The organism is Paracoccus sp. MBLB3053, from assembly GCF_031822435.1.
GTDB classification, from domain to species: domain Bacteria; phylum Pseudomonadota; class Alphaproteobacteria; order Rhodobacterales; family Rhodobacteraceae; genus Paracoccus; species Paracoccus aurantius.
Map to the genome: position 1 here is coordinate 342,623 of NZ_JAVQLW010000003.1, position 95,580 is coordinate 438,202.

Sequence of the window (95,580 nt, forward strand, 5' to 3'; positions counted from 1 at the left end):
TCAGTCGTAAAGGACCGCCGCGATTTCCGGATCGTCTATGTTAGATTTGTCATACCAGAAGAATCCGGTATCGATGTTTTTCTCGACGGTCTCGCCCTTGGCGACGGCTACTGCGGCCTTGACCGTCTCATAGCCGATGCCCACCGGGTTCTGGGTAATCGCGCCGGCCATCTGACCGCCGCGGATCGCATCCTTCTGCACCGTGCCCGAGTCAAAGCCGATCACGACGACCTCTGCACCCATTTCGCGCACGCCGTTCAGAACGCCGATCGCCGAGCCTTCGTTCGTGCCGAATATGCCCTTGATGTCAGGATTCGCGGTCAGGATTGCCTTGGTGATCTCGGTCGATTTCAACTGGTCGCCATCGCCATATTCCAGCGCCACGATCTCGATGTTCGGATATTTTTCCTTGATTCCATTCACGAAACCGTCACGCCGATGCACACCCGTCAGCGAGGTCTGGCTATGGGCAACGACGGCGATCTTGCCTTCGCCGCCGATCAGCTCGGCCATCTTGTCGGCGGCGAGAGCGGCGGCGGAAATGTTATCCGTGGACGCGGTCGAGGTCGGAATGTCGCTGTCCACACCCGAGTCAAAGGCGATGACCGGTATATTCGCGGCTTGGGCCTTTTTCAGCAGCGGAATGACCGCCTGGCTGTCCAGCGCCGCAATGCCGACGGCGGCGGGCTGCTTGGCAAGGGCGGCGGCGAGCATGTCGATCTGCTTGTCGACCTGGGTCTCGTTATCCGGGCCCTCGAAGGTCACGTCGACCCCGAATTCCTCGCCGGCCTTGTCGGCTCCCTGCTTCACGGCCTGCCAGAATTGATGCTGAAACCCTTTCGAGATCAGCGGGATGTAAAGCTTGTCCTGAGCCTGCGCAGCGCCTGCCCCGGACATCAGCGCCAACGCGGTTGCCGCGCCGATCAGTCCTCGTCTTGTGAACATGTTTTCCTCCCTGATGTTCACGGTTGAATCAATTGGCTGACCGCCGCCGCAACTGGTCGGCATAGACGGCGATGATGATGATGAAGCCGGTGACGACGGTCTGCCATTCAGGCGCGACCGAAAGGACGCGCAGGCCGTTTGTCAGCACCGACATGATCAGCGCTCCGATCAGCGTGCCAAGGATCGTGCCACGTCCACCGGATAGCGAGGTCCCGCCGATCACGACGGCAGCGATGGCTTCGAGTTCGTAACCAAGCCCCAACGCGGGCTGCGCCGAGTTCAAGCGGCTCGAGATCAGGATACCTGCAATCCCGCAGATCGACCCCGCCAGCGCATAGATCGCCATCTTCCAGCGATCAGTATTGACGCCCGAAAGCCTGACTGCCTCTTCGTTCGAGCCCAGGGCAAAGGTATAACGGCCAAGCACGGTCCGACCCAGCACCCAGGCGATCACTGCAGCCACGATGAACAGGATCAGCACACCGTTCGGCAGGGGAAATTGCGGGATGATCTTGCCCACGATCGACCCCTGAGAAATTTCGGTATAGCCCTCGGTATCGTTGAAATAGATGGGCTTCGTTCCCGTCACGATCAGGGAAAGCCCCTTGAGGATGAGCATCATCCCCAGCGTGGCGATGAATGGCGGGATCTTGGCCTTGGCGACCAGCGTCCCCGAAATCAGCCCGCAAGCCGCCCCGGTCGCCATGCCGGTCGCGACGCCAAGGATCAGCGGCATGCCCATCCAGGTCAGCACCACGCCGGTCATCACCGCGCAGAATGTCATGAGCGTGCCGATCGACAGGTCGATGCCGCCGGTGATGATGATCATCGTGACACCCACGGCCAGAACCCCGTTGACCGAAGTTGCCTGAAGGATCGACATGATATTGTCGACCTGGAAGAAGCGCGGGCTGGCGAGCGAGAAACCGACCACCAGCACGATCAGACTGGCAAACGCCAGCAGCTTTTGTTGCGCGGCACCTCGGCGGGCCTGCTTCTCGCTCATGTTCGCTTTCTCCTCGAGCATCATTCTGCCGCCAGCCCCTCTCGTTTTGTCGCAAGGGACATGATGTCCTCTTGCGAGGCGCCACCGGGCAGGATGCCGGTCAGCCTACCTTCGCACATTACCGCGATGCGATGCGACAGGCGCAGCACCTCGGGCAATTCGCTGGAAATGACGATGATTGCCTTGCCCGCCGCGGCGAGTTCGTTCAGCAGGCGATAGATTTCCGCCTTGGCACCGACATCGATGCCGCGCGTCGGTTCATCGAAGATCAGGATATCGCAATCACGCAGAAGCCATTTCGCGATGACGACCTTTTGCTGGTTGCCGCCGGAAAGCAGACGCACCTCCTGCCGGTCGCCCGGCGTCCGGATGCTCAGCGTCTCGATATAGTCGCGCGCGATACGGCCCAGCTCGGGCTCGTCGATCCGCCCCAGCCGGTCGGCGTATCTGGGCAGGCTTGCCATCGCGATATTGGCCCGAACGTCCATGCCAAGCGCGAGCCCGTAATGCTTTCTGTCCTCGGACAGGTAGCCGACACCCGCCCTGACGGCGTCGGCAGGCGTCTTGATCTGCACGGCTCTGCCATGAACCCGGATTTCGCCCCGATCGGCCGGCTCTGCGCCAAAGATCGCACGAGCAAGCTCGGTCCGGCCTGCGCCCATCAGGCCGGCAAAGCCAAGGATCTCGCCCTTCTTCAGGGAAAAACTGATGTCCTTGAGCTCGTGTCCGCGTGACAGGTGGCTGACCTCAAGCGCGACCTCGGCACCCGAAAGATCGGGAATGATCGCTGCCTCATCCGTGAGCTCGCGCCCGACCATCATCGAGATGATCTTCGCGATCGGTGTATCCTCGGCGTCGACGGTCCCGACATAGGCCCCGTCGCGCATGACCGTGACCCGGTCCGAGATGCGCTTGATCTCGTCCATCTTGTGGCTGATGTAGATGATCCCCACACCTTCCGACTTCAGCTTGCGGATGATCGCAAAGAGCTCGTTGATTTCTGCGTCGTTCAGCGCGGCCGTCGGCTCGTCCATGATCAGGACCCGCGAACGATAGCTGAGCGCCTTGGCGATCTCGACCATCTGTTGGCGCGCGATCGTCATGCCGCCGACAGTGGCACGCGGATCGATCGGAATGTGCATCGCCTGGAATATCTCGGCAGCTTCGCGGTTCAGCCGCGTTTCGTCGATCCGACCGAAAGACATTCTCGGCTCGCGTCCGATCCAGATATTCTGGGCAACGGTCAGGTCCCGCATCAAGGCCAGTTCCTGGTGAATGATGCCGATGCCCAGATCCTGGGCGGCCCTTGGTGTCGGCAGTTCGACTTCGGCCCCGTCGATCAGCACCCGCCCATGATCAGGATGGTAGACGCCCGAGAGGACCTTCATCAGTGTCGATTTGCCTGCCCCGTTCTCACCCATCAAGGCGTGCACCTCGCCCGCGCGCAGGTCGAAGCTGACGGATTTAAGGGCGTGAACGCCGGGAAAGCTCTTGTCGATCCCCTCCATCCGCACCAGTTCTGTCATGGTTTCACCCCGTAGAAGCGCATGGCGTTCCCACCCATCACGGCGGCACGTTCCTCGTTCGTCAATCCTTCGAGCAAGGTTTCCGTCAGCTCGAGCCAGGCCTCGTAGTCTCCGGCAAGGTTCAGGACCGGCCAGTCGCTGCCCCAGATCAGCCTCGATGGCCCGAACCAGTCCAGCAGATGTTCGACGATCGGCATCAGCGCGGCCGACGGATCGCGAAGTTCATCGGCCGAGAGCTCGGTCAGAAGGCCCGACAGCTTGCAGTGCAAACCCTGCGCGGCAAGGTCCTTCATCCCACGCTCCCAGCCTGACTTGTCTCCGGGCTGGGGCTTCGCTGCGTGATCGATCACCATCGGGAGCGCCGGGTTCTGCCGGACAAAGCGTGACAGCACCGGCAGATGCCTTTCCGTCACCAGCGCGTCGAATGTCAGCCCCAGTCGAGCCAGCGCATCCAGCGCGTCCGCGCGGGGCGAGGTAATCAGCCAGTCGGTTTGTGCGATATCCTGGAGCATCGGACGGATGCCGCGAAAGCGCGTGTCCTGCGCCCTGAGTTCAAGATCAGCGACAGCCGAGCCTGAGGACAGATCCACCCATCCCACCACGCCGACAATTCCGGGATGGGTCTTGGCAAGTGAAAGCAGGTGATCCGTCTCGGCCAGCGTGGGCGCGGCCTGAACCGCGATGACAGGTCCGCCCTTGGGATGATCGTTCGGGTCGAAATCCCTTCGGATCGGGTGAAGTGGCCCACCCTCTCCCTCAAGCCAGCCATAGTCTGCGCGGTCGAGCCGCCAGAAGTGGCAATGTGCGTCCAGTCTTTGCATCGCCGCCCCTCCCCTGGCCGCGAAAAGCTCGGATCAGATCGTCACGCCCCCATCGACCAACATGGCCTGACCAGAGACGAAACGGCTTTCATCGGAAAGAAGGTAGACCACCATCGGCACGATGTCGTCCACCGTCGCGAGGCGGCCCATGGGCTGACGCGCGATGAAATCCCTTTCCGCCTGCACCGGGTCTGCAGCGGAAGCGATGCGGGATCGCAGGCTGGGGGTATCCACCGTGCCCGGGCACAGTGCATTGCAGCGGATTCCTTGCTTGACGTAGTCGGCTGCAATGGCCTTGCTGAGGCCGATGACCGCCGCCTTGGAAGCCCCGTAGGCGGTGCGGTTCGGGAAACCTTTGATCGAGCTCGCCATCGAGGCCATGTTCACGATGGAAGCCGTGCCGGTTTCCTGCGCGCGCTCCAGCATGCCGGGCATGACCTCACGGCAGATACGCATCATCGCCGTCACATTCAGGCTGAAGGCGAAATCCCAATCCTTGTCTTCGATATCGAGAAGCGAGCCGTTGTGGACGACGCCCGCACAGTTGAAAAGCCCATCCAGGGGGCCGACCTGAGCCGCGATCGCCTTGACCGCGTTCGGGTCGGTCACATCCAGCACGGCGGTCTCAATACCGTCGAGGCCCGAGAGCAGATCACCGTTGATATCGGTTGCGGTAACTTTGGCGCCTTCGGCGGCAAGTGCAAGAGCACTGGCCCGCCCAATCCCCTGACCAGCTGCGGTCACCAGGATCGCCTTGTCTTTTAACCGCATCAGACCCTCCCCGTCCTTTGCAAAATTCTTATATGAACTTTCTATCCACATATGAATTCTTGTGGCAAGCTTTTTCTTGGTGGGAGGAAAGCCAATGACAGAAGAACCACAGGAAGGTGCGGCAGATCGATATCGCGCGCCAGCGCTGGATAAAGGTCTGGATATTCTCGAGATCCTGGCGGACCAGGCGCGCGGTCTGACGCGAGCCGAAATCGTCAAGGAAATGGGGCTTAGCGCGTCGCAGATCTATCGGATGCTGGAACGTCTGGTCGCGCGCGGCTATGTGATGCGGCTTGAAGGGGGCGATCGCTATGCCCTGACGATGAAGCTTTACCTGCTTGCCACGCGGCATCCACCGTTGCGCCGTCTCGTAGCGCAAGCCCAGCCCCTTATGGATGAATTTGCCCGCGATCAACGCCAGTCTTGCCACCTTGTCGTCCCGGAGCAGGGAACGGGGATCGTCGTCGCACAGGCGACCCCGATGGGACATTGGGAGTTCCGCGCCAGACTGGGTGGCCAGCTTGATCTGTTCACCACGGGATCGGGCAGGACATTGCTTGCCTTTCAGCACCCCGACCGCATCGTCGATACGCTTGGCATTTGGGGGGTGGCGCAGGCATCCGAGCGTCTTGCCGGAATAGGCCTGCATCTTGAGGACGTCCGCAAGCAAGGGGCCCGCGTTGAGCCTTCGGCGCAGTTGGTCGGCGTCACCGATCTTAGCGTTCCGGTGCTTGGCCCAGGCGCCGAGGCCATCGCTGTTCTGACCTGCGCCTATATCGATCACCCCGAGGATGATGGAAAAGCGGGGCGCGACAGCGCACTTGCGGCGCTCAAGACACTCGCCCATTGCCTTTCCGAGGAATGAACGCCCTCACCTGCGCCCAGAAAGCGCAGGCTATTGTCTCATTTGCGCAATATCGAACGGGCAATTCCAACCGATTACGGGGTCGATTTGAAATTAATGGATTTACCTTAAGCTCACGGTCTTGTTAGCCTGACCGCAGAGATCACTGGATCAAGGCCGTAGAAATGCCCTTCATCGATCGACGCTCTCTCTGCCCCTTCGTTCTTGCCGCTTCGATTTTCTCGGTCGGATTACCCGCTTCCTTGCTTCTGGCCCAAGAGGCGCAGCCCGCACCGACGGTCCTTGTCCAGACGGCGACGCAGCGCGAGATTCATCCCGAATTCGCCCATCCCGGGGTCATCGAGGCGGAAAACAAGGCCACAATTCGCCCGCTGGTGACCGCACAGATCATCGGCAATCACGTTGTCCCGGGCGCGATTGTCGAAAAGGGTGAGCTGCTTTTCGAACTGGATGATCGCGATTTCCGCTCGAACCTGCTCGAGGCCGAGGCAGCCCTTGCCGTGGCCAGGGCCCAGGTCGGCGAAAGGCAGCTTGAGTTCGAACGCAAGCAGACGCTGGTCAGCCGCGAAACGGCTGCGCAATCCGAGCTTGACCTCGCGACCGCACAGCTCGACGCGGCCAAGGCCCAGGTCCAGGCGGCGCAGGCCGCAGTCGAACGTGCCGGAAAGGCCCTTGAAGACACCAAGATCTATGCCCCGTTCGAGGGCAGGATCAGTGCCGCGAATTATGGCGTTGGCGATGTCGTTTCGCCAAACAATCCGATCCAGCCCGAGCCGCTTGCCGAGATCGTCGCGCTCGATCCGATCTATGTGCTGGGTTACCTCAGCCAGCAGGTCTATGACCTCTTCATCCAGCGTCGTGACCGCATGCAGGCCGCAGGGACCGCGATACCCAAGCTCGAGCTGACACTGGAATTGCCAAGCGGCCAGATCTATCCCGGCAAGGGAAGATTCGTCAGCTGGGATTTTCAGGCTGCAGCGACGCGCGGCTCGATCGCGGCCCGGGCCGAGTTCCCGAACCCCGACGGCGTGCTCCTGCCGGGCATGAACGTCACCCTGCGCGGCAACGCGGTCGAGGCCATCAATGCCGTGACAGTGCCTCAACGCGCCGTCGGCCAGGACCAGCAGGGTCACTATGTCCTGACCGTGGGCGATGAGGGGAAGGTCATTCGGAACAATATCGAGGTCGGCATCCGTGATGGTGCGGATTGGACCGTGATCTCGGGGCTTGAGGACGGGGCGAATGTCATCGTCGAGGGTTTGCAGAAAGTCCGCGAGGGTCAGGAAGTCGAAACCCAACCCTTTAAGCAATGACCAGCCGTCACGGGATTTGAGTCACGGGGATTGATCGGACATGGGACCGCAGTTTTTTATCCGCCGGCCTAGATTTGCGTTTGTGATCTCGATCGTGATCACGCTCATGGGCTTGCTCACGATGGTCGTGATGCCCATCGACCAATATCCCGACATCGCGGCACCAAAGGTCGTCGTCCGCGCAAACTATCCCGGCGCAAGCGCGGATACCGTTCGTGACGCGCTGGCCTCACCGATTGAATCGCAGGTCAACGGCGCCGAGGGCATGGTCTACATGTCTTCGAAATCCGCGAGTGATGGCAGCTATACGCTGACGATCACCTTCGAAGTCGGCACGGATGCCGACCTTGCTCAGGTGGATGTACAAAACCGTGTCACCCTGGCCCTGCCGAGCCTGCCTGAAGAGGTTCGCCGCCGGGGCGTCAGTGTCCGCAAGCGAAATCCCGACATTCTCATGGTCGTGAACCTTCTGTCCCCCGATGACAGGTTCGACCGCGTTTTCCTGTCGAACTATGCCAGCCTGAACATCGAGGGCGAACTGGGCCGGCTGCCGGGCGTCAGCGAAGCCAGCATCATCGGTGCGCTCGATTACGGCATGCGCGCATGGCTCGACCCGATCAAGCTCGCCAATCAGGGTATCGGGGTGAACGAGGTGGTCGCGGCCATCCGTGAGCAGAACGTCCAGGCCGCGGTCGGTCAACTCGGGGCGGCCCCCAGCCCGGACACGACCGAGTTCCAGTATGTCCTGACCACCAAGGGACGGCTCACCTCGCCAGAGGAGTTCGGCAATATCGTTATCCGGGCCGACGCGGCAGGATCGATCCTGCGGCTGCAGGACGTCGCCCGGATCGAGTTGGGCGCCGAGGTCTACAAGGGGTATGGGGAATTCAACAACGGCCCAGGCGTTCTGATGGCCATCTACAAGCTGTCGGACGCGAATTCGCTCGATGTCGCCAAGGCGGTTCGCGCGAAGATGGACGAGCTGTCGGGCGGCTTCCCCGAGGGCATGGAATACGCGGTCGGTCACGACACGACGCTTTTCATTTCGGCCTCGCTTGAGGAAACCGCGATGACGCTGATCTTCACGGTCATCCTCGTCATCGCAGTGACCTATCTTTTCCTCGGCAGCATCCGGGCAACGCTCATTCCCGCGATCGCCGTTCCTGTTTCGATCATCGGCACTCTTGCCGTGCTTTATGCGATGGGGATGACGATCAATACGGTGACGCTTTTCGCGCTGATTCTCGCGATCGGGGTCGTGGTCGACGATGCGATCATCGTCGTCGAAAACGTGGAACGTCTGATGCACCACGACGGCCTTCCGGCGCGCGAGGCGACGCAGAAGGCCATGCAAGAGGTTGCTGGTCCCATCGTCGCGACCTCACTGGTTCTGGCGGCCGTGTTCGGCCCGGCCACGCTTCTTCCCGGCATCACCGGGCGCATGTTCGCAAACTTCGGCACGACGCTTGTGGTGGCCGTGCTGATTTCCATGATCAACGCCATGACGCTCAGCCCTGCCCTGGCGGCCACCGTGATGAAAGTCGGCGGCAAGCCGAACTTCGTCATCCGCGGCTTCAACTACGTCTTCGACAAGATCACGGCGGGATATGTGGCGCTTGTCGGCTGGCTGTCGCGACACATGCTTATCAGCGTCGTCCTGACCATCGGGCTTTTCGTCGCTCTGGGCGCGCTTTTCACCCGAACTCCGACCAGCTTCATTCCCGATGAGGACAAGGGCTTCTTCATCATCGACGTCCAGTTGCCGCAAGCTGCCTCGCTGGTCCGAACCGAAAAGATCATGGACCAGATCACGGAGGAGCTGAAGAAGGACGAAGCAATCGAGAATGTCATCTCGGTCAATGGCTACAGTATCCTCAACACGGCGCTTCAGTCCAATACGGGCATGATCATCGCCAAGCTGAAACCGTGGGAGGAACGCAAGGCACCGGACCAGCAGCAGGCAGCCCTGCAGGCCAAGTACCAGGCCCAGTTCCGCGAAATTCCGCAGGCCGTGACGACCGTGTTTGGTGCCCCCGCAATTCCGGGCCTCGGGACTGTCGCCGGGTTTTCCTATGTGCTGGAGGATACGCAGGGTCGAACGCCCGACGAACTTGCCCAGGCGCTGCAAAGCGTGCTCGCGGCCGCGAATGCGGAGCCCGCAATCGCCCGGGCCTTCTCGACGTTCAACGCCGGTGCGCCGCAGCTCGAGATCGAAGTCGACCGGGTGCGGGCAAAGACTCTGGGGGTTCTGGTCGGTGACATCTTCACCACGCTGCAGACCCAACTGGGCGGTGCCTATATCAATGACTTCAACATGTTCGGCGAAACCTATCGGGTCATGGTGCAAGCCGATTCCGAGTTCAGGCAGAACGAACGCGACCTGCTCGACCTTTACGTGAAGAACAATGCGGGCGAGCTTGTCCCGCTCAGCACTTTGGTTACGGTCAAGCCCACGCGCGGCGCAGATGTGCTCTATCGCTACAACACCTATAATTCGGCAACCATCACCGGCATCGCCAACGGACCCGGGGGCTTCAGTACGGGCGACGCGATGGACGCAATGGAGATTACAGGTGCCGAAGCAATGCCGCCCGGCTTCCGTTACGAATGGACGGATTCCAGCTTCGAAGAGCGCAAATCCGGCAATGCGGTGCCGATCGCACTTGGCCTGTCACTGATCTTCACCTTCCTTTTCCTCGCCGCACTTTACGAATCCTTCCTGACCCCCTTCGCGATCATCCTGTCCGTCCCGATCGCCTTGATCGGTGCGCTTCTGGGGACCTTGATCGCCGGGATGCCGCTCAGTCTCTACGGTCAGATCGGTCTGCTTTTGCTGATAGGTCTTGCGGCCAAGACCGCGATCCTGATTGTCGAGTTTGGCAAATCGCTGCGCGAGGTCGAAGGAATGGATCTGCACGAAGCGACGGTCACGGCTGCCAAGCTGCGCTTCCGACCTGTCATGATGACGAGCATCGCTTTCATCGCGGGGGTGTTCCCGCTGGTCATAGCCAGCGGCGCGGGCGCCGCCAGCCGCGTATCGCTTGGCGTTGCCGTCTTCGGCGGAACGCTGATGTCGGCCGTTGTCGGAGCGGTCTTCGTGCCGGTCTTCTTCAAGTTGATCCAGTGGTTGCGTGAACGAATCCACGGCGGCTCGACCAAGGCGCCCGAATAGGGCATAGGCGGAGCAAGCCTTCAGCGCAATGCGCTGACGAGTTCCAGGACCATCGGATGCTCGGGATTTGCCAAGGCATCAATGATGTTGAAATGATGCCTGTCAGGTTCCTCGATACAGGCGGTGGCCGCGCCAAGACCGCGCCAGATATTGGCAAGCAAGGCGTTCTGACGCTTGAACTCCGACGTTTCCGAGGCACCGACCCAACAACTTATCCGGGTTCCGGGGATCGGCGTCAGAAGCGCAGGGCTCTCGGCTGCGGCCTCGGCACTGTCCAGACGGAGCGTCTTGCTTCGCGAAGTCCTGAGCATAGGGCGCAGGTCGTGCAATCCCGAAATCGATAGGACATGCGCGATACGGTCCCTGTCTCGCGCCGGAAGGGGGCTGTTCTCGCAGACCATGCGACTAACGAGATGGCCACCTGCCGAGTGACCGGCAAGCACGACGGGGCCGGAAATCATTTCCGCTGCGGCTGAAATGGCCGCCCCGATCTCACCGGTGATCTGCGATATGCGGTTTTCGGGGCATAGCGTGTATTCAGGAATCGCGACTGCATAGCCATGGGCGAGCGCGCCGGATGCGAGATGCGACCAATAGCTGCGATCAAGCGCCATCCAATATCCGCCATGAACGAAGATCATCAGGCCACGGACCTCTGCCTCGGGCAAGAAGACATCCATGCGATTGCGTGGCCCGGACCCGTAACTGACCCCCAGCCGTGCCCGCCCCGAGGCCGAGATGGATTCACGAAACGCCCTTGCAGGCTCGATCCAGCGACCCGGCCAGGAATCGCCATTGGGGATATTTGCAGAGTTGGCGTAGACCGCATCCCAGTCGGAGATCGCTTGCAGCATCGTCATCAATCCTTTCGTCCGCCATGCGCGTTTTTTCGGAATGAAGATTATGTCTGGTCACCGTTTGTAAGTGCAATCCGGGAAAGGGGCTCTGTTGTCTCGCCGTTACGGCCCCGCGTTTTGCGTCGGGCGAAGCCATTCGGTCAGTGAGGATTGCTGGGCAGATGGTCGCAGTCTCTCAAGCCTCGGGCCGGCTCCGGCCGGTGAACAGCAGACCAGATCGACTGACCGCAGGTCACTGGAAAATCACCGGAAATCGCGATGGGCGCAGGGGTTGCGCTTTCCGCTTCAGCTGAAAGCTGATACGCGACCGACACCTGGCCACGGGGTCTCGCCGATTAACATGTCGTTACGGTCTCGTGACAATGGGTATTTGCAGTTAAGGCCGTTATCGCTGATCCTTCCGCGAGACGGTCCGTAAGGACATGTCACAGCATAAAAAGGGAGGAAACCTTATGCTGAAATCGATTCTTGGCGCTGCCGCCGCGCTGGGTCTTGCCGCTTTGCCGGCTTTCGCTGAATTCCCCGAAAAGGATATCCAAGGCATCATCCAATGGGGCGCCGGTGGTTCGACCGACACGGTCGCGCGCGCCGTCACGCCTCATGCCGAAAAAGTGCTGGGCAAGAAAGTCGTCTTGCAGAACGTGACGGGCGGCGTGGGCGCCATCGGCCTGAACCAGGCCGAGCGGGCCAAGGCCGACGGCTACACCCTGCTTTTCGGCGCCGAGAATCCGCTGCTCTACAAGGTCATGCAGCTTGGCCAGAAGGATTATGCGGACTTCGTCCCGGTCAACATCCTGGCACGCGGGATCCCGATGCTGGTCGCCCGCCCGGATGCACCATTCGACACCTTCCCGGAAATGATCGACTACATCAACGCGAACCCGAAATCGGTCAAGTTCGGTTCGACCGGACCCGGAGGACTTCCCTCGGTCGTCTCGTCGATGATCCAGTCCAAGACCCCGATCGACGTCACCTTCGTTCCCTATGACGGTGACGGTCCGGCGCTGACCGCGCTGCAGGGCGGCGCGATCGATGTCATGCCGGCGGTTCTGGGCGCGGCCATTGAATCGATCAAGGGCGGAAAGATGAAGCCGATCGCGATCTTCGATACCGAACGCGTAGCCCAGCTGCCCGACGTGCCCAGCGTCACCGAAACCAATGCCGAATTCGCCGACCTGCTGCCTTGGGGCCCGTTCTTCGGCGTCTTCGTCAAGAAGGGCACGCCCGACGATGTTGTCGCGAAGCTGACCGAAGCCTATGAGACCGGCGCAGCCAATGCAGATTTCACCGCGCTGATGGACGGCCGCGGCTACAAGATGCTTTCGCTGACCGGTGATGAGGCGCAGAAGTTCCTGGCAGACTGGCAGTCCAAGACCTCTTGGCTGATCTGGGAAAGCGGCATCGCCAAGAAATCGCCCGAAGAATTCGGAATTCCGAAGCCCTGATTTCTTGCGGTTGCCCCTGTGGCGGAGCCTTCGGGGCAACCTTCATCGCAACGGCAGGCATTGCCGCCCGCGCCGACCACCATTCAAGGTCACAACGCCATGCAACCTGATCGTCCGATCCCCGACGAAGACGGGATGCTGCCCCTGCATACGCCTGGCCCTGCCGCACGGCGTCCGGGCGAAACCGTCTTCAATCTGTTCATCTTCGTCGCCAGTCTGGTTCTGCTCTGGTCGGCCTACGGCATTTCGGGCTTCGAGGCGCTTTCCTCGCCCGGCGCCGTCCCGATGGCGACCACTCTCGTCATGCTGATTTCGGCTGGACGCATCCTTCTCGACACGATGAGAAAACCGACCGACAGCGAAGAGACGCTGGCCAGGGATATCCTGCCGCGGCCTGTCATCTTCACGATCGTGATGGTCGTGCTCTATGCCGTTGCTCTGGCCCCGCTCGGTTTTCTGCCGACTTCGGTGCTCTTCCTGCTGGGCATGATCCGCTATCTCTCACAGCGCGGCTGGGGCTTCTGCCTTGCGGTGTCGATGGGAAGCGTGGCGCTGATCTATCTGGTTTTCCGCATGATCTTCAACGTGCTGATGCCGGAAGGGATCGTTCCCGAGGGCGAAATCATCGCCTTCATCTCCTCGCTGTTCGGAGGCTGAGATGGAAATTCTTCCCAACCTGCTGATGCCGCTTCTGAACCTGAAGCTGCTTGCCCTGGTCGGGCTCGGGACGCTTTCGGGCATCTATGTCGGAGCGATCCCCGGCCTTTCGGTGACGATGGCCGTCTCGATCCTGATTTCGTTCACGTTTTCCTGGGATGTCTATCCGGCGCTCGCGCTGATGATCGGCATCTTCATGGGGGGCGTCTATGGCGGATCCCGCACGGCGATCCTGCTGAACATCCCGGGTGCGCCTTCTGCGATTGCGACGGCGATGGATGGCTATCCGCTGGCGCAGCAAGGCCGCGCCGGCGAGGCGATCGGGGTCGTGACCGTGGTTTCCTTCTTCGGCGGCTTCATCGGCATCCTTGCGCTTGCGCTTTTCGCGCCCTCACTTTCCGAATTCGCGATCCGCTTCCAGCCGCGTGACTTCATGCTGCTCGCGATCATGGGCATTCTTCTTGTCGGTTCCCTTTCGGGCGAAAGCCTGATCAAGGGCGTCTTCTCGGGCGCGCTCGGGATCGCGATCGGCGCAGTCGGCATGGACCCGCTGACCGTTGAGGACCGCTTCGTCTTCGGGATCGACCAGTTGCGTGGCGGCGTGTCCTTCGTCGCCATCATGATCGGCATGTTCGGCGTGGCCGAGGCGCTTGCGCAGCTTCATACAGTGAACACCCCGGCGGTTCGCCAGAAGATCTCGGGCATTGTCCCGTCCTGGAAAGTGGTTCGCAAGCACATGTTCCTTGGCCTGCAAACCTCCAGCATCGGGACGGTTGTCGGCGCCCTGCCGGGAACCGGAGGAGATATCGCAGCGCTGATGGCTTATGACCATGCGCGGCGTGTCACCCGCAAGCCGGACGTCCCCTTCGGCAAGGGCGCGATCGAGGGGCTGGTTGCGCCCGAAACAGCGAACAACGCGGCCGTCGGCGGCGCCTTCATCCCGATGATGACGCTGGGCATTCCGGGCGATGCGGTGACCGCGATCATGATCGGCGCGCTGTTCATCCACGGGCTGAACCCTGGCCCGATGCTGATGATCGAACAACCGAACATGTTCTGGTTCATCGTCGGATCGCTCGTTCTCGCGAACTGCTTCATGCTGATCTTTGGCCTGACCGGTATCCGGATCTTCGTCAAGATCGTCGAGCTGCCGCGCACGGTGCTTTTGCCGGTCATCCTGATCCTGTCGATTGTTGGCGCCTATGCGGTCAACAACAGCCTGACCGATGTCTACTGGATGCTGGGTTTTGGCGTCTTCGGCTATTTCATGAAGCAATACGGCTATCCCCTGGGTCCCGTCATCCTTGGCGTCATCCTGAGCAGGCTTTTGGACGACAACTGGCGGAGGGCGATCATTTCCGAACAGGAAAGCCTTGCCGGACTGATGAAGGGCATCGTCACGAGCCCGTTGTCGCTGACGCTCTTCGTCGCCGTGCTGCTCATCCTGCTGTCGAACACGCCGCTTTGGGGCATGGTCTTCCGCAAGAAGGCACGGTTGTAGCGCGCTCCTCATTACCTTGGGCCGGAGCGGATACGTTCCGGCCCTTTCCAATTGTTGATGCACACCTCCGCTTGCCTTGCCCGCTTGCGCAGTGGGGCGGCTGTCTGCAATGGTCACGCTGCATTCCATGTTGATCGAGGACCAGATGCCCATTGAGCTAAACCACCTTCCCCAAGCCCCGCGCGATCTCGGCTGGTTGAAGGAACAAGCCCAAGCGCTCTGGGATTTTCACGCGGCCGCGCTGGATGGAAAAGGCGGCTTTACAATGCTCGACATGTCGGGCTCTCCCCTGCCCCACGAGCCGCGCGGCTCTGGCTCGGAAAGGGCGCTTCACGACGTTTGTCGGATGGTCCACAGCTATGCGCTGGCGACCCGCGTCGACCATCCGCAAGCCTCGGAAATCGTCGAAAAAGGGATGCGCTGGCTGCTTGACCGCCAGCGGGACACCGTCAATGGCGGCTTTTTCTGGTCGGTCGATGATGCAGGCCCGATCGACAGCAGGAAGCAGGCCTACGGCCATGCCTTTGTCCTGCTTGCCGCTGCGTCGGCGCATCGGGCAGGCAACGGGGACGCCGAGCAGCTGCGCGATCTCGCTCTCGATGCGATCTGGTCGCGATTCTGGGAAGAAGATCACGGAGTGGTCAGCGACACGTTCGAAGTTGACTGGACGGGCGGACTCGACTACCGCGGGCAGAATCCGAACATGCACCTGACCGAGGCATTCCTGGCCGCGCATGCGGCATGGGGCGACGCGCGCTATCTTGATGCGGCGACCCGTATCACGACGCGCCTGATCGGAGAGAATGCCCGCGACGCCGGCTGGGTCGTCCCCGAACATTTCGACAGTCAGTGGCAAGTCGATGCGAATTTCGATGGCGATGCGATGTTCCGACCCTCTGGCACCACGCCCGGCCACGCGCTGGAGTGGAGCAGGCTGGTCGTCGAACTTTGGCTGCGGACCGGAAAATGCCATGCTTGGATGCCCGAGGCTGCGGACGCCCTCTTCCGCAAGGCGATCGATTTGGGATGGCTGCCCGAGGGCGGCTTTGCCTATACGCTTGGCAATGACGGCAGCGTGTCACGCGACTGGCGACTTTGGTGGCCGGTGGCAGAGGCCATCGCCGCAGCCTGGACGCTCAATGCGATCAGGCCCGATCCGTTCTATCGCGAATGGTATGAGCGGTGCTGGAGCTTTGCTGATCTTTACCTGATTGACCACATGCACGGAGGCTGGTTCCACCAGATCGACGCAGACGGCAAGCCCGAGACAGGCGTCTTCTCGGGCAAGCCCGACATCTACCATGCACTTCAGGCGTGCCTGATCCCGGCAGGAATGATGTGGCCGGTCAAGACTTGAGGGTCGGTTGAAAGCGAGGTCGGGGCAGCCGCATCGGCCTTGCAAGGATATTTCCTGAACGATGGCGCGGCGATCAATGCCCTCCTCCGCCTCCGCCACCCGGTTTTGGCTTTTCAACGAAGATAAGCAGCGTGCCCATGGCCGCGAAGAACAGCGCCAGCGTCACGAACAGATCCGTCAGCGACAGGATCAGCGCCTGCAAACGGACCATTCCAGTCAGTGTGGACAGGGCGGCGGTCTGCGCCGCTTCGCCCAGCGACGAATAGGCCTGCGCGAGAGCGGAAAGCGCCTGATCGGCAACGCCCCTGCCGCCATGGACGGCCTCGGCAAGCCGGGCATAATGAAAATCCTCGCGGTTCGAAAGCATGGTGTTGATCAGGGCAAGTCCCACCGCACCACCAAGGTTTCGGGTCAGGTTGAATAGACCCGAGGCATTTTTCACCTTCTCGGGCGGCAACATTCCAAGCGCTATGTTCGAAACCGGTACCATGCAAAGCATCAGAGACACGCCGCGCATGATCTGCGGAATGAAGATTTCCCAGTAGTCCCAGTCTTGTGTCAGATGGCTCATCATCCAGCAGCTCAGCGAAAACAGCGCGAAGCCTATCGCCATCATGATCCGCAGATCGACTTTTTGGGACAGCCGCCCGGCAATTGGGGCTGTCAAAAACATCGACGCCCCCGAGACCATCATCGCTTCACCGATTTGCAGGGAGTTATAGCCGCGCACCCCCGACAGGTAGACGGGAAAGACATAGATCAACCCGTAAAGGCCGATGCCCAACCCGAAGGAAAACAGCGAGCCCATCGCGAAATTGCGGTCGGCAAAGGCATCCAGCCTGACAATCGGCTCGTCCGCAGTGAAGGCCCGCCAGAAGAACAGGACTCCCCCCAGGATCATGACACCCGTCATCAACAAAATGATTTCATCGGCGAACCAGTCGTCGCCCGCGCCTTCCTCGAGCACGTATTCCATCGCACCGAGAAACAGCGCGAGACCCAGGAAACCCCACCAGTCGAAGCGGTTCAGCAGGCTCAGGTCGGGCTTGTCGAAATCGATCAGCGAAAAGGCCGCGATGGTCACGACGATGCCGGGCACGACATTGATGAAGAACAGCCAATGCCAGCTCATGAATTCCGTCAGATATCCGCCGAGCGTTGGCCCGATTGTCGGCGCAAGTGTCGCGACAAGGCCGATCATGGGAGAGACGATATGCATTTTCGAGCGCGGAAAGATCGTATAGGCGCAGGCAAAAACGGTGGGGATCATGGCTCCGCCCAGGAAGCCTTGCAGCGTCCGCCAAAGGATCATTTCGCCGATCGTGTTCGAGAATCCGCACAGCAGGCTCATCAGCGTGAACCCCCCTGCCGAAATCGTGAATACCCAGCGCGTCGAAAGCATTCGCGACAGATAGCCCGAAAGCGGGATCATGATGACCTCGGCGATCAGGTACGAAGTCTGGATCCACGGGATTTCATCCCCGGATGCCGCAAGCCCGGCCTGGATTTCGGGCAGCGAGGCAGAGACGATCTGGATATCCAGGATCGCCATGAACATGCCCAGAACCATCAGCAGGAAAGTGATCAGGCGTTTGGGATCAATTCGATCGGGATCGGCCGCCCGGATCGTCCCGGCAGCCTGCGCAACGGCTTCGGCGGACATGGCCTCAGCCCCCTGTCAGCGCGGCCTGTAGCCCCCCGGTGGGCTTGTCGGTCTCGCGGCTGCTGGTGGCAGGCTCGTGAACGCCGCCTGCCGGGCGAAGCGGCTCGGCCCCGGAGGGGGGCGCAAGCGGTCCCGCATCACCCGTGCGAGTATCGACATTTACGACAACCGACATTCCGGGGCGCAGCGGCAGCCGGGCACGATCTTCGGCGGCAATCTCGATGCGCACAGGGACTCGCTGGACGACCTTCGTGAAATTGCCGGTTGCGTTTGAGGCCGGCAAGAGACTGAATACCTGGCCGGTGCCGGCGGTCAGACTGGCGACCTTGCCCCGCAGTTCCTCGTCGGGCCAGGCATCGACGTGAATGCCAACCTCGGCTCCGGGATGGATGCCGGCGATCTGGGTTTCCTTGAAGTTCGCCTCGACATAGACGTCGCTGACCGGAACAAGCGTTCCGATCCGGGTTCCTGTCGTCACATATGAACCCACTTCGATGGCCCGCGCCGTCAGAATGCCGGAAAACGGCGCCCGGATCTCGGTGAATCCAAGATCGCGCTGCGCCTGCTTGATCGCCGTCCGGGCGGCCCGGACGTCGAGCGCGGCACTTTCCTCGCGCACATGCAGCACGCCAAGCTCGGCCTTTGCCTGGGCCAGCGCGGCCTCTGCGCTTTTGACCTGCGCCGCCGCAGATTTGGCAGTCGCCTCGGCTGCATCGACTGCGGCCTGCGTTCCGGCCGACGAGGATTTCAGATCGCGGGCGCGTCGATAGGTCTTCTGTGCGCCATCATTCGTTGCAAGGGCAGCAGCCAAAGAGGCCTCTGCCTGCTCGATGGTGGCATTCCCGGACTCGATCTGAGCCCCAAGCTGGGTTTGCGCGCTCTTGGCCGAAGCAAGCGCGTTCTCGGCCGCTTCAAGCGCCAGTTGATAATCTTCGGCATCGATCCGCGCGACCACCTGATCGCGTTCGACCGAAGCATTCGGCGCGACGAGAATTTCGGACACGTAGCCTGATGCACGGGCCTGAAGCGTGATCAGATCGGCTTCAAGATAGGCGTCGTCGGTTTCCTCATGGAAACGACCGTAGCTGAACCAATTCCAGCCCGTATACCCCGCCACGCTCAGGACCAGCAAAAACAGGCCGGTCAGGATACGCTTGGCCTTGCCCTTTGGCGCGGCTTCCGACGCCAATGCCTGCTCGGTATCTGCCATGATTTGGCCTTTCTACACGGGCCCCGTCCGGGCACGCCCCTATGTTCGGAGAACCCCGCGATTCCGGACCGCGAGGCGAGTCCTTAAATATATTGACCGAACCGTTCGGTCAATATACTCGATAAAGGCGAAATGCCCCGTCAGGTCGGAAAGAAAATGTCTGGAACTCCGCCCCTGCCCGAAACCGGCTCCGCCCGAGAGGACAGCCCGAAACGCCAGCAGATCCTTGATGGCGCGCGCCGCATGTTCCTGCAAAAGGGTTTCGAAGGCGCCTCGATGCAGGATGTCGCGCGAGCGGCAGAGGTGTCGAAGGGAACGCTGTACGTTTATTTCGACAGCAAGGAAGCGATGTTCCAGGCGCTGGTTCTGGAAGAATGCGATCGGATGCAAGAGGCAATGCGACGCATCGCAACTGGCACAGGCTCGGTCGAACAGGAACTGCACGCGATCGGTCGCCAGATGCTTCTGACCCTGCTTCAGCCCGAGGTTCTGGCAGCCATGCGCATGATGATCGGCGCTGCCGAGAAATTCCCCGATCTCGCCAGGCAGATCTACGCTTCAGGTCCGGCCCGATCAATTCGGACACTTTCGGAATATCTTGAACTCCGCTGCCTGCGGGGTGACCTTCGGATCGACGACTGCCACGCCGCCAGTGCAGAATTCCTCGATCTCGTCGTGGCTGGATTGCAGCGTCGCGCCCTGCTGATGATGCCCTTGCTGAGCGACGAAGACATCGAATTGCACGTCGCCTCGCGCGTGTCGCGCTTTCTGTCAGGCCGACTTCCGACGCCATGAGTGAATGAAGGGGCTTGCTTGCCGATCCCATATGGCATGATGATCGCCTGCCCGATCGACACGTTCAGAGCCGGAGAATGTCATGCGGATTGCCTATGTCAGCCTGTCCGGCCGCGGTGCGAATGATGCATTCCTGACCTCGGTCGCCATGCAACTGGACGCTGAAGGGTTGCGCCTGGCCGGTACCGTGCAAAGCAATTTCGAGCGCAGCGATCGTGATCATTGCGATATGCACATCCATGTGCTTCCCAAGGGTCCGGTATTCGCCATCAGCCAAGACAGGGGCGCGCATGCCCAGGGCTGCAGGCTTGACGCGGGCGCGCTTGAGGAAGCGGCAATGGCCGTCTCGGGGACCCTGCATGAGGCGCAATTGCTTATCGTCAACAAATTCGGCAAGCAGGAGGCCGAAGGTCGCGGCCTGACCCCGGTGATCGCGGAGGCAGCCGAAATGGGACTTGCGATCCTGATCGGCGTGAACGGAATGAACCTGCCGGCCTTCCGAGCCTTTGCAGGCGCCATGGCGGTCGAACTGCCCCCCGATGCCATGAGCGTCCTGAATTGGTGCAAATCCAACGTCGACGAGATCGCGGCCTGATCTGATCAACGGCGTAGCGCGCGGATTTGTGCGCGCTATCGCCAGCAGGGATTCCCGTCTCGGCCGACCAACATATCCAGCTGATGTTACTGTTCCAGAAGGCGCGTTAATTCGAAACCGGACCAGAAAGTCCTGCAAAGCTGCTCGCGCCGACCCTGCCAGTCTGCAGACCGATATGATTATCTTGTCGCCGCCCTGCGCGACCGCCAGAGCCAGAGCTTTCGCTAGGCTTCAGAGCCATGATCGCAGCGCGCATCCTCCGGCAGGCCAAGGGCGTCGTCGCGCTTCTTGAGGAACTGAGGCATCACCGCTGCTTCCGGCGTTTTCTGAACCGCAACTGCGGTAGGCACGACCAAGGGATATAACCGGCTGGGTCGATCGACCGCGTATCGCCGATAGAGGAGCATTCTGATGAACAGCTCCCCCAGACCGGTACCGATGGCTTCGCCGCAAATCCCACTGCGCGTGCACTCAGATCCAGGATCGTGGCCATCTCGGGCGTCCATTGCCGCAAGACTGCCAATCGGTGTCCAGGCCCAGCTTCGCGACCCGGTTGATCAACCGGTCGGTCTTGAGCTGGAATTGAGCTTCACCCGGAGGCCCGATCGACAGGCAGGATTTCGACACGGTCGCGCGACCGGACGCCTCGCGCGGACGTCGGACGTCAACGGGTCAATGGCATCGCTTCGCGCGCGATTGCGGACATTGCCGCTTTCGGAACTCTCGTCGCAGAGTGCATGTCCCAAGTCGGCAACGAAGCTGAGATCTTCTGGATGTGGAAAGCATGGACTGACGACATCGATGCGGGTCTTTCGCATTCGACGAGCAGGCTGGATAGGATTTCCGCCATTGCTTCGCAGCGCGATGGTGCGAGCAGCATGGACGATGACCAGATCCTGAAACAGATCAATTCTGGACGGCCCGTCCCTTGTAGGCTTACGCTTCCACCAAGGTGCTTTCGGGAAAAAGTCCAGTTCGCACTCTCACGGAACGGGAAGGGAACGGGAAATGCCCCACGATCACGACGACGTCCCGCGCTGGAAACATGATGGTGTCCGGGTCATCAGGGGTGATCAGTTGGACCCCAACACGGCTCAGACTCCCGGAATGTTCCGGCAGGCTGCAATCAATCACGCAAGGGTTGGCGCGCAGAAGATCTGGGCTGGGACGGTGGCGATCGAACCCGATGCCAAGACCGGTGTCCATCATCACGGGCCCTTGGAAAGCGTGATCTATGTTGTTCGCGGCAAGGCCCGTTTGCGTTGGGGGGAAAGGCTTGAATTTGTCGCCGAGGCCGGTCCGGGCGACTTCATCTATGTTCCGCCCTATGTTCCTCATCAGGAGATCAATGCCGACCCCGAACACGTGCTTGAATGCGTGCTTGTCCGCTCGGACAATGAGGCCGTGGTGGTGAATATCACCGATGTCGACCCGATCGAGCCGCCCGAATCCGTGTATTGGGTTGACCCGATCCATCCTGCCCCCCAATCGTGACAGAATGAACACAACGCTCGTGCGCCAGACGGGCCTTGTGCTCAAGGCGCAGGTGCGGTGACCTCATGATCCGACGGCGGCCGCCCACGCGGTGGTACCTCGCTTCGGCTCTGGGACAGATCGCACGGTTCGCCAGTTCCCGTTTTTTTGCGGGGAGATCGACCGGAACGGCGGTTCAGATTTCCGGGAGATCAAGAGGCAGGTCCCAAGCATCTCGACCGCGTCGCGCGAGAGGAGATAGAAATGTAACGATATCCCTTTTCACACTTGGTAAAACATCACCCCCGGACGTGGCAGCAGAAATATGCGCGGGCGGCGTTGGGCAAATTCCATTCCGGCCCTGAGCGAACCGCTTACCGGTTCATACGCCGCATTCCTCAAGTGACGAATTGTGGCAAGGAGGCGCCGGTTTGCATGCAATCCAGGCAGTCAACCTTGGAAAACGAAGGCTTTCGCTGTATATGTCTAAGGGACAACGACCGTGGCACATGGTTGTCAAGGCAAGAGGCGCAAGCAGGTTATGTTCAGACTCCCAGTTGTGGCCGGTGTGCTGGCCGTGGCGGCAATCTATGGTTTTGGCCTCGTCAAGACCCCGGCGACCGAGCCCCTATCCACAGATATTCCCGCGGTTGAGACTGCCCGCGATCCTGTTGCATCTCTGACCCATGTGCAGGATCAACCCTCCGCCGCGCATTCTGGCAAGTCCTCGAATGCCGTCGAGACCCGTCTGCGCGAGCTTGTCCAGCAAAGCACGGGCACAATCTGCGAGACCTCCGGCGGGGTCTGCGAAGTGTCGCCTCGCCCCATCAATTCTCCCTGCCAGTGCGGCAACTATGTCGGACGCGTCGTGCGCTGAAGCGTCAGGTCACTATTCTTGTGCGGGTGTCTCGGTTGGGGGTTCTTCGAGAGCTGCCACGGGCTCGGTGCCTGGCGAAACCTGAGCCAAGTCTTCTCCCTTCTCGCAGAAGCTGACTTCGACCGAGTCATTCCCTTCGCTGGTCCAGACCCACAGCCGATCCGTCTTCTCGGCCGGATATTCGGGAAAGGTCATGGTCGCGAGGATACCGCGCATGTCCGGCATGACCTCGATCCGCTCGGCCTTGCTTCCAGCAAGGGTCACCACGGTCGAACGCCAGAGCCGCTCGCCCGGGATGACCAGCGCAAGTTGGTAGGCCGAACTCCCCTCTCCGCCATCCTTGGGACTGATCCGCCTTGGCCTGAGACACGGGGCTGCACCCTCATCGCTTTCAGACGCGCGGGGCTGGAACACCTTCTTGTTGATCATCGGGCCAAGAATTTCGTTCCGGCCGATCACGATGCTGTCGAGCGCGGCAAAATCGGTGGGCACTTTCAACGTGATGGTGCGCCGCTGATAGCCCTCCATCAACTCGCCAATCATCTCTTCGAGGTTCAGATCGTTGAATGAGCGCGTGTCGCCTGCGACCAGAGCGTCAGATCCCCCCGCCACAGGCGAAGTTGCATCAGAGCGTGGCGCATAGATGCGCGCATTCCGATCGTCCGGCACCTTGTCGGGGTCAAGAAATCCCTTCCACACCGTCAGCCGGATCTCGTCGAGGTAAGCCGGGACCGAAACGAGCACAAGCTGGGACACCATCATGGGTTCCTTGATTCCGGCCTTGACTACGGTCCATCCGAAATCGAAAAGTTCGCGCTCATCGTCAGGCAGCCTGCCGCTGCGGCTTTGGCCCGATGCGAAATTGATCACCTCGGGCGCCGCCTCGAATTTCCGGCTGGCCTCAGAACTGGAATAACCGGCCCATCCGGTAACGCCAGAAGCCCCGGCGCCGCCCTGTATGGACTGGCTATTTCCGGCTTCGGTCACAACCCCTGTCACGTTCCCGCGCGGAAAGGCTGCATAGGTATAGCTTTCGACCTGGGCCATGCGGCGAAAGAATTCTAGCGCTCCAAGGCGCAACTGCACCTGCCGACCGATCGCGCAATCGTCTATCGTGAATTCGTAGCCCTCGAACTGTTCGTAACGACCGACCAGTTCGTCCTTGCTGGCACCCTCGGCCAGGAAGGGATCACCGAACTGCGGCCGCACGAGGCAAAGTGCCCGTGCATCATGGATATCGGCGGCGGCCTCGATCCCGGCGAGCACGGTCGGCGTCAACGCGGCCTTCAGGCGCGCGATGGCCTCGGGGCTCATGTTGCGCCGAGGCTGCACCCAGGCCTCGAAATCCGGGCATTGCGCCTTTTCGCACGGCAGCGGAAGCAGGCCTCCCATCCGCCCCAACCCAGCCGTGTCGGGCGCGTCGGGTCTTGCAACGTAAAGATCGACGTCCCGCTGGTTGAACGAGATGTCCACGTCCAGCCTGCACTGGCTGGGCTGGCGGATCAGCTGGAACTTGGTTTGGGCTTCGAAGAACTGGCCCCAGGCACCGGGAATTGCTGCAAACGGAGAGGAGATCCGCTGCTGCTGCTCGAGAAAACCGCCCAGGTTGACGGGGGGCAAGGCGGGATCGGTTGCGGCTCTGGTGCATTCGTCAACCGCGCTCCGCAAGACCTGATCCCGCAACCGCGAGGCAATTCGCGTCTCGGAATCGGGCAACCGGGTGACATAGGCCAGCGCCTCGTCGACCTCTTCGACCTGAGAGAATAGCTGTGTGAGCGATGCCCTTGCGAACGGCTCGACTTCAACTCCCCGGCACAAGGGTTGATCGAGCAGTTCCGGCCGGCACAACGCCTTTCTTTCGCCGCGATATTCGTTCAGCCGCCGGCTGACATTGTCGAGCCAATCGCCGAAATAGCGGTCGATCTGAACGAGGATGCGCAGATCATCCTCGCTCAGGCCCACGGACTGTCCCGAGGGGCCGGAATAGCGCATGAAATGCCGCACGAACGCCTCGGGATCGCGCCGCAGCAAGGGGGGTTCTTCGTCGACGTCAGCAGAACCATCAGGCGCTGCTGGCGGCTCTGTATCTGCGGCAGGCGTGGCTGCGTCGGAACCGGGACGCCCAAGCAATATGTCCAGCGGGTTCTGATCCATTCGTACAACGACCGTCGGGTTCAGGACCGTTTCTGCCCCTGGCAGGATCGAAGTGTCGAATTTCAGGCCGAGCACCGTGTTTCCGCTAAGATCATGGCGGTCATCAAGCGCATTCTCGAGGATCATCTGCCGGATCTCGTCTCGCGCCTCGGACTGCAGGCGGAAGCGCGTCTTGAAGGGGATCTGCGCCAATTGTTCGACCAGCTCGGACGACAGGCCGGTCAGATCACTTTCTTCGTCAGATGGCGCAGTGCTTCCCTGTCCCGCGATCACGCCCAGCACGGCGCGGCGCATCTCGGCCTGGGCATCCTCGATCCAGCCGGCATCGGGGCTGTCCACCTCGGCCAGGCGATTGCGCAGCCAGGCATCCTGAAGATAGCGATCATTGACCAGCCGTTGACGCGTATAGACCTCGGGGCTCTCGACATAGATCAGGCCGGTATGTCCGGGACGAAGGTCCTGACCTCGGGATGCCGCGAGGACCGCCAGGCGCGTATCACGATAAAGGCCGACAAGACGAGGCAAGGCCCATGCCGCGACATCAAGCGCGACAAAGACGAGGAGCGCGATCGCCACGGCGCGAAACAGGAAGCGGACGATCGGAGGAACACGAACGACGCTGGCCATGATTGCATGGTGCCAACTCTGTCGCATCCTGTCCATGTAATGCGGCGGGCCAAAAGGAAAAACTGCGCGAAACGGCATCTGATGCGATCATCCCGCAAGATGGCATCACTGATCTGAGCGTTGGCGGGCTTGCTGGCGGCCGGACCGCGTCGCCTTGCAAGACTGACCGACATTCGCTCCGCCGCGGAAGTCGGACACCGAGCACTGATCAATCCTTCCAGCTTTCCCTGACATGGCTCTCGAAGAAGTCCGAGAAGGTCGCGACGCGCAGGGGCAGGCGTTCATAGGGCGGGTAATAGAGGGTCAACCAGAGTTCGGAAGGGTGCCAGTCGGGCAGAACCGGCACCAAGGAGCGGTTTCCCAGCGCCTCGCGCAGCATGAAATGGGGCAGCATGACAATGCCTTCACCATTCGCCGCAAGCTGGGCCAACAGTTCCCCGTTATTTGCCTGAAACCTGCCTGAGGCGCGGATATGGCGCTGCTCGTCACCCCTGCTCAGGTTCCAGGTTTCGCCCGCCATGCCGCTGGCATAGCCAAGGCAGTCGTGTGCGGCCAGATCCTCGGGGGTCTCGGGAGTACCCTGCCTGTTCAGATAACTGGGCGAGGCGACCAGCAAACGTGGCACGCGGCAGATCTTGCGCCAGATCGTCGATTTGTCCGATGGCGCGCCCGAGATGCGAATGGCCAGATCGAGATCTTCTGAGACGATGTCGACAAGTCTGTCAGTCAGGCTGACAAGAACGTTGGTACGGGGATGGATTGTCGCGAATTGCGACAGCACCGAGGGCAGAACCAGTGATCCCAGCGACAGGGGCGCGCTGATCCGCAAAAGGCCGCTCAACTCGCCCTGCCGCTCTCGCATTTCCTCGGCTGCCGCGCCCAGACCATCGGCCAAAGGGGCAACCCGTGCTGCGTACAGCGCACCCGCCGCGGTCAGCGACACGGCCCGCGTGGTACGGACAAGAAGCTGCGTGCCCAGTTTTGTCTCAAGCGCCGCGACCGCGCGCGTGACTGCGGCAGGGGCCAGCCCGAGGGCACGTGCGGCGCCGGAAAAGCTGCGCTGAGAGGCGACTTCCAGGAAGATCCGGATCGATTCAAGCTCGCCCATTATTTCCCATATCGAAATAAATAATGCGATTTTACGAATATTCTCAGCAATGGCAAACGTTGCCATCTTTGGTCTCAGCAAGGGCGCGGACTGACCGGCCCGATTAGGAGAGACCAAGATGCTGCATCAGATCAAGGGCCTGCACCACGTCACGTCGATGGCTGCTGATGCCCAGGAAAACAACGATTTCTTCACGGCCAAGCTGGGCCTGCGCCGGGTCAAGAAAACGGTGAACTTCGACGCGCCGGATGTTTATCACCTTTATTATGGGGACGAACTGGGTACGCCCGGGTCGGTCATGACCTATTTTCCGTTCCCACATATCGCCCGTGGCCGTCGCGGCTCGGGCGAGGTAGGCGACACGCTGTTTACCGTACCCCAGGGCAGTCTGAGCTTCTGGAAAGCGCACCTGACTGCACAGGACATCCGCGGCCTGAAAGAAGAAGAGCTGTTCGGAGAGAAACGTCTTCGCTTCTCGGGGCCCGATGGTGACGGCTTCGCGCTGGTCGAAAAGGACGGCGACCCCCGTGCGGCCTTCAACGGCGCGGTCCCGACGGATGAGGGCATTCAGGGTTTCCACGGCGTCTCGATGCGGTTGCGCGATCAAGGTGCGACGGCCGAGCTGCTGAAGTTCATGAACTACGAACCCATCGACCGGCAGGGCAATGTCACCCGCTTCGCAGTGCGCGACGGCAACGGCGCGGACTTCGTCGATCTTGAAACCCTTCCAGATGCCGCTCCGGCCCGGCCGGGCGCAGGCTCGGTCCATCACGTCGCTTTCGCGGTCGAAGATCGTGCCGCACAGCTTGAGGTGCGCAAGGCCCTGATGGATACCGGCTATCACGTCACGCCGGTGATCGACCGGGACTATTTCTGGGCGATCTATTTCCGCACCCCTGGCGGCGTGCTCTTCGAGATCGCGACGAATGAGCCCGGTTTCGATCGGGACGAGGATACCGCCCATCTGGGCGAGGCCCTGCGTATCCCGCGCCAACACGAACATCTGCGCAGCCAGATCGAGCGCATCCTGCCGCCGATCCACAACTGACCCCAAACCAAGCGGCGGCCATCGTGCCGCCGCCCGACCGGAGAACAAGATGAGCATTCACAGCTATCACCACTTCGCCAAGGCTCCGGCTACGGGTCAGCCACTGGTGCTGACCTTTCACGGCACAGGCGGAGATGAGCAGCAGTTTTCAGGGCTTATCTCGGAGCTTCTGCCTCGGGCGGGGATCGTCTCACCGCGCGGGGATGTCTCCGAGCATGGCGCGAACCGCTTTTTCCGCCGCACCGGCGAGGGCATTTACGACATGGCGGACCTTGCGCGCAGGACCGAGAAGATGTCGGGCTTCATTGCGGCGCATCGCGCAGCCAATCCAGGCGCGCCGATCTGGGCTCTGGGGTATTCGAACGGCGCCAACATTCTGGCTTCGGTGCTTTTCAGCCAGCCCGCATTGATTGATCGGGCCGTGCTGATGCATCCGCTGATCCCCTTTCGGCCCGCACCTCAGCCGGGGCTTTCGGGTCGTCCTGTCCTGATCACTGCCGGGAGACGAGATCCAATTTCACCGATGGCGCTGACGCAGAATCTGGTCGACTACCTCGGTGCTCAAGGAGCGACGGTGGAACTGGCACTGCATGACGGCGGACACGAGATCCGAGCCGCAGAGATTGATGCCATAGCCGGGTTCTTGGCCTGAAACGGAGCCCTGCCGCCTGTGCGGCAGGCCAACTCAGCGAGCGCCCGACAGGGGGTGCGCCCTTTCCCCCCGATCGGGACTCTGAAACGGAGTGCGCAGGAACAATCCCCTCGGGCCCGTCCAACTTGTGATATGGGGGCTCTCTGCAACCGCGATCAATCGCACGATCACGAGAACCACCCACGGATAATTCCCACGGTCGCTGGACAGCCTGCCAAGGTGATGCGGGCATCAAACGTCATGCCGGACTGCGGCGGCCTTGCAGCTGCAATGTCGGACCGGAAGGGTACGTGGTTTGGTTTTCAACAATGTAACTGAGTCCGCAGCCCGGCCCGCTCTATTTGCGCGGTCCGGGCAGTTTTTCCGGGTCAGCCAACGTTGGCGGCGCGGGTGAGGGCGGCGTCGAGGCCTGCAGTGAGGGCGCTTTCGAACCCGGAATTTCTTGCGGCCAGCAGGCCGGCTGCGGTGGTACCCGCATAATCCAGGAAGGTCTGCACCATCGCACCTGCTGCGCCGGACTCCGCGCCGATGAGCGCGGGACAGTCGCGGACGACGTTCAGTGCCGCGCGTTCCGCCACCTCTGGCGCGACGCCGCGGGCGGTCAGGAATTGCGCTAGCACCATGGCGAGAAGCGCCGGATAGGCCGGCCCCGCGCCGGACACGGCGGTCATCAGGTCCAGCTGCGCCTCGTCGGGAAGTTCCTCGGTCGCCCCGAAGGCACCCAGCAGCGCCATCGCCGTGGCACGATCCGAGGCGGAAACACCCTCCGCCGCAACGAAGGGGGTATAGGAACGGCCGATCGCGGCCGCCGCATTCGGCATCGCGCGCAAGATGCGCCCCCCGCAGGCTGCCAGGCGGTTCATTCCGATCCCTGCCATGAAGGAGATCACCAGCCGATCTCCTGCCAGCAGCCCTAGCCCCTCCCAGTCCTGCGGCCTGATGCTGAGCACGATCACGTCGCTTTCGGAGATGAGCCCGGCTAGATCGGCGGGCCAATGAACCCTATGGCCAAAATAGCTGTCCTGCGGCCCAGTTCGGTTCAGGATCGACAGGTTCTGCGGTTGCAGGACGCCTTTTTCCAGAACTGCCCTGCCAAGCGCACTGCCCAGCCAACCGGTGCCCCCGACGATGCCGAGCCTCATTTGCGAGCACCGCGCAGGCCGATCCGGGCCGTAAAACGCTCCATTTCATGGGGCGGCGGGCGCTGGCCGGTATAGATCTCGACATAGTGCGGGAAGCGGCCCAGGCGCTCCTCGATCGGCTCGACCACGTTCATCGAGATATAGCCAACTTGCACCAGGTAGATCGTCCGGGCGCGCACATCCGCATCCTCGGGATCATGCCCCCAACTCTCCAGGAGGTGCCTGAGCGCATCCAGCCTTTCGGCATCGGCCTGCTGCAGGCGCTTGAGCACGTCCGGATCCTGCTGCGCCCAGGCCCGCACCGCAAGTTCCAGCCGGGTGTCGAAATGGTCATCTGTAAGGAAGGTGCTGATCACGTTCAGCATCGCCTCGGTCTCGGTCGCGGCATAGTCGCGGGTCGCGGCGACCAGCGGCGCGGTCGTGCTGTCCTCCCAGCGGTTCAGCAGCATGGCCAGCAATTGCCGGCGGTCCTTGAAGAACCAGTAGAAGCTGGTGCGCGAGAGTTGCAGCGTATTGGCGAGCGGCATCACCTTGACGGCGTCGATGCCCTTTTCGACGAGGGCTGCATAGGCGGCATCAAGCCAAAGCTCGGGTGACCCACGCGTGGCGCGGTCTTGGGAGATGTCCTGGGTCATGCCGAATCCATATCTTTCACGGGCCAGAAACGCGAAAATGCATTTCATTTATGCACATCGAATGTACAGTTTTTTGTCCTTGATCCAAGTAAAATTCGCCCTGCCCGTAAGGCAGCCCCCCGCCTGATGGATCTTCGAAATCACAGATCTTTTTTCATAAAGATCTGAAGAAAAACCATAAACCATTATCTCCTCAGCCACATGAAACGGCCGCCCAATCGGTCAGCAATGTTCATTTATGAACTTTTTATTGACACATATGAACATTGTTGCGAAATATCGCTGCCATCACGACGGCACCTTCCGGAAAGGCACTGGACATGTCGAACGACCCCCTCCTCCAGCCCTATCAGCTCAAGCACCTGACGCTGAAGAACCGCATCATGATCACCAGCCATGAGCCCGCCTATCCCGAGGACGGCATGCCGAAGGAGCGCTACCGCGCCTATCACGTCGAGCGTGCGAAGGCCGGCGTCGCCATGACCATGACCGCGGGCTCGGCCTCGGTCGCGCGCGACAGCCCGCCGGTTTTCAACAATATCCTCGCCTGGAAGGACGAGGTCGTCGGCCACATGAAGCAGCTTGCCGACGAATGCCACGACCATGGCTGCGCGGTCATGATCCAGCTGACCCATCTGGGCCGACGCACCCGCTGGGACAAGGCCGACTGGCTGCCCGTCGTCTCTCCGAGCCACGAGCGCGAGGCCTCGCACAAGGCCTTCCCGAAGAAGATGGAAGACTGGGACATCGCCCGGATCATCGAGGATTACGCCGATGCCGCCGAGCGCATGCAGGCCGCCGGCCTCGACGGGATCGAGATCCAGGCCTATGGCCACCTGATGGACCAGTTCTGGTCACCGCTGACCAACGATCTCGACGGGCCCTATGGCGGCAGCCTCGACAACCGGCTGCGCTTCACCTTCGACGTGCTCGGCGAGATCCGCAAGCGCTGCGGCAACGAGTTCATCGTCGGCGTGCGCTATACCGGCGACGAGGAACTTCCGGGCGGGCTGACCAAGACCGACGGGATGGAGATCTCGCGCCGCCTCAAGGACAGCGGCATGGTGGACTTCCTGAACGTGGTGAAGGGCCATATCGACACCGATGCCGGCCTGACCGACCTGATCCCGATCCAGGGCATGCGCAATGCGCCGCATCTGGACTTCGCCGGCGAGATCCGCGCCGCGACGAATTTCCCGACCTTCCACGCGGCCAAGATCCCGGACATCGCGACCGCCCGCCACGCCATCGCCAGCGGCAAGCTCGACATGGTGGGCATGACCCGCGCCCACATGGCCGACCCGCACCTGGTGCGCAAGGTCATCGAGGGCCGCGAAGACGATATCCGCCCCTGCGTCGGCGCGAACTACTGCCTCGACCGGATCTACCAGGGCGGCATGGCGCTGTGCCTGCACAACCCCTCGACCGGGCGCGAGATCGAGCAGCCGCATCAGATCCCCAAGGCCGAGCGCAAGAAGCGCGTGACCATCGTCGGCGCGGGGCCAGCGGGCCTCGAGGCCGCCCGCGTCTCGGCCGAGCGCGGCCATGAGGTCACCGTCTTCGAGGCCGCCGACCAGCCCGGCGGCCAGATCCGCCTGACCGCCCTGCAGGAACGCCGCCGCGAGATGTCCTCGATCGTGGCCTGGCGCTTCGACCAATGCATGAAGCTGGGGGTGAACTTCCGCTTCAACAGCTTCGCCGATGCCGATGACGTCACCGCGACCGCGCCCGACGAGGTCATCATCGCGACCGGGGGCCTGCCCCATACCGAGGTGCTGGCCCAGGGCAACGACCTGGTCGTTTCGACCTGGGACATCCTTTCGGGCGATGTGAAGCCGGGCCGCAACGTGCTGGTCTTCGACGATGCCGGGGATCACGCGGGCCTGCAGGCCGCCGACCTGATCTCGCAAAGCGGCGCCGCGGTCGAGATCGTCACCCCGGACCGCAGCTTCGCGCCCGAGGTCATGGCGATGAACCTCGTGCCCTACATGCGCGCCCTGCAGCAGCGCGACACGACCTTCACCGTCACCTGGCGGCTGCTGGCGGTCACGCGCGAGGGCAACCAGCTGCGTGCGGTGCTGGGCTCGGATTACGGCGCCTTCACCCGCGATCGGCTGGTCGACCAGGTCGTGGTGAACCACGGCACCCGGCCGATGGACGAGATCTATTTCGACCTCAAGGCGCGCTCGACGAACCTCGGCGAGGTCGATTACGACGCGCTGGCCACCGGCGGCGCACAGGCGGTGGCGACCAATTCCGAGGGCAGCTTCCGCCTGTTCCGCATCGGCGACGCCGTCGCGGCCCGAAACACCCATGCCGCGATCTACGACGCGCTGCGGATCGCGCGCGGGTTGTGAAAACGACCCCGCAGGAAGGCCAAGGCGGCCGGTGCCTGACGGGCAACATCGAAGCAATGGGGGGCCAGAGATCGCCCCCCGGTCGAACCTGCCTGGGGCATCCCTGTACCGACGCAGTTGGCGCGCACTTATCCGCGCGCCAAGATGCGACGGTCATGCAAGGCAGCAACGCTTGCGAAAGGCGCAGCGAACCGTTTCGTCGCGCGTCAATTCGTCACCCAAATGTCACACGAGAGCCGCGAGAATGTTGCATTATCTGGCTAGGTGCGAGCCATCGGGACTGATGGCCCACCTATCCAACGAGGGATTCATGCGTACACTCCTTGGTGCCCTTGCGGCGAGCAGCATGCTGACGGGCGCCGTCAGCGCCGCGGAAATCTACCCCATTGATCGTGCAACGATCCTTGCCGGCTCGCCTTTCGACTTCAAGGTCGAGCTTGACGGGGTGCATGGCGAAGCTGACATCGCGATCAGTGTCAACGGCAAGCCCTATGCCGAAACCTTTGGCAAATCGGCAGACTACGTCGCCGAGGAAAAGGACAAAGAGGGCGCGACGCTTGGCTCGGCCCTGATCCTGCGCGATCTGGCCCTGGCCGAGCCGGGCACCTACGAAATCGAGGTCAAGGCGGGTGAAGACAGCAAGACCGTCACCTGGGAAGTCTACGGCACGGAAGCTGCACCCAAGGCCAAGAACGTGATCTTCATCGTCGGCGACGGGCTATCGGTCGCCCACCGCACCGCCGCCCGGATCATGTCCAAGGGCATGAGCGGCGGCAAGGCAAATGGCCGCCTCGCGATGGACGATCTGGACCACATGGCCTTCATCGGCACCTCGTCCACCCATTCTATCGCGACGGACTCGGCCAACACGATGTCCGCCTACATGACAGGTCACAAGAGCCGGGTGAACGCGCTTGGCGTCTACGCAGATCGGACCCCTGACAGCCAGGACGATCCCAAAGTCGAAACCCTGGCCGAGGCCCTGCGCCGCACGACGACCAAGTCGGTCGGCATCGTGACCAATTCGGAAGTGGAAGACGCGACTCCCGCCGCGATCGTCGCGCATACCCGTCTGCGTGGCGACAAGGCCGATATCGTAGGCATGATGCTTGAAGTTCAGCCAGAGGTCATCCTGGGCGGTGGCTCGGCCTATTTCCTGAAATCCGATGTGCCAGGCTCGAAGCGCAAGGACGATCAGGACTATGTCGCGGCCTTCCGCGAAGCGGGCTATGCCCTGGCAACGAACCGCGAAGAACTGAACACCGCTGCCGGGACCAATAGCGGCAAGATCCTTGGCCTGTTCCACACGGGCAACATGGATACCTGGCTTGATCGCAATCAGCTCAAGAAGGGCTCGGTCGAGAAATTCCCCGATCAACCGGGTCTGGTCGAAATGACCGAAGTGGCATTGGGTGAATTGTCCAAGAACCCCGAGGGCTTCTTCCTGATGATCGAGGGCGCCAATATCGACAAGATGGCCCATCCGCTGGACTGGGATCGTTCGGTGACCGAGACCATCGAGTTGGATCAGGTCGCGGCCCTGGCCCGCGAATTCGCAGCGAAAAACCCTGACACCATGGTCGTGGTCACCGGCGATCACACGCATGGAGTCTCGGTCATTGGCACGATCGATGACGAAAAGCCGGGCAACGACATGCGCGAGAAGGTCGGCGTCTATGACGATGCGGGCTTCCCGAACTATGCGGACGAGAACGGCGACGGCTTCCCCGACACGATCGATGTCAGCAAGCGCCTGGCAATCTTCTCGAGCAACTTCCCCGATTACTACGAAACTTGGCGTCCGAAAATGGACGGACCGTTCGAACCGGCACTGAAGACCGAAGACGGCAGCTATGTCGCGAACGAGGCCTACAAGGATGTGCCCGGTGCCGTCCTTCGCGTCGGCAACCTGCCGAAAGATGCCGATACCGGCGTGCATTCGGTCGACGATATCGTCCTGCAGGCCAGTGGCCCGGGTGCGGAAGGGTTCAAGGGCTACATGGAACAGTCCGACGTCTACAAGGTCCTGGCTGACGCCTTCGCGCTTGGCGCGGCACAAAACCGTGACACGGCGCAGAAGTAAGTTGTAATATGGAGCTGCCCGCAGTCATTTCGGGCAGCTCCGATTTTCTGGCAAGGGAAGTCGATGATGAGACCGCTTTCGCGCAGGACCTGTTTGACCGGCCTGACCGGCGGGCTCGCCTTGTCCATATTTCGCCCTGTCGCTGCGACGGCTTCCTCCTCGCTGAGCTTTGATGAATTCTATTCCTCGTTCAGCCCACTGGGCCTGGAGTTTTCGGACAAAATCAAGACTCTCACCGGCGAGCCTGTCGCCATCAAGGGCTTCATGGCTCCGCCTCTCAAGGCCGAGGCGCAATTCTTCGTGCTGACACAGATCCCCATGGCGCTTTGCCCGTTCTGCTCAACTGATGCGGATTGGCCCGAAAACATCCTTGTCGTCTATCTGGGTCGCAAACAAACCTTCACCCGCCCGAACCAGCTGATCGAGGCCCGAGGCATGCTTGAACGCGGCTCGTGGACCGATCCCGATACCGGCTTCGTCAGCCAGTTACGGCTGCGAGAAGCGCGTTACGATCTGGCCTAGAGCCCCGACGGAATCCACATGCCTGACCTTTGCATTTCAGGCGTCGAGATGCGCTTTAGCGGCCTCGACGGCCCCGCCCTTGATATACCTGCCTTGTCGATCCCGGCCGGATCGATGCTTGCGGTTACGGGCCCGTCAGGTTCGGGAAAGACGACTTTCGTCAATCTCATCACCGGGCTCGAAAAACCCAGCACCGGTCAAATCCGCTGGGGCGAGACAGACATTGCGGCACTGCGTGAAGGTGCCCGCGATCGCTGGCGCGGCCGGAATGTCGGGATGGTGATGCAAGAATTCCATCTGTTTCCTGGGCTTTCCGCGCTGGACAACATCCTGCTTCCAGCGCGGCTGGCCCGCGTCGTGGATGGCGGTCTGACCGCACGCGCACATGGGTTGCTTGCACGGGTAGGCTTGCCCCGTCCCGACCAGAAGGTGGACACCATGTCGCGCGGCGAGATGCAGCGTGTCGCCGTCGCCCGCGCAGTGCTGCGCGAACCCGGCATCATCGTCGCCGACGAGCCGACCGCCAGCCTTGACGCCGAGAACGGTGTGGCGATTGCCGATCTTCTGATCGAATTGGCGTCTGCCCAAGGAGCGACGCTGATTGCCGTCTCACATGACCCGACCCTGATCGGCCGCCTGCCACGGCGACTTTCCCTGGCCAGAGGAACGATCGTCGCTCAGACCGAGATGGGGGCAAGCAACTGATGCTGCGTTTCATGATCGTCGATCTCAGGCGCAACTGGGGCGGAGCGATGGTGATGCTGCTTCTGGTGGCGCTTGCTGTCGCGCTTGGCATCGGTATCAATCTCCAAGAACGCGCCCTGCGGTTGGGCAGCGCTCGTGCGGCTGAGAAATTCGATCTGGTTATTGGAGCCCCAGGCAGCGAGACGCAACTGGTGCTGTCGACCGTCTTTTTGCAAATTTCAGCGCTACCGCTGGTCAGCGGCGATGTTCTGGCTGAACTGCAGAACGATCCACGTGTCGCCTGGGCTGCGCCGGTCGGCTTTGGTGACTTCCATGAAGGGCATCCCGTCGTCGGCACGACCACGCGACTGATCAAGGAAACCTCGCAGGGGCTTGCCGAGGGCAGGCTTTTCGCGCGCGAGGGTGAGGCCGTCATCGGTGCGCAGGTGGCTCTGGATCTGGGCGCAAGCATTACCCCTTCGCATGGACAGATCGATCAGGGTGGCCATGACCATGATGGCGTCCGATACACTGTGTCTGGACGCTTGAAACCTACGGGCACCGCATGGGATCGCGCCATTCTGGTGCCGATACGGTCGGTCTGGAATGTCCATGGCATGAGCATCGTCCAGCATGCGGACCACGCGCACGAAAATGACCACGACCACCACCACGAGCATGAGCATGAGCATGAGCATGAGCATGAGCATGAGCATGAGCATGAGCATGAGCATGAGCATGAGCATGCTGCCTTTGACGGAGACACCCCGCTGGACGAGAATTTTCGCGCCGCCGGCACTCCCGAACTGCCCGCGATTCTTGTCAAGCCCGCCACCATCTCCGATGCCTACAAGCTGCGACAGGCCTATCGTGGCGGCCCCGGCACATTGGCCGTGTTTCCCGCCGAGGTGTTGACGGGCATCTATGCCCTACTCGGGGATGCCCGGCAGGTGCTGTCAGCTGTTGCAATAGGAGTCCAGCTGCTGGTCGCGGTCGCGCTCGTTCTGGTGACCGTGATCCATATCGGCCAACGTCGCGCACAGATCGCAGCCCTGCGTGCCTTCGGTGCGCCTCGTGGCGCGGTGTTTGCACTGGTCTGGGGCGAGTTGGTGATTGTTCTCTTCGCGGGCATCCTCCTGGGGTTTGCCGTCGGGTGGCTCGGCGCACAGCAGATGTCGACGTTGGTTTCCGCTCGTCAGGGCTTTGCCCTGCCCCTTGAATGGACCCGGACCGAGGCTCTGAGCCTTGCGACGCTGCTTGCTGTTTCGGCGGCCCTTGCCGCATTGCCTGCGTTGATGGCCTATCGCCAACCTGCGGTCTCGCGCCTGGAGGGCTGAAGAAAGCCGGGGGCAAGATCCGTTCCGCTCGATCTCGGGTTACCCGGCTTGCAGGCAGGGCTGGAACAAACCCAGCCCGCCGTCTGTCACGAGCCCTTGCCATGATACTGAGCGCGATGACCGTTGACAGACTCGGGAAGGTCGGCCCGGGCGCCTTTGACAGCCGGATTTCTATTGCCAGAACCCGCGATGCCCATCGGCGACCTCGTCCTCGATCTCAGCATAGGGACCGCGAGTTTCTACGGTGCGCTGGCCTGCGGCGAAAACGGTCTCGCAGGGAAGATCCAGCGTGAGGTTTTCGGGATTGTCGCCGGTCAGCACGGCAAGGCGCTTCTCGGTCATGCCATAGACCACCGTGCCGATCCCCGCCCAATAGCAGGCCCCCGCGCACATGCAGCAGGGCTCGACCGAGGTATATAGCGTGCATGCTGCAAGAAACTCGGGGCTGTATTCCCGACTCGCCCGACGGGCGACGTTCAGCTCTGCATGGCCGACACCCTTGTCATCCTGGTAGCTGTTTCCGCTACGGATCAGGATCTCGCCATTCGGGCTGACCAATGTGGCGCCAAAGGGATGATTGCCCACATCGCGGCTTTCCTTCGCAAGCCTGATCGTCTCGCGCAGATGCTTCAGATCAATGTCCTTCATGTCGGGCTCCTCTGGTGACTGAACATCTGGTTCACCACATGGACGGTGATTGAAATACTGGAATTAATCGCGCATCGTGCGCCAATCATTAGCGCGCCAGCATGAATCCCGAGCCAATTGCCTGAATTCTCTAAAGAAATATACTCGTTTGTCGAGATAGCGCGAGAACGTTCGATCCGGCGTGCTGCAGACAAGCTCAATATTTCATCATCGGCCCTGAGCCGGCAAATGCGCATCCTGGAGGCAGAGCTTGGGGTGACGCTTTTTACCCGCCAGGTGACAGGTGTGCAGCTGACCGAGAACGGACGCGTTCTGCTGCGTCAGGTCGAGCTCTGGCTTGAGGATCACAACCGCTTGCGCGCCACTCTTGCGAATGCCGAAGGCAACCATGAGCGCGTCATCAGGATCGGCGTCATGGAATGCTTTTCGGGCAACATTCTGGCCGAACTGACCAGCTTTGCCCATCGCAAGGGCCTTGCGGATCGGGTCGAGACGAGAGTTGCGGGAACGGCTGCGCTGCTGCGCGATCTCGAAGAAGCGCGGCTCGACCTTGTGGTGGCTTTCAATGTGCATCACAGCCTGACGACGCGCGTGCTTTTCGACCGCTCATGCCGGGTCGGTCTGGTCTACAGTCCACAGCTGTTTTCGCTGGCGGAGGACGACGTGCCGATCGCGCGCGCCCTGGATTTTCCGATTTGCCTTCCCGACGAAGATCTGTCTCTGCACACGCGGCTTTACGCGGAATTGTTGAAACAGCGTCGTCGGGCGGGCATCTTCGCAACCAGCAATTCGACGTCCTTCATTCGCGAAATGACGGCGCGGGGGGAATGCGTGAGTTTCCTGACCTGGTTCGATGTGCATCGCGAGGTCACCTCCGGACGTCTTTGCCATGTGCCTCTGGCCGAGCGACGCCTCTCAGAAACGCTTTGCGTCTGTGTCTCGGGGGTCCGGACGGTCGGCCCGAACGTCACATCGCTGGCATATGAGTCCGCGCGGCTCATCGACGCTCTCGGCCCGGCGGATCGCCCAGCCTGACGGCACCCGGAAGGACTGCGCGCGCCGATGGATGCCCGGAAATGGCGCGACGGGCACGGCTCAGGGTGTGCGCGGCACTGTGCCTTCGAATTCCAGACCTGCCGACGCATGCGAAGCCGCTCGTGGCTGGAAAAGGCTTTCGTTCTCGACCGCATTGAGAAGGAACAGGTAGGCGAGCGCCGTCGACATTGCCCTGCCCGGAAAGCTCGTTTGAAATCGCGCGGTCATGGCCGCCCGGTCCGAGAAAAGTTCGAACACGCGCCTTTGAACGAATTGAATCAGCTCGGGTTCATCTACGCGAATAAGGAAGGCATAGGGTTCGTATGTCAGGTACTCTGCACCCTTCGATCTTTCGACCTTGCAGCTGCCATTCGAACCGACCCAGCTTTCAAGCTTGCCCAAGATCAATTCGCGGTCGCCAAGATAGACCCGGCGCAGCGAGCTGTCGGAAATGCAGAGCCATTCGATGAGCTCGCCGTGATCGTTCATGGGACAGAAATGATAGTCCGGCCAAGGCGATTGCTCGATCGGGACGCGCAGCGCATTCGGGTCACGCGGAGGAGGAGAATAGGACGTCCGGCAAACTCCGTCCCCGAGCTTTTCCAGCGCGGCTTCACAGGCGGCAGTCGGTTGGGCCGTCAAGTGGCGCAGGTTGCTGTCGCAGGTTGCAACCATGTCACCATCCTTCAAGTCGATCAGCGCCAAGGTTTCGGGCGCGATCCTTGTTATTTCGAGGTCGCTCCTGATCTTGTCGAGTCGCCTCGCCGCCTCAAGAAACCGGGAGAGATCGCTTCGGACCCGCTCAGCCTCGATGGGCCAGTCCGGATCGCCGTGCCCGGAGAGGGCGAGCGCCCGTTCCAGCCGCGCATGCAGAATTGCCGCACGCCATCTCAGGTTGCACCGCTCGATCAATGCACTTTTCTGATCGGGCATCATCGCCTTGAAGAAATCGATCTGGCAGGCCTTCAAGGCCACATCGCGCGCTGTCGAGTTCAGGACAAAACCCAGGGACACACCGCCCACCGCCCGGGATGCCAGGTCGAGAAAGGACACGCCAGAAGCGAATACGATCGGAGAGTAGACACCATCAGTTGATCGCAACTGGTCCGAAAACCTCATCGTCACCGCATCGCAGAGCATGTCGATTTCATGGCTGTTGAACGCGCTGAAGCGGGTTTCGGCCGATACAGGTACAACCTCGACGCGATAGCCGGGGCTTCCCGCGAACAGATCGAAGCACATATCGGCGAGATAGCCGCGAAACGGTCGGTCGCCGAACGGATCGCGGTTCTGGTAGGAAAAGGGCTCGATATCGGTCCGGAACCCGATCCTGACCGTAACCACCTCGGTCGCCGGCTCTTGTGCCCTGGCTTGCGGGATCGGCCAGATCATGGCGAAGATGAGAGCAGAGGCCGCAAGGCTGCGCGGACGGGAAAGACGCGTCCGTTCGGGCAGTTCGCCAAAGACGCCCGCCGCAAGGAACGCCAGCACCATGATGACGAGATGCCCGATCAGATCCATACGGCGGCGACAGGAATCGGCGAAGAACTGGGTCGCAGAAAGACAATCGTTGATCAGATAGGTGCTCCAGTAAAGCGTGTGACAAAGCGACAAAGCGCCGGTCAGGACAGCGCAGAGAAGGCCGAGGAGCAGCCTGTATCGCGAGGAACTGCGCAGATCTGCCGATACCAGAGCAAGCGGAACCAACGCCACCAGAAGGATGGCTTGGGTGGGGTAATAGAGAAGGAAGGGAACCGCGCCCCCCATCAGCAGGCTTGCGAAATATTCGGGGTTCTGAGCGATGAAGAATGCTTTCAGCGCGGCGACACCTGTCAATCCGATCAGCGAAACGGCGATGGCGAGGCAGAGACAGGTCAACAGTTGCGGCACATAGCTTAGCGGTCGTTTGGTGCGTCGCGCCCGAGCCCAATCTCCGTTGTCCCAAAGCACTTGCCGGAGCGAGAAGGCGGCAAGCAGCGGTAGCCAGGTCAGCGAGGCAATCCTGAGGGTCTCGACCAACGCGCTGATCAGCAGACCGAAAAGGTTGGTCTGCTCGACGAATTGTCCAATCGGCTCTTGCAACCCTCGCCACGCGGCAGCGGTGCAAAGAACGAAAACGGCAATCATTGCAAAGAACATTCCCGCTTCGGGGCCGGAACCGGCGGAGTCCGGACGCTCGGTCGAGAGCAACAATTCCCTGAGTGCAGGGTCGGTGTAGCTCGGTTCGGGGGCATGTCTGGTTCTGCCGACGGGCTCGGTATCGGGGCTGTCCAGATCGCGCTCGAGAAAGATCGCAAGGATGCCGACCAGATCGTAGCGCAGCGATTCCGCGCGCTGCATGACGCTGGCGAGATATTCATTGAAGCGCGCCATCCGCGCGGCGATGTTTTCGCCGGTAGCCTCCTCGGGGGTTTCGGCCATGCGCTGCTGGAATTCGTTGAGCAGTTTCTCTGTGTCAGCGACAAATTCGCGCTCACGCTCGCGGACGGCCTGCGAAACCTCGTGACCGGGCCAGCTTCCCCTGGCCCTCTTGGCCCAGGCCACCATGAGTTCGAGTTGCGCCAACAGGGACAAAAGCTCGTCATTGCGCGTTTCCCGCTGGCTCGCCAGACGTTGCGCCCAGGCGTGCCCATCAATCGTCCTGGCCCATTGGTCGCGATACTGCTTCAACCTGCCCGTGAGATGCCCCTTGCCAATGGTCTCGTCTCCCGCACTTGCCCGTTCGAGCGTCACGATAAGGTTGCGCATCGTCTGTTCGAGCCGCACCGGGATTCCGACCGCCTGATAGGCCCGCACTCGCAGCCAACCTTCGGTCAGCTGGACGGGCGGAAGCATTTGCGCAATTCCGGCAAAACCGAATGCGAGCATGAGCGGCCATTGGGGACTGTCGAATTTGAACTTGTCGAGATCAACCTTTATCCCCGTGACTGGGATCATCTGAGCAGACTGCAAAATCAGCCGACCAAAGAATGTCAAAGAGATATAAACGATAAGAATGGCGCCTGCATAAATGAAATAGGCGCGGATCAATGCGCTTCTTCCCCCGATGCTGTTGGGGCTAAGTTCGACAAGTGCGCGCGAGGGAGAATTCACCACTGACCTCACGCGAAATCTTTGCCAGGCAAAAATGGCAACGAAGAAGCAGCCAAATGCAAATGCATAAACGAAGCTGGGAGAAAACTTGACGCCCATCATCGGAACCTGTGCCAGCTCTTCCGAGCGAAGCTGGTGATAGGCCCATAATGACCAAGGAACTCCCGCAGGCCATGGGTCGTCCATGTGGCCTCCGATAATCTTTGAAATACCATTACATGTTGGACGCCGACGCTAGGGTCGGCGTCCGCGCCGACTAGCAGCGTTGAACATTGGGATCGCAAGGCCCCGCGATTGCCGGTTGGGTGGTTGCTGTCGCCGCGCCCAGCAAGGAAGCGGAAACGGCCAGAGATAAAAGTATAATTCGCATGATAATCTCCTAACAAATAAAAACGGATATTATCACGAATTCAGGTGAATTGATATAGATTGACCGGGTTGGAAACTATTGAAAAATAATGAGCCTTTTGGCTGCCTTTAAAGTTACCCGCGAATCGGTGGGGCGAAAGGACGCCAATCGGTTGGGGTGAATAATATTCCTGGCCGGATCTTTGCCGGCTCGGCATTCCTGCATGCGCATGGCGCGCTTGCGCGCCCGAAATTCCAGTCGTCACAAGGGGTGCCCCTCGTGAAAGACCTGTGCGCCATGCACCCACCCTTGCCGAGTTGGCAGGGGCGTCATCCGCAATGCCTCGAACAGAAGGCCAACTGCACAAATTTCGTCCAGTCCCGCCTCTGGCCCAGATTTTCCCCTTGCATCTCAAATTTTCTCTTGAGGAAATCATTTTTCCTCTCAATGATCCCATCAAGGCCAGATCCAAACAGATGGAGATGAAGATGTGCGGCATAGTAGGCCTCTTCCTGAAGAAGGAAGAACTGCGTCCAAAACTGGGGGACCTGCTCACGGACATGCTGATCACCATGACCGACCGCGGGCCCGACAGCGCGGGTATCGCGATCTACGGTGATGACGGCGTTCTCAAGCTGACGGTCCAGTCCGACACACCGAACGAGACCTTCGCCGGGCTGGACGCCGCGCTTTCCGCCGCGCTTGACGGCCCTGTCACCATGCGCGTCATCGACACCCACGCCGTCCTGACCCTGCCCGAAGGGACCGAACCACTTGCCCGCGCCTTCATGGCCGAGAAAGGCATTCGCATCATGGGCGCCGGCCATTCCATGGAAATCTTCAAGGAGGTCGGCCTGCCCAAGGATGTCGCTGCCCGCTTCAAGCTGCAAGCCATGGCAGGCAGTCACGGCATCGGGCACACGCGGATGGCAACGGAAAGCGCGGTGACGACGCTTGGCGCACATCCCTTCTCGACCGGAACGGACCAGTGCCTCGTCCACAATGGCTCGCTTTCGAACCACAACCAGATGCGCCGCATCCTGTCCGAGAAAGGCTTCGCGCCGCAGACCCAGAACGACACCGAGGTCGCCGCCTGCTATATCTCGTCCCGCCTGGCCGAGGGCGCGAACCTGGGCGAGGCACTGGAAGGAACGCTGCAGGATCTGGACGGATTCTTCACCTTCGTCGTCGGCACCAAGAACGGTTTCGGCGTGGTGCGTGACCCGATTGCGTGCAAACCCGCCGTCATGGCCGAGACCGAGGATTATGTGGCCTTCGGCTCGGAATACCGCGCGCTTGCCAACCTGCCGGGCATCGACACTGCCCGCGTCTGGGAGCCCGAGCCCGCCACCGTCTATTTCTGGGAGCGCTGAGATGCAGACCGTCGATCTTGCCACCACGACCCTGCGCGATCTGAATGTCGCACTGCAGGGCCAGTCCGTCAGCAGCAATCAGACGCGATGGGAAGTTCTGAACCCCAAGGGTGCCCATGCCATTGCCGTCGGTCTTGACGCGCCAATTGAAGTCACCGTCAAGGGCTCGACCGGATATTACTGCGCTGGCATGAACAAGCAGGCAACGATCCATGTGACCGGCTCGGCCGGGCCCGGCGTGGCCGAGAACATGATGTCGGGCACCGTGGTAATCGAGGGCGATGCCAGCCAATATGCTGGCGCGACCGGCCATGGCGGATTGCTTGTGGTCAAGGGAAATGCCTCGTCCCGCTGCGGCATCTCGATGAAGGGCATCGATATCGTCGTCTTCGGAAATATCGGCCACATGTCGGCCTTCATGGCCCAATCGGGCAACCTTGTCGTGCTGGGCGATGCTGGCGATGCGCTTGGCGACTCGCTTTACGAAGCGCGGCTGTTCGTGCGCGGTTCGGTCAAGTCGCTGGGCTCTGACTGCGTCGAGAAAGAGATGCGCCCCGAGCATCTGGAAATCCTGCGCGCCCTGCTTGAGCGCTCGGGTGCCGACGCCGATCCTTCGGAGTTCAAGCGCTACGGCTCGGCCCGCCAGCTCTACAACTTCCACGTCGATCACGCCGGAGCCTATTGATGAGGGACATCATGGAATCTACCCCCCAGACCCTGCCGCGCGACAGCTGGACCTTCAGCCCGGAAATCAATGCCGAAATCCGCCGCGCCGCCGATACGGGCATCTATGACATTCGCGGCGGTGGGGCGAAACGCAAGGTGCCCCATTTCGACGACCTGCTGTTTCTTGGCGCTTCGATCAGCCGCTACCCGCTGGAAGGCTATCGCGAGAAATGTGACACTTCGGTGCTGCTCGGCACGCGCTTTGCCAAGAAGCCGATCAAACTGAAGATCCCGATTACCATTGCCGGAATGAGCTTCGGCGCGCTTTCGGGGCCCGCGAAAGAAGCACTGGGTCGTGGCGCGACCTTGGCCGGCACTTCAACAACCACCGGCGATGGTGGCATGACCGATGAAGAGCGCGGCCATTCCGAAAAGCTGGTCTATCAGTATCTGCCCTCGCGCTACGGGATGAACCCCGACGACCTGCGCCGCGCCGATGCGATCGAAATCGTCGTGGGACAGGGTGCCAAACCCGGCGGCGGCGGCATGCTTCTGGGCCAGAAGATCACCGAGCGCGTCGCCAATATGCGCAACCTGCCCGTCGGAATCGATCAGCGTTCGGCTTGCCGCCATCCTGACTGGACCGGGCCGGACGATCTGGAAATCAAGATCCTGGAACTGCGCGAGATCACGAATTGGGAAAAACCTATCTACATCAAGATCGGGGGCGCCCGGCCCTATTACGACACTGCGCTTGCGGTGAAGGCAGGCGCAGATGTGGTCGTGCTGGACGGCATGCAGGGCGGCACGGCTGCGACGCAGGACGTCTTCATCGAAAACGTCGGTCAACCCACGCTTGCCTGTATCCGCCCCGCAGTTAAGGCGCTGCAGGATCTGGGCATGCACCGCAAGGTCCAGCTTGTTGTCTCAGGCGGCATTCGTGGCGGTGCGGATGTGGCCAAGGCGCTGGCACTAGGCGCCGATGCCGTCGCCATTGGAACTGCCGCCCTGATCGCCATCGGCGAGAATGACCCGAAATGGGCGGCGGAATACACCAAGCTAGGGACCACCGCGGATGCCTATGACGACTGGCATGAGGGCAAGGACCCAGCGGGCATCACCACGCAGGACCCTGAACTGATGAAGCGGCTGGATCCGCTTGAGGCGGCCCGGCGGCTGCGCAACTACCTCGCGGTGATGACGCTGGAATGCCAGACCATCGCACGCGCCTGCGGCAAGAGCCATGTGCACAATCTCGAACCCGAGGATCTGTGCGCCCTGACCATCGAGGCGGCCGCAATGGCCGGCGTTCCGCTGACTGGCACCAACTGGATCCCCGGCCAGAACGGATTCTGATCCGAGAATCCGAGGGCGGGGCGATGCATCCCGCCCCGGTTCCTTCTCACGCAACAGGGTACAACCAGATGACTGATCTTGCCGAATTCGCCCGCGCCAAGGGCATCAAGTATTTCATGATCTCATATACCGACCTGTTCGGCGGACAACGCGCCAAGCTCGTGCCCGCCCCGGCAATCGCGGATATGGCCAAGGACGGCGCGGGCTTTGCCGGATTCGCGACCTGGCTCGACCTGACCCCCGCACATCCTGACATGCTGGCCGTGCCCGACCCGTCGTCGGTGATTCAGCTGCCGTGGAAAAGGGATGTCGCATGGGTGGCATCAAACTGCGTCATGTCGGGCAATGGCCCGCTGGAGCAGGCACCACGCAATGTGCTGACCCGCCTGATCGGCGAAGCCGCCGAGATGGGGCTGGAAATCAAGACGGGGGTGGAGCCCGAGTTCTTTCTTTTGACTCCCGAAGGCACCGAGATTTCGGACCCTTCCGACACTGCGGTGAAACCATGTTACGACCAGCAGGCCGTGATGCGCCGCTATGATGTCATCGCTGAGATCTGCGACTACATGCTGGAACTAGGCTGGGAGCCCTACCAGAACGACCACGAGGATGCGAACGGCCAGTTCGAGATGAACTGGAAATATGACGGAGCGCTGGCCACCGCGGACAAGCACAGCTTCTTCAAGTTCATGACCCGTTCGATTGCCGAAAAGCACGGGCTTCGCGCGACGTTCATGCCCAAGCCCATCATGGGGCTGACCGGGAACGGTTGCCACGCCCATATCTCGGTCTGGACCAAGGATGGCAAGAATGCCTTCGCCGACGACAGCAAGGAGTTGAGCCTGTCGGAGGACGGTCGCCATTTCCTGGGCGGAATCATGGCCCATGCCTCGGCGTTGGCCGCGATCACGAACCCGACGGTGAACAGCTACAAGCGCATCAACGCGCCCCGCACCGTTTCGGGGGCAACCTGGGCTCCGAATACGGTGACCTGGACGGGCAACAACCGCACCCACATGGTCCGCGTCCCCGGCCCGGGACGGTTCGAACTGCGCCTGCCTGACGGCGCGGTGAACCCCTACCTGCTTCAGGCGGTCATCATCGCGGCCGGTCTGCGGGGGCTCAGAAGCAAGGCCGACCCCGGTCGTCGCTGGGATATAGACATGTATGCCGAAGGCCATACCGTCACCGATGCACCCAAGCTGCCCCTGAACCTGCTGGATGCAATCCGCGCCTATGATGAGGACGAGGGGTTGAAGTCGGCCATGGGCGAGGCGTTCTCGGCAGCTTATGTGAAGCTCAAGACCCAGGAGTGGAACGCCTATTCCGCCCATCTGTCGCAGTGGGAACGGGACAACACCCTGGACATCTGATCCAAACCCCACCGGAAAACTGGTTCAACCGGTTCACTCTTTTGGTTCATCTCTCTTGCAAGACAGGCCCCCGTCGTTCAGGATCGACCTGCCCGGCAGCCAGGAACGCGACGTGAGCCTATTGCAGCCCCAGAACCGCGGCCCGTTTCTTGAGGCCGCGGATTATGAAATTCCCGATGCCGGTCCGGCCGTGCAGTTGGTGACCGAAGCGCTAGGCGCGCGCATTGCATCGGGTGACTATCCGCCGGGCAGCCGCCTGCCCTCGGAACGCCAGTTGGCAAGCAGCCTTCGCGTTGCCCGTAACACCCTGCGCGAAGCGCTGGACATCCTGGTCCGCAAGGGCCTGATCAGCCGCCGGGCGGGAGCGGGGTCCTACGTCTCCGAACCGGGCGAGTGGGACGAGGCCGCGCCGGTCATTGCAGCCACCGGGCCGCTGCACCTGCAGGTGGTCCGCGGTATTCTAGAGCCCGAGATGATCCGGCTTGCCATCATCAACATCCCTCCGCTTGGGATCGACCGTCTGAACGGTGTTCTTGCCCGGATGCAGGCCACCAACGAACCCGCCCGCTTTGCCCGGATGGAAGACGAATTCCGCCTGATCCTTGCTGAGGGGACGGGCAATCCGCTTCTGCTGGCCTGCTTGAACCTGGTGATCAAGGCGGGCCGGCAGCGCCATCGGGACGGGCTGCAACGCCGACGTCTCACGCCCGATAACATTCAGCGCCTGCGCACAGGTTACGCAGCACTGGCCGACGCAGTGTCGGAACGGGACATCCCGCGCGCGCTGGAGCTCGTACAGCAATCCTTGCTCGAGGAGCAGGACCTGCTCATGCAGGAGGGATGATTGTCCGCTGCGTCCAGAGGAGGCCCAGACTGGCCAACTCTGCCAGCAGCAGCTCTTCGTGCCGCTCCAACCAGTCGAGAACCGAAAGGAAGGCCTGAATGCGCGCCTTGCCCTTTTCGATCCGAACCACCGGCCAGCGCCCGATCAAGGCATGATCGATGCCGAACAAGGCTTCTCCGTACCACCGCGCCGGCCCGAACGCCTGCATCATCTGTCCGCCGCGTTTCATCGCGCCCAGGACCGACATGGAATCGGTTCGACCGCAAATTTCCACCGCGGCCTGCCACAGATCCAGAACCGAGGCATATTCCCAGCTGACCGCTGACCAATGCCCGGGAAAGCGATCGGCATAGGCGGCATGAAAGGCCGATGGGCGGCGAAAGAAGAACGCCGTTCCCTCAAGCTTCGGATCGTCGAAATCCGGAAACTGAAAGATGAAATTTTCCATGAAGTCCGGCGAGGTGCGGCCGACCATCCGCTGGTAATTGTCACCCGTGCAGGAAAGGATAGGGCCTCTGAACCCGGCATCGAAGGCGGCCTCGGTCAGGGCATGCACCATATGCGGTTCGGACGAGCACCAGCAGATCACTTGCGGGTCGGCTTTCAGCATCGCGCCGACAATGGCCCTGGCATCGCGTTCGGCAGGATCGTAGCTGATTTCACTTACCACTTTCCTGCCCTTCGCGGCGAAGGCCGCGCGATAGGTCGCCAGCGAAGGTCGCCCCATCATGTCATCCTGGCTGCACAGGGCGACCCGGCGCAGGTCCGGTCGCTGCTCGGCGAGCCATTCCACCCCCGTCACGACGAAAAGTGGGTGAATCTCGGCAGGGGCAATCAGGCTGGGTGTTTGCGGTGACAAGTCGAACGGCAAGAGTGTCGTCGTCAACACCCGTCGCGCCATCAGCCAGGGCAAGGCCGGGGCAAGGCTGTCTCCGCCGAGTCCCAAGAGCAGGCAGACCCCGTGATCCTCGACCAGTTCCCGGGCAGCCACGCGTGTCTCCTCGGCCGATATGGCGGCATCTCGGGCAATGATCGCGACCGGCCTTCGTCTGCCCAGGACAGGCAACCCGCCTTGCCCGTTCACCCAATCCGTCCAGATCTGACAGCCTTCAAGGCCCGGCCGCCCCCAGGGCGCGGACGGCCCGGTGAGCGGTGCCAGAAAACCGATTCGTACCGTCTCCTGCCCGCGCAGCATGCTGCGTGGCATATTTCCGGTCATTGCCAGGCGCTGTGCCAGAGAAGTGGTCATAATCCGAGCCTACCGCGCGTCCTGTCGCCTGTCGAAGGGTGAACGGCAGAGATTATTCATTCACAGGAAGAAAAATTATTGACTGACAGGCGATCTGGTCTCCCAATTGGATCATACCAAATGGATCAAACATAGATTTCGGTCCAAACCAAAACAGACAGGGATTCCAGATGACTCAGCGTGTCGCCGTGATCGGCGCCGGGCCTTCCGGTCTTGCGCAACTCCGAGCCTTCCAATCCGCCGCACGGAAAGGCGCTTCCATCCCCGAAGTGGTCTGCTTCGAAAAACAGTCAAACTGGGGTGGGCTTTGGAATTACACATGGCGCACGGGGACCGACGAGCACGGCGAGCCGGTTCATGGCTCGATGTATCGCTATCTCTGGGCCAATGGTCCGAAGGAGGGGCTGGAGTTCGCCGATTATTCCTTCGAGGAACATTTCGGCCGCCAGATCGCCTCATATCCACCCCGCGCCGTGATGTTCGATTATATCGAGGGCCGTGTGAAAAGGGCTGGGGTGCGCGACTGGATCCGCTTCTCGACCGTGGTGCGTTGGGTCGAGTTCAACCCCGAGTCCGAGGACTTCACCATCACCGTCCACGACATGGAGCAGGACCATGTCTACAAGGAGCGCTTCGATCACGTGATCGTCGCCTCAGGGCATTTCTCAAGCCCGAACGTGCCCGAATATCCCGGCTTCGACCAGTTCTACGGCCGGATAGTCCACGCCCATGACTTCCGCGACGCCCGCGAGTTCGAAGGCCAGGATGTGCTGGTCGTCGGCTCCTCCTATTCGGCCGAGGATGTCGGCTCACAATGCTGGAAATACGGCGCGAAGACCGTCACGTCGTGCTATCGATCTGCGCCCATGGGGTTCAACTGGCCGGACAACTGGGAAGAAAAGCCCGCGCTGGTCAAGGTCGAGGGCAAGACCGCCTTCTTCAAGGACGGGACCTCGAAACATGTCGACGCGATCATCCTGTGCACGGGCTACCGGCACTATTTCCCCTTCCTGCCCGACGACCTGCGGCTGAAGACGGCGAACCGGCTGGCGACGGCCGACCTGTACAAGGGCGTGGCCTATGTCCACAACCCGCAGCTCTTCTACCTTGGCATGCAGGACCAGTGGTTCACCTTCAACATGTTCGACGCCCAGGCCTGGTACGTCCGCGACATCATCCTGGGCAGGATCACCATGCCGGGTGACAAGCAGACCCTGATGGCCGATGTCGCCGCCCGCGAGACACGCGAGGAAGCCGAGGACGGGACGAAATACGCGATCCTCTACCAGGGCGATTACGTCAAGGAATTGATCGCCGAAACCGACTATCCCGATTTCGACGTCGATGGCGCCTGCGAGGCATTCTTCGAATGGAAGCACCACAAGGCCGAGGACATCATGGCCTTCCGCAACCATTCCTATCGCTCGGTGATGACCGGGACCATCGCCCCGCCGCATCACACGCCATGGAAAGATGCGCTGGACGATTCCATGGAAGCCTATCTGCGCAACTGAGCCATCGACGGCGCGGAAAGGCTCCGCGCCGCCCCTCAAAGAAGGGACAGATGCCGTGAACAGCATCACCTACCCCCGCCTGTTTCGACCAGGACCGGCAAGCCCCGGCGGGCTGCGCCGCCTTGACGGACCCGCGCGCGGCACGGCCCGCGAACGGCATGTCGTGGCGGGTGGCGGCGCCCTGATGCTCGCCCTGGCCGAGGGCGACCGTTTCAGCATCATCAATGCCGAGGGCGGGCAGCGCGCCGAGCTGGTCCTATCCGACCTGCAGGGCCGCATCCTGTCGCTTGGCGCGGCGCTTTCCGAACCGCATGGCCTGCGCCGCAGCCTTTCCTCGGATGAACCCACCCTTGCGCGGCTGGCACGCAGCATCGCGGCGCGCGGCATAGATCTTTCCGCCCCCTGCGCCGTCACGCTGTTCGGCGCGGACAGCCCCGCAGGGGACAGCGCCGAATTCACCGCCCCCGGCGCGGGTTGGCTGGTCGTCGCCGCCCCCGCCCTGCCGATGCATCCGGAAAGCGGCGAGACCGCAAGCCCCCTCACGCTGCTGATCGAGCGTGCGGACCCTGAGGGCAAGGTGGGCCACGATCTGCCCGATCCGCTGGCCGATCCGATCCTTGACCTGCGGGTGAAATCCGCGACCGCCGAGGGCTATCTCGTGCGCGCGGGCGAATATGTGCAGATCCTCGACGTGGACGGGCGTCAATGCACCGATTTCCAGTGCTTCGACGCCCGCAAGCTGGATCACGGTATCCAGAATCCGCTGGATGTGACCACGACGCGAACGGTCCTTGGGCACAGCTACCCGATGCCGGGGCTGCATTCGAAATATTTCGACCAGGACATGACGCCGCTGATCGAGGTCGTTCAGGATACCTGCGGCCGGCATGACGCCTTCGCCATGGCCTGCTCGGCCAAGTATTACGACGATATCGGCTATCCTGGCCATGCCAATTGCTCGGACAATTTCAACGCGGCGCTGGAGGGTTTCGGGGTCGCGCCGCGCAAGGGATGGATGGCCGCGAATTTCTTCTTCAACACCTGGATCGATGCCCATGGCTTGCTGATGACGGACGAGCCTTGGTCCCGGCCCGGCGATTACGTGCTGCTGCGGGCGCTGACCGATATCGTCTGCGTCTCGTCGGCCTGCCCAGATGACACCACCGCCGCGAATGGCTGGCACCTTTCGGACATCCATGTCCGCAGCTATGCCGCCACCGAGCGTTTCCAGCGCGCCGTCGCCTGGCGCCCCATGCCGGATAGCGAACCCATCATGACCCGCCAGACCACGTTCCACGACCAGTTCGCCGCGATCACGCGGGAATTCATCGACTACAAGGGGTTCTGGCTGCCCAACACCTTCCCCAATTCCTCTCCCGAAGAAGAATATCGCGCCTGCCGCGAGGGCGTGGCGATGATGGACCTTTCGGCGCTGCGCAAGTTCGAGGTCACCGGCCCCGACAGCGAGGCTCTGCTGCAATGGGTGCTGACACGAGACGTCACGAAGCTGGGCGCGGGTCAGGTCGTCTACTCCGCGATGTGCTACCCGCATGGCGGGATGATCGACGACGGCACGCTGTTCCGCATGGGGCCGGACCGCTTCCGCTGGATCGGCGGCAGCGATTTCGGCGGGGATTGGATGCGCGAACAGGCCGCCGAGCTGGGTCTGAACGTGATGATCCGCGCCTCGACCGACCAGCTTCACAATCTGGCGGTCCAGGGACCGCTAAGCCGCAAGGTGATGGACAAGGCGGTCTGGACCGCGCCGCATCAGACCGCGATCACGGAACTGGGCTGGTTCCGCTGGACGCCGGGCCGCATCGGCGGCCCCGAAGGTGCGCCCGTGGTGGTCTCGCGCACAGGCTATACGGGCGAGCTGGGCTACGAGATCTTCTGCCATCCCAAGGACGGCGCGGCGGTCTTTTCGGCAATCCATGAGGCCGGGGCATCCCGCGGCATCCGGCCGATGGGACTTGCCGCGCTGGATCTTCTGCGGATCGAAGCGGGGCTGATCTTTGCCGATTACGAGTTCAGCGACCAGACCGACCCGTTCGAGGCCGGGATCGGCTTTACCGTGCCGCTGAAATCCAAGACCGACGATTTCATCGGGCGCGATGCCTTGCTGCGGCGCAAGGAACATCCACGCTGGAAGCTCGTGGGGCTTGAAATCGACAGCCGTATTCCTGCGCATCACGGAGATAGCCTGCATGTCGGTCGCGCGCAGGTGGGCGAGATCACCTCGGCCATGTGGTCGCCGCTGCTTGGCCGACAGATCGCACTGGCGAGGGTCGACGTGACCCATGCCGCCGAGGGCAGCGAGATCGAGATCGGCAAACTTGACGGGCAGCAGAAACGCCTGCCCGCCCGCATCACCGCCTTTCCCCATTACGACCCGAAAAAGGAAAGGCCGCGACTGGGCTGAAAACAAATCTCTGGGCGGGCCGATGCGACCCTGGGGTCCTGTCCTCGGTTGGCGCGAACGGCCCGAATTGCCCCAGTGACGACAACGACAGATTGGGAGAACTTAGACATGACGAATTCCTGGCGCTTCTCGACGCTATCCGACCGGCATCGCGCGCTTGGCTCGGACCTTGAGGACTGGAGCGGTATGGGCACCGCATGGTCCTATGCCAAAAGCGACCCCGATGCCGAATACATGGCGATCCGCACCAAGGCGGGGCTGATGGATGTCTCGGGCCTCAAGAAGGTGCATCTGAGCGGTCCCGCCGCAAGCCATGTGATCGAACGCGCGACCACGCGCAACATCGAAAAGCTGATGCCCGGCCGCTCGGTCTATGCCACCATGCTCAACGATGGCGGCAAGTTCATCGACGATTGCGTGATCTACCGCACCGGCCCCAACGCCTTCATGGTCGTCCACGGCTCGGGGCAAGGGCACGAGCAGCTGAGCATGGCGGCCTCGGGGCGCGACGTGTCGCTGCGTTTCGATGACAACCTGCACGACCTGTCGCTGCAAGGACCGCTGGCCGTCGACTACCTCCAAAAGCATGTCCCCGGCATTCGTGACCTGCCTTATTTCGCGCATCTGCAGACCTCGATCTTCGGCAAGCCGGCGATGATCTCGCGCACCGGCTATACCGGTGAGCGCGGCTACGAGCTTTTCGTTCGCGGTCAGGACGCGCCGATGATCTGGGACCGCATTCTTGAGGAAGGCGCCGAGACGGGCATCATCCCCTGCCGGTTCACCACCCTCGATATGCTGCGCACGGAAAGCTACCTGCTGTTCTTCCCTTATGACAATTCCGAGATGTACCCGTTCGAAAATGACCCCTGCGGCGACACGCTGTGGGAATTGGGTCTCGACTTCACGGTGTCGCCGGGCAAGACCGGCTTTCGGGGCGCGGATGAACATTACCGCCTGAAAGGCAAGGAACGTTTCAAGATCTGGGGCCTGAAGCTTGAGGGCGACAAGGTTCCGGGGAACGGGGCACCTGTCTATCGCGACGGCCAGAAAGTGGGCGTCGTGACCCAGGCGATGCATTCGCCGCTCAACAATTGGACTGTCGCGATCGCGCGCCTGCCGGTCGATTGCGCGATTGTCGGAACCAGGCTTAGCGTGAACTGCGCCACCCATGGCGAGATCGCGGCCACCACGTCTGCCATGCCCTTCTTCGACCCCGAGAAGAAGCGCCGCACCGCCAAGGGCTGAGGCCCCCGGGCCGGGGTTTGCACCGCCCCGGCCCAAGTCACCACCCAGCCCGAGAAGACATGATGACGATTTCTGTTCCTGACACCGTCTTTGCAAGCCGCCCGCGCCATGCACCACTTCAGGCGCGGCCCTGTGCAAGCGCGCTCATGATCGCGGATGAAGCTGGCAGCGCGGCTTTGTTGTCGCTGGCCAAGCTCGCGCCCGAACTGATGCCTCGATCAACCATCCTCATTTGCTCGGGCAGCGATGCCACGGCTGCGATCCGCGACTTGCAGCCCGCAAGGCTGGTCGAGATCGGGGCAAGAACCGAGTTGCCCGCCGCCCTTCGCGGCCTCCTTGCCGAGGCCCGGATGGGCCTGCAGGCCTATATCGCGGGCGCCGAGGATCTGATCGACCAGGCGGTCGCAGTGCTCCAGACTGCGGGCCTGCCGCCGGGCGCGATACAGACCGAGCGTCGCGGCAGCCCGGCTCGGCGCATGCAGTGCGTGCACTGCAAGGCCATTACCGAGGGGGTCACCAGCGATCCCTATTGCTGCCCCGGCTGCAGCCGATCGCTTTACGTTCGCGATCACTTCTCACGGCGACTGGGGGCTTATCAGGGCGTCTGCGTGGATGCCGAGACACCCGGGATCGTGCCCGAAGCCCAGGAGATCAGCCAATGACGCAGGTTCTGAGACTGACCCAAAAGCAACCCGTTTCGCCCAGGATCACCCGCTTTCGCTTTGAGCATCCCGAAGGACGGTCGCTGCCCGTCTTTTCCGGGGGCGCACATGTCATGGTCACCATGCGGGATGGCGAGGTGCTGCGCCGCAACGCCTATTCGCTGATCTCGGACCCGCAGGACAGTTCGGGCTACGAGATCGCCGTCCAGCGCGAAGATCAGGGCCGCGGCGGGTCGAACTTTCTGCATGAAAAGGCGCAGCCCGGCATGATGCTGCAGATCGGCGCGCCTGTGAACCTGTTCGGCCTGAACCTGACGGCGCGCAAGCACCTCATGATCGCGGGCGGGGTGGGCATCACGCCATTCCTTTCCCAGCTGCACGAGGTGGTCCGCCTGCATGCCCCGTTCGAGCTGCACCTGGCCATTCGAAGCCGCAACGAACTGCCTGCGCTGGCAATTCCGGATGCGGCGCAGGTCCATGTCAGCGACGAAGGCTCGCGAATGAATTTGACCGAGATCCTTTCCACCCAGCCGCTTGGCACCCATCTTTACGTCTGCGGTTCGGCTCGGATGATCGAAGGCGTTCTGACCGAAGCCAGCGCTCTCGGCTGGCCCAAGGATGCGCTGCATAGCGAGGAGTTCCTCGCCCCCGCGCCGGGTGTCCCCTTCGAGGTGAATTGCGCGCGCAGCGACAAGACCCTGACGGTCGGCGCGCATCAAAGCCTGCTCGAAGCGCTTGAGGCCGCGGGAATCGACACCCCCTGGCTTTGCCGCGGCGGCGCATGCGGACAGTGCGAAACCGATATTCTGGCTTGCGACGGAGAGATCGAGCATCACGACCACTGGCTCGATCCGGCCGAGCATTGCTCGAAGATCATGCCCTGCGTCTCGCGTTTTCGCGGCGCGCTTCTGACCATCGACCGATAAGAGGGCGCGTATGACCATCAGCTTCAACAAGGAAACGTTCCGCGGCGATTACAGTTTTCACAATTCGCCCGCCGCGATCCGTCGCTTCCCGTTTCCGTTCGACCGCGACGAATACATGTACTCGGTGAACATGGAGCCGCATCGCGCGACAGGGCCCGATGACAGCGTGTTCAAGCGCCGCTTCGACGTCGACGAACACTACCTGTCCGAGATGGAGGATCGCGCGATCACGCTGGCGCGCGATCCGGCACGCTGCCAGTCCCTGCCCCATATGCGCCTTGCCGGGTGGGATCTTCTCGAACTGATCATGACCTGCAAGGCCCAAGATTATCCCGACCTTTTCCAGCTGACGCGTGACGGCGAACGCTGGCGTTGGGTGAACCGCCCGATGGGGCTCGACGACAGCTTCACCTTCCTTGACGACTCGACCCTGCCCTTCGGCCCGATGGAATACATCACCCGCCAGACCCAGGGAGATTTTGCCGTCCTCGACCAGAGGGAGGGAAATCTCTGGATGGATGCCGGCATGGTCACCAGCCAGGCCGACTGGAGCCTTGACTTCGATATCGGGATGAACTTCTTCGAATGGCACGCCCCGGTGCCCCGCGCGGCTGAAATGGGCATCTTTCAACGTGCGCTGAAATTCCTCCTGAACGTCCAGCAAGACAGCCCCGCCCGCAGACTCAACTGGACGATGACGGTCAATCCGCGTCTCGACACCTCGCCCGAGACCTATCCCGAATGGGGGCCGGAAAAACGCAGCGTGACTGCCGAGAATGTGGGTGGACGGCAATATCTCAGGGTCGAGCTGCAAAGCTTCTGGCGGTTACCGCGCTCAAATGCGCTTGCATTTCCGATCCGCTGTTACCTGTGTTCACTGGAAGATATCGTGACCATTCCGAAGTGGGGTCGAAGGCTGCATCGGGTGATCCGGGATCTACCCGAGGATCTGGCCAGCTATAAGGGATTCGTCGTCAACCGCCCGCTGATCGTCGACTATCTTTCGCAATTCGATGACGGTCAGCCGACCTCGCCCGGAATCTATCCCGACTGATCCCGGCCCCGACGATGGCGCAAGGCCTGCCGTTCACGCATGGGCGGCAAGCCAAAGCGTGCGGAATACACCCGCGAGAAATGCGCGGCACTGGTGAAGCCCGTAACAAGCGCGATGTCCAGCATCGCAAGGCTGGACTGACCGACAAGCTCTCGCGCCTTCCCAAGCCTCAAATCGCGGTAGTAATCCATCATCGAGGCGCCCAGCTCGGCCTGGAAAAGGCGCTGCAATTGCCGCGCGCTGCAGCCGATCTGTCCGGCGATCTGGTCGGGTGAAAGCGGATCTGCCAGATGTCCGAACATCAGCTCGACGGCCTGGATCAGCGCGGGATGCCGAATTTCGAGCCGTTCTGCAGTCGGGGAAAGCTGCGGCTCATCCGCCATGCGGGGGCTTTTGTGAATGAACCACTCGGCAACCTGTCGTGCGAAGCTCGCATCGTGATCGCGTGCGATCAATGCGCACATCATGTCAAGCGCCGCGATCCCGCCAGCGCATGTCAGCCGGTCGCGGTCCATCACGTAAAGCGCGCGTTCGATCAGCAGGTCGGGCATCAGCTCTGCAAGGGCATCGATATGAGCCCAGTGCAGGGTGAAGCGCCTGCCCTCCATCATGCCCAGCCGCGCGAGAATGGCCGCCCCGCCCGAAATGCCGCCAAGTGGCACCTTGCGCACCGACAACGCGCGCAATCCGCGTGCCACTCCTGTATCGCGCGAGAGCATCGGATTGCCGCCCGCAACCACCAGCGCAAGATCAAGGGCACCGACCTCATCCATCGGCGCGGTCTGAAACCCGCCGCCTGATGTCGACGCCGCAAATCCGCCCGCGATCGAGTAGTAGCTGGGCCTGTACAGTTCGCGCCCTGCGAGGTGGTTGGCGGCCCGCAATGGTTCGACCGCCGCTGTCAGCGACATAAGCGAATAGTCGGGCGTCAGAACGAAGCCGATGCGGAAGGGGTTGGGCGCCGGAGCCATTTCTAAACAATTTTTACTCTCACGAACATTATTGACGTCGATGTCCTGGAAAAGCAAGAAACTGTCAGTGACAGGCAAATGCGGCCGAAGGCGCGGGGCTATCATATACCCAAGGACAAGAATCAGGGACGGAAGATCCGTGCGATATTCAGGTTTCAGGGTAATCAAGGAGGCGCTGACCGGCCACAAGGGCTGGAAGCCGATCTGGCGCAATCCCGATCCGCAGCCCGCCTATGATTACATCATCGTCGGCGGCGGCGGACATGGGCTCGCGACGGCCTATTACCTGGCGAATTCGTTCAGGCAATCCCGCATCGCCGTTCTCGAGAAAGGCTGGCTCGGCTCGGGCAATATCGGTCGGAACACGACGATCATCCGTTCGAACTACATGCTGCCGGGCAATGAGCCCTTTTATGAGTTCTCGATGAAGCTCTGGGAAGGTCTGGAACAGGAATTCAACTTCAATGCGATGGTCAGCCAGCGAGGCATCCTGAACCTGATCCATAGCGACGGTCAGCGCGACGCCTATCGTCGTCGTGGCAATGCGATGCTGCTGGCAGGGGCCGATGCCGAACTGCTGGATCAGGATGGGGTGCGCGCGATGTATCCTTGGCTGAACTTCGACAATGCGCGCTTCCCGATCAAGGGCGGGCTTCTGCAGCGCCGCGCCGGAACCGCACGCCATGACGGCGTAGCATGGGGCTATGCACGCGGCGCGGATCTGGCCGGAGTCGACTTGATCCAGAATTGCGAGGTTACAGGTTTTCAGATCGAGAACGGCCGCGTCCGCGGGGTCGAGACATCGCGCGGCACGATCATGGCGGGCAAAGTGGGCGTCGCGGTTGCCGGTTCGTCAGGACGGGTGATGGGGTTGGCCGGGATGCGCCTGCCGATCGAAAGCCACGTCCTGCAGGCCTTCGTGTCCGAAGGGCTGAAACCGGTGATCGACGGCGTCATCACCTTTGGCGCGGGGCATTTCTACGTCAGCCAATCCGACAAGGGCGGTCTCGTCTTCGGCGGCGATATAGACGGCTACAATTCCTACGCGCAGCGCGGCAACATGGCGGTGATCGAGGACGTGGCCCAGGGTGGCATGGCCCTGATGCCGATGATCGGCCGGGCACGTCTGCTGCGAGCTTGGGGCGGGATCATGGACATGTCGATGGACGGCACCCCGATCATCGACCGAACCCCGGTCGAGGGACTCTATCTGAACGCGGGATGGTGCTACGGCGGCTTCAAGGCGACGCCCGCCTCGGGCTATGCCTTCGCCCATCTCATGGCTACCGATACGCCCCACGAAACCGCGCGGTTCATGCGCCTCGACCGTTTCGAGCGCGGCTATCCCATCGACGAAAAAGGCATGGGCGCCACGCCCAATCTGCATTGAGGCCCGGAGCAAAACCGTCATGCTGATCCCCCACCCCCTTCTCGGCCTTCGCGATTCCTCGGAATTCACCTATCTCGGCGATGCCAAGCTTCTGGATCGTCCCGATGGCATGGCCCCGGACGCTGCCGCGCGATTTCATGAATATGTCCACCTGCGCGACAATCCAGCCGGCATCCACCGCGAACTGTGGTTTCACGAACAGGGCGACCGTTCTTGGCTGGTCGTCACCCGCAATACCCTGACGCATGAGATCCTGGGCGCTGAACTGGCCCGAGACGCACGGAAGGGGGGTGCCGCATGACGCGTTTGTCCGGTGGCCTGATCGATCGCGGCCGCAAACTCAACTTCACCTTTGACGGCAGGACCTATACCGGCCATGCCGGCGACACTCTGGCCTCGGCGCTGCTGGCCAATGACGTGCGATTGATGGCGCGCAGCTTCAAGTATCATCGCCCGCGCGGCGTGTTCTCGGCAGGTTCGGAAGAACCCAGCGCGCTCGTGACGCTCAATTCCGCCGCCCGGCGGGAGCCGAACTCCCGCGCCACTGTGGTTGAGCTTTTCGACGGGCTTGAGGCGCACAGCCAGAACCGCGTGGGTTCGCTGGGCTTCGACCTGATGGCCGTCAACGACCTGATGTCGCCGTTTTTCGCGGCAGGCTTCTATTACAAGACCTTCATGTGGCCCCGCGCCTTCTGGGAAAAGCTGTACGAACCCGCGATCCGGCGTGCCGCCGGCCTGGGCGCGCTGTCGTGCGAGCCCGATCCCGACAGCTATGACGCTGGTTTCCTGCATTGCGACTTGCTCGTGATCGGTGGTGGCGCGGCGGGACTGGCGGCGGCCTTGACGGCCGCGCGGAGCGGTGCGCAGGTCATCCTGGCCGACGAGGATTTCCGCCTTGGTGGTCGCCTGCTGGCCGAAAGCGCCCCGCTTGATCGCCCGGCATCGGAGTGGATCGCAGGGCTTGAGGCCGAGTTCGAGAGCCTTCCGAACCTCCGCATCCTGCGCCGCACCACCGTCTGGGGCGCCTTCGACCATGGCATCTACGGTGCGGTCGAGCGCGTTTCGGAAAATCTCGCGGATCCCGCCAAGCGGGTCCGCCAGACACTGTGGCGGATCACGGCCAAGCGCGCGATCCTTGCTACGGGCGCAACCGAACGGCATATCCCCTTCGCCAATAACGACCGGCCCGGTATCATGCTTTCGGGCGCGATGCGGGCCTATGCCAATCGCTGGGCCGCCTGCCCCGCGAAACGAGTCGCGATTTTCACGAATAGCGAGGATGGCCACCGGACCGCCCGCGACCTGATCGCCAAGGGAATCGAGATTGCCGCCGTGATCGACACGCGGCCGGATTCCGCTTCACGCGACTACCGGGTCATCACCGCGGGCAAGGTCACCGACAGCAAGGGGCGCCTTGGCCTTACCCGTATCGCGGTCGAGGCAGATGGCCGGACGGAGTGGCTGGAATGCGGCGCGCTCGGTATCGCAGGCGGCTGGAACCCGAACATCCAGATTGCCTCGCACCATCGCGGCCGGCCGGTCTGGAACGAGACGGTGCAGGCCTTCGTCGCCGGTGAAGGCGGCCCTGCGGGCCTGATCCCGGCGGGCGCTGCGGCGGGCATGGGCTCGGCTGCGCAGGCGCTGAATTCTGGGGCGGCAGCAGCCGTCACCGCGCTGGACGAGATCGGGATAAAGGCCCATCTGCCCGACCTGCCCGAGACAGAGGACTCTGCCGCGAACCTGCGTCCCTTCTGGCACGTGCCGGGGAACTCCCGCGCATGGGTCGATTTCCAGAACGACGTGACGGTCAAGGACATCAAGCTGGCGCATCAGGAAAACATGCGGCCTGTCGAACATCTCAAGCGGTGGACCACGCTTGGCATGGCGACGGATCAGGGCAAGACCGCGAATGTCACGGCCATGGCCATAATGTCGGAACTGACCGGCCAGTCGATCCAGGCGACCGGCACGACGGTCTTCCGCCCGCCCTATACGCCGGTTTCGCTTTCGGTTCTGGGCGGCGGCGATACCGGGCCGCATTTCCGCCCGCGCCGGCTGACCCCCAGCCATGAATGGGCCAAGGCGCAGGGCGCGGCCTTCATCGAGGTAGGGCAATGGATGCGCGCGCAATATTTCCCCCTTTCGGGCGAGACGAGCTGGCGCGAAACCGTTGACCGCGAAGTGCTCGCCACCCGCAAGGGCGTCGGCATCTGCGACGTGACCACCTTGGGCAAGATCGACGTACAGGGCGCGGATGCGGCGGAATTTCTCGACCGGGTCTATGCCAATGCGATGAAAAGCCTGAAAACGGGGATGGTCCGCTATGGCCTGATGCTGCGCGAGGACGGTTTCGCCTGGGATGACGGCACATGCGCCCGACTGGGTGAAACGCATTACGTCGTCACGACCACGACCGCAAACGCGGGCACGGTCTATCGCCATATGGAGTTCTGTCGCCAATGCCTCTGGCCCGAACTCGACGTGCAACTGATCTCGACAACGGATGCCTGGGCGCAGTTATCGGTCGCGGGACCGAATGCCCGCAAGCTGCTCGCGCGCGTGGTGGACGGGTTTGACCTCTCGAATGAGGCCTTTCCCTTCATGGCCTGCGCCAGTCTCACAGTCTGCGGCGGACTTCGGGCGCGGCTCTTCCGGATCTCCTTCTCGGGCGAGCTGGCCTATGAAGTCGCCGTCCCGGCCCGCTATGGCAATGCGCTGATCGCGCGGCTGGTGCAGGTCGGCGCGGATCTTGGCGCCACCCCCTATGGGACCGAGGCACTTGGCGTCTTGCGCATCGAAAAGGGTCATGCGGCGGGGAATGAACTGAACGGCCAGAGCACCGCGCAGATGCTGGGCATGGGCCGGATGATCTCGGGCAAGAAGGATTCCATCGGCGCGGTGATGTCGCGCCGCGAGGGGCTTCGGGCCGAGGCCCGCGTCCTGGTCGGCCTAGAGCCAGTCGATCCCGCCGAGCCCGTCGTCGCGGGCTCGCATCTCTTTTCCGAAGGCAGCGCCCAGAACACCTGGACGGATCAAGGCTGGATCACCTCGGCCTGTCATTCGCCTCATGTGGGAAGCGCGATTGGCCTTGCCTTCCTTGAAAATGGCGAGTCACGACAGGGTGAAGTGATCGTCGCGGCCAATCCGCTGCAGGGGCAAAGCGTGCGCATGCGCGTCGTCTCGCCTCATTTCGTAGATCCCGAAGGAGAACGTGTGCGTGACTGATCTCGCCCCCATCTGCGCTCTTGGATCGGCAAAGGCGGCGATGCACCGCATCGGCTCGCTTTCGATCCGCGAGGACGCGACGCTCGGCCTTGCCTCGTTGGCGCTGCGGCAGGACGCATCGCCCCCGCAGCTGGGTCTCGAATTGCCCGGCCCGGGTGGCTGGACCGAAAGCGAGGGCGTCGCGGCCTTCTGGACTGGCCCCGAGCAATGGATGATCGAATATCCCGGCCGTGCTGCCGAGGATGTCGCGTCCCTGCTGGCCGCCCGCGCGCCGGGATGTTCGGTGACCGAACAGACAGACGGCTTCGTGGCCTTCGAGATCGAGGGGCCGGCCCGCAGTCTGGTTGCGCTGACGGAAAAGCTGGTCAATATCGATCCCCGGCGCTTCGCCCCGGGCGCTGCAACCCGCACCGGCTTTCATCACATGAGCGTCTACGTCATCCGCCGCGCCGAGACCCGCATGGCGATCCTCGGCATGCGCTCCGCCGCGGGCTCTCTCTGGCACGGGCTGACCGAGGCGGCCGAACGGCTGGAGGAAGTGGCGTGACCCTGGACCAGATCGGGACGGCAGAACTGATTGATGGCAAGGCCTTTGCGGCTCGGATTCGGGGCGATGTCGCGTCGGGCGTGGCGCGTCTGAAGGGGCAGGGGATCGTGCCGGGCCTTGCCGTGGTGCTTGTGGGCGAGGACCCGGCCTCGGAGGTCTATGTCCGGAACAAGGGCATCCAGACCCGCGAGGCGGGGATGAATTCCTGGGAACACAAGCTCCCGGCCGAGACCACGCAGGATGCCTTGATGGCGAAGGTGGCCGATCTCAATGCCGATCCGGCGGTGCACGGGATCCTGGTGCAGCTGCCGCTGCCGGGCCATCTTGATGCCGATGCGGTGATCAACGCGATCGCGCCGGGCAAGGATGTGGACGGGTTCCATGTCCTGAACGTGGGGCTTCTCGGCACCGGGCAGAAATCGATGGTGCCCTGCACGCCGCTGGGCTGCCTGATGATGCTGCGCGACCGGCTGGGCGATCTTTCCGGGCTGAACGCGGTCGTGGTCGGGCGCTCGAACATCGTCGGCAAGCCGATGGCGCAGCTGCTTTTGGGTGACAGCTGCACGGTGACGATCGCCCATAGCCGCACCAAGGATCTGGCCGAACTCTGCCGCCGCGCGGATATCCTGGTCGCGGCGGTGGGGCGCCCGCGGATGATCCCCGGCGACTGGATCAAGCCCGGCGCGACCGTGATCGACGTCGGCATCAACCGCATCGAGGAAGACGGCCGCACCCGGCTGGTCGGCGATGTGGACTTCGACAGTGCGGCCAGGGTCGCGGGCGCGATCACCCCGGTGCCGGGCGGTGTCGGGCCGATGACCATCGCCTGCCTTCTGGCCAATACGCTGACCGCCTGCTGCCGGGCGAATGGCCTGCCCGAACCCGAGGGCCTGACGGCCTGAGAATGACCGCCCGGGGATGATCGCCCCAGGCATGATCGCCCCAGGGATGACCGCCCCCCGAGCGCCGATCCTTGTGCCCGGGGGCGTCGCCCCCCGCCCGGCGCGGCCCTCGATGGGGCGCGCAGGGCGCCCTCCTCCCCGGCGGGGGAATGAACCAGGCAAAGGCGAAGACCCGCCTGCGCGCGAAAGACAGTGGAGACCCGGATGACGAAATACTGCCTGACTGTCACCTGCCCCTCGACGCGGGGCATCGTGGCGGCGATCTCGACCTATCTTGCCGGCCAGGGCTGCAACATCACCGACAGCTCGCAATTCGACGATGCCGAGACCGGGCGCTTCTTCATGCGGGTCAGCTTCGTCTCGGAAGCGGGCACCGGGCTCGAGCAGCTGACCCAGGGCCTCGACGAGGCCGCCCGCGCCTTCGGCATGAGCTATGCCTTCCATGACGAGACCGAGAAGATGAAGGTCATCATCATGGTCTCGCGCTTCGGCCATTGCCTGAACGACCTGCTCTATCGCTGGCGCATCGGCGCCCTGCCGATCGACATCGTGGCGGTGATCTCGAACCACATGGATTACCAGAAGGTGGTGGTGAACCACGACATTCCCTTCCACTGCATCAAGGTGACCCGCGAGAACAAGCCCGAGGCCGAGGCCCGGATCATGGCCCTGGTCGAGGAAACCGGGGCCGAGCTGATCGTGCTGGCGCGCTACATGCAGGTGCTCTCGGACGAGATGTGCCGCAAGATGTCGGGCCGGATCATCAACATCCACCATTCGTTCCTGCCCAGCTTCAAGGGCGCCAATCCCTACAAGCAGGCCTTCGAGCGCGGCGTGAAGCTGATCGGCGCGACCAGCCATTACGTCACCGGCGATCTCGACGAGGGCCCGATCATCGAGCAGGACATCATCCGCGTCACCCATGCCCAGTCGCCCGAGGACTATGTCTCGCTCGGCCGCGACGTCGAAAGCCAGGTCCTCGCCCGCGCCATCCACGCCCATATCCACCGCCGCGCATTCCTCAACGGAAACAAGACCGTCGTCTTCCCCGCATCCCCAGGTTCATACGCCAGCGAAAGAATGGGCTGAGCGGAGGTTGAATGGGGGTGGGCTGGCCCTGCCCCCGATCCGAATCCGCGATTGTTCGGCCGCCACCGAGCCTGTATGTTTCTTCACAGGAAATACAGGAATGCAGAATGGCCGAGAACGCCGAGAAACTGACCCAGAATCCCCATGCCTTGCGCGACATTCCCGAGAGAAATCTCGAGGTCGCGATCGGTCGTGTCGTGCGCGACCTGCGCAAGCGCCAGCGCATGACTGTCGCCGAACTCTCCGTCCAGACGGGCATTTCGACAGGGATGCTGTCGAAGATCGAGAATGGGTTGATCTCGCCCTCGCTCACCACGCTTCAGGCCCTTGCCAACGCGCTTCGCGTCCCGCTTGTGCAGCTTTTCGCGGGCTATGCCGAACCAAGGGGAGCGATGCATGTCAAGGCGGGCGCGGGCGTCGAGATCGAGCGGGCCGGGACCCGTGCCGGCCACCAGTATCACTTGCTGGGCCATATCGGCTCGAACAGTTCCGGGGTCGTGGTGGAGCCCTACATGATCACTCTCACGACCGAAAGCGACCGCTTTCCCATGTTCCAGCACGAGGGAATCGAATTGCTCTACATGCTGGAAGGTGTGGTCGGCTACCGGCATGGCGAACAGGTCTATCAGTTGGAACCCGGCGACACGCTGCTGTTCGATGCCGATGCGCCGCATGGCCCGGTGGACCTGACGACCCTGCCCGCACGCTACCTGTCGATCATCACCTATCCGCAAAGCAAATGAAAACTCCGGGCGCCCTGGCGCCCGGAGCACATCCATCACGGGCGACTTACTGCGCCTGCTTGGACATAGAAACGGCTGGTTTCAGGGCTGGCTGTTCCTCGTGCAGGGGAAGCGGTGCCCCACCATAGACGCCCTCCCCCAACCGATAGCCGACCTCGCCATGCTCGCTCGTGTCGAGGCCCTCGAACTCGCTTTCCTGCTCGACACGCAGCCCGACCAGAATATCGGCGATTTTGAGGGCGATGAAGGTGGTCACCGCCGAAACGAGGATGCTGAACCCCATGATCGCGATCTGCGGCACCATCTGGGACAGCATGGTCCGATCCTCGGCATAGCCCAGGCCGCCAAGACCAGGCGCCGCGAAAACCACCGTCAGGATGCCGCCCACAAAGGCCGCCACACCATGCACGCCGAAGACGTCGAAGGAATCGTCGTAGCCGAAGGTGCGCTTGACCGATTCAACGAAGAAGACGCAAAGCGGGGTCACCAGGAACCCGATCGCAAGCGCCCCGGCAGGACCGACGAACCCGCAGGCCGGGGTCACGGCGACAAGCCCGGCAATCGTGCCCGAAAGCATTCCGAAGGTGCTCGGCCGCTTGCGATGGACCCATTCGATGGCCATCCAGCCGAGTGCACCGCCTGCCCCGCCCAGCATGGTGTTGAGCATGATGAGAGTCGCGAAACCATTCGCCGCCAGCGCGCAGCCACCGCAGAAGGCCAGCCATCCGACCCAGAGCATCGCCCCGCCGGTATAGGTCATGGTCATATTGTGCGGCGCCATCATCTGCGTGCCGTAACCCCGGCGCGGTCCGAGGACGAGGGCGCATACCAAAGCGGCCACACCCGCATTCAGGTGCACGACGTTTCCGCCCGCGAAATCCATCACGCCGACATTGAAGACCCAGCCTCCGCCCCAGGCCATGTGGGCCATCGGAATGTAGTTGATGGTCAACCAGATACCCATGAAGATCAGCACGGCCGCGAATTTCATCCGCTCGGCAAAGGCCCCCACGATGATCGGCGGCGTGATCGCGGCAAAGAGCATCATGAAGAGCATGTAGAGATATTCGGGGATCGTGCCGACCATGCTGTCCTGGGTCACCCCGGCCATGAACAGTTTCGCCGTTCCTCCGATCACAGCGTTCAGCGAGGTCTCGCCGTCGAAGGTCAGGGAGTAGCCGTAGGCCGTCCACAGCACGCATATTAGCGAGATCGATGCCAGGATCTGTGTCAGAACGGACAGGACGTTCTTGCTGCGGGCCATGCCTGCATAGAACAGGCCCAGCCCTGGCAACATCATCAGCATCACGATCAGCGAACAGGTCGCCACGAAGGCGGTATCTCCGGCACTCAGCGCCGGCGCCGCTTCCTGCGCGATGCCGAGCCCGGGAAATGCGGCCACAAGCAGGGCCAAAGAGGCTTTCTTCAGGTTCATGCCTTACCCTCGGTGTGAAATTCACGGAAACGATGGGGGCCACGCTCGCATCCCGTCGCAAATTTCCCTTGGGTGAATTAATTCCTTTTAAAAGAAACTTTCCTTCGTGCCGGATTCAACGTCAGATTTCGCCCCTCCCGCCCTCATTGTGGAACGAATGCGCAGGAACTGTGCAGCTAGGGCAAGACGTGCCTGGCCAGAATCGCGGCCATTTCCGCGCACCGATCGAGATGGACCGATGAATATGCAGGCGACCGACGGAAACGTGCTTGATGCGGATTGGTCGCGGCATTGGGTTCGGACCAGCCGAGAAGGTTCAGGGAATGCTCGGAGGCAGCCAGCCCGACCGTCGGTGGATGACCAATGCCATGCGCGCCGATCAGACGCATGATCGAGGCATCATCAGGGATTATCCCGACGACATCGACGCGCCGCGGCCACGGCGACTATGGCCGCATCCAACCGCCTGGCCGCTGGGTGAGAGAGGTGGCATCGGTCGCCGCAGCTTCGGCAGGTTCCACGCCTTAGTGTCTGTCGCACCAGCGGCGATCCATTCCTCACTCTTGGTCATCGGGGGTTCCTGTACGGTCCGAGGTCGAAGCGACAAGCTCCACCTCGATGGCCAACATCCCGCCCGTTCACCTTCACGTCATGATCGCGAAGGACTATCGTCGCAGGAAGCCAAGGCGGTAACCTATCTTCGACCGTCCGCATCCTTGGGCCCTTGACGTGAGAACGTTCAGACGAAAGAAACGCGCGAAGGTCCCAAATCAGACGACCCAGCAGCAAGAGGGATCGACCATGACAACGCGTGTCTTCCAGATCGGCTGCACCTCCCGGAGAATGCCATGAAATTTCGTTTCCCCATCGTCATCATCGACGAAGATTTCCGCTCGGAGAATTCATCCGGCTCCGGTATCAGGGCCATGGCCGAAGCCATCGAGAAAGAGGGTTTCGAGGTTCTTGGGGTGACAAGCTATGGCGATCTGTCACAATTCGCCCAGCAGCAGTCTCGCGCCAGCGCCTTTGTCCTGTCGATCGACGATGAAGAGTTCAGCCCCGGCCCGGACGATGATCCGGTCATCACCGACCTGCGGAATTTCATCCACGAGGTGCGGCGCAAGAACGAGGACGTGCCGATCTATGTCTATGGCGAAACCAAGACCAGTCGACATATTCCGAACGACATCCTGCGCGAATTGCACGGCTTCATCCACATGTTCGAGGATACGCCGGAATTCGTTGCCCGCCATATCATCCGCGAGGCGAAAAGCTATCTCGAAGGCATCCAGCCGCCCTTCTTCAAGGCACTTTTGGACTACGCCGAGGACGGGTCATATTCGTGGCACTGCCCAGGACATTCGGGCGGCGTTGCATTTCTGAAAAGCCCGATCGGGCAGATGTATCACCAGTTCTACGGTGAGAACATGCTGCGCGCCGATGTCTGCAATGCGGTCGAGGAACTCGGTCAGCTTCTGGATCATAACGGAGCGATCGGCGCGTCGGAACGTAACGCGGCGCGCATCTTCAATGCCGATCACTGCTTCTTCGTGACGAATGGCACCTCGACCTCGAACAAGATGGTCTGGCACCATACCGTCGCGCCGGGCGATGTCGTGGTCGTCGACCGCAACTGCCACAAGTCGATCCTGCATTCGATCATCATGACCGGGGCGGTGCCGGTCTTCCTGCGCCCCACCCGCAACCATTTCGGCATTATCGGCCCGATTCCGCATAGCGAGTTCGAACCAGAGACGATCAAGGCCAAGATCCGCGCCAATCCGCTTCTGGAAGGCGTCGATGCCGAAACGGTCAAGCCGCGCATCATGACGCTGACGCAGTCGACCTATGATGGTGTTCTCTACAATACCGAGACGATCAAGGGGCTGCTCGACGGATATGTCGAAAACCTGCATTTCGACGAGGCATGGCTTCCGCACGCGGCCTTCCATCCGTTCTACGGCCATTTTCATGCCATGGGCCGCAAACGCGCGCGCACCAAGCATTCGGTGACCTATGCGACGCAGTCGATCCACAAGCTGCTCGCCGGGATCAGCCAGGCGAGCCATGTCCTCGTGCAGGATTCGCAGGATACCAAGCTAGACAGGCATCTCTTCAACGAAGCCTATCTGATGCACACCTCGACCAGCCCGCAATATTCGATCATCGCGAGCTGCGATGTCGCCGCCGCCATGATGGAGCCACCCTCGGGCACGGCGCTCGTCGAGGAAAGCATCGCCGAGGCGATGGATTTCCGCCGCGCCATGAGCAAGGTGGATGCCGAGTTCGGCGAGGATGACTGGTGGTTCCAGGTCTGGGGCCCCGACGCCCCCGAAGAAGAGGGCATCGGCCGCGCCAAGGACTGGATCCTGCGCCGCACCGATGCCGAAGGCGTCCAGCGCGACGGCGAGGATGCCTGGCACGGGTTCGGCGACATGGCGCCGGGCTTCAACATGCTCGACCCGATCAAGACGACAATCGTCACCCCCGGGCTCAATCTCGACGGCCGCTTCGAGGAAACCGGGATTCCCGCGTCCATCGTCACCAAGTATCTGGCAGAGCATGGCGTCGTGGTCGAAAAGACGGGGCTTTACAGCTTCTTCATCATGTTCACGATCGGCATCACCAAGGGCCGCTGGAATACACTTCTGACCGCACTTCAGCAGTTCAAGGACGATTACGCCAAGAACCAGCCGATGTGGCGGACGATGCCGGAATTCTGCGCCAAGTATCCGCGATACGAAAGGATGGGTCTGCGCGATCTGTGCCAACACGTTCACGAGCTATACTCCAAGTATGATGTCGCCGTGCTTTCGACCGAGATGTATCTGAGCGAGCTGACCCCCGCGATGAAGCCCAGTGACGCTTTTTCGCATATCGCGCAGCGCACCACCCAGCGCGTCCCGATCGACGAGTTGGAGGGCCGCATCACGACAAGCCTGGTCACGCCCTATCCGCCCGGCATTCCGCTGCTCATTCCCGGTGAGGTCTTCAACCGGAAGATCGTCGAATATCTGCGTTTCAACCGCGAATTCGCTCGGGAATGTCCCGGTTTCGAGACGGACATTCATGGGCTTGTGCAGGAACTCGGCGAAGACGGACTGGTCAGATATTTCGCTGATTGCGTGGCGATTTGATCGAACGGCATTCTGGGGCGGTGAAAAGCTGTTCACCGACCCAGACTTTCAATGATCATCATTCGGTGACCTGATCGAGCGCCGGGACAAGGCCGGAATGCCCCTTTCCTTCGATCCTGGGGACGGCCACAGGTCTCGCGCTTGCCTATGCTTCTGAGCTGCAGGACAAATATCGGAAAGCGAAGAGATCCAGCAAAGGAACACATAAGCTCATGCCAGACACGCAGCCCCAGGGCCTGCCCACGATCCGAACCATTGCCATGCCGGCCGACACCAATCCGGCAGGGGATATTTTTGGTGGTTGGCTTATGAGCCAGATGGACCTTGCGGCGGGCTCTGTCGCCGCGCTCACAGCTCGCGGACGAAGCGCGACAATCGCTGTCGAGGGCATGAAGTTTCATCGTCCGGTGAAGGTCGGCGATGAAGTCTCGCTTTATGCCGAGATCGTCAGCATTGGGCGAACATCCATGCGCATCAACGTGGAGGCATGGCGGCGGCAGCGTGACAGCGAAACGACCCAGAAGGTCACGGAGGCGACCTTCACCTTCGTCGCCCTCGACGATGAGGGCGGGGCCCGCCCTGTCATCGACCAAGGCTGAAGCGCATCGGGAAGCCGGCATCCTTCCAATCGAGCCATCGTTTGCCGGATCGGCTCGTCGAGCTTTCAAACAGACTTGCGTCCGGGATTTTCCGGGAATGCGCATGCCCGCTTCCACCGGGCCGCGGGGTCTATCGACAGCCATGTGGCATGACCGCGTTCCGGCGGCCTTGATCCTTAGCCCGGATCAAGGCTGACGCACGGCCGCTACGGAATGCAGACGCGCCCGGCCTTCTTGTCGCGAGCACGTCAATCAGTCTCGATTTCAAATTTCGAGCGTGACATTGCCGCGCGGATTCGAGCAGCAGGCAAGGATATAACCTTCCTCGATCTCATCCTCGGTAATCCCGCCATTATGGACCATGTGAACCTCGCCCGCGGTCTTGCGGATCTTGCAGGAGCCGCAAATCCCGAAGGTGCAGCCCGAAGGGATTGCAACACCAGCAGATCGCGCAGCGGCAAGGACGGTTTCGGTTTCATGGCAGGACGTCGTGATGCCGGAGCCCGCGAAATTGATCTCGGCCATCACGTTCATTTCGGGCAGGTCGTCGTGATGCTGCGGCGCGACGATCAGCTTGGCCTCGGAGGCTTGGGGAGCGTGGAAGCTTTCCTGATGGTATCGTTCCATATCGAACCCAAGACCTGCCAAGGCTTCGCGCACGGACTGCATGAAGTTTTCGGGCCCACAGCAGAACACTTCACGTTCAAGATAGTCTGGCGCCATCAATCCCAGCATCAGCTGGTTGAATCGGCCCTGATAGCCGGTCCAGGGCTGATAGGGGTCAGGTTCCTGGACGACCCATTTAAGGTCCAGCCCGTCGATCCGCGTCGCCATGTGTTCAAGCCGACGCTTGAATATGATCTCCGAAGGGCGCCGTGCACAGTTCACGAAGACGATGTCGCAATTGCGGCCATGATCGTAGATATCCGTCGTCATCGACATCATCGGGGTAATGCCCGATCCAGCCGAAATGAAGAGATACTTCTCGGCCGGATGCTGCGTCGAGGTGAAATGCCCGGCAGGACCCGATCCCTTGAGGGTTGCCCCGGGTTGCAGGTTCTCGATGATCCACCGGGTTCCGATCGAATCCGCCTGCGCCTTGATCGTTACCGACAACGATTTCGGCCGCGATGGGGACGAGGAGATCGTGTAGGTGCGATAAAGGGGGCCGCCCGGAACGGGCAGTTCAAGGGTGATGAACTGCCCGGGGTGAAAATTGAACGGCCGCCCCGAAGGGGACTGGAAGCAGACCGTCACCACATTGGGCGCCTCGGGCAGGACCGAGACGCATTCCAGCGGTTCGTCATCCGTCCAGACCAGTTCGGCGGCGGCTTGCTTCGACACCATCTGAATTACTCCGCAGCAAGAGTGGCGGGAAGATGCGCGCTGCGCATGCGGGCAAGGTACCAATCGACGAACTGCATGACGCCATCTTCGTGTTTTGCCGAATAGGGGCCGGGCTCGTAGACCGGGGAATTGATCCCCTGCTGGTTATCCTCGACCACACGACGATCCTCGTCATTGGTGTGTTCCCAGACCGTCGTGAGGTTCTTCAGGTCATAATCGACGCCCTCGACCGCATCCTTGTTCACCAGCCATGTGGTCTGCACCTCGGTTTCGGTCGGGCTGAGCGGGGTAACACGGAATGTGATCGAATGGTCGGTCAGGAAATGGTTCCAAGTGGTCGGATAATGGAACATCAGGAGCGTGCCGGCATCGAGGAAAGGGACCTGGCCCAAGCGCTTTTGCACCGCAATCTTGCCGCTGACGGTATAGCTTTCTGCGCCGTCGAGCAGGGGCATCCGTGCGACCCGGTACTGGCCGTTCGCATCGATCCTGAACCGCGAAGGTGCACCTGCCGCCTCGAGCCGGTTGAAGTGCCTTTCCACCTTCTCAGGGAAGGTCCCGTCGGGGCTTACACCGGTGATCGAGGGGTCCTCGGGATAGGTCCGGCAAAGGTCGGGGTGATTGCCCGCGCAGTGATAGCATTCGCGGTTGTTTTCCCAGACCAGCTTCCAGTTGCCGTTTTCTATGATCGTGGACTGGAATGCGACCTTGGCATTGGACAGGTCGTGCACGCCCAGATAAGGCGTCACCATATTCGCGAATTCGTCGAAATCTGGAGCCACCTTGGCAAGGCAGATATAGACAAGACCCGATACCACACGACAATGAACCGTCTTCAGGCCGTGCTTCGAGGTATCGAAGTTTTCCCCCATGTCACGCGCCCAGATCAGCCGGCCATCCAGATCATAGGTCCATTGATGATAGGGGCAGGTCAGTTTCGCGACACGGCCCTGCGCGACATTGCAGACGACCGATCCGCGGTGCCGGCAGGAATTGTGAAACGCACGAATGTTGCCCTGACCGTCACGTAGAACGATTACGTCATAGGCGCCAACGCGCAGGCGCTGGAAGCTGCCGGATTTCTCAAGCGTACAGGCCGGAAAGGCAAAGAGCCATTCGCGATAAAAGATCGCTTCCATATCCGCTTCGAAGATCTCGGGCGAGGTATAGAATGGCTGCTGGAGCGCATATCCCGCTTCGTGCCGGGAAAGCAGTTCGGAAAGCGTGTCGTGCTGGCTTGCCATTGCGGAACTCCTGTGTCGCGAGGCGGGCAATCTGGCCGCGAAAGAGCCATTTCGCGTCGCAATTGACAATTCGCAAAAATCTCATCTGAGTTTAGCATGGCTAATCTGTTCGACCTGTCGCCCGTCACCAGCAGAAGCGAATCTCCGCCATGACCCGACCCTATGATTTTCCCTCGCTCACCGACCTCGCCTGCTTCGAGGCAGCGGCCCGGCATCTAAGCTTCAAGAGAGCCTCGTCAGAGTTGAACGTGACACCCGCAGCCGTCAGCCACAGGATCAAAGCTCTTGAAATTGAGTTGGGAAGACAACTATTTACGCGGCAATACCGATCGGTGGAACTGACCGAATCGGGGGCCCTTCTGTTTGTTTCGCTGCAGCGCGGATTCGAGTCGATTTCCGAGACCGTCGCGAAAATTCGCAGTCGCCACGACCGCACCGGCGTATCGATCGCCGCGACCACAGCCATGGGCGGACTGTTGCTGACGCCCCGGCTGGCAACCTTCTGGAAATCTCATCCGACCATCGCCATTTCACAATTCATTCAGGATGGCGGCCCGGCGCAGGGGGTCGACCTGAGCATTCATTACGGTGATCCCGATCTGACCAGTGACGAAACCCGGGTCTGGTTTCGTGACCGCATTCTCGCCCTGGGGTCCAGCCAGTTCGCCGAAGCGCATTCGATCCAGAGGATCTCGGACCTGTCTCGTGTTCCCCTGATCCATACCATTTCCGGAGCGAATGCCTGGACGGATTGGCCGGAATGGCTTGCAGCTATGGACAGGCCCCCGCCCAAGGGACCAGGCTTCTACCTCAACAACTACCTGATTTCGCTGAAAGCTGCCGAGGATCACATTGGCGCCGTCCTTGGCTGGGAAGGCATGGTCTCGGAACACCTTTCCAGCGGCCGCCTCGTGCAGCTCGTCCCCGAGGCGATGGAATCGCCCTATCCATTCTATGTCCGCATTCACGGCCAGGCTTCGGCCAATGCAAAGCTTTTCGCCGATTGGCTCGTCGGACAGGATATTCGCGACACCGCCGTCTGATAAGCCCCCTGATGGAAAAGCTCCGGCGGGATCGACGCCGCCGGAGCATGTTGAGTTTACTTCGCGTCGGAACGCTCAGCTGCGCGGCTTGAGGTTTTGCGGATCGTAAAGCGGTTTGTAGCCGATCCCCACCACCTCGACCGGATAGACCTCATCGAAATAGGTCACTTGAAGTTTGCGGCCTTCCTGGCAGTATTCCCACGGAAGATAAGCCAGCGCGATGTTCTTGCCGATGCTCGGGCCATAGGCGATCGAGGTCGTGTAGGAACGCCGGCCCAGCTCGTCGACCAGCGTTTCTCCGGTCTCGGGGTCCATCACCGGCAGGGTGCCGACCGGGTAGCGCGCGACGCCCTTCTCATCGGTGTTCTCCGTCATGACCAGCGTGCAGAGCATCGCGGGTTGATGTTCCCGCGCCCGATATTCCTCATGTTTCGCCTTGCCGCGGAAATCGGCTTCCTTGACCTTCGGACGCGACAGGTCGGCCTCGTAGAGGTTGTATTGCGTGATCAGGTCGGCGTTCTGCAGGCGCAGCGACTTTTCCAGGCGACGCGAGTTCGCATAGGTTTCGACGCCCACCGCAATCACGCCGGTCGACCGTAGCGCGTCCCAAACGGCAAGCCCGTCTTCATACGCCATGTGCAGTTCCCAGCCCTGCTCACCCACATACGAGATGCGGAACGCAGTCACGTTCTTTCCGGCGATCTCGATCTGGCGGATTGCCGCGAACGGGAAGTTGTCCACCTCCAACGCTGCCGGATCTGCCACGACCTTCTGCAGGTTTTCGCGGGCGTTCGGACCCCAGATGCCAATCGTGGTATAGTTCTCGGTGACATCGGTGATCGTGACGTCGAGCCCACGGTCCTGTGCGACACGACGCATGTACTGGTAGTCACGCGGTCCGGCATCGGCCCCGTTCACGAGGCGGCAGCGGTCGGCCATGCGGAACACCGTGAAGTCCGCGCGCACCATGCCTTCATCATCCAGCATATGGGTGTAGATACCCTTGCCAATATTGGCGTCGCCACCGATCTTGGCGGCGCAAAGCCATTCCATCAGCTCGACATGATCCGGGCCCGCGATGTCGGTCATGTGGAAGTGCGACAGGTTGATGATGCCGCAATTCTCGCTCATCTCAAGCTGCTCGGCATTCGAGACGCGCCAGAAGTGACGATTGTCCCATTCGTTTTCGCGCACCGGAACCTGATCGGCGAATTTTTCCAGCAGATGCTCGTTCGCGGCATAGCCATGCGCGCGTTCCCAGCCGCCAAGCTCCATGAAATATCCGCCAAGTTCCTTCTCGCGCTCGTGGAAGGGCGAGCGGCGGATGCCGCGGCCGCTGGCGAAGGGCTCGCGCGGGTGGACCGGCGGGTTGTAGATCTTGGCGGCGGTTTCCTCGCAGCGGCCCCAGATGAAATCCTCGGTCAGCTGGAAATCGCTGAAGCGCGCATAGTCGATGCGGTTATGGTCGATATCGGTGCGGCCCTTGGTCATCCAGTCCGCGATCAGCTTGCCCATCCCGGGGCCGTCCTTGACCCAGATCGCGACGGCGTACCACAAGCCGCGCAGCTTGCGGCTTTCGCCCATCGAGGGGCCGCCATCGGTCGTGGTCTGCAAGAGCCCGTTGAAGGAATGGCTTTCGTTGAAGCCAAGCTCAGCGAGGATCGGGGTCAGTTCGATTGCGCGTTCCAGGGGCTCGATCACGTCGTCCAGTTCCAGGTCGCGCTGCGAAGGCGAAAGCCGCGCCTGATCCTTTTCCAACAGCTCGCGCGGATGGACCATCCGCACGTCCTTTTCATAATAGTAGCCCCATTCGATCTGGCCGCCTTCGGTGGTCTTCGGGTCGCCCGTGTCGCGCAGATAGGCCGAATTGCCCTGGTCGCGCAGCAGCGGGCGGCCGATTTCGAGCCCGGTGCCAGCGAATTCGTCATAGGGACCAAAGAAGGTCAGAGGATGGTCGACAGGCATGACGGGAAGGTCTTCACCCGCCAGTTCGGCAATCAGTCGACCCCACAGGCCGGCGCAAACCACAACGTAATCGGCCATGATCGTGCCGCGCGGGGTACGCACGCCGGTAATGCGGCCATTCTCGTGGATCAGTTCCAGCGCCGGTGTATTGGCAAACATCTTCAGCTTGCCGGCAGCGACGCCCTGGTCGACCAGCTTGCCCGCAACGGTCTGCGAGCGCGGGATCACAAGCCCCGCATCGGGATCCCAAAGCGCGCCCTGGATCTGGTCTTCTTCCAGCAGCGGGAATTTCTCCTTGGCCTCGGCGGCCGAGATGATCTTGACGTTGGTGCCGAAGGCGCGACAGGAATCGACGCGGCGCTTGAGCTCTTCCATCCGGGCGTCATCGCCGACGCGGGCAACTTCCAACCCGCCGATCCGGGCGTAGTGACCCATCTTCTCGTAGAAATCCATCGAGTACATGGTCGTCCAGCAGGACAGCAGGTCATGGCTGGTTGCGTAGCAGAAGTCGGATGCATGCGCGGTCGATCCGATATCGGTCGGGATGCCCGACTTGTCGATGCCGACAATATCGTCCCAGCCATTCTCGATCAGATGATGCGCGACAGAGGCACCGACGATGCCCCCGAGACCGACGATAACGACCTTGGCCCGGTCAGGAAACGAAGACATGCTGCAGTCCTTTTACTTGAAGTTCTTGATGATGTGCCGGCTCGGGCAACTCTCCCGAAACTGACGCAAGTTCGGCATCTGCGGAAGCGGCAAAACGCTGGCCGATCATTGCGCAGGCTTCCCCGGACGAACGGCGCGAAGCGTCAAAGTTGACGCTCCAGTTCCGGGAGGATTTCGAAAAGATCGCCAACGATCCCGTAATCGGCGACCTGGAAGATCGGAGCCTCTTCATCCGAGTTGATCGCGACGATGATCTTCGAATCCTTCATACCGGCAAGGTGCTGGATCGCGCCCGAGATCCCGCATGCGACGTAAAGATCGGGGGCCACGATCTTGCCGGTCTGGCCGACCTGGAAATCGTTTGGCGCATAGCCTGCATCGACGGCAGCGCGCGAGGCTCCGACCGCCGCGCCCAGCTTGTCCGCCACCGGGTTGAGCACAGAACGGAATTTTTCATCCGAGCCGAGCGCGCGACCGCCCGAAACGATGATCCGGGCCGACCCCAGTTCCGGGCGTTCGCTTTTCGACAGCATGTTCTCGACAAAGCGCGACAGCGACGCGGCTTCGGCGCCGGTCTCGACCACCTGAACCGGCGCAGGGGCAGCGGCGGCACCGGCTGGGGCAAAGCTCGCCGTGCGAACCGTCAGGACCTTCTTCGCCTCGGTCGACTGAACGACTTCAATCGCGTTTCCGGCATAGATCGGGCGCTTGAACGTGTCGGCGGCGACAACCTCGGTGATTTCCGAGATTTGCATGACATCCAGAAGCGCTGCGACGCGCGGCAGCACGTTCTTCCCGGTCGTGGTCGCGGGGGCCAGGATCGTGCCGTAATCCCCGGACAGCGCGAGGATGAGCGCGGCGGTCGGTTCGGCCAGGCGATGCTCCAGCGCATCCTGCTCAGCCAATAGCACCTTGCGGATGCCCGCAAGCTTCGCTGCGGCCTCAGCCGCGCCGGACGCATTCTGTCCGGCGACCAGGATATCGATCTCTTCACCGATCTGGGTGGCAGCAGTAAGCGCCCGAACGGTCTGTTCCGAGAGAACTGCGTTGTCGTGGTCTGCAAAAAGTAGAATTGCCATGTTCAGTGCTCCCGCTTCAGATGACGCCAGCTTCGTTCTTGAGCTTGTCGAGCAGTTCGGTGACGTTTGCCACCTTGATGCCCGCCGCGCGTGTCGCGGGTTCCTCGACCCGCAGGACGGTCAGACGCGGCTCGACCGAGACGCCGAAATCTTCCGGGCTCTTCTGGTCCAGCGGCTTCTTCTTCGCCTTCATGATATTCGGCAGCGATGCGTAGCGCGGCTCGTTCAGGCGCAAATCGGCCGTGACAATGGTGGGCAGCGCCACCTCGATTGCCTGCAGGCCGCCATCGACTTCGCGCGTGACCTTCGCACTTCCTTCGCCCAGTTCGATGGACGAAGCGAATGTCGCCTGCGACCAGCCGAGCAGCGCCGCCAGCATCTGGCCTGTCTGGTTCGCGTCATCATCGATCGCCTGCTTGCCAAGGATCACCAGGCCGGGCTGTTCTTCCGCGACAACACCTTTCAGGAGTTTTGCGACGGTCAGCGGTTCGACGTTGCGCTCGACCGAGATCAGGATCGCCCGGTCCGCCCCCATCGCCAGTGCGGTCCGCAGCGTCTCTTGCGCCTGGGCTGGCCCGATCGACACAACGATGACCTCGGTGGCCTTGCCTGCTTCCTTGAGACGGACCGCCTCTTCGACCGCGATCTCGTCAAAAGGGTTCATGGACAACTTCACATTCGCCAGATCGACGCCCGAACCATCCGCTTTCACACGGATCTTGACGTTGAAGTCGACGACGCGCTTCACGGGGACCAAGATCTTCATTGCATTTCCTCTCTATCAGAGCCCCGGCCTGGCCGGGGCTTGCAAGCCCCGTGCAGTCCCCGGGGTTCTGGATTCGTGGAACGAAGTATTGCGACGAGAACAGGACAAAAAACAGGACGATTGCGGCGAACAAAGATTAAGGCTACGACAGGAACCCACGGAAGATCGTCAGACGCCAAGATTGACCCGATGGAACCCCGCCCAATTCTGACCAGCCCGGCAGCACGCACCGGCGCAACCTCCCCAATTCGTCGCCGCCAGGACGAGACCCGGCTGTCCGTCGGGTTCATCTTGGCCAAGCGCTTCACGCTTTGCGCATTCGCGAATTTCGTCGATGTCCTGCGGCTTTCCGCCGACGAGGGCGATAGAAGCCGTCCGATCCTGTGCAAGTGGACGGTCGTGTCGGACACGATGGACGCCGTGACCTCTAGCTGCGGGATTTCCGTCCAACCCAAGGAGCGTCTGGGCGATCCGTCGCGATTCGACTACATCGTCGTGGTCGGCGGGCTGATGGATGAAATGCCGAACCTAAGCCCGGCCTTCGTGCGCTTCCTGCATCAGGCGGCTTCGGCGGGTGTGCCCCTGATCGGCGTCTGCACCGGGGCGTTCTTGTTGCACCAGGCGGGGCTTCTGAATGGCTATCGCTGCTGCGTGAGCTGGTTCCACCACGCCGACTTCCTCGAGCAGTTCGAGGGGCTAAACCCGGTCGCCGATCAGATCTTCGTGGTGGATCGCGATCGGCTTACGTGTTCGGGCGGGGCCAGTTCGGCGCATCTCGCGGCCTATCTCGTCGACAAGCATGTGGGACGCGCCCAGGCCAGCAAGAGCCTGCATATCATGATCATCGATGAGGCGCTTGGGGCCGAGAAGCCGCAACCGGGAACCACGCTTGCCTTCAAGACACGCGATCCGATCGTGCTCAGGGCATTGCTGTTGATGCAGCAAAACATCGACATGCCGATCTCTGTCGCCGAGGTCGCAAAGCGGATCGGACATAGCAAGCGGCAGGTCGAGCGGCATTTCCGCGTCGCTCTGGACATCTCGCCGCAGGCGGCTTTTCTCAGCATTCGGCTTTCGCTGGCCCATCATCTTTTGACCACAAGCCAAAAGTCCATCGCGCAGGTGGCGGTCGATTGCGGCTTCTGCGATTCGTCGCATCTGAGTCGGATGTTCCGGCGACATTTCGATTGCACGCCCCTTGCCTTGCGACAGGCAAACGGGCTTGCGAGCTGAAACGGCGATCCGTCGGAAAAGGAAGCCGCCGCGAAGCGCGGTGCAACGCGGCGGCCGTTACTTGATCCGATTGGGCCTTGTTCAGCGCGGTTCGCTGGCCAAGCCGCGGACGATCGCAACACACATCACCAGAAGGACGATGGTGAAGGGCAGACCAGTCGAAATGACCATGGATTGCAGTGATTTCAGCCCACCCGCCGAAAGCAGCAAGACGATCGCGATGACACCCTCGAACACGCACCAGAAGACACGTTGCGGGACAGGCGCGTTCACCTTGCCCCCCGCGGTGATCGTGTCGATCACCAGTGAGCCGGAATCCGACGAGGTCACGAAGAACACGATGACAAGAATGATCCCGATGAACGAGGTGATCGACGAAAGCGGCATCTTGTCGAACATGACGAACAGCTGCAGCGGCAGGTCCGCATCCTGAACGGCGGTATAGCCGTCACGCACGACCTGGCTGATCGCCGTGCCACCAAAGATCGACATCCAGATCACGCAGACGAGCGACGGCACGAGCAGGACGCTGATGATGAATTCCCGCACGGTCCGACCGCGAGAAACCCGTGCGATGAACATACCGACGAAAGGTGACCAGGAAATCCACCAGGCCCAATAGAACGATGTCCAGCCCTGCATGAAGTTCAGGTCGTCGCGGCCGACCGGATTGGAAAGTGCCGGCAGATACTTGAAATAGGCCATGAGAAAGCTTCCCATATCCGTGACAAGCAGCATGGTCGGTCCGACGAAAAGCACGAACAGCAACAACACCAGGGCAAGCCCCATATTGATCTCGGAGAGCAGCTTTACCCCCGCTTCCAGACCCCGGATAACCGAGAAAAGCGCGATCGCAGTAATGACCACGATCAGGATCACTTGCATGTTCTCGCTCACCGGCATGCCGAAGATCTTGTTGAAGCCCGCATTTGCTTGCGCGGCACCCAGGCCCAGCGACGTCGCGAGACCGAAGAGCGTGGCAAGCACCGCCAGGATGTCGATCAGATGGCCCGGCCATCCCCAGACGCGTTCCCCGAAGATCGGATAGAAGGCCGAGCGAATGGTCAGCGGGAGCCCCTTGTTATAGGTGAAAAGCGCAAGGCTAAGACCCACCACCGCATAGATCGCCCATGGATGAAGGGCCCAGTGAAAGATCGAGGCCGCCATACCCAGACGAACCGCTTCGTCCTGGTTCGGTGCCGCGCCCAGCGGAGCCCAGTCACTGCGCACGCCCGCGTCTCCGATGGACGTGCCGCCCATGGATGATGAGAAATGGCTGAGCGGTTCCGAGACGCCGTAAAACATCAGCCCGATGCCCATCCCCGCCGCGAACAGCATCGAGAACCAGCTTGCATATCCGAAATCCGGCACCGCATCGCGGCCGCCAAGCCGAACCTTGCCATAGGGGCTCAACACCAGGACGAGGCAAAGAATGACAAATACATCGGCTGCGCCAATGAAGAACCAGTCGAAGCCGCTGGTTACGGTCGAGAAAAGAGCCTGAAACAGGTTGCTAGCAAGATCGGGCATCGCCAGCGTGAAGATCACCAGAATAATGACGCTGACCGCCGATATTCCGAAGACCGGGTTGTGAATGTCGAACCCGAACGGGCCGAAATATCCTTCGACGTTGTCCCGGCCGATCTTGTAATCCGTCTGGATCACACTTTCGGCCGGAGGCGTATGATCAGGCGCATCCGTGCCGCCTGTCTCTATTGGATAGGTCAAGTTTGGTCCTCCCGAATTGGAAAAGGGCCCTTCGTTTCCTCACATTGGAAACGAGGCTTTCCTTGCACGAGAACGCATTGGCCGGTTCCGACCCAGCGGTGCCCTGACGGACAGTCGCGTTGACAGAGCCGGCAAGCGCTCGCGCACGCGCTTTGCTTGCTTTGCGGCTGGCCTGGAACCGGACCGGCGACAGGCAGGTATGCAGTAGTTGCCTTATTTCGTGAAACCACATGTCACGAGAGGATTGATGCGACGCGCCGACGGTATAATCGGGACGCCAATCATCCAGTATTCCGGTCAGGCCGGAATTTGCCGACCCTGTTCCCACTTGCGCAATATCCCGGTCTCAGGTGCGCTAGCATAAAAAAAGTGGAACAAAATCAATGTAATTTTGGCCACCATGCCCCTTTTTTGTGACGGTGTCGTGAAAGCTTCGGCAAGAGCGGTCCGGCTTTATCGTCCCGTCGTTCGGACACGCCAGTTCTGCCCGGCCCGGCTGTGGCGCAGTTCTTCATTCCCCATGACGCAAAGCTTCAAAAGCAAAATCAGGAAAAAAGGTATTTGGTTCTGAATTCATCCCAGCCCAGGGGTCACGCACATGACGCGCTTCAACGCTTTCAACGTTCTCAAGAACGCCCTGACCGGTCACAAGAACTGGACCGAGCAATGGCCCGATAGCCAACCCAAGAAGGAATATGACGTCGTCATCGTCGGCGCGGGCGGCCATGGTCTGGGCGCGGCCTACTACCTCGCCAAGCAGCATGGCATTACCAATGTCGCGGTGATCGACAAGGGCTGGCTGGGTGGCGGCAATACCGGCCGGAACACGACCATCATCCGCTCGAACTATCTCTACGATGAAAGCGCGCGGCTCTTCGATCACGCGGTCGACCTGTGGGAGGGTCTCAGCCAGGAGCTGAACTACAACGTGATGTATTCGCGCCGGGGCTGCCTGATGCTGGCCCATAATGTGCATGATGTCCAAAGCTTCAAGCGCCATATCCATGCCAACCGGCTGAACGGCGTCGACAACCGCTGGCTCACGACCGAGGAATGCAAGGAATATTGCCCGCCGCTCAACATCTCGCCGAATGCCCGCTACCCGGTCATGGGCGGTGCACTGCAGGAACGCGCAGGCACGGCGCGCCATGATGCGGTCGCATGGGGCTACGCACGTGGCGCTGCGGCGCGCGGCGTGGACATCATCCAGAACTGCGCGGTTACCGCAATTCGCAGAAATGCGGACGGATCGGTCGCCGGTGTCGAAACGGCCAAGGGTTTCATCAAGGCCAAGAAGGTCGCTGTGTCGGCCGCCGGTCATACCTCGGTGGTGATGGAGACCGCAGGCGTGCGCCTGCCCTTGGAAAGCTATCCCCTGCAGGCGCTGGTCAGTGAACCGATCAAGCCGATTTTCCCCTGCGTCGTGATGTCGAACGCGGTCCACGCCTATATCAGCCAGTCCGACAAGGGCGAGCTGGTGATCGGCTCGGGCACCGATCAGTACACCTCCTATTCGCAGCGCGGCGGGCTGCCGCTGATCGAGCACACGATTGCCGCGATCACGGAAGTCTTCCCGATCTTCAACCGCATGCGGATGCTGCGCAAATGGGGCGGGATCGTCGATGTGACGCCGGACCGTTCGGCGATCCTGGGCAAGACCCCCGTTCAGGGCCTTTACGTCAACTGCGGCTGGGGCACGGGCGGGTTCAAGGCCACGCCAGGCGCCGCGCATACTTTCGCCTGGACCATCGCCAAGGACGAGCCCCATCCGATCAACGCGCCCTTCACGATGGAACGTTTCCGCACCGGCCGCCTGATCGACGAGGCCGCGGCTGCTGCCGTCGCACATTAAAGGTCATCTGACATGCTTCTGATCCATTGCCCATATTGCGATGAAACCCTGCCCGAGGCCGAGTTCACCTATGCGGGACAGGCCCATGTCCTGCGGCCGGAAACTCCCTCGACCGAAAGTGACGCGAACTGGGAGGAGTTTCTGTATATCCGCGCGAACGTGAAAGGGCCGCATTACGAAAGGTGGCGCCACCTGCACGGATGCGGGCGCTACTTCAACGCCGTGCGCAATACTGTCAGCGACCGCTTCCTGACCACCTACAAGGTCGGCGCAGTGCGGCCCGATCTCTCCAGCTTGACCGAGGCGATGTAATGAGCAGTTTCCGCATTCCGAAACGCGGTCGCGTCGATACGGCGAAGCCTGTCAAATTCACCTTTGACGGCAAGACCTTCACCGGTGCGCAGGGCGATACCGTGGCCTCGGCGCTGCTGGCGAACGGCGTCCATCTGATGGGCCGTTCGTTCAAGTATCACCGGCCACGCGGGCCTGTGGCTGCAGGGTCCGAGGAACCGAACGCCCTGATCGGGACCCGGCGCGGTGCCGGCCGTTTCGAGCCGAACACCCGTGCAACCGTTCAGGAAATCTGGCCGGGCCTCGAGGCCAATTCCCAGAACAAGTTCCCCAGCCTGAAATTCGACATCGGGGCGGTCAATGACGCGGCCTACATGCTGTTTTCGGCCGGGTTCTACTACAAGACCTTCATGTGGCCGAAAAGCTTCTGGCACAAGGTCTACGAGCCCTTCATCCGTGCCGCTGCCGGTCTTGGCGTCAGCCCGACCGAAGAAGACCCCGACAGCTACGCCTCGCGCAACATGCATTGCGACGTGCTGATCGTGGGTGCGGGCCCGGCGGGGCTTGCCGCCGCCCGCGCGGCCGCGGGTCGCGGGCTCAAGGTGGTGATCGTCGACGAGAACTCTGAAGCGGGCGGCACGCTGCTTTCCGAACCGCAAGCCCGGATCGATGGCCTTGCGGCGTGGGACTGGCTCGCCTCGGAATTGGCCGACCTGAAGGCGCAGGGCGTACGGGTGATGACCCGCACCACCGCGATCGGCTATTACCACCAGAACCTGATCGGCCTGTGCGAGAAGCTAACCGACCATCTTTCGGAACTGCCGGCCGACACCCCGCGCGAGCGGCTGTGGCGTGTCCGGGCACGGCAAGTCGTGCTGGCGCAGGGAGCCTTGGAAAAGCCGCTGGTCTTTCATGGCAACGACCGTCCCGGCGTCATGCTGGCGGGCTCGGCCCAGACCTATCTCAACCGCTACGGTGTCCTGGTCGGCAAGCGGCCCGTCGTGCTGACCTGCCACGACAGCGCCTGGTACGCGGCCTTCGATTTGCAGGATGCCGGCGCCCAGATCCGGGCCATCGTCGACATTCGGGCCACGGTGCGCCCCGAACTCCTGCACGAGGCTCGTGCGCGCAATATCCCGGTCAAACTGTCGCACAGCGCGACCGCAACTTCGGGCAGGCTGCGCGTCGCCTCGATTCGCGTCAACCCGATCTCGGGCGGCACGGCGGGCACCGGGCAGAAGATCAGCTGCGATGCCGTCCTCATGTCTGGGGGATGGACGCCGTCGCTGCATCTCTTCTCGCATACCAAGGGATCACTGGCATGGGATGAGGACCGCACCACCTTCCTGCCCAACGAGACCCCCGAAGACTGCGTCATCACCGGCGCGAGCCGCGGCCTGTGGGGAATTCAAGCCGCGCTGAACGACGGGGCCGAAAAGGGCCGCGCCGTGGTCGCCGCTCTGGGGCAGGACGCCCTGGCGGCGGAATACCATGTCCAGGACGACCGGACCGGCAGCGGCATCTCAATGAAGGAATTGCCGACCGACCTGAGCCCCGGCAAGGCCAAGGCCTTCGTCGACTATCAGAACGACGTCACCGCCAAGGACCTCCGCCTTGCCGTGCGCGAGGGCATGCGCTCGATCGAGCATGTCAAGCGCTACACCACCAATGGCATGGCGACCGACCAGGGCAAGATGTCGAACATCAATGGGCTGAACATCGCCGCCGACGCCCTTGGCAAGCGCCAGCCCGAGGTCGGCCTGACCACCTTCCGCCCGCCCTATACGCCGACCAGCTTCGGCGCCTTCGCAGGCTATCACCGCGGCGGACATTTCGAGGTGACGCGAAAGACCCAGATCGACAGCTGGGCCGAAGAGCATGGCGCAGCCTTCGAGCCCGTGGGCCAGTGGCGCAGGGCCTGGTATTTCCCCAAGGCGGGCGAGGACATGGACAAGGCCGTCTCGCGCGAATGCCGCGCGGTGCGGGCCTCGGTCGGGATCTTCGACGCATCCACTCTTGGCAAGATCGAGGTCGTGGGTCCGGATGCGGTCGAATTCATGAACCGCATGTACACCAATCCCTGGACCAAGCTGGGGGTCGGCCGCTGCCGCTACGGTCTGCTTTGCGGTGATGATGGCTTCATCCGCGACGATGGCGTGATCGGGCGCCTGGCGCAGGACCGCTTCCACGTCACCACCACGACGGGCGGCGCGGCGCGGGTTCTGAACATGATGGAGGACTACCTGCAGACCGAATGGCCGGATCTGAATGTCTGGCTGACCTCGACCACCGAGCAATGGTCCACCATTGCGCTCAATGGCCCGAACGCCGCAAAGCTTCTGGCTCCGCTGGTCGAGGGCGTGGAACTGACCGACGCGGCCTTCCCGCACATGTCCTGCGTCGAATGCAGGGTTGCGGGGATAACGGCCCGGCTGTTCCGGGTCAGCTTCACCGGCGAGATCGGTTTCGAGATCAACGTCCCTGCCCCGATGGGCCGGAAGCTGTGGGAATTGCTCTGGGCTGCCGGACAGCAATACGGCATCACCGCATATGGCACCGAGACCATGCACGTGCTGCGCGCCGAAAAGGGCTACATCATCGTCGGCCAGGATACCGACGGAACGGTCACGCCCTATGATGCGGGCATGGGCTGGGCGGTCGGCAAGACCAAGCCGGACTTTGTCGGCATGCGCGGCATGGCGCGCCCCGACCTGATCGCGAGGGGACGACGCCAGCTTGTCGGCCTGCTCACGGCCGATGGCTCGAAGCTTGAGGAAGGCGCCCAGATCGTCTTCGACCCGAAACAGGCGATCCCGATGAAGATGGTCGGTCATGTGACCTCGTCCTACCATTCTGACGCGGTGGGCCAGCCCATCGCCCTGGCGCTGGTCGAGGGTGGCCACGACCGGATGGGCGAGACGGTTCACATCCCGATGCCTGACCGCACCATTGCTGCGAAGATTACCGGAATGGTCTTCGTTGATCCCGAAAACGCACGGCTGAAGATCTGAGGAGACACCTGTCATGAATGCTCCACTTTCCGCCATTGCCCCGATGACGCTGGCCGAATCTTCCGCCGTCCGCATCGATGCAGGCAGCCATGTCGGTCGGCTGTCGCTGCGGGCGCGCGGCGATCTCTCCGCGCTGAACGAGGCGCTTGGGATGGTGCTGCCGACCCGGATCGGTGCCACGGTTCGCGGCCCGATCGAGGTGGCCTGTCTTGGCCCCGACGAATGGGTGATCCTTGCGCCACCCGGCGAGGTCGAGCGCCTTCAGTCGGCCTGCGCGGCGATCTATTCCAGCCATCCCCACAGCCTGGTCGATACCGGCGGTCGCGAAGTGACCTTCACTCTGACCGGACCACGCGCGGCGGAACTTCTGACGTTGGGCTGCCCGCGCGACATCGACGCAATCGCCAACGCCTCTGCGCGCCGGACCCTGTTCGACGGCGCGACGGTGATCCTCTGGCGCGATGCGGACGACCGCTTCCGCATGGACGTCTGGAACAGCTTCGCGCCCCACGTCCTTCACCTTCTCAAGACCGGCTGCCGCGAACTGGCCGCCGAGATCGCCTGACCCCCGGAGGAAATTTTCCATGTTCGACCGTCTTCCCAAGGGCGGCATCTCGGATGCCGTCATCGCAAGTGCCGTGGCCGAAGAACTGGACCGCCAGCGCGGCCAGATCGAGCTGATCGCCTCGGAAAACATCGTCTCGGCCAGTGTCATGGCAGCTCAAGGCTCGGTCCTGACCAACAAATATGCCGAGGGCTACCCGGGCAAACGCTATTACGGCGGCTGCGAATTCGTCGACAAGGTCGAGGCGGTTGCGATCGACCGCCTGAAGCGGCTCTTCGGGGCTGAACACGCCAACGTCCAGCCGCATTCCGGCGCGCAGGCCAACCAGGCCGTCTTCCTTGCGCTGCTTCAGCCCGGCGACCGGATCATGGGCCTGTCCTTGGCGCATGGCGGCCACCTCACGCATGGCTCGCCCGTTACCATGTCCGGCAAGTGGTTCGACGTCGTGTCCTATGAGGTCGATCCGGTCAGCCACCTGATCGACATGGAGAAGGTCCGCGAAAAGGCGCTGGAAACCCGCCCGAAACTGATCGTCGCCGGCGCCTCGGCCTACCCGCGTGTCATCGATTTCGAAGGCTTCCGCCGCATCGCCGACGAGGTCGGAGCCTATCTGATGGTAGACATGGCCCATTACGCCGGGCTGATCGCGGGTGGCCGGTATCCGAACCCCGTTCCTCACGCCCATGTCGTGACTTCGACCACCCACAAGACCCTGCGCGGGCCGCGCGGCGGCGTCATCCTGACGAATGACGAAGCCATCGCGAAGAAGCTGAATTCAGCGGTCTTTCCGGGCAACCAGGGCGGCCCCCTGATGCATGTGATCGCCGCCAAGGCCGTCGCCTTCGGGGAAGCCTTGCAGCCCGAATTCGGCGATTACGCGGCCCAGGTCATCGATAATGCGCGCGCGCTCGCCGACGTGCTTCTGGTCGGCGGTCTCGGCATCGTGTCGGGCGGAACGGACTGCCACATGGTCCTTGTCGACCTGCGGCCCAAGGGCGTGACCGGAAAGGCGGCCGAAATCGCGCTCGAGCGTGCGGGCCTGACCTGCAACAAGAACTCGATCCCGAATGATCCGGAAAAACCGTTCATCACCTCGGGTATCCGTCTGGGAACTTCAGCCGGCACGACCCGTGGTTTTCGGGAAGCCGAGTTCGAGCAGATCGGGAACCTGATCCTGCGCGTGATCGCCGCTTTGGCCGAAAGCCCGGAAGGCAATCCCGAGGTCGAAGCAGATGTCCGCGAAGAGGTGCGGGCACTTTGCGACGCCCATCCGATCTACGTATCGTGAACTGACCCCGGCCCTGCCCCGCATGTTTTGGGCCGGGCCATTCCCGCGGTTCCGTTCCCGCCTCGCTCTTGCCAACGGATTAAGACCGGTCGGCCGCCTGACGGCTCGCCGGAATGCTGAATGAAAGGTCCAGCAGCCATGTCACAGATCATCCTGACAGCTTCCTGCCCGGTGCGCACCGGCATCGTGGCGGCGATCTCCACCTTCCTTGCCGAGCAGGGCTGCAATATCCACGACAGTTCGCAATTCTCCGATGTCGAGAATGATCGCTTCTTCATGCGGCTTAGCTTCGTTTCCGAGAAAGGGGCAGACCGCGACAGCCTGACTTCAGAATTCGCCGCTGTCGCCGAGAAGTTCGACATGAACTTTGCCTTCCATGACCCGTCGAAGAAGATGAAGGTCATCATCATGGTCTCGCGCTTCGGCCATTGCCTGAACGACCTGCTCTATCGCTGGCGCATCGGCGCCCTGCCCGTCGATATCGTGGCGGTGATCTCGAACCATCTCGAGTATCAGAAGGTCGTCGTGAATCACGACATCCCGTTCCACTGCATCAACGTCACCAAGGCGAACAAGCCCGAGGCCGAAGCCGAGCAGATGCGCATCGTGCGCGAAACCGGTGCAGAACTGATCGTCCTTGCCCGTTACATGCAGATCCTTTCCGACCAGATGTGCCAGGAAATGTCAGGCCGGATCATCAACATCCACCATTCGTTCCTGCCGAGCTTCAAGGGCGCCAATCCCTACAAGCAGGCCTTCGAGCGCGGCGTGAAGCTGATCGGCGCGACCAGCCATTACGTCACCGCCGATCTCGACGAGGGCCCGATCATCGAACAGGACATCATTCGCGTCACCCATGCACAAAGCCCGTCGGATTATGTCAGCCTTGGCCGCGACGTCGAAAGCCAGGTGCTCGCCCGCGCCATTCACGCCCATATCCATCGCCGGGTTTTCATGAATGGCGACAAGACCGTCGTCTTCCCGGCAAGTCCGGGTGAATACGCCTCTGAGCGGATGGGCTGACGCCAGGCACGGTCGACCCGGCTTGCCCAGGTTACGGAACCTGACCGGGAAAATGACTCCGGTCGGGGAGCCTTGCCCATCAGCCTGCCCGGCCCAACCCCGCGGCAGGCCAAAAGGGCTTGTCGTCCCGCGGTCAGGGTAAGGCAATCACGATAACCGTGCGCCATCGGTTGCATAAGCGCGGAAGCGCCTGCAAAATAGTCCCCATTCGACACCGGTCACGAGTTGCCACCGGTTCGATCAAAGGGCCGATGATATCGGGACTTGCTTCAGCCGTCAGGACTGATTGACCGCCAGATCGCAACAGAAAGCCAGGAAGATGCGCCTGCACCTCGGCTGCCGGATGACCTACAAATTGGCGGCACGAACGCCGATGATCCTCATGCTGCAAGTGCATGATTCGCGGGCCCGCGATCTGGAAACACCCAACCTTCTGGCGACAGACCCGATTGTCCCGATCGAAAGCTTTCGTGACTGCTTCGGCAATTCCTGCTGCCGTGTCATGGCTCCGGCGGGCAAGTTCGTCGTATCCACCGACAGCATTCTACGCGACAGCGGCCAGCCCGATCCAAAAGATGTCACCGCAAGGCAACTGGCCGTCGAAAAGCTGCCCAGCGATGTGCTCACCTTCCTGCTGCCCAGTCGCTACTGCGAAACCGACATCCTGTCTGCCTATGCCTGGAAGTGTTTCGGGAATGAAGAACCGGGATGGTCGCGCGTGCAGGCGGTCTGCGACTTCGTGCACAAGCATGTCAGTTTCGGCTATGCGTATTCCCGCGCGACGCGCACCGCTGTCGATACCCTGAACGAAGCAGTAGGGGTCTGCCGGGACTATACACACCTCGCCATCGCGCTGTGTCGGTGTCTCAACATCCCGGCGCGTTACTGCACGGGCTATATCAGCGATGTCGGGCAACCACCGCCTCATCCAGAAATGGATTTCTCCGCCTGGATGGAAGTATACTTGGGCGGGCAATGGTGGGTCTTCGACCCGCGCAACAATGATGTGCGGGTCGGTCGCGTGCTGATGGGTCGAGGCCGTGACGCGGCCGATGTGGCCTTCGCTCTGAGTTTCGGCCAGCATGAGCTTGCAGAATTCCGAGTCTGGATCGACCCAATCGAAGCCGGGGATCATCGCTAGGGAAAGTTGCGGCCCTTCGCCTAAACGCAGTGCCGCCCTCGCCCGTCGGCAAGCGACTAGGCCGCTGCCAGAAACTCGTTGAGCATGGCCATTTCGGCGGCAGAAAGACGGATACCGCTCCGCAGGGACGTTTCGCGTGCGCTGAACCTGCGCTGTGAAGGAAGGCGTGCGCCTTGACCAAGAATGGCCGAAAACAGCAATTCTGCGCGCGAGAACGGATCGCCACCCCGCCCGGCCGCAAATTTCTCTGGGCTGAATGCGATCACCAATTCACCGTGATGGGGCGAAAGTGAGGTTGTGCCCAGATAGTCCAGCGCTTCGGGACTGGTCAGGTCGCCGATCATCGCACCGGCGAGCAACTCGATCATGGTCGAAATGGCCGAGCCCTTGTGGCCACCAAAGGTCAGCATTGCCCCCGCCAGCGCGTCTTCCGGGTCTGTCGTCGGGGTGCCGTCAGGGCCGATGGCCCAGCCTTCGGGGATCGGCTTTCCGGCCCGGCGGTGCAGCTCGATCTCGCCCCGTGCAGCAACCGATGTCGCGAAATCGAATACATAGGGCGGGTGATCGGGGCGAGGCCAGCCAAACGCGAGGGGGTTGGTGCCCAGCAATGGTTGGGTTCCTCCCGCAGGTGCGACAGTCGAATAGCTGGGGCACATGGCCAGCGCCGCGAGCCCCATCCCGGTCAATGCCTCGACCTCGGGCCAAAGCGCCGAAAAATGCGTGCAGGAGTTGATGGCGAGGGCCGCGATGCCCTGGTCTTTGGCGCGCTGTGCGAGAACCGGCGCGCCGATCGCAAAGGCGGCGGGCGAAAACGCCCCTTTGGCATCGACGCGCAGCAAGGCCGAGCCATCATCGATCAGCTCTGGTTCGGCCTGCGGAGCGACCTTGCCTGCTCGCACGGTTTGAAGGCAGCCTTCGATCCGATAGATGCCATGCGATTTGCAGGCGTCACGCTCGCCCGCCACGATGACGGCGGCGACGGCTTCGGCCTGCAGAGCCGATAGCCCGTTCTGAGAAAATATCCGGGTGACGATCTGCGTCAGTTCCTCGACGCTTAGCGTGGTCGTATCGGTCATGGAGCCTCCACTCATGCGCAGTTCAGTATTTTTTATGAATACTAAACGTATGCAATACGCGCAACAGCCCGCAAAGTCGGCAGATCATGTCGTACGTGTACCCGCTGCGGCCTGACTTTGCTGTTCGAAACCAAGGCAATCGTCGCGCATCTGGCAACGCCTCATGCAGCACCACGCAATTTGCATACTTTGTGTATTTTATATTTGATTATTGTGTCGACAGGCAACATACAAGTTGCGGGAATCGGTCCTTGCAGACCGGAAATCCAACACGGGAGCTAAGAAAATCATGAAGACTTCGGCTATTGCGCTGGCCCTTGCGACAGCGACTGCCCTGACCACCCCCGCTTTTGCAGACAAGCTTGACGACATCATTTCGTCGGGCACACTGCGCTGCGCTGTCGTTCTTGACTTCCCGCCGATGGGGTCGCGCGACGAGAACAACGAGCCCATCGGCTTCGACGTCGACTATTGCAACGATCTTGCCGCCGCGCTTGGCGTCGAGGCCGAGATCATCGAAACCCCCTTCCCCGAGCGCATCCCCGCGCTGATGTCGGGGCGCGTGGATGTTGGCGTTGCCTCGACCTCGGATACGCTTGAGCGTGCCAAGACGGTCGGCATGTCGATCCCCTATTTCGCGTTCGAAATGGCTGTCACCGCCAATGACAAGGCAGGCATTGGTTCGTTCGACGACCTCAAGGGCAAGACGGTCGGTGCGACAGCAGGCACATTCGAGGCAATTGCGCTGGAAGAGCAGGTCAAGGCCTGGGGCGAAGGCAGCTTCCGTCCCTACCAGACGCAGGCCGACGTCTTCCTCGCACTGAGCCAAGGGCAGATCGACGCGACGGTCTCGACGTCGACTGTGGCACAGGCCAATGTCAAGACCGGTAACTTCCCCGGCATCACGGTCGTGGGCAAGGCGCCTTTCGACACCGATTATGTGGCGCTGTTCACCAATCGCGAAGAATACGGGATGCTGAACTACCTGAACCTGTTCGTGAACCAGCAGGTTCGGACCGGCCGCTATGCCGAACTTTATGAAAAATGGGTTGGCGGCGAGCTGCCCGACCTGACCGTGTCGGGCGTCTACCGCTAAACTGACGACAGGACCGCCGGGACAGACATGCTCCGGCGGTCCGCGATCTGGGGCGGCAGATTGATGTTCAACTATACGTTTCACTGGAACCAGGCATTGCGGGCCCTGCCGCAGATGCTTGAGGGGGCTTTGGTCACGCTGCAGATCGCGGTGCTGTCCATGGCGATCGGTCTTGCGATCGCCATCGCGCTCACGCTGTTCAGGCTTTCGGGCAACCGGGCACTGGGTGGTTTTGCGCGGGCCTGGGTCGAAGTTGCCCGCAACACGCCGGCACTTTTCCAAATCTACATGGCGCATTTCGGGCTGGGCGGGATCGGTATCCATCTCAGCCCCTACACGGCCCTGCTGGCCGGCATCGCGTTCAACAATGCGGGCTACCTGGCCGAAAACTTCCGGGGTGCCCTGAAGGCCATTCCTGATACGCAGACCCGGGCGGGTCGGTCGCTTGGGATGAGCGCGCTGCAATCCTTCAGGCTGATCGTGCTGCCGCAGATGCTGCGGGTGGCATTCCTGCCGATGACGAACCAGATGGTCTGGGCGATCTTGATGACCTCGCTCGGCGTCACGGTCGGCATGAACACCGATCTCGCCGGCATCACCCAGGACCTGAACGCGCGGTCCTTCCGCACCTTCGAATTCTTCGCGCTGGCGGCGGTGATCTATTACGTGATCGCCAAGCTCGTCACGCTGGCTGCCCGGCTGATTGCCTGGCGCATGTTCCGGTACTGAGGGGGTCGCCATGTTCGATACCGCAATGACCGCCAACGACCTGTGGTTCCTCGCCAAGGGCGCGGCGATGACACTTGCCGTGACCGGCGTATCCGTGACGGTCGGAACCCTGATGGGTGTTCTGTTCGGTGTGATACGGTTCCAGCTTGGCCCGATCTGGGCCGCGCCGCTGACTTTCGCTCTGGACGTGTTCCGTTCCGTCCCGCTGCTAATCCAGTTGGTGCTTGGGAATGCGTTCCAGTCGATTGCAAAGCTTGGTTGGGGGCCGTTCACGACTTCCTGCGTGATCCTGTCGCTGTACACGGCGGCCTACTGCACCGAGATCGTGCGCGGTGCGATCGATTCGGTGCCCGGCACGACCCGCCGGGCGGCGCGATCTCTGGGCATGACCTGGTGGCAGGACATGCGCTACATCGTCGCGCCGCTCGCCACCCGCATCGCCCTGCCTTCCTGGATCGGGCTGACACTCGGCGTGATGAAGGATTCCTCGCTGGTGCTCTGGCTCGGACTGATCGAGCTGTTGCGCGCTTCGCAGATCCTGGTGACGCGCCTGCAAGAGCCGCTGTTCATCCTGACGGTCTGCGGCCTGATCTACTTCCTGCTCAGCTTCCCCATCGCTCGTCTCGGTGGGTATCTGGAAAAACGGTGGTCCAATGATTGAGATCGAAAACGTCCGCAAGTCCTTCGGCCCGCTTGAAGTGCTGAAAGGGATCGACCTGACCGTCCAAAAGGGCGAGGTCCTGACTGTCATCGGTGGCTCGGGTTCGGGCAAGTCCACGCTGCTGACCTGCATCAACGGGCTCGAGCCCATCGATTCCGGGCGCATTCTGGTGGACGGCACGGATGTTCATGCCAAGGGCACCGACCTGAACAAGCTGCGTCGCCATATTGGCATCGTCTTTCAGCAGTGGAATGCCTTCCCGCACCTGACCGTTCTGGAAAACGTCATGCTGGCGCCCCGGAAGGTTCTGGGCCTCTCGAAATCAGAAGCCGAGGAAATGGCGGTCAAGCAGTTGACCCATGTCGGTCTGGGCGACAAGCTCAAGGTCTATCCGAGCCGGATGTCGGGCGGTCAGCAGCAGCGGATGGCTATCGCCCGCGCGCTGGCGATGTCGCCATCCTACATGCTGTTCGACGAGGTAACCTCGGCCCTCGATCCCCAGCTTGTCGGCGAGGTTCTGGACACTCTGCGCATGCTCGCATCGGAGGGCATGACCATGATCTGCGTCACGCATGAGATGAAATTCGCGCGTGAGGTTTCGGATCGGGTGGCCTTCTTCCACAAGGGCGTGATGGCCGAGATCGCGAAGCCGGATGCGCTCTTCGGAGCGCCGGAAACGCCCGAGCTGCAGCAGTTCCTGGCAGCGACGCATTGAGGGCATG

General features: G+C 61.8%; 76 protein-coding genes. 52 read left to right on the forward strand and 24 right to left on the reverse strand.

What is annotated here, in order from left to right; translation table 11 throughout:
* Genes RGQ15_RS18160 through RGQ15_RS18180 form a run of 5 tightly spaced genes read right to left on the reverse strand, consistent with a single transcriptional unit; the run spans nt 1 to nt 5,120 of the window.
* On the reverse strand, nt 1–945 hold the full coding sequence (locus tag RGQ15_RS18160; RefSeq protein ID WP_311162132.1) for an ABC transporter substrate-binding protein: 945 nt from the start codon (nt 943–945) through the stop codon (nt 1–3).
* A gap of 28 nt (nt 946–973) precedes the next feature.
* A complete protein-coding gene (locus RGQ15_RS18165) occupies nt 974–1,951 on the reverse strand; it encodes an ABC transporter permease (RefSeq protein WP_311162133.1) in 978 nt (325 codons plus the stop codon).
* A 20-nt stretch (nt 1,952–1,971) separates the two neighbouring features.
* Complete coding sequence (locus RGQ15_RS18170; protein WP_311162135.1) at nt 1,972–3,477, reverse strand: sugar ABC transporter ATP-binding protein; 1,506 nt, start codon at nt 3,475–3,477, stop codon at nt 1,972–1,974.
* Nucleotides 3,474–4,298, reverse strand: coding sequence for an amidohydrolase family protein (locus RGQ15_RS18175; protein WP_311162136.1), 825 nt, complete (start codon nt 4,296–4,298; stop codon nt 3,474–3,476). The genes RGQ15_RS18170 and RGQ15_RS18175 overlap by 4 nt, the downstream gene beginning before the upstream one ends.
* A 33-nt stretch (nt 4,299–4,331) precedes the next feature.
* Complete coding sequence (locus RGQ15_RS18180) at nt 4,332–5,120, reverse strand: SDR family oxidoreductase (RefSeq protein WP_409201356.1); 789 nt, start codon at nt 5,118–5,120, stop codon at nt 4,332–4,334.
* Between the two features lie 43 nt (nt 5,121–5,163).
* Between RGQ15_RS18180 and RGQ15_RS18185 the strand changes: the two genes are divergently transcribed.
* The 3 genes from RGQ15_RS18185 to RGQ15_RS18195 all read left to right on the forward strand — a co-directional run bounded on the left by RGQ15_RS18185 (nt 5,164) and on the right by RGQ15_RS18195 (nt 10,419).
* Nucleotides 5,164–5,934, forward strand: coding sequence for an IclR family transcriptional regulator (locus RGQ15_RS18185; protein ID WP_311162137.1), 771 nt, complete (start codon nt 5,164–5,166; stop codon nt 5,932–5,934).
* Between the two features lie 164 nt (nt 5,935–6,098).
* A complete protein-coding gene (locus RGQ15_RS18190) occupies nt 6,099–7,247 on the forward strand; it encodes an efflux RND transporter periplasmic adaptor subunit (protein ID WP_311162138.1) in 1,149 nt (382 codons plus the stop codon).
* Between the two features lie 40 nt (nt 7,248–7,287).
* Nucleotides 7,288–10,419 carry an efflux RND transporter permease subunit gene (locus tag RGQ15_RS18195; RefSeq protein WP_311162139.1) on the forward strand — a complete coding sequence of 1,044 codons (3,132 nt, stop codon included), beginning with the start codon at nt 7,288–7,290 and terminating at the stop codon, nt 10,417–10,419.
* A gap of 20 nt (nt 10,420–10,439) precedes the next feature.
* Here the strand turns inward: RGQ15_RS18195 and RGQ15_RS18200 are convergent, their stop codons facing one another.
* Complete coding sequence (locus RGQ15_RS18200) at nt 10,440–11,279, reverse strand: alpha/beta hydrolase (RefSeq protein WP_311162140.1); 840 nt, start codon at nt 11,277–11,279, stop codon at nt 10,440–10,442.
* Between the two features lie 449 nt (nt 11,280–11,728).
* On the opposite strand from RGQ15_RS18200, the gene RGQ15_RS18205 reads away from it, so the two are divergent.
* The 4 genes from RGQ15_RS18205 (at nt 11,729) to RGQ15_RS18220 (ending at nt 16,236) form a co-directional block, all read left to right on the forward strand.
* Nucleotides 11,729–12,721 (forward strand): tripartite tricarboxylate transporter substrate binding protein, encoded by a 993-nt coding sequence (locus RGQ15_RS18205; protein WP_311162141.1) that lies wholly within the window; start codon nt 11,729–11,731, stop codon nt 12,719–12,721.
* Nucleotides 12,722–12,820: 99 nt separating this feature from the next.
* Nucleotides 12,821–13,378 (forward strand): tripartite tricarboxylate transporter TctB family protein, encoded by a 558-nt coding sequence (locus RGQ15_RS18210; RefSeq protein WP_311162142.1) that lies wholly within the window; start codon nt 12,821–12,823, stop codon nt 13,376–13,378.
* A 1-nt stretch (nt 13,379) separates the two neighbouring features.
* Complete coding sequence (locus RGQ15_RS18215) at nt 13,380–14,879, forward strand: tripartite tricarboxylate transporter permease (protein ID WP_311162143.1); 1,500 nt, start codon at nt 13,380–13,382, stop codon at nt 14,877–14,879.
* Between the two features lie 145 nt (nt 14,880–15,024).
* Nucleotides 15,025–16,236, forward strand: a complete 1,212-nt coding sequence (locus tag RGQ15_RS18220; RefSeq protein WP_311162144.1) for an AGE family epimerase/isomerase — start codon at nt 15,025–15,027, stop codon at nt 16,234–16,236.
* 73 nt (nt 16,237–16,309) lie between these two features.
* Here the strand turns inward: RGQ15_RS18220 and RGQ15_RS18225 are convergent, their stop codons facing one another.
* Entirely contained in the window at nt 16,310–17,899 is a 1,590-nt protein-coding gene (locus RGQ15_RS18225) for a DHA2 family efflux MFS transporter permease subunit (RefSeq protein ID WP_311162145.1), read from the reverse strand.
* Nucleotides 17,900–17,903: 4 nt separating this feature from the next.
* Nucleotides 17,904–19,109 (reverse strand): HlyD family secretion protein, encoded by a 1,206-nt coding sequence (locus tag RGQ15_RS18230; protein WP_311162146.1) that lies wholly within the window; start codon nt 19,107–19,109, stop codon nt 17,904–17,906.
* A 156-nt stretch (nt 19,110–19,265) separates the two neighbouring features.
* On the opposite strand from RGQ15_RS18230, the gene RGQ15_RS18235 reads away from it, so the two are divergent.
* From RGQ15_RS18235 to RGQ15_RS18250, 4 genes are all read left to right on the forward strand, one after another.
* On the forward strand, nt 19,266–19,904 hold the full coding sequence (locus tag RGQ15_RS18235) for a TetR/AcrR family transcriptional regulator (RefSeq protein ID WP_311162147.1): 639 nt from the start codon (nt 19,266–19,268) through the stop codon (nt 19,902–19,904).
* Nucleotides 19,905–19,986: 82 nt separating this feature from the next.
* Complete coding sequence (locus RGQ15_RS18240; RefSeq protein ID WP_311162148.1) at nt 19,987–20,499, forward strand: DUF2478 domain-containing protein; 513 nt, start codon at nt 19,987–19,989, stop codon at nt 20,497–20,499.
* Nucleotides 20,500–21,507: 1,008 nt separating this feature from the next.
* A complete protein-coding gene (locus RGQ15_RS18245; protein ID WP_311162149.1) occupies nt 21,508–21,993 on the forward strand; it encodes a cupin domain-containing protein in 486 nt (161 codons plus the stop codon).
* 520 nt (nt 21,994–22,513) lie between these two features.
* Nucleotides 22,514–22,849 (forward strand): hypothetical protein, encoded by a 336-nt coding sequence (locus RGQ15_RS18250; RefSeq protein ID WP_311162150.1) that lies wholly within the window; start codon nt 22,514–22,516, stop codon nt 22,847–22,849.
* 12 nt (nt 22,850–22,861) lie between these two features.
* Here RGQ15_RS18250 and RGQ15_RS18255 read toward each other — a convergent pair whose 3' ends face one another.
* Both RGQ15_RS18255 and RGQ15_RS18260 read right to left on the reverse strand, forming a co-directional pair.
* Nucleotides 22,862–25,630, reverse strand: coding sequence for a hypothetical protein (locus RGQ15_RS18255; RefSeq protein WP_311162151.1), 2,769 nt, complete (start codon nt 25,628–25,630; stop codon nt 22,862–22,864).
* Nucleotides 25,631–25,838: 208 nt separating this feature from the next.
* Nucleotides 25,839–26,738: a LysR family transcriptional regulator gene (locus RGQ15_RS18260; RefSeq protein WP_311162152.1), complete on the reverse strand. Its 900-nt coding sequence runs from the start codon at nt 26,736–26,738 to the stop codon at nt 25,839–25,841.
* Between the two features lie 118 nt (nt 26,739–26,856).
* Between RGQ15_RS18260 and RGQ15_RS18265 the strand changes: the two genes are divergently transcribed.
* Both RGQ15_RS18265 and RGQ15_RS18270 read left to right on the forward strand, forming a co-directional pair.
* On the forward strand, nt 26,857–27,786 hold the full coding sequence (locus RGQ15_RS18265; RefSeq protein WP_311162153.1) for a ring-cleaving dioxygenase: 930 nt from the start codon (nt 26,857–26,859) through the stop codon (nt 27,784–27,786).
* 49 nt (nt 27,787–27,835) lie between these two features.
* A complete protein-coding gene (locus tag RGQ15_RS18270) occupies nt 27,836–28,438 on the forward strand; it encodes an alpha/beta hydrolase (protein ID WP_311162154.1) in 603 nt (200 codons plus the stop codon).
* 368 nt (nt 28,439–28,806) lie between these two features.
* Here RGQ15_RS18270 and RGQ15_RS18275 read toward each other — a convergent pair whose 3' ends face one another.
* Nucleotides 28,807–29,580, reverse strand: coding sequence for a pyrroline-5-carboxylate reductase family protein (locus RGQ15_RS18275; protein WP_311162155.1), 774 nt, complete (start codon nt 29,578–29,580; stop codon nt 28,807–28,809).
* Entirely contained in the window at nt 29,577–30,215 is a 639-nt protein-coding gene (locus tag RGQ15_RS18280) for a TetR/AcrR family transcriptional regulator (protein WP_311162156.1), read from the reverse strand. The genes RGQ15_RS18275 and RGQ15_RS18280 overlap by 4 nt, the downstream gene beginning before the upstream one ends.
* 320 nt (nt 30,216–30,535) lie before the next feature.
* Between RGQ15_RS18280 and hpbA the strand changes: the two genes are divergently transcribed.
* The 5 genes from hpbA to RGQ15_RS18305 all read left to right on the forward strand — a co-directional run bounded on the left by hpbA (nt 30,536) and on the right by RGQ15_RS18305 (nt 37,198).
* On the forward strand, nt 30,536–32,572 hold the full coding sequence (gene hpbA / locus RGQ15_RS18285; RefSeq protein WP_311162157.1) for an N-methyl-L-proline N-demethylase HpbA: 2,037 nt from the start codon (nt 30,536–30,538) through the stop codon (nt 32,570–32,572).
* Nucleotides 32,573–32,882: 310 nt separating this feature from the next.
* Nucleotides 32,883–34,655 carry an alkaline phosphatase gene (locus RGQ15_RS18290; protein ID WP_311162158.1) on the forward strand — a complete coding sequence of 591 codons (1,773 nt, stop codon included), beginning with the start codon at nt 32,883–32,885 and terminating at the stop codon, nt 34,653–34,655.
* Between the two features lie 66 nt (nt 34,656–34,721).
* On the forward strand, nt 34,722–35,177 hold the full coding sequence (locus RGQ15_RS18295; protein ID WP_311162160.1) for a hypothetical protein: 456 nt from the start codon (nt 34,722–34,724) through the stop codon (nt 35,175–35,177).
* An 18-nt stretch (nt 35,178–35,195) separates the two neighbouring features.
* Nucleotides 35,196–35,882 (forward strand): ABC transporter ATP-binding protein, encoded by a 687-nt coding sequence (locus tag RGQ15_RS18300; protein WP_311162161.1) that lies wholly within the window; start codon nt 35,196–35,198, stop codon nt 35,880–35,882.
* Nucleotides 35,882–37,198 carry an ABC transporter permease gene (locus RGQ15_RS18305; RefSeq protein ID WP_311162162.1) on the forward strand — a complete coding sequence of 439 codons (1,317 nt, stop codon included), beginning with the start codon at nt 35,882–35,884 and terminating at the stop codon, nt 37,196–37,198. Before RGQ15_RS18300 ends, RGQ15_RS18305 begins: the two co-directional genes overlap by 1 nt.
* A gap of 171 nt (nt 37,199–37,369) precedes the next feature.
* Here the strand turns inward: RGQ15_RS18305 and RGQ15_RS18310 are convergent, their stop codons facing one another.
* Nucleotides 37,370–37,846, reverse strand: coding sequence for a nucleoside deaminase (locus RGQ15_RS18310; RefSeq protein ID WP_311162163.1), 477 nt, complete (start codon nt 37,844–37,846; stop codon nt 37,370–37,372).
* A 117-nt stretch (nt 37,847–37,963) separates the two neighbouring features.
* Between RGQ15_RS18310 and RGQ15_RS18315 the strand changes: the two genes are divergently transcribed.
* Nucleotides 37,964–38,881: a LysR family transcriptional regulator gene (locus RGQ15_RS18315; protein ID WP_311162164.1), complete on the forward strand. Its 918-nt coding sequence runs from the start codon at nt 37,964–37,966 to the stop codon at nt 38,879–38,881.
* Between the two features lie 60 nt (nt 38,882–38,941).
* Here RGQ15_RS18315 and RGQ15_RS18320 read toward each other — a convergent pair whose 3' ends face one another.
* Nucleotides 38,942–41,716 carry a type 2 periplasmic-binding domain-containing protein gene (locus RGQ15_RS18320; protein ID WP_311162166.1) on the reverse strand — a complete coding sequence of 925 codons (2,775 nt, stop codon included), beginning with the start codon at nt 41,714–41,716 and terminating at the stop codon, nt 38,942–38,944.
* Nucleotides 41,717–42,811: 1,095 nt separating this feature from the next.
* Here RGQ15_RS18320 and RGQ15_RS18325 point away from each other — a divergent pair.
* The 5 genes from RGQ15_RS18325 to RGQ15_RS18345 all read left to right on the forward strand — a co-directional run bounded on the left by RGQ15_RS18325 (nt 42,812) and on the right by RGQ15_RS18345 (nt 47,935).
* Nucleotides 42,812–43,696 (forward strand): class II glutamine amidotransferase, encoded by an 885-nt coding sequence (locus RGQ15_RS18325; protein WP_311162167.1) that lies wholly within the window; start codon nt 42,812–42,814, stop codon nt 43,694–43,696.
* A gap of 1 nt (nt 43,697) precedes the next feature.
* The gene (locus tag RGQ15_RS18330) at nt 43,698–44,381 is read left to right on the forward strand and encodes a GXGXG domain-containing protein (protein ID WP_311162168.1); all 684 of its coding nucleotides are present in this window, start codon (nt 43,698–43,700) and stop codon (nt 44,379–44,381) included.
* A gap of 11 nt (nt 44,382–44,392) precedes the next feature.
* A complete protein-coding gene (locus RGQ15_RS18335) occupies nt 44,393–45,718 on the forward strand; it encodes an FMN-binding glutamate synthase family protein (RefSeq protein ID WP_311162170.1) in 1,326 nt (441 codons plus the stop codon).
* Nucleotides 45,719–45,786: 68 nt separating this feature from the next.
* Nucleotides 45,787–47,091, forward strand: a complete 1,305-nt coding sequence (gene glnT / locus RGQ15_RS18340; protein WP_311162171.1) for a type III glutamate--ammonia ligase — start codon at nt 45,787–45,789, stop codon at nt 47,089–47,091.
* Between the two features lie 112 nt (nt 47,092–47,203).
* On the forward strand, nt 47,204–47,935 hold the full coding sequence (locus tag RGQ15_RS18345; protein ID WP_311162172.1) for a FadR/GntR family transcriptional regulator: 732 nt from the start codon (nt 47,204–47,206) through the stop codon (nt 47,933–47,935).
* Here RGQ15_RS18345 and RGQ15_RS18350 read toward each other — a convergent pair.
* Nucleotides 47,919–49,184 (reverse strand): ABC transporter substrate-binding protein, encoded by a 1,266-nt coding sequence (locus tag RGQ15_RS18350; RefSeq protein WP_311162173.1) that lies wholly within the window; start codon nt 49,182–49,184, stop codon nt 47,919–47,921. The two genes, RGQ15_RS18345 and RGQ15_RS18350, sit on opposite strands and share 17 nt — an antisense overlap.
* Before the next feature lie 170 nt (nt 49,185–49,354).
* On the opposite strand from RGQ15_RS18350, the gene RGQ15_RS18355 reads away from it, so the two are divergent.
* The 6 genes from RGQ15_RS18355 (at nt 49,355) to RGQ15_RS18380 (ending at nt 57,010) form a co-directional block, all read left to right on the forward strand.
* A complete protein-coding gene (locus RGQ15_RS18355; protein ID WP_311162175.1) occupies nt 49,355–50,698 on the forward strand; it encodes an NAD(P)/FAD-dependent oxidoreductase in 1,344 nt (447 codons plus the stop codon).
* A 55-nt stretch (nt 50,699–50,753) separates the two neighbouring features.
* The gene (locus tag RGQ15_RS18360; protein ID WP_311162177.1) at nt 50,754–53,120 is read left to right on the forward strand and encodes a DUF1989 domain-containing protein; all 2,367 of its coding nucleotides are present in this window, start codon (nt 50,754–50,756) and stop codon (nt 53,118–53,120) included.
* 108 nt (nt 53,121–53,228) lie between these two features.
* Complete coding sequence (locus tag RGQ15_RS18365; RefSeq protein WP_311162178.1) at nt 53,229–54,368, forward strand: aminomethyltransferase family protein; 1,140 nt, start codon at nt 53,229–53,231, stop codon at nt 54,366–54,368.
* Nucleotides 54,369–54,430: 62 nt separating this feature from the next.
* A complete protein-coding gene (locus RGQ15_RS18370) occupies nt 54,431–55,030 on the forward strand; it encodes a dimethylamine monooxygenase subunit DmmA family protein (protein ID WP_311162179.1) in 600 nt (199 codons plus the stop codon).
* Nucleotides 55,027–55,956 carry a PDR/VanB family oxidoreductase gene (locus RGQ15_RS18375; protein ID WP_311162180.1) on the forward strand — a complete coding sequence of 310 codons (930 nt, stop codon included), beginning with the start codon at nt 55,027–55,029 and terminating at the stop codon, nt 55,954–55,956. The genes RGQ15_RS18370 and RGQ15_RS18375 overlap by 4 nt, the downstream gene beginning before the upstream one ends.
* Nucleotides 55,957–55,966: 10 nt before the next feature.
* Entirely contained in the window at nt 55,967–57,010 is a 1,044-nt protein-coding gene (locus RGQ15_RS18380; protein WP_311162181.1) for a heme-dependent oxidative N-demethylase family protein, read from the forward strand.
* Here RGQ15_RS18380 and RGQ15_RS18385 read toward each other — a convergent pair.
* Entirely contained in the window at nt 56,998–57,981 is a 984-nt protein-coding gene (locus tag RGQ15_RS18385; protein WP_311162182.1) for a GlxA family transcriptional regulator, read from the reverse strand. The genes RGQ15_RS18380 and RGQ15_RS18385 overlap by 13 nt on opposite strands.
* 139 nt (nt 57,982–58,120) lie before the next feature.
* Between RGQ15_RS18385 and RGQ15_RS18390 the strand changes: the two genes are divergently transcribed.
* The 7 genes from RGQ15_RS18390 to RGQ15_RS18420 all read left to right on the forward strand — a co-directional run bounded on the left by RGQ15_RS18390 (nt 58,121) and on the right by RGQ15_RS18420 (nt 65,877).
* Nucleotides 58,121–59,371, forward strand: coding sequence for a sarcosine oxidase subunit beta family protein (locus tag RGQ15_RS18390; protein WP_311162183.1), 1,251 nt, complete (start codon nt 58,121–58,123; stop codon nt 59,369–59,371).
* A 19-nt stretch (nt 59,372–59,390) separates the two neighbouring features.
* Complete coding sequence (locus RGQ15_RS18395) at nt 59,391–59,672, forward strand: sarcosine oxidase subunit delta (RefSeq protein ID WP_311162184.1); 282 nt, start codon at nt 59,391–59,393, stop codon at nt 59,670–59,672.
* Complete coding sequence (locus RGQ15_RS18400) at nt 59,669–62,596, forward strand: sarcosine oxidase subunit alpha family protein (RefSeq protein ID WP_311162185.1); 2,928 nt, start codon at nt 59,669–59,671, stop codon at nt 62,594–62,596. The genes RGQ15_RS18395 and RGQ15_RS18400 overlap by 4 nt, the downstream gene beginning before the upstream one ends.
* Nucleotides 62,589–63,143, forward strand: coding sequence for a sarcosine oxidase subunit gamma (locus RGQ15_RS18405; RefSeq protein WP_311162186.1), 555 nt, complete (start codon nt 62,589–62,591; stop codon nt 63,141–63,143). The genes RGQ15_RS18400 and RGQ15_RS18405 overlap by 8 nt, the downstream gene beginning before the upstream one ends.
* Before the next feature lie 2 nt (nt 63,144–63,145).
* Nucleotides 63,146–64,045, forward strand: a complete 900-nt coding sequence (gene folD / locus RGQ15_RS18410) for a bifunctional methylenetetrahydrofolate dehydrogenase/methenyltetrahydrofolate cyclohydrolase FolD (RefSeq protein WP_311162235.1) — start codon at nt 63,146–63,148, stop codon at nt 64,043–64,045.
* Between the two features lie 204 nt (nt 64,046–64,249).
* Nucleotides 64,250–65,134 carry a formyltetrahydrofolate deformylase gene (gene purU, locus RGQ15_RS18415; RefSeq protein WP_311158841.1) on the forward strand — a complete coding sequence of 295 codons (885 nt, stop codon included), beginning with the start codon at nt 64,250–64,252 and terminating at the stop codon, nt 65,132–65,134.
* A gap of 107 nt (nt 65,135–65,241) precedes the next feature.
* Nucleotides 65,242–65,877: a helix-turn-helix domain-containing protein gene (locus RGQ15_RS18420; protein ID WP_311162188.1), complete on the forward strand. Its 636-nt coding sequence runs from the start codon at nt 65,242–65,244 to the stop codon at nt 65,875–65,877.
* A 46-nt stretch (nt 65,878–65,923) separates the two neighbouring features.
* On the opposite strand, the gene RGQ15_RS18425 is transcribed toward RGQ15_RS18420, so the two are convergent.
* Nucleotides 65,924–67,312 carry an ammonium transporter gene (locus tag RGQ15_RS18425; RefSeq protein WP_311162190.1) on the reverse strand — a complete coding sequence of 463 codons (1,389 nt, stop codon included), beginning with the start codon at nt 67,310–67,312 and terminating at the stop codon, nt 65,924–65,926.
* Between the two features lie 848 nt (nt 67,313–68,160).
* On the opposite strand from RGQ15_RS18425, the gene RGQ15_RS18430 reads away from it, so the two are divergent.
* Complete coding sequence (locus tag RGQ15_RS18430; protein ID WP_311162191.1) at nt 68,161–70,449, forward strand: arginine/lysine/ornithine decarboxylase; 2,289 nt, start codon at nt 68,161–68,163, stop codon at nt 70,447–70,449.
* A 212-nt stretch (nt 70,450–70,661) separates the two neighbouring features.
* Entirely contained in the window at nt 70,662–71,048 is a 387-nt protein-coding gene (locus RGQ15_RS18435) for an acyl-CoA thioesterase (RefSeq protein WP_311162192.1), read from the forward strand.
* Between the two features lie 264 nt (nt 71,049–71,312).
* On the opposite strand, the gene RGQ15_RS18440 is transcribed toward RGQ15_RS18435, so the two are convergent.
* Nucleotides 71,313–72,395: a hybrid-cluster NAD(P)-dependent oxidoreductase gene (locus RGQ15_RS18440; RefSeq protein ID WP_311162193.1), complete on the reverse strand. Its 1,083-nt coding sequence runs from the start codon at nt 72,393–72,395 to the stop codon at nt 71,313–71,315.
* A 5-nt stretch (nt 72,396–72,400) separates the two neighbouring features.
* A complete protein-coding gene (locus RGQ15_RS18445) occupies nt 72,401–73,639 on the reverse strand; it encodes an aromatic ring-hydroxylating oxygenase subunit alpha (protein ID WP_311162194.1) in 1,239 nt (412 codons plus the stop codon).
* 149 nt (nt 73,640–73,788) lie between these two features.
* Between RGQ15_RS18445 and RGQ15_RS18450 the strand changes: the two genes are divergently transcribed.
* The gene (locus tag RGQ15_RS18450) at nt 73,789–74,682 is read left to right on the forward strand and encodes a LysR family transcriptional regulator (protein ID WP_311162195.1); all 894 of its coding nucleotides are present in this window, start codon (nt 73,789–73,791) and stop codon (nt 74,680–74,682) included.
* Between the two features lie 75 nt (nt 74,683–74,757).
* On the opposite strand, the gene RGQ15_RS18455 is transcribed toward RGQ15_RS18450, so the two are convergent.
* The 3 genes from RGQ15_RS18455 to RGQ15_RS18465 form a co-directional block, all read right to left on the reverse strand.
* Complete coding sequence (locus RGQ15_RS18455) at nt 74,758–77,319, reverse strand: GcvT family protein (protein ID WP_311162196.1); 2,562 nt, start codon at nt 77,317–77,319, stop codon at nt 74,758–74,760.
* 143 nt (nt 77,320–77,462) lie between these two features.
* On the reverse strand, nt 77,463–78,398 hold the full coding sequence (locus RGQ15_RS18460) for an electron transfer flavoprotein subunit alpha/FixB family protein (RefSeq protein WP_311162197.1): 936 nt from the start codon (nt 78,396–78,398) through the stop codon (nt 77,463–77,465).
* 16 nt (nt 78,399–78,414) lie between these two features.
* Nucleotides 78,415–79,164 (reverse strand): electron transfer flavoprotein subunit beta/FixA family protein, encoded by a 750-nt coding sequence (locus RGQ15_RS18465; RefSeq protein WP_311162198.1) that lies wholly within the window; start codon nt 79,162–79,164, stop codon nt 78,415–78,417.
* Between the two features lie 189 nt (nt 79,165–79,353).
* Here RGQ15_RS18465 and RGQ15_RS18470 point away from each other — a divergent pair, with 189 nt between their 5' ends.
* On the forward strand, nt 79,354–80,397 hold the full coding sequence (locus RGQ15_RS18470; protein WP_311162199.1) for a GlxA family transcriptional regulator: 1,044 nt from the start codon (nt 79,354–79,356) through the stop codon (nt 80,395–80,397).
* A gap of 81 nt (nt 80,398–80,478) precedes the next feature.
* On the opposite strand, the gene RGQ15_RS18475 is transcribed toward RGQ15_RS18470, so the two are convergent.
* Nucleotides 80,479–82,113: a BCCT family transporter gene (locus RGQ15_RS18475; RefSeq protein WP_311162237.1), complete on the reverse strand. Its 1,635-nt coding sequence runs from the start codon at nt 82,111–82,113 to the stop codon at nt 80,479–80,481.
* A gap of 610 nt (nt 82,114–82,723) precedes the next feature.
* Between RGQ15_RS18475 and RGQ15_RS18480 the strand changes: the two genes are divergently transcribed.
* The 7 genes from RGQ15_RS18480 to RGQ15_RS18510 all read left to right on the forward strand — a co-directional run bounded on the left by RGQ15_RS18480 (nt 82,724) and on the right by RGQ15_RS18510 (nt 91,296).
* Nucleotides 82,724–83,977 carry a sarcosine oxidase subunit beta family protein gene (locus RGQ15_RS18480; RefSeq protein WP_311162200.1) on the forward strand — a complete coding sequence of 418 codons (1,254 nt, stop codon included), beginning with the start codon at nt 82,724–82,726 and terminating at the stop codon, nt 83,975–83,977.
* A 12-nt stretch (nt 83,978–83,989) separates the two neighbouring features.
* Nucleotides 83,990–84,289, forward strand: a complete 300-nt coding sequence (locus RGQ15_RS18485) for a sarcosine oxidase subunit delta (protein WP_311162201.1) — start codon at nt 83,990–83,992, stop codon at nt 84,287–84,289.
* On the forward strand, nt 84,289–87,279 hold the full coding sequence (locus RGQ15_RS18490) for a sarcosine oxidase subunit alpha (protein ID WP_311162202.1): 2,991 nt from the start codon (nt 84,289–84,291) through the stop codon (nt 87,277–87,279). The genes RGQ15_RS18485 and RGQ15_RS18490 overlap by 1 nt, the downstream gene beginning before the upstream one ends.
* 13 nt (nt 87,280–87,292) lie before the next feature.
* Nucleotides 87,293–87,844 (forward strand): sarcosine oxidase subunit gamma, encoded by a 552-nt coding sequence (locus tag RGQ15_RS18495; protein ID WP_311162203.1) that lies wholly within the window; start codon nt 87,293–87,295, stop codon nt 87,842–87,844.
* A 19-nt stretch (nt 87,845–87,863) separates the two neighbouring features.
* On the forward strand, nt 87,864–89,132 hold the full coding sequence (glyA, locus tag RGQ15_RS18500) for a serine hydroxymethyltransferase (protein WP_311162204.1): 1,269 nt from the start codon (nt 87,864–87,866) through the stop codon (nt 89,130–89,132).
* 138 nt (nt 89,133–89,270) lie between these two features.
* Nucleotides 89,271–90,155 (forward strand): formyltetrahydrofolate deformylase, encoded by an 885-nt coding sequence (gene purU, locus RGQ15_RS18505; RefSeq protein ID WP_311162239.1) that lies wholly within the window; start codon nt 89,271–89,273, stop codon nt 90,153–90,155.
* A gap of 343 nt (nt 90,156–90,498) precedes the next feature.
* Nucleotides 90,499–91,296 carry a transglutaminase-like domain-containing protein gene (locus RGQ15_RS18510; protein ID WP_311162205.1) on the forward strand — a complete coding sequence of 266 codons (798 nt, stop codon included), beginning with the start codon at nt 90,499–90,501 and terminating at the stop codon, nt 91,294–91,296.
* Between the two features lie 56 nt (nt 91,297–91,352).
* Here the strand turns inward: RGQ15_RS18510 and RGQ15_RS18515 are convergent, their stop codons facing one another.
* On the reverse strand, nt 91,353–92,372 hold the full coding sequence (locus RGQ15_RS18515) for an Ldh family oxidoreductase (protein WP_311162206.1): 1,020 nt from the start codon (nt 92,370–92,372) through the stop codon (nt 91,353–91,355).
* A 289-nt stretch (nt 92,373–92,661) separates the two neighbouring features.
* Between RGQ15_RS18515 and RGQ15_RS18520 the strand changes: the two genes are divergently transcribed.
* The 4 genes from RGQ15_RS18520 to RGQ15_RS18535 all read left to right on the forward strand — a co-directional run bounded on the left by RGQ15_RS18520 (nt 92,662) and on the right by RGQ15_RS18535 (nt 95,573).
* Nucleotides 92,662–93,468, forward strand: coding sequence for an ABC transporter substrate-binding protein (locus RGQ15_RS18520; RefSeq protein WP_311162208.1), 807 nt, complete (start codon nt 92,662–92,664; stop codon nt 93,466–93,468).
* Nucleotides 93,469–93,531: 63 nt separating this feature from the next.
* On the forward strand, nt 93,532–94,197 hold the full coding sequence (locus RGQ15_RS18525; protein ID WP_311162241.1) for an amino acid ABC transporter permease: 666 nt from the start codon (nt 93,532–93,534) through the stop codon (nt 94,195–94,197).
* A 10-nt stretch (nt 94,198–94,207) separates the two neighbouring features.
* On the forward strand, nt 94,208–94,858 hold the full coding sequence (locus RGQ15_RS18530; protein WP_311162210.1) for an amino acid ABC transporter permease: 651 nt from the start codon (nt 94,208–94,210) through the stop codon (nt 94,856–94,858).
* Complete coding sequence (locus RGQ15_RS18535) at nt 94,851–95,573, forward strand: amino acid ABC transporter ATP-binding protein (RefSeq protein ID WP_311162211.1); 723 nt, start codon at nt 94,851–94,853, stop codon at nt 95,571–95,573. Before RGQ15_RS18530 ends, RGQ15_RS18535 begins: the two co-directional genes overlap by 8 nt.
* Nucleotides 95,574–95,580: the final 7 nt, after the last annotated feature.

What these genes read in the sequence shown, in the direction of transcription:
- RGQ15_RS18265 (WP_311162153.1), top strand. Translation starts at nt 26,857, where the DNA reads ATGCTGCATCAGATCAAGGGCCTGCACCACGTCACGTCGATGGCTGCT.
- RGQ15_RS18210 (WP_311162142.1), top strand. Translation starts at nt 12,821, where the DNA reads ATGCAACCTGATCGTCCGATCCCCGACGAAGACGGGATGCTGCCCCTG.
- RGQ15_RS18380 (WP_311162181.1), top strand. Translation starts at nt 55,967, where the DNA reads ATGACCATCAGCTTCAACAAGGAAACGTTCCGCGGCGATTACAGTTTT.
- RGQ15_RS18470 (WP_311162199.1), top strand. Translation starts at nt 79,354, where the DNA reads ATGGAACCCCGCCCAATTCTGACCAGCCCGGCAGCACGCACCGGCGCA.
- RGQ15_RS18305 (WP_311162162.1), top strand. Translation starts at nt 35,882, where the DNA reads ATGCTGCGTTTCATGATCGTCGATCTCAGGCGCAACTGGGGCGGAGCG.
- RGQ15_RS18430 (WP_311162191.1), top strand. Translation starts at nt 68,161, where the DNA reads ATGAAATTTCGTTTCCCCATCGTCATCATCGACGAAGATTTCCGCTCG.
- RGQ15_RS18515 (WP_311162206.1), bottom strand. Translation starts at nt 92,372, where the DNA reads ATGACCGATACGACCACGCTAAGCGTCGAGGAACTGACGCAGATCGTC.
- RGQ15_RS18510 (WP_311162205.1), top strand. Translation starts at nt 90,499, where the DNA reads ATGACCTACAAATTGGCGGCACGAACGCCGATGATCCTCATGCTGCAA.
- RGQ15_RS18440 (WP_311162193.1), bottom strand. Translation starts at nt 72,395, where the DNA reads ATGGTGTCGAAGCAAGCCGCCGCCGAACTGGTCTGGACGGATGACGAA.
- RGQ15_RS18375 (WP_311162180.1), top strand. Translation starts at nt 55,027, where the DNA reads ATGACGCAGGTTCTGAGACTGACCCAAAAGCAACCCGTTTCGCCCAGG.
- RGQ15_RS18195 (WP_311162139.1), top strand. Translation starts at nt 7,288, where the DNA reads ATGGGACCGCAGTTTTTTATCCGCCGGCCTAGATTTGCGTTTGTGATC.
- RGQ15_RS18385 (WP_311162182.1), bottom strand. Translation starts at nt 57,981, where the DNA reads ATGGCTCCGGCGCCCAACCCCTTCCGCATCGGCTTCGTTCTGACGCCC.
- RGQ15_RS18250 (WP_311162150.1), top strand. Translation starts at nt 22,514, where the DNA reads ATGTTCAGACTCCCAGTTGTGGCCGGTGTGCTGGCCGTGGCGGCAATC.
- RGQ15_RS18180 (WP_409201356.1), bottom strand. Translation starts at nt 5,120, where the DNA reads ATGTGGATAGAAAGTTCATATAAGAATTTTGCAAAGGACGGGGAGGGT.
- RGQ15_RS18160 (WP_311162132.1), bottom strand. Translation starts at nt 945, where the DNA reads ATGTTCACAAGACGAGGACTGATCGGCGCGGCAACCGCGTTGGCGCTG.
- glnT (WP_311162171.1), top strand. Translation starts at nt 45,787, where the DNA reads ATGACTGATCTTGCCGAATTCGCCCGCGCCAAGGGCATCAAGTATTTC.
- RGQ15_RS18290 (WP_311162158.1), top strand. Translation starts at nt 32,883, where the DNA reads ATGCGTACACTCCTTGGTGCCCTTGCGGCGAGCAGCATGCTGACGGGC.
- RGQ15_RS18535 (WP_311162211.1), top strand. Translation starts at nt 94,851, where the DNA reads ATGATTGAGATCGAAAACGTCCGCAAGTCCTTCGGCCCGCTTGAAGTG.
- RGQ15_RS18325 (WP_311162167.1), top strand. Translation starts at nt 42,812, where the DNA reads ATGTGCGGCATAGTAGGCCTCTTCCTGAAGAAGGAAGAACTGCGTCCA.
- RGQ15_RS18245 (WP_311162149.1), top strand. Translation starts at nt 21,508, where the DNA reads ATGCCCCACGATCACGACGACGTCCCGCGCTGGAAACATGATGGTGTC.
- RGQ15_RS18205 (WP_311162141.1), top strand. Translation starts at nt 11,729, where the DNA reads ATGCTGAAATCGATTCTTGGCGCTGCCGCCGCGCTGGGTCTTGCCGCT.
- glyA (WP_311162204.1), top strand. Translation starts at nt 87,864, where the DNA reads ATGTTCGACCGTCTTCCCAAGGGCGGCATCTCGGATGCCGTCATCGCA.
- RGQ15_RS18355 (WP_311162175.1), top strand. Translation starts at nt 49,355, where the DNA reads ATGACTCAGCGTGTCGCCGTGATCGGCGCCGGGCCTTCCGGTCTTGCG.
- RGQ15_RS18295 (WP_311162160.1), top strand. Translation starts at nt 34,722, where the DNA reads ATGAGACCGCTTTCGCGCAGGACCTGTTTGACCGGCCTGACCGGCGGG.
- RGQ15_RS18270 (WP_311162154.1), top strand. Translation starts at nt 27,836, where the DNA reads ATGAGCATTCACAGCTATCACCACTTCGCCAAGGCTCCGGCTACGGGT.
- RGQ15_RS18370 (WP_311162179.1), top strand. Translation starts at nt 54,431, where the DNA reads ATGACGATTTCTGTTCCTGACACCGTCTTTGCAAGCCGCCCGCGCCAT.
- RGQ15_RS18260 (WP_311162152.1), bottom strand. Translation starts at nt 26,738, where the DNA reads ATGGGCGAGCTTGAATCGATCCGGATCTTCCTGGAAGTCGCCTCTCAG.
- RGQ15_RS18165 (WP_311162133.1), bottom strand. Translation starts at nt 1,951, where the DNA reads ATGAGCGAGAAGCAGGCCCGCCGAGGTGCCGCGCAACAAAAGCTGCTG.
- hpbA (WP_311162157.1), top strand. Translation starts at nt 30,536, where the DNA reads ATGTCGAACGACCCCCTCCTCCAGCCCTATCAGCTCAAGCACCTGACG.
- RGQ15_RS18335 (WP_311162170.1), top strand. Translation starts at nt 44,393, where the DNA reads ATGGAATCTACCCCCCAGACCCTGCCGCGCGACAGCTGGACCTTCAGC.
- RGQ15_RS18485 (WP_311162201.1), top strand. Translation starts at nt 83,990, where the DNA reads ATGCTTCTGATCCATTGCCCATATTGCGATGAAACCCTGCCCGAGGCC.
- RGQ15_RS18230 (WP_311162146.1), bottom strand. Translation starts at nt 19,109, where the DNA reads ATGGCAGATACCGAGCAGGCATTGGCGTCGGAAGCCGCGCCAAAGGGC.
- RGQ15_RS18520 (WP_311162208.1), top strand. Translation starts at nt 92,662, where the DNA reads ATGAAGACTTCGGCTATTGCGCTGGCCCTTGCGACAGCGACTGCCCTG.
- RGQ15_RS18455 (WP_311162196.1), bottom strand. Translation starts at nt 77,319, where the DNA reads ATGTCTTCGTTTCCTGACCGGGCCAAGGTCGTTATCGTCGGTCTCGGG.
- RGQ15_RS18175 (WP_311162136.1), bottom strand. Translation starts at nt 4,298, where the DNA reads ATGCAAAGACTGGACGCACATTGCCACTTCTGGCGGCTCGACCGCGCA.
- RGQ15_RS18255 (WP_311162151.1), bottom strand. Translation starts at nt 25,630, where the DNA reads ATGGCCAGCGTCGTTCGTGTTCCTCCGATCGTCCGCTTCCTGTTTCGC.
- RGQ15_RS18185 (WP_311162137.1), top strand. Translation starts at nt 5,164, where the DNA reads ATGACAGAAGAACCACAGGAAGGTGCGGCAGATCGATATCGCGCGCCA.
- RGQ15_RS18275 (WP_311162155.1), bottom strand. Translation starts at nt 29,580, where the DNA reads ATGAGGCTCGGCATCGTCGGGGGCACCGGTTGGCTGGGCAGTGCGCTT.
- RGQ15_RS18460 (WP_311162197.1), bottom strand. Translation starts at nt 78,398, where the DNA reads ATGGCAATTCTACTTTTTGCAGACCACGACAACGCAGTTCTCTCGGAA.
- RGQ15_RS18425 (WP_311162190.1), bottom strand. Translation starts at nt 67,312, where the DNA reads ATGAACCTGAAGAAAGCCTCTTTGGCCCTGCTTGTGGCCGCATTTCCC.
- RGQ15_RS18400 (WP_311162185.1), top strand. Translation starts at nt 59,669, where the DNA reads ATGACGCGTTTGTCCGGTGGCCTGATCGATCGCGGCCGCAAACTCAAC.
- RGQ15_RS18365 (WP_311162178.1), top strand. Translation starts at nt 53,229, where the DNA reads ATGACGAATTCCTGGCGCTTCTCGACGCTATCCGACCGGCATCGCGCG.
- RGQ15_RS18225 (WP_311162145.1), bottom strand. Translation starts at nt 17,899, where the DNA reads ATGTCCGCCGAAGCCGTTGCGCAGGCTGCCGGGACGATCCGGGCGGCC.
- RGQ15_RS18170 (WP_311162135.1), bottom strand. Translation starts at nt 3,477, where the DNA reads ATGACAGAACTGGTGCGGATGGAGGGGATCGACAAGAGCTTTCCCGGC.
- RGQ15_RS18490 (WP_311162202.1), top strand. Translation starts at nt 84,289, where the DNA reads ATGAGCAGTTTCCGCATTCCGAAACGCGGTCGCGTCGATACGGCGAAG.
- RGQ15_RS18300 (WP_311162161.1), top strand. Translation starts at nt 35,196, where the DNA reads ATGCCTGACCTTTGCATTTCAGGCGTCGAGATGCGCTTTAGCGGCCTC.
- RGQ15_RS18465 (WP_311162198.1), bottom strand. Translation starts at nt 79,164, where the DNA reads ATGAAGATCTTGGTCCCCGTGAAGCGCGTCGTCGACTTCAACGTCAAG.
- RGQ15_RS18200 (WP_311162140.1), bottom strand. Translation starts at nt 11,279, where the DNA reads ATGACGATGCTGCAAGCGATCTCCGACTGGGATGCGGTCTACGCCAAC.
- RGQ15_RS18280 (WP_311162156.1), bottom strand. Translation starts at nt 30,215, where the DNA reads ATGACCCAGGACATCTCCCAAGACCGCGCCACGCGTGGGTCACCCGAG.
- RGQ15_RS18240 (WP_311162148.1), top strand. Translation starts at nt 19,987, where the DNA reads ATGCGGATTGCCTATGTCAGCCTGTCCGGCCGCGGTGCGAATGATGCA.
- RGQ15_RS18320 (WP_311162166.1), bottom strand. Translation starts at nt 41,716, where the DNA reads ATGCTTCCGCCCGTCCAGCTGACCGAAGGTTGGCTGCGAGTGCGGGCC.
- RGQ15_RS18330 (WP_311162168.1), top strand. Translation starts at nt 43,698, where the DNA reads ATGCAGACCGTCGATCTTGCCACCACGACCCTGCGCGATCTGAATGTC.
- purU (WP_311162239.1), top strand. Translation starts at nt 89,271, where the DNA reads ATGTCACAGATCATCCTGACAGCTTCCTGCCCGGTGCGCACCGGCATC.
- RGQ15_RS18495 (WP_311162203.1), top strand. Translation starts at nt 87,293, where the DNA reads ATGAATGCTCCACTTTCCGCCATTGCCCCGATGACGCTGGCCGAATCT.
- purU (WP_311158841.1), top strand. Translation starts at nt 64,250, where the DNA reads ATGACGAAATACTGCCTGACTGTCACCTGCCCCTCGACGCGGGGCATC.
- RGQ15_RS18420 (WP_311162188.1), top strand. Translation starts at nt 65,242, where the DNA reads ATGGCCGAGAACGCCGAGAAACTGACCCAGAATCCCCATGCCTTGCGC.
- RGQ15_RS18445 (WP_311162194.1), bottom strand. Translation starts at nt 73,639, where the DNA reads ATGGCAAGCCAGCACGACACGCTTTCCGAACTGCTTTCCCGGCACGAA.
- RGQ15_RS18525 (WP_311162241.1), top strand. Translation starts at nt 93,532, where the DNA reads ATGTTCAACTATACGTTTCACTGGAACCAGGCATTGCGGGCCCTGCCG.
- RGQ15_RS18310 (WP_311162163.1), bottom strand. Translation starts at nt 37,846, where the DNA reads ATGAAGGACATTGATCTGAAGCATCTGCGCGAGACGATCAGGCTTGCG.
- RGQ15_RS18450 (WP_311162195.1), top strand. Translation starts at nt 73,789, where the DNA reads ATGACCCGACCCTATGATTTTCCCTCGCTCACCGACCTCGCCTGCTTC.
- RGQ15_RS18480 (WP_311162200.1), top strand. Translation starts at nt 82,724, where the DNA reads ATGACGCGCTTCAACGCTTTCAACGTTCTCAAGAACGCCCTGACCGGT.
- RGQ15_RS18395 (WP_311162184.1), top strand. Translation starts at nt 59,391, where the DNA reads ATGCTGATCCCCCACCCCCTTCTCGGCCTTCGCGATTCCTCGGAATTC.
- RGQ15_RS18435 (WP_311162192.1), top strand. Translation starts at nt 70,662, where the DNA reads ATGCCAGACACGCAGCCCCAGGGCCTGCCCACGATCCGAACCATTGCC.
- RGQ15_RS18350 (WP_311162173.1), bottom strand. Translation starts at nt 49,184, where the DNA reads ATGACCACTTCTCTGGCACAGCGCCTGGCAATGACCGGAAATATGCCA.
- RGQ15_RS18220 (WP_311162144.1), top strand. Translation starts at nt 15,025, where the DNA reads ATGCCCATTGAGCTAAACCACCTTCCCCAAGCCCCGCGCGATCTCGGC.
- RGQ15_RS18235 (WP_311162147.1), top strand. Translation starts at nt 19,266, where the DNA reads ATGTCTGGAACTCCGCCCCTGCCCGAAACCGGCTCCGCCCGAGAGGAC.
- RGQ15_RS18215 (WP_311162143.1), top strand. Translation starts at nt 13,380, where the DNA reads ATGGAAATTCTTCCCAACCTGCTGATGCCGCTTCTGAACCTGAAGCTG.
- RGQ15_RS18190 (WP_311162138.1), top strand. Translation starts at nt 6,099, where the DNA reads ATGCCCTTCATCGATCGACGCTCTCTCTGCCCCTTCGTTCTTGCCGCT.
- RGQ15_RS18530 (WP_311162210.1), top strand. Translation starts at nt 94,208, where the DNA reads ATGTTCGATACCGCAATGACCGCCAACGACCTGTGGTTCCTCGCCAAG.